Below are 113,076 nucleotides of genomic sequence, written 5' to 3'. Positions count from 1 at the left end.
ATGCCCTGCCGGTATTGCCGATCCCATGTCGCGCTACCGTTACCGCCGGTGAACCGAGCGCGGAGAATGCCGCTGCCGTGACCGAAGCGATCGATACAGCCGTTCGACTCGTCATCGCCGGTGAGGCGTCGGCCGTGACGACAAATCCCATCGCCAAAGCCGTGCTCTACGAGGCGGGCTTCCGCTTCCCCGGCCATACGGAATACCTCGCCGATCTGGCGGAGAAGGCGACCGGAACCGCCGTCCTGCCGGTGATGATGCTGGCGGGGCCGAAACTGCGCGCCGTTCCCGTGACGATCCATATCCCGCTCAAGGATGTTCCCGCCGCACTGACGCCGGATCTGATCTACCGGACCTCTACGATTACCGCCGCCGATCTCAAGAGCCGCTTCGGGCTGGAGACGCCGCGCCTGGCGATCGCCGGACTGAACCCGCATGCCGGAGAAGGCGGCGCGCTCGGTCTCGAGGACGATGCTGTCATCCGCCCGGTCGTCGACCGGCTTCGCGGCGAAGGTCTGAACGTCGTCGGCCCGCTTCCGGCGGACACCATGTTCCACGACCGGGCAAGAGAGACCTACGACGTCGCGATCTGCATGTATCACGATCAAGCGCTGATCCCAGCCAAGGCGCTCGGCTTCGACGAGAGCGTCAATGTGACGCTTGGCTTACCTTTCATCAGAACATCGCCGGACCACGGCACCGCCTTTGCGATTGCCGGAAAGGGAATGGCTCGCGAAGACAGCTTGCAGGCGGCCTTGCGGCTTGCCGCGGAACTTTCGGCAAATGCTGGGAAGGCTCAGCGCTGATGGCAGCTCTCGATGGTCTGCCGCCGCTTCGCGACGTCATCCAGCGCCACGGGCTGGATGCAAAGAAGGCGCTTGGGCAGAACTTCCTGCTCGATCTCAACCTCACCCAGAAGATCGCCCGCACGGCCGGCCCCCTTGACGACGTCACCGTCATCGAAGTGGGGCCGGGCCCCGGCGGGCTGACGCGCGCCATCCTGGCGCTCGGCGCAAAGAGGGTCGTGGCAATCGAACGAGACTCGCGTTGCCTGCCGGCACTTGCCGAAGTCGGCGCCCACTATCCCGGTCGGCTCGACATCATCGAAGGCGACGCCCTGAAGGTCGATTTCGAGAGCCTTGCCGAGGGTCCGGTGCGTATCATCGCCAACCTGCCCTACAATGTCGGCACGCAGCTTCTCGTCAACTGGCTGCTGCCGGAGCGCTGGCCGCCCTTCTGGGAGTCGATGACGCTGATGTTCCAGCGGGAAGTCGGATTGCGCATCGTCGCAGGCGCCGACGACGATCACTATGGCCGCCTTGGCGTCCTCTGCGGCTGGAGAACCAAGGCGCGCCTCGCCTTCGACGTGCCGCCGCAGGCCTTCACCCCTCCTCCGAAGGTCACGTCCACGGTCGTGCATCTCGAGCCGATCGAAACGCCCATTCCCTGTGTGGTATCCTCTCTCGAGAAAGTCACGCAGGCAGCCTTCGGCCAGCGCCGCAAGATGCTGCGCCAGAGCCTCAAGCCGCTCGGTGGCGAAGCACTGCTCGGCAAGGCCGGCATCGACCCGCAACGCCGAGCCGAGACGCTGACGGTCGAAGAATTCTGCCGCCTTGCGAATTGCCTGTGAGCCGACACGAAGGACTTAGAACGGGTTTTCCGTCAGAAGCCCGTTGACGAATTCGAACAGACCGGGGCGACGGTCGCGGCGCAGGCGCTCCGCTTCGATGATAGAACGGACCGAGGAGAAGGCGCGGTCCAGATCGTCGTTGACGACGATATAGTCGTATTCCCGCCAATGCTCGATCTCCGCGCGCGAGTTGGCGAGTCGAGTGGCGATCACCTCCTCGGTGTCTTCGGCGCGACGGTGCAGTCGCGACTGCAGCTCGGCCATGGACGGCGGCAGGATGAAGATCGAGACCACGTCGCCCGCCATCTTTTCCTGCAATTGCTGCGCACCTTGCCAGTCGATGTCGAAGAGCATGTCACGCCCTTCGGCCATCGCCGCCTCCACCGCGTCGCGCGGCGTGCCGTAAAAATTGCCGTGTACCTCGGCCCATTCGAGCAGCGAATCCGTCGCCCTCAGGGCTTCGAATTCGCGGATCGTCTTGAAGTGGTAGTGCCGGCCCTCGATCTCGCTCAGTCTCTTCGCGCGCGTCGTCACACTCACGGAAATGCTCAGTTCCGGATCGGCTTCAAGCAGGTTGCGCGCGATGGTCGACTTGCCCGCACCCGAGGGCGACGAGATCACGAGCATCAATCCGCGACGGGGTATCCTGATGGGCGATGCGGTCGCCGATTTCATGTGTTACTCCAGATTCTGAACCTGTTCGCGGAACTGGTCGATCACAACCTTCAGTTCGATGCCCGCGGCCGAGACGACAGCGGCATTCGACTTCGAACAGATCGTATTCGATTCCCGGTTAAATTCCTGTGCAAGGAAATCCAGCTTGCGTCCGACCGGACCGCCTTTCGTCAGAAGCTCGCGGGCGGCAGCGATATGCGAGCGGAGCCGGTCGATCTCTTCCCGGAGGTCGGCCTTGGTGGCAAGAAGTGCGACCTCGGCATGCAATCTCTCGCGGTCGATCGACGAGGCATTGTCCATGATCAGCGCGACCTGCTGCACCAGTCGCGCGGCAATGGCCGAAGGGCTGCGTGAGGGATCGTTCTCCACCGTCGTCGTCAGCGCTTCGATGCGGTCCACCTGCGCCAGCAGAACTTTTTCAAGCGCCGCTCCCTCGTCTTCGCGCATCGCCATGAGGTCGCCAAGCGCCAGCTCCAGCCCCTTGACAATGTCGGCGTCGCGGGCGGCGCGCTCGCTCTCGCTTTCCTCCGGCTCGCGAAGATCGATGATGCCGCGGAGCGACAGAAGCGTATCGAACCTCAGCGGCGCCGGATCGACGAGATCCCCGAGCTGCTCGCGGAGCCTCAGGACAGCGTCCAGGGCACCCCGATTGATCACGGCGTCGACGGCCGTCTCGCCGCCGCTGACCGACAGGGCGATCTGCAGGTTGCCGCGAGAGAAATACTGCGGAGCAAGACGCCGACAGTCGGGCTCGAAACGCTCCAGCCCCTGCGGCAGGCGGAGCCGCACATCGAGCCCCTTGCCGTTGACCGAGCGCAACTCCCAGGCCCAGCGATAGCGGCCGCTGCTCCCCTCTCTCCTGGCGAAGCCGGTCATCGATTGGAGCGGCATGGTTTCCTCCATTTCGCTGCTGAGTGCTTCCTCTAGCCGATTGCAGACGAGGGCCAAACACGCAGCGTTGCTAAGCTACAGCGGCTTTGTGCGTCCGCAAGAACGCAAGGCGCTGTCGTGCAGACAGCAATAGGGCGACGGCGCGGCATACCGCAAGGGATATCCGCGCCGTCCGCCAATCGTCCACAATGAGCCTGTCTATTGCGCCTCGGGCACCGTGGCGGCATCCGCAGCCGCCTTCGCCGCCTCGGCCGCCTTTTCGGCCTCGAGCTTTCGCCACCGCCGCACATTCGCATTGTGCTCTTCGAGGGTTGCGGCGAAGACGTGACCGCCGGTCCCGTCGGCGACAAAATAAAGCTCGGGCGTACGCGACGGATTGGCCACCGCTTCCAGCGCCGCCCGGCCCGGATTGGCGATCGGCGTCGGCGGCAGGCCCTTGATGATATAGGTGTTGTAGGGCGTTTGCTTTTCCAGGTCCGACTTCAGGATCGCCCGGTCGGCTGGTTTGCCCTCGCCGCCGAAGATGCCGTAGATGATCGTCGGATCCGACTGCAGGCGCATGCCTTTTTCCAACCGGTTGATGAACACGGAGGCTACACGCGGCCGTTCGTCTGCGCGGCCCGTTTCCTTCTCGACGATGGAGGCGAGCGTGACGAACTCGTCGACCGACGAAACCGGCAGCTTCGGGTCACGCTTTTCCCAGATCTGCTCGACCAGCGACTTTTGTGCCGCAACCATCTGCTGGACGATCTCGGCCCGCTTGGTGCCGCGGGTGAATTTGTAGGTGTCCGGCTTCAGCGAGCCTTCGGCCGGCAGTTCCGTTGGCAGGTCGCCCACGAGCACCGGGTCGTCCGCAAGCTTGCGGAACATCTGCTTCACCGTCAGCCCTTCCGGCAGAGACACGGCATAAAGGATCGACTTGCCGGATTTCAGCAGTTCCATGATCTCCTGCATCGACGCATGCGCCTTGATCTCGTATTCGCCGGCCTTCAGCGTTTCGTTGTCGAGATAGGCTTCGGAGACGAAGCGGAACACACGGGCGTCGGTGATGATGCTGTTGCGTTCCAGGTCCTCGGCAATCTGAATAATGCCGGCCCCGCTGCGCACGATGAAGTTCCTGTTCGCTTCCAGGGGCCCAGCTTTCTCGTATTCATGCATGGCGTAGTAGACGGCGCCCGCCGCCGCCAACACGACGAAAACCACCACGGTCATCAGGAAATTGAGGAAGATGACGACCTGGCTGCGTGCTTTCCTGGAACGCTTCGGCGGCTCCGGCACGCGTTCGGGTCGTAGCGCCTCGTTCGCCGACTTCGGAATGATCGGCCCGTTGCTCCCGGTCTCATTGCGGCCGAACTGCGCCGCGCTGTTATCGTTTGAGTCGCTCACGATTTTCCCGAATCCGAAACCCGCAAATTCAATTGAGCTGTCGCCGGCGCGAATTTCGGCTTAGACCGGCGGCAAGCGTAACGTGCACGAATGTGTCAGAGCAATGGATAGTCTACAATGCCGGTTGTGCCTTGCGCGAACATAGCCAAGCGGGGCGACGCCGACACGGCATTTCCCGCCGACAGCTTGTAGCGAGCATTGCGGCAAAAAGCGGGATAAGGCAACGCACGGGCCAGGAAAGCGCGAGCGGTTTCTCGCTCGCGCTGCCGCAGCCGGTCCGACGGGATCAGTGACCCCGGTAGCGGCGCAGCACCAGCGAAGCATTGGTGCCGCCGAATCCGAAGGAATTCGACAGGGCGACGTTGATTTCCCGCTTGCGGGCAACGTGCGGCACCAGGTCGATCTTCGTCTCGACCGACGGATTGTCGAGATTGAGGGTCGGCGGTGCGATATTGTCGCGAATCGCGAGCGCCGAGAAAATCGCCTCGACCGCGCCCGCAGCCCCGAGCAGATGACCGATCGCCGATTTCGTCGAAGACATCGAGATCTTCGAAGCGCTGTCGCCGACCAGCCGCTCGACCGCGCCGAGTTCGATCGTGTCGGCCATGGTGGATGTGCCGTGCGCGTTGATGTAGTCGACGTCGGCGGCTGTCAGGCCGGCGCGCTTCAGCGCCATCTGCATGCAACGGTAGGCGCCGTCGCCGTCTTCCGACGGAGCGGTGATGTGGAATGCGTCACCGGAAAGGCCGTAGCCGACCACCTCCGCGTAGATCTTGGCGCCGCGCGCCTTGGCGTGCTCAAGCTCCTCGAGAATGACGATGCCGGCGCCCTCGCCCATGACGAAGCCGTCGCGATCGGCATCATAGGGACGGGATGCCTTTTCCGGATTGTCGTTGTGCTGTGTCGAGAGCGCCTTGCAGGCGGCAAAGCCGGCGAGCGAAATGCGGCAGATCGGCGATTCTGTGCCGCCCGCCACCATCACGTCGGCGTCGCCGAGCGCGATCAGGCGGCTCGCATCGCCGATCGCGTGCGCGCCGGTCGAACACGCCGTGACAACCGAATGGTTCGGGCCGCGCAGCTTGTGGCGGATGGAGACCTGGCCGGAGGCGAGATTGATCAGGCGGCCGGGGATGAAGAAGGGCGAAAGCCGGCGCGGCCCCTTGTCGCGCAGCGTGTAGCCGCCTTCGACGATGCCTTCGAGGCCGCCGATGCCGGAGCCGATCAGCACGCCGGTGGCAATCTGATCCTCGTCGCTTTCCGGCTTCCAGCCGGCGTCCGCCAGCGCCATGTCGGCGGCGGCCATCGCGTAGACGATGAAGGGGTCGACCTTGCGCTGCTCCTTGGGCTCCATCCAGTCGTCGGCATTGAAGGTGCCGTCGGATCCGTCGCCGAACGGAATGCGGCAGGCGATCTTGGCGGGGAGGTCCTCGACCTCGAATTCGGTCACCTTGCGCGCCGCGTTGCCGCCGGCAAGAAGACGCGACCAGCTAACCTCGGTTCCGCAACCTAAAGGAGATACCATGCCGGTACCGGTGATAACGACACGTCTCATGCCCATGATCCACCCTGAACGTTCCATTCCGGAGCCCGACCGGTACGCGTGCGACGAGCCCGATCCCTGCATCCCTTGCAGCTTCGACGATCAGAGGGAAAGGCGGGAGCGCTTTGCTGATCGCGACCCGCAATCGCGGCGGGCCAGCCCACATCCCCAGGGCTGTACGGGCCGCGGTCCAGCGGCCCGCCGGGCGGCCTTGCGGCCGCAGCGACGATTAGGCCTGGGCCTTTTCGATGAACTTGACGGCGTCGCCGACGGTCAGGATCGAATCCGCCGCGTCGTCCGGAATCTCGACGCCGAATTCTTCTTCGAAGGCCATGACCAGTTCGACGGTGTCGAGCGAGTCCGCGCCGAGGTCGTCGATGAAGCTTGCGCCTTCGCTTACTTTTTCGGCATCGACGCCAAGATGATCAATAACAATTTTCTTCACGCGTTCTGCGATATCGCTCATGTCGGAGTTCCTCGACCTTCGTTTTCTCTGCGGCGCCATTGTTGGCGCCGGTACTCGTTCACGCCTGATAGACCAAGATGGCCCACCGGGCAATCCATTCAACCGAAAACCGCGGAAAACCCGTGGCAGCAGGGGCTGCCGGACAACCTGGCCGGACCGGTCGACTGCGCACAGTCATGGCCCGATTAACACGGTTTAAGTCTGCCGCAAAGTCCGAAAATGCCCGACATTCGCTTGCTCAACATTGAATTTCAGGCATTTGACATCGATGGGCGATCGCACTGACCGGGCGCCCGGCGGCAGGCAGCAGGCTGCATCACCCGGCCGCCGAAAAAGCAGGTCAGATCATCGCCATGCCGCCGTTGACGTGGATGGTCTGACCGGTGACGTAGCCCGCTTCGTTGGAGGCGAGATAGGCGACGGCGGAAGCGACTTCGACACCGCTTCCCATCCGGCGCATCGGGATCGCCGCCATGATGCCTTCCTTCTGCTTGTCGTTCAGCTTGCCGGTCATCGCGCTCTCGATGAAGCCCGGCGCCACGCAATTGACCGTGACGTTGCGGGTGGCGATCTCCTGGGCGAGCGACTTGGAGAAGCCGATCATGCCGGCCTTCGACGCGCAGTAGTTGGCCTGACCCGGATTGCCGGTCACGCCGACGACGGAAGTGATGTTGACGATGCGGCCAAACCGCCGGCGCATCATCGGATGCGTCAGCTCGCGGGTCAGCCGGAAGACGGCCGTCAGGTTGACCTCCAGGACATTATCCCAGTCCTCGTCGCTCATGCGGACGAAAAGACCGTCCTTGGTGATGCCGGCATTGTTGACGAGAATGTCCACGCCGCCGAGCTCGGTGTCCGCCTTCTCGCCGAGCGCCTTGACTTCCACGCGATCAGAGAGATTTGCCGGAAAGATCCGGACCCGCTCGCCAAGAGTGTTGGCGAGCGCCTCGAGCTTTTCGACGCGCGTGCCGTGAAGGCCGACAATTGCGCCTTGGGCGTGCAGCACGCGGGCGATTTCCTCGCCGATGCCGCCGGATGCACCGGTGACGAGAGCCTTGCGGCCGGAAAGATCGAACATGGATTTCTCCCTTTTACAATGGGCGCTTGATTGGGGCGCTCAGGCCAGAAGAGCGGCAAGCGCCGCGTCGATATCGGCGGGCGTATTGACGGCAAGGCCGTTGACGGTCTTGTCGATCCGCCGGGCAAGGCCGGTCAGCACCTTGCCCGAGCCGATCTCGTAGAGTGTCGTCACATCATTGGCGGCGAACCATTGCACCGTCTCGCGCCAGCGCACCTGACCGGTCACCTGCTCGACCAGCAGCCGGGCAATCTCGCCCGCATCGCTGACTGGAGCGGCCAGCACATTGGTGACGACCGGCACGAGCGGATCGCGCTTCTCGACAGTGGAAAGGGCATCGCGCATCGCGTCGGCGGCCGGCGCCATCAGGGCGGAATGGAAGGGTGCGGAGACCGGCAGCATCAGGGCGCGCTTTGCGCCTTTTTCAGAGGCGAGCGCGGCCGCCTTTTCCACCGCCTGCTTCTCGCCCGAGATCACCAGCTGCCCGCCGCCATTGTCATTGGCGATCTGGCAAGCACCGAGTGACAACGCCTCGCGACAGACCGCTTCGACATCCTCGTTTTCCAGGCCGATGATCGCAGCCATCGCGCCCCTGCCGACCGGGACGGCCGCCTGCATCGCATTGCCGCGGATGCGCAGGAGGCGCGCCGTATCGGCAAGCGAAAAGGTTCCGACGGCACAGAGCGCCGAATATTCGCCGAGCGAATGACCTGCAACGAAGGAAACCTTGTTTCTGAGATCGAGGCCTTTCGACTCGAGCACCCGGATGACTGCCATGGAGACGGCCATCAGCGCCGGCTGCGCATTCGCCGTCAGCGTCAGGGTTTCCTCGGGACCGTTCCACATGGTGTCGGAAAGCTTTTCACCGAGCGCGTCGTCGACCTCGGCGAAGACGGCTGCGACCTCCGGAAAGGCTTCGGCCAATTCCTTGCCCATGCCTACGGCCTGGCTGCCCTGACCGGGGAACGTGAATGCAATGCTCATCAGGAGTGCCCTTCCCTGGATTTCGACGGGCGATCGTGTCGGGCCCGTCGCAATCTGCTTTCTCGGTGTGAGTGGAACGCGGGCGCCGGCGCCACAGTAGCCTCACCCCACCGTTTTCCTCTCCATTCACATTCCTGAACGGCGAGTCAAGCGCGCCGCCCTCTCGTTGCCGGCTTTTGCCCTTGATCTTCGTCAAGCAAGGCTTAAGTTTGCCCGCATCGCCGCACCGGCTCGATATCCTCCAGGTTGCGGCATCACCCTATTCGAGGGCAGCGCGCCTTTCTCCTCCCGCCGGCGCGCATCCGCCAGCACAAGGAACGTGATTACATGCGCTACAATACGCTTGGCCGCACCGGCATCAAGGTTTCCGAAATCTGCCTCGGCACCATGACCTGGGGCTCGCAGAACAAGCCGATCGAAGCCCACGGGCAGCTCGACTATGCCGTCGAACGGGGCGTCAACTTCATTGACACCGCCGAACTTTATCCGACAACGCCGCTTTCGGCGGAAACCTACGGCAATACCGAGCGCATCATCGGCGACTGGCTGGCAGCCCGGCGCCGGCGCGACGACGTGGTGCTTGCCACGAAGGTCGCCGGCTCCGGCCGTCCTTATATCCGCAACGGCGGCCCGATGACGCCGGAGGGCATCGACGAAGCACTCGACGCCAGCCTCAAGCGGCTGAAGACCGACTATGTCGATCTCTACCAGCTGCACTGGCCCAATCGCGGCCACTACCACTTCCGCAATGCCTGGTCGTACGACCCGTCGCGGCAGGACAAGGAGCATGTAGCCGCCGATCTGAAGGCCATTCTCGACAAGCTCGGCGATCTGGTGAAGGCCGGCAAGATCCGCGCCATCGGGCTCTCCAACGACACCGCCTGGGGCACGATGAAGATGCTCGACCTCTCCGAGAAACACGGTCTGCCGCGAGTCGCCAGCATCCAGAACGAGTACAACCTGCTTTACCGCCCCTTCGACCTCGACCTCGCCGAACTCTCGCATCATGAAGACGTCGGGCTGCTTGCCTATTCGCCGCTCGCAGCCGGTTTGCTGACGGGCAAATATCTCGACGGGGCAAGACCCGCCGGCTCGCGCCTGTCGATCAACGGCGACCTCGGGGGCCGCTTCACGCCGCACCAGGAGCCGGCGGTCGCCGCCTATGTGGCGCTGGCGCGCGAGCATGGCCTCGATCCGGCGCAGATGGCGCTTGCCTTTTGCCTGACGCGCCCCTTCATGGCATCCGTCATCATCGGCGCAACATCGATCCCGCAGCTCAAGACCGCCATCGGCGCCGCCGACGTGACGCTGTCGCAGGATGTGCTGAATGGAATTCGCCGTCTCCACCGGCTCTATCCGGCGCCGATCTGAGCGACGCCGTCTCCTCCATTCCAGGCGACCGGGACGTCAGGCGGCCATCTGACGGCAGCTTTCGGCGCAGCGCTGGCAGGCATCGACGCATTCGGCCATGTCGCCGATGCGCTCGCAGTCGGCCGCGCATTCGCTGCAGATCTCCGCACATTCGCCGCAGACATGCCGGTGATGGGGCGTTCCGATCAGCATGAAATGTGCCGAGGTCCGGCATATCTCGGCGCAGGCCATCATCAGCGGGAAATGATCGGGCTCCGTGTGCTTGCCGCCCGCCTCGAGACAATGGCTCATTGCCGTCGAAAGACAGGCACGGTAGCAGGCCAGGCAATTTTCGATGCACTCCTGCATCTTCGGATCGATATGGTGCATTGTCGTCTCCTGCAGTTTACGACTGCCGGGCCAACAGGGAAGTAGGCCGAATGTTCCGCAACTTGGCGCTGCGGGGATCCCTTACCATTTCGACGCCACGCAGGATCTTCCGATCGCGCCTTGCATTTCGGCTGAAAATCCGTATAAGCGCGCTGTTCGAAACGCCCGGTCTTCTGGCTGGTGGCTGAACGGAGGGCCGGCTTCCATCCCGGAGGCCGCCAGGAACGACAAGCTGTTCCGGCCTCCCGTGTCTCCGCTCTCGACCGTCTCGATACAACACTTTCTTGCCGGCTCGTTTGAGCCCATAAGAACAGTCGTTGAGGCTTAGCCGCCGAGGTCCGGGCTGATTAACGCAAGAAAGGCAAGCCACAATGGCTCTTTATGAACACGTATTCCTCGCTCGGCAGGACATCACGCCGCAGCAGGTCGACGCCCTCGTTGAGCAGTACAAGGGCGTCATCGAATCGAACGGCGGCAAGGTCGGCCGAGTCGAGAACTGGGGCCTGAAGTCCCTCACCTACCGCATCAAGAAGAACCGCAAGGCTCACTACGTCCTCATGGACATCGATGCTCCGGCACCGGCAGTCCACGAAGTCGAGCGCCAGATGCGCATCAATGAAGACGTCCTGCGCTACATGACGATCGCCGTCGAGAAGCACGAGGAAGGCCCGTCCGCGATGATGCAGAAGCGCGACCGCGACGATCGTCCGCGCCGCGACGGCGACCGTCCGGACCGTGGTGGATTCGGTGACCGTGGTCCGCGTCCGGACCGTGGCGATCGCGAAGACCGTCCGCGCCGCCCGCGCGAAGACCGCGCGTAACCCGAAGCCTAGGAGATAAAGACAATGGCTGAAGTTTCTTCCGCTCCGGTACGCCGCCCGTTCCACCGTCGCCGCAAGACCTGCCCCTTCTCGGGCGCAAACGCTCCGCGGATCGACTACAAGGACGTTCGCCTCCTGCAGCGCTACATTTCCGAGCGCGGCAAGATCGTTCCTTCCCGCATCACGGCCGTTTCCCAGAAGAAGCAGCGCGAACTCGCCCAGGCGATCAAGCGCGCACGCTTCCTCGGCCTGCTGCCCTACGTCGTGTCGTAGGGATCTCTCTCCGTTGGTCGCCTGACTCAACGGTAACCGACTCTGCGTCGAGGCACTTCCTTCGGGTGAGCGCCTCGACGCCTCCCTTCCGCGGTGGGCGCGGATCGGAACCGGCGCGGAATGCGCCAAATCCCATGTTGGGGCAGCCAAAGGCGCCCCTAACTGCGTTTGAAGCAGGACAGCGAACGTTGAAGAACTGGAACAGGACATCGCTGATCACCGGCGCGCTTGCCGGCGTTACCGCCGCCCTTCTGTCGATGGGCGCGAACACGCAGTCGTCCCTGGCGATCGTTCTCTATGCCGCTTCCGCACTGCCGATTCTAATTGCCGGCCTCGGCTGGGGCAATGCCGCAGCGCTCACCGCGATCGGCGTGGCCGGAGCAACGGCGGCAAATCTGGTCTCGCCCTATTTCGCGCTGCTCATCCTCGTCGTCACGCTCGTTCCGGCCGGCTGGCTCAGCCATCTTGCCAGTCTGGCGCGGCCTGCCTCCGAACTCGGCGGCCCCGAGGGCGCTCTTGCCTGGTATCCGCTTTCCGACATCCTCGGCCACCTCGCCGGCCTCGTCACCCTCGGCATGATCATCGTCGCCACGATCATCGGATATGATTCCAGCGTCTCGGAACTGATGGTCGACATGCTCGTCGAGGCGGTCAAGGCCCAGGAACCGCTCTACAATCCCGACGCGGCCACGATTGCCCAGCTCAAGTCGATGTTCACGCTGGCGCTGCCGTTGGTGCAGGGGGCGCTCTGGGTGGTCATGCTGTTTGCCGCCTATTACGTCGCCACTCGGATCGTCCAGATGTCGGGAAAGTCCCTGCGGCCGCGCGAAGACATTCCCTCTTCGCTCAGGATGCACCGCAACGCCATCTTCGTCTTCCTCGGCGGCCTGATCCTTACGTTTCTCGGCGGCGCGCCGGCGGCGATCGGCGCCCTCGTCTGCGGCACGTTCGGGGCGGGCTTTCTGCTCTCGGGCTTCGCCTCCTTCCATTTCCGCACGCGCGGCAGGTCCTGGCGGCTTCCCGTGCTGTGGATCGCCTATCTGTCGGTGCTCGTCTTCACGATCCCGGCGGTCTTCTTCCTCCTGTCCGGATTGACCGACACGCGACGCACCATCGCGGTCACGCCGACGGGGAAAAGCTAACCAACGAACAATGCCAAACTGAAAAGGAACTCAACATGGAAGTCATTCTCCTCGAACGCATCGCCAAGCTCGGCCAGATGGGCGAAACCGTGAAGGTTCGCGACGGCTTTGCACGCAACTACCTGCTGCCGCTTGGCAAGGCCCTGCGCGCCAACGCCGCCAACAAGGCCCGCTTCGAATCCGAGCGCGCAACGCTCGAAGCCCGCAACCTCGAGCGCAAGTCGGAAGCCCAGAAGGTCGCCGACAAGCTTGACGGCAAGTCTTTCGTGATCGTGCGCTCCGCCGGCGAAACCGGCCAGCTCTACGGCTCAGTCGCCGCTCGCGACATCGTCGATGTGCTGGCCGCCGAAGGCTTCAACATCAACCGCAACCAGGTTAACCTCAACCAGCCGATCAAGGCGATCGGCGTTCACAAGGTAACGCTGCACCTGCACGCGGAAGTCGACGTCGACGTCGAAGTCAACGTTGCCCGTTCGGCCGAAGAAGCCGAGCGTCAGGCCAAGGGCGAGAGCCTGACCTCCGTCGACGCCATCTACGGCGTCGACGAAGACGCCCTGAAGCCGGAAGACTTCTTCAACCCGGAAGCCGAATTCGCGGGCGAAGAAGAATAAGCATCAGCTTCAGAGCTCAACGACAGGCCCGGATCTCCCGATCCGGGCCTTTCTTTTGCCGTCACGAACAGCGCGCGAAGGCGATTGCGAACGACGGGGGAAGGCGAATCAGATAGATTTGCGGCCGACCTCCGCCATTGTGCAAATGCCCGGCGTGGCATGTTTCGGGTCCACCGCGCCCCCTGTGAATCAGTGTGAACAACCGCCAAAAACCAAAGGCGGACACTCAAGCTCCAGCACTGTTGCACAGCTACACTAGACGTGGCGGAAGGGAGGAAGCAAATCGATTGGCACACGGGATAATAGAGGCGGATACGGATCTCCCATGAACGACGCAGCGCGAAAGCTCGCTCCCTTGCCCAAGGATCAGGCGGACCAGCATTACCGCGAAGCGCCGAACAATCTGGAAGCCGAGCAGGCGCTGCTTGGCGCGATCCTGGTCAACAACGACGCCTTCTATCGCGTGTCGGACTTTCTCAAGCCCGTGCATCTCTACGAGCCCCTGCATCGCAAGATCTTCGAGGTCGCCGGCGAGATCATCCGCATGGGCAAGACCGCCAACCCGGTGACGGTCAAGACCTTCCTCAAGGCCGACGAGAAGGTCGGCGACCTGACTGTCGCGCAATATCTTGCTCGCCTCGCGGCCGAAGCCGTGTCGATCATCAACGCCGAGGATTACGGCCGGGCAATCTACGACCTAGCGCTCCGCCGCTCGCTGATCACCATCGGCGAGGACATGGTCAACATCGCCTATGATGCGCCGCTCGACATGCCGCCGCAGAGCCAGATCGAGGACGCCGAACGGCGCCTCTTCGAACTCGCGGAGACCGGCCGCTACGACGGCGGCTTCCAATCCTTCAACGACGCCGTGGCGCTCGCCATCGACATGGCCGGCCAGGCCTTCGAACGCGACGGGCACCTCTCCGGCATCTCCACTGGCATCCATTCGCTCGACGGCAAGATGGGCGGTCTGCAGCGCTCGGACCTGATCATCCTCGCCGGTCGCCCTGGCATGGGCAAGACGTCGCTTGCCACCAACATCGCCTATAACATTGCCGCGTCTTATGAACCGGAAGTGCAGCCGGACGGCTCCTTCAAGGCGAAAAACGGCGGCGTCGTCGGCTTCTACTCGCTTGAAATGTCGTCCGAACAGCTTGCGACCCGCATCATCTCGGAACAGACCGAAGTGTCGTCCTCGAAGATCCGCCGCGGCGATATCTCCGAAGCCGATTTCGAAAAACTCGTCGCCTGCTCGCAGATGATGCAGAAGGTGCCGCTCTATATCGACCAGACCGGCGGCATCTCGATCGCCCAGCTGGCGGCCCGCGCACGCCGCCTGAAGCGCCAGCGCGGCCTCGACGTGCTCGTGGTCGACTACGTCCAGCTGATGACCGGCTCGAAGAAGTCTGGCGAAAATCGGGTGCAGGAGATCACCGAAATCACCACCGGCCTCAAGGCGCTCGGCAAGGAACTCAACGTACCGATCATCGCTCTGTCACAGCTGTCGCGTGCGGTGGAAAGCCGCGAGGACAAGCGCCCGCAACTCTCCGACCTGCGTGAATCCGGCTCGATCGAGCAGGACGCCGACGTCGTGCTCTTCGTGTTTCGCGAGGAATACTATGTGAAGAACATGGAGCCGCGCGACGAACTCGACCCGAAATACGAAGAGTGGAAAATGCAGATGGAGCGGGTGAAGGGCACGGCCGACGTGATCATCGCCAAGCAGCGCCACGGGCCGACCGGCACCGTCAAGCTCGCCTTCCAGTCGGAATTCACCCGCTTCTCGGACCTCGCCGACTCATCGTTCACGCAATACGAGCATTGAACGTATTGGCCCCTCATCCCGCTGCCGCGACCTTCTCCCCGCACGCGGGGAGAAGGGGCAAGAGGCACCGCTTAGCCTCCCCCTCCTGCAAGGCGGAGCAAAGTCTGAGAGGGCGCCGCGAGTCTCCTTCGCCCCGCCTGCGGGGAGAAGGTGGCCGGCAGGCCGGATGAGGGGAAAATCCCGAAAACGTTCGCTCTCACGCCCCGATCAGCGCTCTTGCGACCGCTACGACGAAGACGCCAATCGCGACGGCCGCAAGCAGCGGCCGTCGCGTGGCGGCGAGTGCCGTCGCAAGCGTTGCCAGCGTCTCGGCCGGCCCGGTCACGAGCGCCGTCGGGGCGATGACCGCCATGAGCACGGCGGGAGGAATCGCCTCCAGGGCGCGCTTCTGCTGCGGGCCGATCGCGACGAAGCGAATGACGAGAAGACCGGCAATGCGTGTCAGCACCGTAGCTGCAGCCATCGCCACGATGGCGAGGAGCGTATTGGGATCGAGCGTCATGCGCAGGCCTCCCGGTGTCTGGCGGTGAGGAGCGTTGCGGCAACGCCTGCGGCGGCACCGGTCGCGATGTACCAGACGCCGGGCAGGAATTGGTGGGCAAGGACCGCCGCCGCCGCACTGGCGAAGAGCACCGCGCCGGTGTCCCGCCCCTTCCAGAAGCCAATCACCAGAACCGTAAATACGGCCGGGAACGCGAAATCCAGGCCGATCGCCTTCGGGTCGCCGAGGAAGGCGCCAGCGGCGGCGCCAGCGAGGCTCGTTAGAACCCAGACGCAATAGAACGGCACGGCAAGGCCCGCATACCAGGCGGGCGTCAGCCGCGTCTGGCCGGCGCGGACCTCGGCCATGGCCCAGATTTCATCGGCGAGCAGCAACATCGCGGCATATCTTGCCGGGCCGGAAAACGCCGGCATCTTCGTGCCGATCGAAGCGCTCATCAGCACGTGACGGATATTGACGAGCAGCGCCGAAAAGGCGAGCGCGCCCCAGGAGGCCGGATGCGTCCAGATGTCCATGGCGACGAATTGCGACCCGCCGGCAAAGACGAAGGCGCTCATCAGCGTCGCTTCAAGGCTGCTCAGGCCCTTGCTTGCGGCAACGGCGCCAAACACCAGGCCGATCGGCATCACCGCTACCGTCAGCGGCGCCATCGCCCTCATGCCGCCTAGAAACTGAGACATCCCTGCCCTTCTCACGTCCGTTATCTCCACCTTGTTTTGCGGAGAGTTCATAGAACGGACAGCGACGGCCGGTCTTGAACGAAAGTGATCAGCCGGCGCGGAAGGCCCCCGGCGTCACGCCGGTGCGCGCCTTGAAGTGGCGGGTAAAATGCGCCTGGTCCGCAAAGCCGCAATGATAGGCCGTATCGGCCGGCGACCAACCCCGACGCAGAAGCGTCCTTGCCTCGCGCACCCGCTTGTCGGTCAGGAAGGCATGCGGTGTGATGTGGAACTCCTTGCGAAAGGCCCGGATCAGATGGGCGCGGCTGAGGCCGGCGACGTTCGCAAGCTCGTCGAGGCCGATGTCGCTCGCATAATTCTCGAGAAGATAGTCGCGGGCGCGGTGTACCGCGGAACTCTCGCGCGTGCGGACCGGAACGATGATGGCGCTGCCGTGCCGCTCGAACAGCGTCGCCAGAAATCCAAACATGCCCTCGTCCGCCTCGAGCGCCCCCGTCTTTCCCTCCAGCACCTGATGCGCACGGCGGAAGGCGGCTGCAAGCTCGAGGTCCGTCAGCCACTGCCGCGAAAAGCACGGCGTGCCACGGAACGGACGGCCGGTGATATCTTCGAGAATTTCGACGAACAGCTCCACGGACGGGTATATCATCCTGTAGCGATAGCCGTCATTGCCCGGATGCCCGTCATGGGTTTCGTCGGGATTGATCAGGTAGAGGTCTCCCGGCCCTGTCTGCGAACGCTCGCCTTTGATGGTGCTGATCTGCGAACCCGCTTCGATGGCACCAATGCTGAACGTGTCATGCGCATGCGGCGCGAACTCGTGGGTGATGAATGTCGCGCTCAGGCATTCCATGCCCTTGAACCGCGCATCCCGCCAGAAACGGGTGTGCTCGGCTCCCTTGAGCGGCATGGCCTCGATGGCCTCTTCCTGGGAAATCGTATGCATCGGCCGATCCTAACGGTGCCGAGATTTTTCGTCTTGCACAAAAGTGCTCAGCTTTCGCGAGGTCGGCAGTCAGGCCGAAGAGGTTTGCGGCACCGGGCGCTTGGATGTATTGCTCACATATCGCCCATGCAAGAGTTCTCCCATGCACAGCCCCGAATTCCTCGCTGCCTCGAACCGGCTCACCATCGATCTGACGGCGCTCGCCGACAATTGGCGGGCGATGAACGAGCGGTCGGGCAAGGCCCGTGCCGCCGCCGTGCTCAAGGCCAATGCCTATGGTATCGGCGTCGCGCATGCGGCCCCGACGCTCTACGCTGCCGGCGCCCGCGATTTCTTCGTCGCGGATGCCGAGGAAGGTGCCGAACTCCGCCCGCTCCTGCCGGACGCCCGCATCTATATTCTCGCCGGCATGTGGCCCGGCAACGAGGAGCTGTTCTTCGCCAATGACCTCGTGCCGATCATCAACTCGGAGGAGCAGCTTGCCGTGTTCATGGCGGCGCTTTCCGATCGGGGCGACCATCCTTGCGTCCTCCATGTCGATACCGGCATGAACCGGCTCGGCCTATCGGTCGAGGAGGCCCTAGCGCTCGCCCACGATCCAGCGCGCCCGGCGAGTTTCTCGCCCGTGCTGGTGATGAGCCATCTTGCCTGCGGCGATGATCCGAGGCATCCGATGAACCTCTATCAGCTGCAGCGTTTTCGAGAGGTGACGGCGGCCTTTGAAGGCGTGCCCGCCAGCCTTGCAAATTCCGGCGGCGTTTTCCTCGGTGAAGACTACCATTTCGACCTCACGCGTCCGGGCATTGCGGTCTATGGCGGCGAAGCGGTCAACGATGCCGTCAACCCAATGAAGCCAGTCGTCACCGCGGAAGCGCGCATCCTGCAACTGCGCACCGTCCCCTCGGGCGGAACGGCAAGCTACGGCGCCTCGGCGCGCTTTATGCGTGACAGCCGGATCGCGACCGTCGCGATCGGCTATGCGGATGGCTACCACCGCTCCGTTTCCGGAGGCGGGGTCACGATGAGGCAGGCGATGCAGTCGGGTGCCTGCGGGTTCCTGCATGGCAGGAAGGTTCCGCATGTCGGACGTGTCACGATGGATCTCAGCCTGTTCGATGTCACCGACCTGCCGGAACGGGCGGTGCGTGCCGGCGACTATATCGAGCTTTTCGGCCGGAACGTCGCCATCGACGACGTTGCGCGGGCCGGCGGTACGATCGGCTACGAGTTGCTGACGAGCCTCGGACACCGCTATTGCCGAACCTATGTCGGCGGTGCCTGATCGTCGTTTCAGGCGGCGTCGAAAATCACCCTTTCAATCGGCATTTCGCGTCATTATGTGACCGCTCGAAGTGATTCTCCCGAGGCGGAGACGGACCGCCCCTTCCTCTTGCAACTTTCCGAAAGCTGATCCCGATGGCGAAAACCCGCACCCAGTTCGTCTGCCAGAATTGCGGCACCGTGCACTCCCGATGGGTCGGCAAGTGCGACGGATGCGGCGAGTGGAATACCATCGTCGAGGAAGACCCGATGGGAGGCATCGCCGGCGGTCCGATGCGCGCCCCCAAGAAGGGACGGCCGGTGGCGTTGACGACGCTTTCCGGCGACATCGAGGACGCGCCGCGCATCGAGACCGGCATATCCGAGCTCGACCGCGTTACCGGCGGCGGCTTCGTGCGCGGATCGGCGCTGCTCGTCGGGGGCGACCCGGGCATCGGCAAATCGACCGTGCTGATGCAGGCGGCGGCAGCGCTTTCGCGCCGCAAGCATCGGGTGATCTATGTCTCGGGCGAGGAGGCGGTCGCCCAGGTACGTCTGCGGGCCCAGCGGCTCGGTGCCGCAGACAGCGACGTGCTGGTCGCCGCCGAGACCAATGTCGAAGACATCCTAGCGACGCTTGCCGAGGGCAAGCGCCCGGATCTCGTCATCATCGATTCGATCCAGACGCTTTGGAGCGATACCGTCGATTCCGCCCCCGGAACGGTGACGCAGGTGCGCACCGGCGTTCAGGCGATGATCCGCTTCGCCAAGCAGACGGGGACGGCGGTCGTGCTCGTCGGCCATGTCACCAAGGAAGGGCAGATCGCCGGACCGCGGGTCGTGGAGCACATGGTCGATGCCGTGCTCTATTTCGAGGGCGACCGCGGCCACCACTATCGTATCCTCCGGACGGTGAAGAACCGTTTCGGTCCGACCGACGAGATCGGCGTCTTCGAAATGTCCGACCAAGGCCTGCGGGAAGTCGCCAACCCGTCCGAGCTCTTCCTCGGCGAACGCAACGAGAAATCGCCCGGTGCCGCGGTTTTTGCCGGTATGGAAGGAACCCGGCCGCTCCTCGTCGAGGTGCAGGCGCTGGTAGCACCGACCTCGCTCGGCACGCCGCGACGGGCGGTCGTCGGCTGGGACTCGGCGCGGCTCTCCATGATCCTCGCGGTCCTGGAGGCCCATTGCGGCGTCCGCCTCGGGCAGCACGACGTCTACTTGAACGTCGCCGGAGGATACCGGATTTCCGAGCCGGCAGCCGATCTTGCCGTCGCTTCCGCACTGGTTTCGTCACTCGCCGGGCTTGCTCTTCCAGCCGATTGCGTCTATTTCGGCGAAGTCAGCTTGTCGGGCGCAGTCCGGCCGGTTTCGCATACCGCTCAACGTCTCAAGGAAGCCGAGAAGCTCGGTTTCTCCCAGGCCGTATTGCCGTCTGCAACAGCCGACCTGCCGAGGAGCGGCAATGGCCGCTGGAGCGAGATGGAAAGCCTGCCGGACCTGGTTGCGCGCATCGCCGGATCGCGGCGCGCCCTGCAACAGGCGGACGAGGCGGAGTGAAGGATCGGCGCCGACGAAACGCGCTTCTGGCGCGGCGCCGTCGACAAGCGGTGGAAAGATGATCCGGGCGCGGGCGGACGGGGCCTGCGGCGGATAAGCTTGGTAGGACCCGAGTGATGACGGGGTCGGAGTAAGGACAACATGCCCATTACAATTCTCGACGGTATCGTTCTCGGCGTCGCACTGTTTTCGGCGATCCTCGCCATGGTGCGCGGCTTCTCGCGCGAGGTCCTTTCGGTCGCGAGCTGGGTCGGTGCGGCGGCGGCGGCCTATTTCCTCTATCCGTACCTCCTGCCCTATGCCAAGCAATACACCACCAATGACACGGTCGCGATGATCGGCTCGGCCGCGGTGATCTTCCTGGTGGCGCTGATCATCATTTCCTTCATCACCATGCGGATCGCCGACTTCATCATCGACAGCCGCATCGGCGCGCTCGACCGGACCCTCGGCTTCCTCTTCGGTGCGGCGCGCGGCATCCTGCTCGTCGTCGTCGCCATGCTGTTCTTCAATTGGCTGGTTGCGCCGCCGCAGCAGCCGATCTGGGTCACCCAGGCGAAGTCGAAGCCGCTGCTCGACAATCTCGGCAATAAGCTGGTCGCGCTGCTGCCGGAAGAGGCGGATGCCACGATTCTCGACCGCCTGCGTGGCAAGGACACGACGGGCGAAGGCGAAAGCGATGCGCCGCCGGCCGCCACCGAACAGTCGCCCGCCGAGGAAGCGCCGGCGACGAACGGCTAAGGGGAAACGAGAAAATTTGCAACAAAGCCCGCTGTGCGGGCTTTGTCCATTTGGAATAACGCTTGCCAGGCATTTCGGCTAAGATCGCTTGACGTCTGGCAGCCTGATCACGATATGCGCACCGGCACGGAGCAAAGGCGACTGCGATGACCGATCTCAGATCCAGTGAAATCCACAACGAACTCGATGGCGATACGCTGCATGAGGAATGCGGCGTGTTCGGCATTCTCGGACATCCGGATGCAGCCACCCTGACGGCACTTGGTCTGCATGCGCTCCAGCATCGCGGCCAGGAAGCCGCCGGTATCGTCACCTTCGACGGCAAGCAGTTCTATACCGAAAAGCGCATGGGCCTCGTCGGAGACCACTATACCGACCCGGCCACGCTGGCGAAGCTGCCGGGCTATATCTCCATCGGCCATACGCGCTACTCGACAACCGGCGAAGTGGCGCTGCGCAACGTCCAGCCGCTCTTTGCCGAACTCGAAGTCGGCGGCATCGCCATCGCCCATAACGGCAACTTCACCAATGGCCTGACGCTGCGGCGCCAGCTGATTGCCGACGGCGCCATCTGTCAGTCGACCTCGGACACCGAAGTCGTCCTTCACTTGATCGCCCGCTCGAAGCAGACCTCTTCCTCCGATCGTTTCATCGACGCCATTCGCCAGATGGAGGGCGGCTACTCGATGCTGGCGATGACGCGCACCAAGCTGATCGCGGCGCGCGACCCGATCGGCATCCGGCCGCTCGTCATGGGCGAACTCGACGGCAAGCCGATCTTCTGTTCGGAAACCTGTGCGCTCGACATCATCGGCGCCAAATACATCCGCGACATCGAAAACGGCGAAGTCGTCATCTGCGAGATCCAGCCGGACGGTTCGATCTCGATCGACGCGCGCAAGCCCGAGGCCCCACGGCCCGAACGTCTCTGCCTCTTCGAATATGTCTATTTCGCTCGTCCGGACTCCGTTGTCGGCGGTCGCAGCGTCTATGTGGCGCGCAAGAACATGGGCGTCAATCTCGCCAAGGAATCGCCCGTCGACGCGGATGTCGTCGTCCCTGTGCCGGATGGCGGCACTCCGGCCGCGCTCGGCTATGCGCAGCAGAGCGGCATTCCCTTCGAATATGGCATCATCCGCAACCACTATGTCGGACGGACCTTCATCGAACCGACGCAGCAGATCCGGGCCTTCGGCGTCAAGCTGAAGCATTCGGCCAATCGCGCCATGATCAAGGGCAAGCGTGTCGTGCTTGTCGACGATTCCATCGTGCGTGGGACGACGTCGGTCAAGATCGTCCAGATGATCCGCGAGGCCGGCGCACGCGAAGTGCATATCCGCGTCGCCAGCCCGATGATCTTCCATCCGGATTTCTACGGCATCGACACGCCCGACCGCGACAAGCTGCTGGCCAACCAGCATGCCGACCTCGCTTCCATGTGTCGCTTCATCGGCGCGGATTCGCTCGAGTTCCTGTCCATCGACGGTCTCTATCAGGCCGTCGGCGGCGCCCCGCGCGATCCGCAGGCGCCGCAGTTCACCGACCATTACTTTACCGGCGACTATCCGACCCGCCTGCTCGATCAGGAAGGCGCGAGTAACGTCCGCAAACTTTCGGTTCTTGCCAGCAACGGATAACCAGACAACAACATGACGCTCAATCTGAAAGACCGGATCGCCGTCGTCACCGGCGCATCGCGCGGCATCGGCTATTTCACCGCCCTCGAACTCGCCAAGGCCGGCGCCCATGTCATCGCCTGCGCCCGCACGGTCGGCGGTCTGGAGGAGCTGGACGACGCCATCAAGGCGGTGGGCGGATCGGCGACGCTGGTCCCCTTCGACCTTGCCGACATGGCCGCGATCGACAAGCTCGGCGGCGCCATCAACGAACGCTGGGGCAAGCTCGACATCCTGGTTGCCAATGCCGGCGTGCTCGGCACGATCTCGCCGATCGGCCATGTCGAGGCCAAGGTCTTCGAAAAGGTGATGACGATCAACGTCACCGCCACCTGGCGGCTGATCCGCTCACTCGAGCCCCTGCTCGTCAAATCGGATGCCGGTCGCGCGCTCATCCTGTCCTCGAGTGCTGCGCACAAGTGCAAGCCCTTTTGGGGCCCCTACTCCGCCTCCAAGGCAGCAGTCGAGGCGCTGGCGCGCACCTGGGCCTATGAGACGCAGCGCCTGCCGCTCCGCATCCTCAGCGTCGATCCGGGTGCGACACGCACCGCGATGCGGGCCCAGGCCGTGCCCGGCGAGGATCCCGCGACAGTGCCGCACCCCTCCGAGGTCGCCGCCGCGCTGATGCCCCTCTTCGGACGGGATCAGACCGAAACCGGCAAGCTCTTCATCGTCCGAGAAAAGAAGATCGTCGACTACCGCCTGCCGGAGTAATCGGTTTCTGCGCATGTCCCACAAAAAAGCCACCGCGATGTCTCGCGGTGGCTTTTTCTTAGCAACGCGTTTGTGGTCAGTCGGTGTCCCCTGGCAGGCCATCATTTCCCTGGCCGGCAGGCCAGTCGCCATATTTCCTCTGCCAGGAGCGGGCGCCGAACGGCAGGGTCAGCAAATAGCCGACTGCCGTCACGACCATGGTCTCCCAGGTGTAGGTCATCAGCGTCGCGACGTAGAGGACGACGACCAGAATGGCCGGGAGCACCAGATCACGGCGAACGCGGTTTTCGGACTTGCCGGACCAGACCGGCAGGCGGCTGACCAGCAGGAAGGCGATCAGGACGGTATAGAACGCCGCGATCAAGGCGAAGATCCTGCCGGGCGCCAGCCCCAGGAGACCGATATAGACCGGCAGCAGCACCAGCATGGCGCCGGCCGGAGCCGGCACGCCGACGAAATATTCCGACTGCCAGGCCGCCTTGACGGGGCGCTCGGCCATGACGTTGAAGCGGGCAAGTCTCAAGCCGACCGCAATCGCATAGATCAGCGCCGCGATCCAGCCGACCGAGCGCGCCTGGTCCAGCAGGAAGACGTAAAGCACAAGAGCCGGGGCGACGCCGAAATTGATGATATCGGCGAGCGAATCCATCTGCACTCCGAAGCTCGACGTCGCCTTCAGCAGCCGCGCCACGCGCCCGTCGATGCCATCCAGGAATGCTGCAAGCAGGACCATCGCGACGGCGAGCTCGAAGCGATTTTCGAAGGCCAGGCGGATGCCGGAGAGGCCCGCACAAATCGCCAGGACGGTGATCGTATTCGGCACCATCAGGCGCAGCGGGATTTCCCGCAGCCGCGGGCCACGGGCCTTGTCATGCCCGTCGTTCGTGTCGACCGCCACTTCGGGGATCTCGGCCGTTTCTTCCTGCCGGGGATTTTCCATGTCGGTTCCTCACGCGCGTCGGCTGATGACCGGCCCCTTCGACGAGCCGAATTCGGCGATCACGGTCTCTCCGCCGATGGTTTTTTGACCGAGACTGACGCGCGGCTGCGCGCCTTCCGGCAGGAAGACGTCGAGGCGCGAGCCAAACCGGATGAGGCCAAAGCGTTCGCCGCTTTCCAGCGAGGCATTCTCCGTGGTCCAGCACAGGATGCGCCGCGCCACCAGGCCGGCGATCTGGACGATGCCGATGGCGCCGTGGCTCGTTTCGACGACAAGGCCGTTGCGTTCGTTGTCCAGGCTCGCCTTGTCGAGCTCGGCATTCAGGAAACTTCCGGCCCGATAGGCAATTCGCCTCACCCTACCGCTCATCGGCGCGCGGTTCACGTGGCAGTCGAAGACGTTCATGAACACGGTAATGCGCAGCATCGGCTCGGCGCCGAGACCGAGTTCTTCCGGCGGGACGACGGTGGCGATCGACGATACGCGCCCGTCGGCCGGGCTGATGACGAGATCCTCGTCGATCGGCGTCATGCGCTCCGGATCGCGGAAGAAATAGGCGCACCAGGCGGTCAACAGAAAGCCGATCCACATCAGCGGCTCCCACAGGAAACCAAGAATCAGCGAAACGACGAAGAAGATCGCGATGAAGCGATAACCTTCCTTGTGCACCGGGACCAGCGTGTTGCGGACCGTTTCAACCAAGCTCATCAACTTACTCCAGCTATGACGCGGAACGTGAACTAGCGCGATTTCGCACACCCGGCAACGGCGAACGGCAAACCGCGGTTGCTTCACCGCCACCGAAGCGACCCTGCTCAAGCCGCCGGCGCGCCGCGGTCGACGATGCCGAGATCGTCTCGCTCGCGCACTCGCTTCAACTGCTCCTCCGCCTGCGTAGCCTCGCGCTGACGGCTCCACATCGAGGCATAGAGGCCGTCACGGTCGATCAATTCGCCGTGCGTGCCCCGTTCGGCGATGACGCCGTCCTTGAGCACGATGATCTCGTCGGCGTTGATGACTGTCGACAGGCGATGGGCGATCACCAGCGTGGTGCGATTGCGCGACACGATATCGAGGGCCGCCTGGATTTCCTGCTCCGTCTTGGTGTCGAGGGCGGAGGTCGCCTCGTCGAGGATCAGGATCGGCGGCGCCTTGAGGATCGTCCGCGCGATCGCGACGCGCTGCTTCTCGCCGCCCGAAAGCTTCAGCCCGCGCTCGCCGACCATCGCCCGGTAGCCTTCCGGCAAGCCGCGGATGAAACCGGCGATCTGCGCCGCTTCGGCCGCCGCCTCGACTTCGGCATCCGAGGCCGCCACTCGGCCGTAGCGAATGTTGTAGGCGATCGTGTCGTTGAAGAGCACCGTATCCTGCGGAACCATGCCGATCGCCGTGCGCAGGCTTTTCTGGGTGACCTCTCGCACATCCTGGCCGTCGACGGTGATCGACCCCCGCTGAACGTCGTAGAAGCGATAGAGCAGCCGCGACAAAGTGGACTTGCCGGCCCCGGACGGACCGACGACCGCCACCGTCTTGCCGGCGGGCACCTCGAAGGAAATTCCCTTGAGAATGGGACGGGCCGGATCATAGGCGAAATGCACGTCCTTGAAGGCGATTGCGCCGCGACCGATCGCGAGCTCCTTCGCATCCGGCCGATCGACCACTTCCGCTTCAACGTCGAGGAGATCGAACATGTGTTCGATGTCCGTCAGTCCCTGGCGGATTTCGCGATAGACGAAGCCGATGAAGTTCAGCGGAATGGCAAGCTGGATCAGCATCGCATTGATGAAGACGAAGTCGCCGATGGTCTGCTCGGCGTTTCTCACGGCAAGCGCCGAGATCGTCATCATCACGGCCGTGCCGGCCCCGAAAATAACGGCCTGGCCGAAGTTCAGCCAGCCGAGGGAGGTCCAGACCTGGGTGGCGGCGCGTTCGTAGCGCTCCATCGACTTGTCGAAACGCTTCGCCTCCATGTCTTCATTGCCGAAATATTTGACCGTTTCGAAATTGAGCAGCGAATCGATCGCCTTGGTGTTGGCCTCGGTGTCGCTGTCGTTCATCGACCGGCGAATGGCGATACGCCAGTCGCTGGCGCGCACGGTGAACCAGATATACAACCAGACGGTGACGGCGGTGACGACGAGATAGCTGAAGCCGTAGCCCCACCAGAAGATCACTGCGGTCAGCAGAAATTCGATCAATGTGGGAACGCTGTTCAGGATCGTGAAGCGAACGATCGTCTCGATGCCCTTGGTGCCGCGCTCGATGATGCGCGACAGCCCGCCGGTGCGCCGCTCCAGATGGAAGCGCAGCGACAGCTGATGCATATGAACGAAGGTTCTGTAAGCCAGCTGCCGAACGGCGTGCTGGCCGACACTTGCAAAAAGGGCATCACGCAATTGGTTGAGGCCGGATTGCAGCAGGCGCGCCAGATTGTAGGCGAGCACCAGCATGACGGCGCCGGTCAGGAATTGCGGCAGGAAGCCGAGCGCATCAGGCTTGTTGTTCAGCGCATCGGTCGCCCACTTGAAGAAATAGGGAACGAGTACGAGGACAATCTTGGCGGCGACGAGAATGATCGTCGCCCAGACAACGCGCAACTTGAGATCGGGACGGTCGGCCGGCCACATATAAGGCCAGAGATTGGCGATCGTAGCCAATGGATTGGCGGCATCGGCGGAAACCGTCTTCTTCTGGCGCGTAGGTGTCAAATGTATCTGCTTCCGATGCTTCCGGATCGCGGCGATGCCGAATGCGCGCGACCCCCGACGTGAACCGAAGGGCCAGGATACCGCGCGAGCTCGTCCGCGACCCTGACCGATCAATGAAAAGCGGCGTCCTTGAAGACGCCGCCTTCCTTACAGATAGGTCCACCCCCGCACGATCGCAATGGAACTGCGGTTGGAAGACGGATTATTATTCGCGCCTCACGCGCTTGCGATGGATCTCGCGCGACTCGTCGTCGGAGAGCGCCTCATTGGGCACCCCGAACACCTGTCCGGGGCGGATCAGATCGGGATTGTCGATCTGTTCGCGGTTGGCGAGATAGATCGTCGTGTAGCGAACCCCCGCGCCATAGACGCGGCGCGAAATCTGCCAGAGCGTGTCGCCGCGGCGGATGATCACCGATTCCTTGCTTTCCTTGAGCGGCGGCTGCTCGATCGTCGCGGGCTGCGCCTCAGCCGGTGAGGACGCGGCGACCTGCTCGCCGGCCGGCGGAGTTGCGGCCTTCGCCGCGCTCTCGGGCTTCGCCGGCTCCACCGCGTCACTCGCCGCCGCCTGGGGCTTGGCGGCAGCCACGAGTCCGGTCCCAGCCGCCCGTTGCGGCAGGGCAGGTCCGATGACGCCCTCGACCTTGCCAAGCGTCGCGACGATGCCTGCCGGGTCCTGCGGCGAGTTGCGCAGAAGCTTCAGGGCCTCGGCGGCTGCCTTCGAAGCCTCGGCCGCCGCCGCTGTCTGGGCCGCGTCCGCACTGTCGGCCGGCTTGAATTCGGAGAGCGACTTCAGCGCAAATTCGGTGGCCGAACGAGCAGCGGCGAGTTGCTCGGCGGAGGGCTGCTTGCCATCGGCGAAGAGCCCCTTCAGCAGGGTGAGCGCCTTGCCTGCCTCCGTCCTCAGGCCATCGAGACCTGGGGCGGCGTGTTCCGAGGAGGAACCGGCGATCGCGGCAACCTGCGTGCCGGACGGCCTGTCGAAGGGGACCGAGGCGCGCATCGCCACCTTGGTGGCGTCCTCGCTCATCATATCCGCACGGATGATGTGACTGCCGACGGCGAGATCGACCAAACCGTCGACGACGAAATGCCCCTTGTCATCTGCCTTCATCTCGCCGACGAGCGTGTCGTCGGCGTAGATGCGTACCAGCGCTCCGGGCTTCGCGTTGCCGGCAACGAACATCTTCCTGCCCTCGATCTCCACGGCCGTCACCTGCAGCCCCGGCACGGTATTGGAAGGGGCCGGCGTCGCCGGCACCGCCTCCGTCGCGCCGTTCTGCGTGGCGGGCGCGGCGGCAGTCTCGGTCGGCTTGGCTTCGGCCGTCGGCGTGGTGATCAGCCGGCTCGCCTCACCCGGTTTCGATACCATCGCCAGCAACTGTCCGCCCGGCTCCTTCGGCACGGAAACGGTTGCAACCTCTTCCGAGATCTTGCTGGCGCCGCCTGTGCCGACGCTTCGAAGCGTCAACTGGTGGTCACCTGCAGCGAGCGGATTATCGAAGACTGCGGCGAAATCCCCGGCGGCGTTGACATCGGCCGTACCGACAACGGTGTTGCCGCTCAGAATTTCGAGCTTCGTGCCCGGCTGGGCGCGGCCCGCGACGACGGTCGACCCGTCGGGCTCAACACGGAGAAGATCGAAGCCCGGAACGGTCAAATCGGCAGCACCGGGAGCAGTGCCGCCGGCGGTGGCGGCCACCTGTTCCTTGGCCGCGTCTCGTGCCGCGCCCGGGGCGCCGTCAATCTTGGCGGCGGGCGCAACCCCTGCGATCTCCGTCCCGGTAGCCCCCGGTAGCGCGGCCTGATCCTTGTCATCGTCGTTCAAATCGAGGTTCGGTTGGACCACGAAAACCATCAAGGCGGTCGCAATCGCCAGCACACCGAGGGCCACCCAGCTGGCCTTGTTCTTGATCATGCCACTCTCCACGGAGCGGAGCGCTGCTCCGCACATGCCCCTTCGTCGACTTACGAAGCGCAAGCCATTGACATATTATAGCGCAACGGCGGGCGCACGTCCGAATTCTTCAATGTAATGCTGAAATTGCTAACGTTTCCTGTAGTTAAGCACAAGCTTCGACTGCGCCCGCGAGAAACTGCGCGAAAAGTTTTCGCGCATTTTTCTTGACCGGTGCTGCGCTGCAATGTCTTTTTGCCCCCATGAGCAACCAGCCTACCCCGATTCGATCCGTCTGCGTCTATTGCGGTTCGCAGCCTGGACGCGATCCCGCACATATCGAGGCGGGGCGCCTTCTTGGCAAATCGATTGCCGATCACGGCCTGCAGCTCGTCTATGGCGGCGGCACGCGCGGCATCATGGGTGCCGTGGCGAGCGGCGTGCTTTCGGCCGGCGGTCACGTCACCGGCATCATTCCCGAGTTCCTGATGGACAAGGAGGCGACTCGCCACTCGCTCGGCCAGCTCAACGAGCTGATCGTCACCGGGGACATGCACGAGCGCAAGCACACGATGTTCGAGCGCGCCGACGCCTTCATAGCGCTGCCCGGCGGCATCGGCACGCTCGAGGAGATCGTCGAGATCATGACCTGGGCACAGCTCGGCCGCCACCGCAAGCCGATGGTGTTCGGCAATATCAACGGCTTCTGGGCGCCGATGCTCGAACTGCTGACGCACATGCGCGAGCAGGGCTTCGTCCACACGGCCCACCTGGTCCAGCCGCTGGTGATCGATCGGGTCGCAGACATCGTGCCCGGCATCCTGGCCACCGCCGCCGCGAACGGTCGCGAGGGCGAAAGCGAGATCATCTCCAGACTCTGAGCTATTCTGCCGGGGTCGGCTGTGCGGCGCGACGCGCCCTGCTTTCGGCCAGCATCGCTCCCGAATAGATGAAGAGGGCCGCCCAGATCAGCGCAAAGGCGATGATCTTCGCAACGCCGAAGGGTTCGTGGAACACGAAGACGGCGATCACGAAGATCATCGTCGGGGCGATATATTGCATGATGCCGATGGTCGAGAGCCTGAGAAGCTTGGCACCATTGGCATAGATCATCAGGGGCACGGCGGTGACCAGACCGCAGGACAGCAAGAGGACGACGTCGGCCATGGTCGTATCGCCGAAATGCCCCTGCCCTGTCGCCTCGAGCCAGATGATGTAGCCGACCGCCGGGATGCTGAGCAGCAGCACTTCGAGGAAGAAGCCCTGGTTCGGTCCGATTGGCAGCGTCTTGCGGAAGAAGGCGTAGAAGCCCCAGGAGATGCAGAGTCCGATCGACACCCAGGGCAGGCCGCCGGCGTCGAAGGCGAGCACGGCGACCGCAAGCGCGGCGAGCCCGATCGCCACCATCTGCGCCGGATTCGGACGTTCCTTGAGCAGCAGCGCACCAAGGAAAATCGAAAACAGCGGGTTGATGTAATAGCCGAGTGCCGTCTCGATCGCCCGGCCGGCACCGATCGCCCAGACATAGATGCCCCAGTTGACGGTGATGAGGGCGGCCGTCAGCGTCGCCATTTTGAGCATGCGCGGCGAGCGTAGCGCAGTTTTGATCTCCTGCGTGCGGCCAAGCCACAGAAGCACGAGGCCGGCGAGCGGCACCGACCAGACGATGCGGTGGGCGACGACTTCGGGCGCAGGGATGTGCGCTACCGCCTTCATGAAGAAGGGAAGAAAACCCCAGAGCAGATAGGCCGTCAGCGCGAAGGCGAAGCCTCTCGCGGAATCGGTATTCTCGGCGGGCTGCTTCGCATTCGGCTCTGCCATGATCCTGATCCTGAAAACTCGACCGGAGCAATGCGACTCCGGTGCCAATCGACGACCAAGCAACAGCGGAGATCGGCCGTCTCTCCTTCCTGCGTCCTACTCCAACGAACGGTGATGCACCAATTCATTTCCGTGAACCGATGCGTGAACGCGATTGAAGGTGGGGCGACGCTATTCCGCCGCGATCAGCCCGACCCGGTCGCGGTTCTTCAGCAGCTTGTAGACGATACTGTCCATCAGCGCCTGGAAGGAGGCGTCGATGATGTTGTCGGAAACGCCGACGGTCCACCAGCGCGCACCGGTGCGGTCCGTCGATTCGATCAGCACTCGGGTGACCGCCCCGGTGCCGCCGTTCAGGATTCGCACCTTGTAGTCGGCGAGTTCGAGATCGGCGATCTCGGACTGGAATTTGCCGAGGTCCTTGCGAAGAGCAAGGTCGAGTGCATTGACGGGGCCGTGTCCCTCGGCGACCGACATCATCACTTCCCCGTCGACGATGACCTTGACCACGGCCTCCGACACGGTCTTCAGATTGCCGTTCGCATCGAAGCGGCGCTCGACCATCACCCGGAAGCTCTCGACGTGGAAGAAATCCGGCACGGTGCCGAGAATGCGGCTGGCGAGCAGCGTAAAGCTCGCATCGGCGCCCTCATAGGCATAGCCCGTCGCCTCGCGCTCTTTGACGATTTCTATCAGCTTGTCGAGCCGCGGATCGTCCTTGGCGACAGTGATGCCGCGCCGCTTCAGCGCATTGATGAAGTTCGCCTTGCCGCCCTGGTCGGAGACCATGACCTTGCGCAGGTTGCCGACCGACTCGGGCGCGACATGCTCGTAGGTGCGTGGGTCCTTCAGGAGCGCCGAAGCGTGTATCCCCGCCTTGGTGGCGAAGGCCGAAGCGCCGACATAGGGCGCCTGCGGGTCGGGCGAACGGTTGAGGAGCTCGTCGAAGGCATGCGCAAGCGTCGTCAGTTCCTGCAGCTTGTCGGCATCGATGCCGGTCTCGAAGCGATCCGAGTAGGTTTCCTTCAGCGCAAGCGTCGCAATCAGCGTCACCAGATTGGCGTTGCCGCAGCGCTCGCCGATGCCGTTCAGCGTGCCCTGTATCTGCCGCACGCCGGTTTCGACCGCGGCGAGCGAGTTGGCCACCGCCTGGCCGGTATCGTTGTGGGCGTGGATGCCGAGATTGGCGCCCGGCACCCCCGCGGCGATCACGGCCGAAACGATCTCACGGATTTCCGGCGGCTGCGTCCCGCCATTGGTGTCGCAGAGCACCACCCAGCGCGCCCCGGCCTCCAGCGCCGTTCTCGCACAGGCGATCGCATAGGCCGGATTCGCTTTGTAGCCGTCGAAGAAATGCTCGCAGTCGACCATCGCCTCGCGGCCGGAGGCGACCACAGCATCGACGGAGGCGCGGATATTCTCGATGTTCTCCTCGTTGGAACAGCCGAGCGCCACCTCGACATGGTAGTCCCAGCTCTTGGCGACGAGACAGATGGCATCGCTTTTCGCCGCCAGCAGCGCATTGAGGCCCGGGTCGTTGGAGGCGGAGACGCCCGCACGCTTGGTCATGCCGAAGGCGACGAAGGCGGCCTGCTGCGTGCGCTTTCTCGTGAAGAACTCCGTGTCGGTCGGATTTGCCCCTGGATATCCGCCCTCGACATAGTCCATGCCGAATCCGTCGAGCATGGCGGCAATGGCGATCTTGTCCTCGACGGAAAAGTCGATGCCGGGCGTCTGCTGCCCGTCGCGAAGCGTCGTGTCGAAGAGATAGATGCGTTCCTTGGTCATGGCTCGGTCCAAAATGCGAGTCTGGAAATCATTGCGGGTCGTGGTCATCCCGCTATTCGGTCTTCCCGGCGAATTTGTCGGTCGCGCGGATCAGGCGATCGAGAATGCCCGGCTCGGAATAGGCATGGCCCGCGCCCTCGATCAGATGGAATTCTGCCTCCGGCCAGGCCTTGTGAAGCAGCCAGGCGTATCTGGCCGGACACGGCATGTCGTAACGGCCGTGGACGATCACCCCGGGAATGCCGTGGAGCCTATAGGCGTGGCGCAGCAATTGGCCTTCCTCGAGCCAGCCGGCATTGACGAAGAAATGGTTCTCAATCCGCGCAAAGGCATCGGCAAACTCCTCTTCCTCGAAGCGGTTGCTGGTCGCCGGCTCCGGCAGAAGCGTGATCGTCTCGCCTTCCCAGATGCTCCAGGCCTTGGCCGCGGCGAGCCGCGTCGCGCGATCGTCGCTCGTCAGGCGGCGATGATAGGCGCGCATCATCTCGTGCCGCTCTTCCGGCGGGATCGGGGCGATGAAGCGTTCCCACTTGTCCGGAAACATCTCCGAAACGCCGAATTGATAGTACCAGTCGAGTTCGGCCCGAGTGAGCATATAGACGCCCCGGACGACCAGCTCGGAGACGCGCTCGGGAAACTTTTCGGCATAGGCGAGGGCCAGCGTCGAACCCCAGGAGCCGCCGAAGACCAGCCATTTTTCGGCACCGGCCATTTCCCGCAGCCGCTCGATATCGGCGACGAGATGCCAGGTGGTATTGGCCTCGATCTCGGCATGCGGGGTCGACTTGCCGCAGCCGCGCTGGTCGAACAGCGTGACATCGTAGAGCGCCGGATCGAAGAGGCGGCGATGGTTCGGCGAAATCGTACCGCCGGGACCGCCATGCAGGAAGACGGCCGGCTTCGCGCCGGGCGTGCCCACCCTTTCCCAGTAGATCACATGGCCGTCGCCGACCTCGATATGACCCGAGGCATAGGGCTCGATTTCCGGATAGAGAGTTCTGAGCGCAGCACTCACAGCAGGTCTTCCTCGGGTGGCCAGTGGACGGTGTCGAAGTCGGGGTGCTGGCGGTTCGATCCGAGCACGCGCAGATGGCGCGCGACGGCCTCTGCGCTGCCGTCGTCCGTGTCCCTTTCGGGAAGTTTTGGCAGGTGCGCAAACCACATCATGCGCGACTCGACGCCGGACTGATAAATGGGCTGGACGTCGTCGGGATCGTCGAGCGAGCCCAGCGCGATGTTCAGGAAGCCCGCGTCCGGCATGTCGTAGAACAGCGGCGTCCCGCAATTGCGGCAGAAACCGCGCCGCACCAGGTCGGAGGAGCGGAACCAGGAAGGCTGGCCGCGCGTGACGCTGAAATCCTGGCGCGCGATATTGGCAAGCGGCAGGAAATAGTTGCCAGCCGCCTTCTGGCACATGCGGCAGTGACAGATATGCGGGTCGTCGAGCGTGCCCTCGGCACGGTAACGAACCTGGCCGCATTGGCAGCCACCGGTGAAGATGCGCCGGATCATCATGCCCAGTGCCCTGCCCGCGGCCACTGGTCCGTCTCATGATCGGGATGCTGGAAGGAAATGATCTGTTCCTGCCGCGAATAATAGTCCTGATCATCATGGACCGGCTGGTCGAAGATGGTTTCGACCCAAGGCAGGCGGGCCTGGTAGTTGACCTGGATCCTCGGCGCGAGATCGGAGCGGTCGTCAAAGGCGCCGATCGCGATTTCCAGGCCGCCGGGATGGCGATAGGTGAGAGGCGTCCCGCATTTCGGGCAGAAGCCGCGGTCGATGTTGACGGAGGATTGAAAATAGCTCGGCTCGTCGCGCGTCCATTCGACGCCGTCCTTGGGCGCCGTCACCAAGGCTGAAAAGAACGAACCGAACTGCTTCTGGCACATCCGGCAATGACAAATCGACGGGCGTCCGAGTTCGCCGCGGATGCGGAAACGGACCGAACCGCACTGGCAGCCTCCACTTCGCGTGGCGTCACTCATCGTCTCTCCTCCGGGGCCCAGATTTCGGTGTCGTGATCGGGATGCTGATAGGAAACAAGATCGGCCAGATAAGAAGCCTGGTCGAGGTCGGCCATCGTCTCCTCGCCGGGAAGGGTCGGCACGTGATCGACATAGGGCAATTTCGCCTCTGTACCCCACTGAATGGTCGGCGTGATGCCTTCGGGCCTGTCAAATGCGGCAATCGCCAGCGCCATGCCGTCCGGCGCCTCGAAGGTGAGCGGCGTGCCGCAATCGCCGCAGAAGCCGCGCCATACCGCGTTGGACGATTGGAAGCGCCTGCGCTGCCCGCGTGTCCAGGCGACTTTCGCCCCGCGCACCGAAACGAGCGGCAGATAGAAGTTGCCGCTCGCCTTCTGGCACATGCGGCAGTGGCAAACCGAGGCATCGCCGAGCTTGCCCTCGACGCGGAAGCGGACCGCACCACATTGGCATCCGCCGGTATGGATATCGTCAGCCATGTCTTCCTCCTCGTCCGCAGGTGCCGGGCAACGGTCAGACCTGCGATCGTTTCACTTCCCAGGTGGTCACCCGTTCCCCGGTTTCCGGATCCTTCCCGTCCTTGAGCTGGACGCCGCGGGCCAGGAGATCGGCGCGGATCGCATCCGCTTCGGCATAGTTCTTCGCCTTCAGGAGTTCGAGCCGAGCTCGCACACGGCCGTCGATCTCCTGCACGACCGCCTCATCGAGCTCGATCTCCTTCGGTAGGACGCCGATCAGCGCCGCGCTTGCGGCGAAGACGCCGAGATATTGCGCATCCGCTGACGCCTTCTGCGCCAGGGCATGCAGAGCCTGGATCGCCGCGACGGTGTTGAGGTCGTCCGCCAAGGCAGCCACGACCGAGGGATCCGCCTCGCCCGTCGCCTCACCAGGCGCGGGCCATCTGGAGAGCAGGTGCTCGGCTTCCTCCAGCCGCTTGATGGAGAAGTCGATCGGCTCGCGGTAGTGCGTCATCAGCATTGCGAGCCTCAGCACTTCGCCCGGCCATTTGCGGCCGCCGAACGTCTCCGTGTGGAGGAGCTCGTAGATGGTGACGAAATTGCCCTCGGACTTCGACATCTTGCGGCCTTCGACCTGCAGGAAGCCGTTGTGCATCCACACATTGGCCATGACGTCCGTGCCGTGGGCGCAGCGCGACTGGGCGATCTCGTTCTCATGATGCGGAAAGATCAGGTCGAGCCCGCCTCCGTGAATGTCGAACACGTCGCCAAGATAGCGGCCGCTCATCGCCGAGCATTCGATGTGCCAGCCGGGCCGGCCCCGCCCCCAGGGACTGTCCCAGCCAGGCTCATGCTCTTGCGAAAGCTTCCAGAGCACGAAGTCGCCAGGATTTTTCTTATGGGCCTCGACTGCGACGCGCGCGCCGGCCTGCTGCTCGTCGAGATTGCGCCTGGAAAGCTGGCCATAATCCGGCATCGATTTCGTGTCGAAGAGCACCTCGCCCTCGGCCAGATAGGCATGACCCTTGGCGAGGAGCTTCTCGATGATCTCAACCATCTGCGGAATGCTCTCGGTGGCGCGCGGCTGAACCGTCGGATCGAGGCAGCCGAGCACAGCGGCATCATCGAGGAACTGCGTCTCGGTCTTCTCGGTGACGCGGCGGATCGCTTCGTTCAGCGGCAGGCCGGGATAGTCGCGCAGGGCGCGAGCATTGATCTTATCGTCGACGTCCGTGATATTGCGCGCATAGGTGACATGGCTTTCGCCGTAGACATGGCGAAGCAATCGGAACAGCACGTCGAAGACGATGATCGGCCGCGCATTGCCGATATGGGCATAGTCATAGACGGTCGGGCCGCAGACATACATGCGGACGTTCTGAGGATCGATCGGCCGGAAATCGGCCTTTTCCCGCGTCAGCGTGTTGTACAGCTTCAAAGTCGGCACTCCGCCCATCCCAATTCTCCAAGACTGCATGCAACCGTAACACTATACGCCCGGGCCGGCCCGCACGTTTGTCATCTTGGATTTCGGGAGACGAAAACGGCCAGGCCAGCGGATCGCTAGCGAATAATCTTCCGGCAAATAATGCAGATAACCGTTTTCATGGCGATCCTTATCGCGCGTCGCATCGCGCCGGTCAAGGGGCAGCCCACATGCAAGCAAAGGTGGGCATCAACGCAACACCGCGGCCATGGATTTGTCACGATTTGGCTCGACCGGATCATCGGGCGGGAACCGTGATTCGCGCTGCACCTGCGTGCGGCATCGGATGCGTGTTTCCCGCGGAACAAGGAGAAACGCCGTTTTCGGGCACAAAAGCGAAGACGAAGCGTTTCCAATCTAGGGAAGCATCAAGGAGAACATGAAATGAAACCCGCCAAGACACCCGGCTCCAAACCAGCGGCAGCCGATCTCGTGGCGAAATACCGGCCGGTCGGCCTCAAGGCCGTACTCGCCGCCGCGCTACAGGCCAAAGCCAAACCTGCCGGCAAGAAACCCGCCAAGCGTACCCTTTCCGGGCGGAGCGCTCTTTAAAAGAGCGTCAGCTGTCCATTGTCTCCATCGCGCTCGTCAGCAGGATTTCTTACCGCCGGAAGCGATGCGACGGGCGTGACTCCTTCCTGGAGATCGGGTCCGGCATTCGCGACTTTGTTTACCCGGTCGGAAACCGCTATCGCCTCGAAGAAATCCTCGGGCGCCGGACTCATGAGGTCGGTAATATCGCGCGGTTCCTGCGTCCTGCAGTCCAGCCAGCGGGCAAATTCCTCCGGCGGGACCACCACGGGCATGCGATCGTGGATCGTCCGGATCGACTTGTTCGCGCCAGTCGTGAGAATGGCGGCCGTGTCGACCTGCGATCCATCGGCCGACGACCAGGTCTCCAGGAGACCGGCGAATGCGACGATGCCGCCTTTCTTCGGCCGGACCCAATAGGCCTGCGCGGCTTCGCGGCCTTTCTGCGGACGACGCCATTCATAGAAACCGGAGGCTGGCACCAGAATGCGGCGGTGGCGCATCGCGGCGCGGAAGGCGGCCTTTTCCGTCGCGGTTTCGGCACGGGCATTGATGAGCAGAGGAAAGCTGCGCGGGTCCTTCACCCAGCCTGGCGTGAAGCCCCAGCGGACGAGCACAGCCTTTCGGTCGGGCAGGTTGCTGCCCGGCTCCGGTCGATCGGAGGCAACGACGATGAGGATCGGCTGGGTCGGCGCGATGTTGAACCTCGCCGGAAAGTCTTCCACCTTCAGCAGGCCAAACAGTTCCAGCAATTCTTCCGGGCTCGCCGTCAGCGCAAAACGTCCGCACATGACAGGGGTGTGGCATTTCACGTAGGATGGGTCAACGACATATGAACACAGCTCTGACGATGACACGCCAGCCCCAGCTCGCCTCCTCCGCCATCATCGAACGGAATGGACGCTATCTGCTCGTCCGCCGAGCCAATCCGCCATCGGCGGACATGTATGCCTTCCCGGGCGGCCGGGCGGAGCCCGGAGAGACACCTGCTGAAACCGCCCTGCGCGAACTCGCCGAGGAAACCGGCATCTGCGGCCGTAACCCGGTGCTTTTCGAGACCTATGACCTCGTTCCGAACCACGCGGAGAGCCGGCACTTCCTGCTCTCCGTCTTCACTGTTGAGGCCGATCCGGATGGCAACGCCGTTGCCGCCGACGACGCGGCAGACGTCGGCTGGTTCACGCCGGAGGAGATCTTCGCCCTGCCCATTCCGGAGAGCGTCCGACATTGTGTGGAAAAGCTGGGTGTGGAAAAACTGGCCTGCATTCGGCCGACGATCCGCCCGGGCCGCGACGCCCTTGCAAGCGGCGCCGATTCGGATTTGATGGACCCATGATCATTGCGTCCTTCATCTTCCGACTTGTCCTGGCCGGCACCGCGCTCGCGATCGCGGCAGGGGCGGCCGCACAGGAGGCAGCCCCTGCTCCTCAGGACGCGCAAACCGCTGCTCCGCCCCCGGTCGAAGACAAGCCGCCGCCCTATGAGCAGCGCCTCGTCCGTCTGGCGGAGATCCTCGGGTCGGTCCATTATCTGCGCAATCTCTGCCTCAACCAGCCGGAAGACAGCTGGCGACGCTCTATGCAGGAATTGATCGACAAGGAGACTGCCGACGAGCCGAAGCGGCGCGAGCGCATGACCGCCGCTTTCAACCGCGGGTACAGAACCTTCGCCTCGGTCTATACGGCATGCACGGAGCCCGCGACGCTCGCCGAAGAGCGATACCGTGCCGAAGGTGCAACACTCGCTTCCGAAATCGTCGCGCGCTTTGGAAATTAGGGAGATATTAACCTCTTTTTCCGCCGGCCCGTGTCGTTTCGGGAAAAGGCTGCTAAAGTCCGTTAAGAGAGTGGTAAGAAGTAGCCGGCCTGTCTGCCCGTTCAGTTGCGGTTCAGCGGAGAGGCGCTAGGTTGCCCAACTGCACGTGATGGAAGCCGCATGGAACGAATGATGGAACCAAGCCTGACCGACATCGACGACATGATCGTTCACGAGAAAATGCAGGCGGCTCTGGAACACCAGAACGAAGCCTGGGCGGACGGCATGGCGGATGGGATCGAGCCGGAAATCATTGCCGACGCGGCGATAGCACTGGCCATGCGGGAAACCATTCGGCTGCATGGCGAAGACGGCGCCGAGGCCATGCTGAATTCGCTTCGCGAGCGCATGCTCGCCGGAGAGTTCTCGCCACAGCGGTCAATCCAATAGCATCAGGACTGCCCATGACCCGGATCCTTGCAGGCCGTGCCAGAGCGGTGCGCCTCGTCATGCTGTTGCTGGCGGGGGCCGTTCCTTACGTCCCGATGGCGGCTCCGGCTGCATTCGCCTTAAGCGAGCTCAATGGCGCTCCCCCTACCGCTCCGAGCGACAGCGCGGAGAACGCGGCACCGGCCGAGACGCCCGAAGCCGAACCGGAAGAGCCGCTTGAAATTCCGATGCCGGATCCGCTGGTCGACAAGGCCGCGACCGAGACCAAGGATGCCGCGCCGGAAGTGGTCCAGCCGGTCGAGGTTTTGTCCGATGTTTCGAAAATTCCTGAACCGGTCGCCCGCATGCGCGAACTGATCGTCGAGGCAGCCGCCTCCGGCGACATCGAGCGGCTGCGCCCGCTGCTCGGCAAAGGGCCGACCCAAACCCAGGTCAGCGGCAGCGGCGGCGATGAAGATCCGATCGCAATTTTGAAGGGTTTGTCCGGCGACCAGGACGGTGTCGAAATTCTTGCGATCCTGCTCGATGTTCTGTCGACCGGCTTCGTCCTTGCCGACAAGGGCACGCCGGAGGAAGCTTATGTCTGGCCCTATTTCGCCGAAAAACCCTTGTCTTCCTTGACCCCTCCGGAGAAGGTCGACCTCTTCCGGCTGGTGACCGCCGGCGATTTCGCCGGCATGGAAGAATTGGGCAACTACAACTTTTACCGCGTCGGGATTGCTCCCGACGGCCAGTGGAAGTTCTTCGTCGCCGGCGATTGACCGTTTCTCAATGGCTTCAGGCGGGATGCGGGCGGAAAACCGCTTCGCACTTTTCCTCATCCCGCTTTTAAATTCGGACGCGGTATGCGGGCGGAAAACCGCTTCGCACTTTTCCTCATCCCGCTTTGCGCGCTTGCCCTTCAGCAGCGGAAATCCTACCTCTTCGTCAAAGAGAACGGGATTCGAGACCATGCCCAAACTTCGCCTCGAGGATCGCGCGCTGATCAGCGTTTCCGGCAAGGACGCTGAAGCGTTGCTGCAGGGGCTGGTGACGACCGACATCGGCGCACTGGCCGCAGACGAAGTGAGACCGGGGGCGCTGCTGACGCCGCAGGGCAAGATCTTTTTCGACTTCCTGATCTCGCGCGATGAAGGGACGTTACGGTTGGAAACGTCCCGCGACCAAGCTGACGCGCTGTTGAAGCGGCTGACCCTGTACAAGCTGAGGTCGGCAGTGGAACTCTCTCTCCTCTCACCCTCCCCGGTGACTGTCGTCTTCGGGGAGGCACGGCCCGAGGGCAGCTATCGGGACCACCGGTTCGAGAAGGCAGGCATGTCCGTGTTCCGCCTCTATCGCGAACTCGCCGGAGCAGAGGCGAGCGTCGCCGAATACGACCGTCTGCGGATCGAAGCTGGTATCGCCGTTTCGGAGCGGGACTACGCGCTGCAGGATGCCTTTCCGCATGACGTGCTGATGGATCTGAACGGCGGTCTCTCCTTCCGCAAGGGCTGCTATGTCGGCCAGGAGGTCGTCTCGAGGATGCAGCATCGCGGCACGGCGCGGCGTCGTGTGGTCATCGTTTCCGGCCAAGCCGACCTCCCGCCGACGGGCACCAGCCTTTCGATCGGCGGCCGCCCGATCGGCTTGCTTGGGACCGTCCAGGACAAGGCGGGACTGGCGATCGTCCGCATCGACAAGGCCGGCGAAGCCATCGCCAAGGGCGATACCATTCTCGCCGGTGACGTGCCGGTTAGCTTGACATTGCCCGGCTGGACCGGCCTTGCCTTTCCCGCCGAGGCGGACGAGGCGAGCGCATGATGAATGCACGCGCGTGGCAGCGGATGCTTTCCGGCCGGAGGCTCGATCTGCTCGATCCCTCGCCACTCGACGTCGAGCTTTCCGACATTGCCCACGGCCTTGCGCGGGTGGCTCGCTGGAACGGGCAAACGACTGGCGACCACGCCTTTTCCGTCGCCCAGCACAGCCTGATGGTCGAAGACATTTTTCGCCGCACCAACCGTTGCAACGCGGCCGACTGCCTAATGGCGCTTCTTCATGATGCGCCCGAATATGTGATCGGCGACATGATCTCGCCCTTCAAGGCGGTGGTCGGCGGCGGATACAAGGCGGTGGAGAAACGGCTCGAAAGCGCCGTCCATCTGCGCTTCGGCCTGCCTCCGCATACGCCCAAGGAGCTCAAGGAGCGGATCAAGAAGGCCGATCGCGTCGCCGCCTATTTTGAGGCGACCGAACTTGCCGGCTTCTCGCCCGAGGAGGCGCGCAAGTTCTTCGGCCAGCCGCGCGGGGTCACGCGTGAGACGCTGCTGATCACCCCCCTGCCAGCGGTCGATGCGCAACGGCTTTTCGCCGAGCGCTTCACGTTTCTCGAGGCGGAGCGCGCCAAGTTGAGCCAGGAGGCCTGAGATGGCAGGCATCATCGTCTCTCCGCTCGGCCGTATCGCCGAAATGGCTGTCCGCCACGGATGCCGCGAAATGCTGAGCCTGGTGGCCAAGGGACAGGATTTTCACCGCCCCGGCATTATCGATCGAGACAAGCATCTGACGATCGGCGTCAACGACATCAGCTTTGCGGGAACGGGCGAACTGATCGCGCCCCAGGAAATGCATGTCGCACAGATTATCGATTTCGCCCGCAAGTGGGACCGCTCGCGGCCGCTGCTCGTCCATTGCTGGATGGGCGTCTCGCGCTCGCCCGCCGCGGCGCTGATCGCGGCGCTCGCCGTCGAGCCGGACCAGGACGACGACGCGCTGGCCCGACGCCTGCGGCTCGCCTCGCCCTTCGCCACGCCGAATGCACGCATCATCGAGATCGGAGACGATGCGCTGTCGCGAAAAGGAAGGCTCATCGCCGCGGTGAGGGCGATCGGCCGCGGCGCGGATGCCGACGGCAATGCTCCCTTCCTGCTATCTCTCCTCCCGGAAAATCGCCGTCATGCGGGCTGAGGGCGTGCCGGACACCGTCGAGATCGGCCTCAACGCGGTGATCGTCGCCGTCGTCCATCGCAGTCCGCGCATTCTCGCGGTGAGCGAAACGGACGGCGACGCACGCGACAGCCTGCCCTTCGGTCCCTTCGATCCAGCCCGCCACCGCACCTTCGAGGCGAGCCTGCGCGACCGCGTCGAAAAGCGAACGGCGCTCAAGCTCGGCTATATCGAGCAGCTCTACACCTTCGGCGACCGCGGTCGCCAGCGCCTGCCGGGCGAAGAAGGCAAGCACATGGTCTCCGTCGGCTATCTGGCGCTGACACGCACCGATGCTGAAAACAACGAGAGACTGGCGGAGGCCGGCGCCCATTGGCGGGACTGGTACGGATACCTGCCCTGGGAAGACTGGCGACAGGGACGACCTCAGCTACTCGACCAGACGATCCTGCCTGCACTCGCCCGCTGGGAGGCCGGACCTGACGGCGACGAGAGATCGGCCGCGGCTGCGCAGCGCCGGTCGCGGGTGCGGCTGGCCTTCGGCCTCGACGATTTCCCATGGGACGAGGAGCGCGTGCTGGAGCGCTACGAACTGCTCTACGAAGCCGGCCTGGTGCGTGAGGCGGAGATCGACGGCCATTGCCGTGGGTCGGAGAAGCCAGCCGCCGGGCTGGCGATGCAGCACGACCATCGCCGCATCGTCGCGACCGCTGTCGCCCGGCTGCGGGGCAAGATCAAATACCGTCCGGTGGTCTTCGAGTTGATGCCGCCGGAATTCACCCTTACCGACCTTCAGGCGACGGTCGAGGCGATCTCCGGCCGGCACCTGCACAAGCAGAATTTCCGCCGGCTGGTCGAGGGGGCGGAACTCGTCGAGCCGACGGGAGGCACCCTTGCCTCCACCGGCGGCCGGCCGGCCGCGCTCTTTCGCTTCCGCCGGCAGATTCTCGACGAGCGCCCAGCGCCCGGTCTCAAGGTCGGCGGAAGGTAATTCCTATTTAATGACGGCGCAGGCGAGCCGGTCGCCGGCATCTCCGGCGGGCTGGCTGCGATTGTCGTCCGAGCGCGCATGGACAACCAGAGCGCGGCCGCGAATCGCCGTCCCCTTGTCGTCGAGGGAGACGAAGCTGTTGAAAATCTGCGCACGCAGCACACCGTCCGCACTCACATATTGGTTGGGCATGTCACCGGCATGCGGCCCGTGTGCGGCAAGAAAGCCGTGCTCGGCGCCCTCGTTTCCGTCGACGAAATGCTTGCCGGCGGATTCGAAACCGTCCGCCACGTCACATCGTCCCATTTCGTGAACGTGGAACGCCACCCATGTATCCTTGGGAAGGCCGCTGACTTCCATCTCGATCAGCACACCCTTGCCGCCGGACGTCAACGTGGCCCGTCCGGTATCCGTGCCATCCTTGCCGACGAATTCCGCCGTCGCTGTCTGCGCCGATTGTTGCGCCGAGGCAGCGGCCGCCAGCCCCACCGTAGCGGCGAGCGCGAATATCACCCTGGTCATCATCGATCCTTCCTCGCTGTCGGTTTGAGGGGCAACGCGCGGTTGCCCATCTCGTTCCGCGGCAATTCCGGGAAGCCCGTTGGCCGTCAACGTCAGATCGAAATGTCCAGCCCGATGTCGAGCGTCGGCGCCGCCATGGTGACCTTCGACGTCGAGATGTAATCGACGCCGGTCTCGGCGATTGCCCGGATCGTCTCGATCCTGACATTGCCAGATGCCTCCAGCCGCGTCCGGCTCGGATCGCCGGGATAGGCGGCGGCATCCAGCCGCCAATGTCCGGCATTGAGAGCCACCGCCTCGCGCAGGAGGTCCGGACCCATGTTGTCGAGCAGGATGACGTCGGGCGCGGCCGTCAGTGCCTCGCGCATCTGTGCCAGCCCGTCCACCTCGACCTCGACCTTGACCAGGTGGCCGCAATAGGCGCGGGCCGCGCGGATGGCGCCCGCGACGCCGCCGGAGACGGCGATATGGTTGTCCTTGATCAGCACCGCGTCATCGAGGCCGTAGCGATGATTGGAGCCGCCGCCCAGGCGAACGGCGTATTTCTCCAACGCGCGAAGGCCGGGAATGGTCTTGCGGGTGCAGCAGACCTTGGCCGCCGTGTAAGCGATCTCGTCGGCGAACTTCGCCGTGTAGCTGGCAATCCCCGAGAGGTGCATGAGGAAATTGAGCGCGACCCGCTCCGCCGAAAGCACGCCTCGGGCGCGGCCCGAGATCCGGGCGACCGTGGTGCCCGGCGCGACGCGATCGCCGTCCTCAACCAACGCTTCGAAGCGGATCGAAGAATCGACGAGGCGGAAGGCCGTGCGCGCCAGTTCCAGCCCGGCGACGACGCCCGCCTCGCGCACGCTCATATTCGCCGTCGCCGTCAGATCGAGGCCGATTGTCGCCAAAGTGGTAATGTCGCCGGCTCGGCCGAGGTCTTCGAGAAGCGCCGATTTCACCTGCTCCTCGACCAGAAGGGCGGGCAGTTCCGGACGTAGGGCGACGGTCATGATCTTCTTTCCGATTTCGTCGTTGTCTCTGCGGCAATGACAGCCGGCCTCAAGCCGGCTCCGTCTCGGCTGCCTCGGCGGCGAGGCGCTCCGCCTGTGCGAGCGTCAGATAGGTGCGCCGCTGCCATTCCGGGCGTTCGGCCGGGCAATCGGCGCGGAAATGGCCGCCGCGGCTTTCGGCCCGCTGCAGGGCGGCGACCGTGATGAGCTTGGCCGTGGTGATGATATTGGCGAAGCGCAGCCGCGTATTGACCCGCTCCAGTTCGGCGATCTCGCGGATCGCGTGCAGCAGGCTTTCGCGCGTGCGCACCACGCCGACGCACTCGCTCATCAGACCGCGCAGCCGCCTGAAGGGTGGGCTGTCCTCAACGGTCACCGGATCGTCATTCTCGCCGGCATTGTCGCCCCATTCCGTGAGCTTCGGTGCGGGGAGCGTGCCCTTGATGTTTTCGGCAATCCGGGCCGCGAAGACGACCGCCTCGAGCAGGGAGTTGGAGGCAAGCCGATTGGCGCCATGGACGCCGGTCGAGGTCACCTCGCCGGCCGCCCAGAGGCCATCGATCGAGGTGCGGCCCTCCCCATCCGTCAGCACGCCGCCCATGTGGTAATGGACCGCCGGCGCGACTGGGATCGGTTGCGTCACCGGATCGATGCCGGCCGCCATGCAGGAAGCGTAGACGGTCGGGAACAGGTCCGGGAAGTCCCTGCCGACCGCCTTGGTGCAGTCGAGAAAGGCGCCGCGCCCGGCCTTCACTTCGTCAAAGACGCCGCGGGATACGACGTCACGCGGCGCGAGCTCGCCATCCGGATGGATATCGAGCATGAAGCGGCGGCCCTTCGAATTGACGAGGATCGCACCGTCGCCGCGCAGAGCCTCGGTCGCGAGCGGCGCCGGATCCTTGCCGATATTGATAGCGGTGGGGTGGAACTGCACGAATTCCGGATCGGCGATGATGGCGCCTGCCCGTGCCGCCATGCCGACGCCCTGGCCGCAGGCTTCCCAGGGATTGGTGGTGACGGCGTAAAGGTGACCGACGCCGCCGGAGCAAAGCACCACGGCGCGCGCCGGAAAGGATACGCGTGTCTTCGACTGGCCGGCATCCGGCCGCGCCACGACGCCGGAGATGAAGCGGCCCTCGCGCACCAGCTCCTCGACCACATAGCCTTCGATCACGCGGATCGACGGGGTGTTGCGCACCGCGGCGATCAACGCCTCCATGATCGCCTTGCCGGCCATGTCGCCCTTGACGCGCACGATGCGCCGCTCGGAATGCGCAGCCTCGCGCGACAGGATCAGCTTGCCCTCGAGATCCCGGTCGAAGGGCACGCCGTATTCAAGCAGGTCGTGGATGCGCGCCGGGCCTTCGGCGACCATCATCCGTGTCATCTTCTCGTCGACGATGCCGGCGCCGGCGGCGACCGTGTCGGCGACGTGTTTCTCGACGGTGTCGCCCGTGCTCATTGCCGCGGCAATGCCGCCTTGTGCCCAGGCGGAGGAGGCGCCGTGGCCGATCGGCGCGGCGGCAAGAATGGTAACGGGCCGCGGCGCCAGCTTCAGCGCGCAGAAAAGCCCGGCAAGGCCGCCGCCGACGATGACGATGTCATCGATCCCGTTAAAGGACTGCGGGCGGAAATGATCGGTCAGCATGGCTCGGTAACTCCTCCAACGGCCTGCACGGGTGCCCGGGCGCGATTACTGCTTGAGGTTCACCATGCGCTCGACTGCAAGGCGCGCGCGACCGGCGATCGCCGGATCGACCAGAACCTCTTCCGTCATGTTGAGCAGGCTGTCGAGGATCTTCGGCAGCGTGATACGCTTCATGTGCGGACAGAGGTTGCACGGCTTGACGAAATCGACGCCTTCGACTTCCGCCTGGATGTTGGACGCCATCGAGCATTCGGTGACGAGCAGCACGCGCTGCGGCCGCTTGTCCTTGACATAGTTGATCATGCCGGAGGTGGAGCCGGAGAAGTCGCAGACTTCGATCACGTCCGGATGGCACTCCGGATGGCCGATGATCTCGATGCCCGGATTGGCCTCCTTGTAGGCGAGTAGCTCGGCCGCCGTGAAGCGCTCGTGGACCTCGCAATGGCCCTTCCAGGTCAGGATCTTCTTGTTGGTCTGGCGGGCGACGTTCATCGCCAGATATTCGTCCGGAATGCAGAGCACCGTGTCGGACTCGAGGCTTTCGACAACGGCGAGCACGTTGGACGAGGTGCAGCAGATATCGGTCTCCGCCTTCACATCGGCGGACGTGTTGACATAGGTGACGACCGGTACGCCGGGATAGCGCTGCTTAAGCAGGCGCACATCGGCGCCGGTGATCGATTCGGACAAGGAGCAGCCGGCTTTGGCGTCGGGAATCAGCACGGTCTTTTCCGGATTGAGCAGCTTCGACGTCTCGGCCATGAAGTGGACGCCGCACTGGACGATGATTTCTGCATCGACCTTGGTGGCGTCGCGGGCGAGCTGCAGCGAATCGCCGACAATGTCGGCAACGCAGTGGAAGATGTCCGGCGTCTGGTAGTTGTGCGCCAGGATGACGGCGTTGCGCTCCTTCTTTAGCCGGTTGATCGCATGCACGTAGGGCGCATAGGCGGCCCACTCGAATGCAGGGATGAAATCCTTGACCTTCGCGTAGAGAGGCTCGGTCTCGCGGGCGATCGCCGGCGTGAAGGCGAGGTCCGGCTTGTCGATGACGCCGTAGCGTGCCGCAGCGCTCACGAACGCCGGCGCAGCAGACGCATTCGTGCGAAGGTCAAGACTGGTCATCGGGCTCTCCTCTCTCGCCGTTTTCCGGCCTGCCAATTATGCTCAATCTGAGCATAATTGGGTCAAAACAAAAGCGGCTGAGCCGCGGCGACTGATTTAGAAAGTTTTGTGACAGATTTCAAGGCATGAATGTCGCGCCCGAGACATCTCGGGCGCGACATTCATATTCAAGCCATGGCTGGACGGGCGACGCCCCTCTCCTCGATCGGCCAATGAACGATGGCCGCGAAGACGCCGAGTGCGACACCAAGCCACCAGACCGGATCATAGGACCCGAAGCGGTCGTAGAGATAGCCGCCCATCCAGACGCCGAGGAATGAGCCGATCTGGTGCGAGAGGAAGACCACGCCGCCTAAAAGGCCAAGGTGGCGCGTGCCGAACATGATCGCCACGAGCGCGTTGGTCGGCGGGACCGTCGACAGCCACAGCAGGCCCATGACTACCGAGAAGATGACGACCGATGTCGGTGACTGAGGCAAAAGCAGGAAGGCCGCAACGGCGACGGAGCGCCCAAGGTAGATCCACACCAGGAAGTAGGGCTTCGAATAGCGCTGGCTGATGAAACCGGCCGACAGCGAACCGATGATATTGAAGAAACCGATCAAAGCGAGGGCGATCACCGCATAGCGCGCATCGATGCCGATGTCGCCGAGATAGGCCGGGAAATGCGCGGTGATGAAGGCGACCTGATAGCCGCAGACGAAGAAGCCGGAGACGAGCAGCAGGTAGCTCCTGTGCCCGAAGGCTTCCTTCAAGGCCTCGCCGACGGTCTGTTTGGAAAGCGCTTCGGCGTGTCGCCCGGACGAGGCATTGCCGCGCAACGGAATGGCGAAGAGCGGTACCAGCAGCATCAGGAAGCCGAGATAGACGAGACTGTCGGACCAGCCATAGGCGGAGATCAGCCCCTGGCTCAGCGGCGCGAAGAGAAACATGCCGGCCGAACCCGCCGCCGTGCCGATGCCGAAGACGAAGGAACGATGATGGGGCGCGACGTTGCGCGCAAAGGCCGACAGCACGATACCGAAGGAACCGGAAGCGACGCCGAGACCGACCAGCACGCCGCCGCCGACATGCAGCCAGATCGGCGCGCTGGCGAAGGCCATGATGAAAAGGCCGCTGGAATAGAGCAGTCCCGAGAGCGCCAGCATGCGCCAGGTGCCGAACTTGTCGGCCAGCGCCCCGAAAAACGGCTGGCCGAGACCCCAGCAGAGGTTCTGGATCGCCATGGCGAGACCGAAGGTCGTCCGGTCCCAGCCGGTGTCGGCGAGCATCGGCAGTTGGAAGAAGCCCATGGCCGAGCGCGGACCGAAGGTCAGCATCGCGATGATGGAGCCGGCGGCAATGATCAGCCAAGGCAGGTGGTCGGTTGAACGCGTAGCGGCTGGGGTGGCAGCAGACATGGAAAGCTCCGATTTTTTGAGGGGCCATCCTATGTCGCTCCCCAATCCGCGCAAAGCCAAATTAATTGACGGGACAATCACAGGAATTGATAGCGGACCGCCTGGCTTCAGCTCAACCGGTGCCGCGAAGTTTCATCGGCCAGCGCTCCGTACGCCGTCGCACGATGCTCGCCTCGTCGCCGATCCTGATAGTTCCCTCGCCCCTTGGCACGGCATTCCAGCCGAAGAGCACCCCCGGCACCCGGCGGTCAGCGGACATGCGCTTTTCCGCCAGCCCTTGAATCGGGTTGCCGCCGATGCGTTCGCCGGTCGTCTGGTCCTGGGTGGTCACGATGCATCGAGCGCAAGGCTTGACGAGATCGAAAGCAATGCCGGCTATCTCCAGGGTCTCCCACAGGTCCTCGGCCCAGGGATCGTCGCAATCGATGAGGATGTTCGTGCGAAAGCGCTCCATGCCGACCGGCTCCTGCCCCTTCTCGACGAGCGTGCGATTGAGGTCTGCGAGCGACCCGGTCGTGGTGATCAGCACCGGAAAGCCGTCGGCAAAGCCGACCGGCCCGGCAGTGCCGGCCCATTCGGCGCCGACGAAGCGTTCGGCCTCTTCGTCCATATGCACGAGCTTCACCGGTCGGCCGAACCAGGCCGACAGCGTTTCGTTCACGTCATCACCGGCAACGGCTGCATTCACGTCGCTCGACCAGACGCGGACATCGAGCCGGCTATCCGGATCGAAGCGCACGGACAGTTGGTTGCCGTTCATCTTCAGGTGCAAGCCGCCTTCGATATGCGTCGCGTCGACCTGGGCAAGCACCTGCAATTCGCGTTGGGTGATGAAATGGCCATCGGGCTCGACCAGCATGAACCGTCGGTCGCCCGCCAGCCCGTCGAGATTGACCGTCACCGCCGTCTGCGGCACGGCGCGACCGCTTTTCAGGGGATGGATATTGAGACCGGTGACTTTCATCGCGTCTTTCCAAGTTCAGAGATCGATTCAGGCGGTTCGCGAGCTGATTCATCGCGCGGCCGCAACTTACTGAAAATCGGTCTAAATTTCATCGAGCAGCATGGCAAGCACGCTGCGAAGCCGGCTTTGCCGCTCCAGGGCAAAGCGACGCCCCGCCGAAGTCTGGAAACCGTCTGCGAGGCGGAAGAGTTTCGTCTCGAAATGGTCGATTGCAAAGGCCTTATCGTCGAGCGGTCTGTCCTCTGCGAGGGGATCGAGTGGATCGTAGAGGCCGCTTCCCATGCGGCCGGCGATGTAGAAGCAGCGGGCGGCGCCGACCATGCCGATCGCGTCAAGCCGATCGGCATCCTGCAGGATTTTCGCCTCGAGCGTCTCGGGCGCGATATCGGCCGAGAAGCTGTGGGTCAGAATGGCATGGGCAACGGCCGAGATTTCCAGCGTGCGCCAGCCGAGGCCGTCGAGAATTTGCCATGCCTTTTCGGCGGCGAGCCGCGATGCGCCAGCCCGCAAAGGTGAGTTCTTCTCGACGGCGACGCAATCGTGCAGCAGGACGGCGGCCGCGAGTTGCCGGCTGTCGCCGCCCTCCTCCGCCTGTATGCGGGCCGCATTCTTCCAGACGCGGATGAGGTGCGCGGCGTCGTGGGACCCATCGTCGCTGGAGAAGGCATGCGGCAGGAGCTCGCCGGCAAGCTCCTCGTGCGGCGCGAAGGCGGCAGCCAAGGCGGCGAGGCGCGTCATGCCCTGCTTGCCCCCTCGCCCATATTGTCGGTCGCAGTCGAAACTGCGGCCGGGGGATCAGCCGCACCGTTGCCGCTGCTGGAAAGTATCCTTTGGTAGAAGAGCCCGATGCCGATCAGCACGCCGCCGAGGCCGATGAAGGAGAGTGCCCGCAGGAAGCCCTCGAGATTCGACATGTCGACGAGAAAGACCTTGAGCACGGCAATGAAGACCAGCACGGCCGAGGCGATGCGGATGCTCTTCGTGTTGAAGCGTGAGCCGACAACGAGCAGCAGAACGCCAAGCACCAGCCAGACCACCGAATAGGTGTAGGTCTCTCCCTGCAGGAAGCCTTTCCAGTCGGCCACGCTTTCGCCCTGCCAGAAGCGGCGCACGCTCAAGGTGGCCCAGGCGAAGGCAAGCACGGCGCCGCTGACGGCAAGCGCCACCACATAGGGCTGCGGACGCCGGTCGCGGGCATACCAGGCAAGGCCGGCATAGCCGATAGCGGGCAGCAGATAGCCGATGAAGAGGAGGTCGAAGAACGGGATTCTGCCGAGCAGCTCGCCACTGAAATAGGGGTTAAGCCCGACGAGATGCGCCGAGAGCACCGACAGCATCGAGAGCACGCCGAGTACCATCCCGCCGTAGCGGAACACCGGGCTTGGCGATCTGCCGTCGAGCGTCATGAAGATGCCGGAAGCGCCGATCGCAAGCAGCGTGTAGATCGCCTGCTCGCCAAGGCTCGGAACGGAGCTGTCGAGAACGCCGCCATTCATCGCATGGCGCACCAGGATCGCGAGCGTCAGCAGCACGAAGAGACTCGCGAGCGCCTGCAAAAGGTTGCGCAGGCGCAAATCCGCGGAAGCGCGCAGGAAATAGGCGCAGCCGACGAGCAGCAGTGCCGGAATGCCGTAGCCCGGCAGGAGTGCATTGAAGACCGGCGTCGTTCCAAGGCTGCCGGGGCCGACGATGGTCGGCTCCCAGGCGATCCGCGCCAGTACGACGATGGCGGCGGCAACGGTCACCCAGGGCAGGACCGGCCAGGTGCGGAGACGCGTCGCAAAGGTGTAGCCGGCGCCGAGGAACGCGATTGCAAGCGTCGTCACCAGCCCGTCCGTCCACGCATGCAGGCCGATGACGAAGAGTCCGAGGGAACCCAAGGCGAGCAGCCCGATTGCGAGATCGAGTTCGCGTCCCTCGGCGTTGCGGCGGGAGAGCCATTCGACGAGGCCGAGGAGGAACAGGCCGCCCGCAAAGGCGGAAAGCCCATGCGGCAGGTCGAATGCGAAATTGCCGGTCATAAGGAACGACATTCCGATGAGAGTGCCGGGCACGACGGCAGCGATGCCGGCCCAAAGAATGGCAAATTGCCGATGCTCCGCGAGGCGCGAAAGCACCGCCGAGGCGAGCAGCAGGAAGAGCGCCGCGAGCACCATCGCCGTCAGCATGGCAGCCCGCCCCGGAACGACGATCTCCGGCGACGCCAATGTCGGGTCGAGATAGGCAAGGACGCCGCTGAGTGCGGTCAGCGTCCACGTCCCGACGACGGCAGCAAGAGACGCGAGCAACGCCGGATAGGCCGCAGTGGCCCGCAGGGCGCCGATGCCGGCGAGACCCGCGGTGACGACGACGAATTCGGCGATCGGGAATCGCGCCGCCTCGACCGCCGGGCTGATAAAGAGAAGCGCAAGGAGCGCCGCCACGATTGCCGCCGACAGCGAGATCGCCGCATGGGGCGGCGTGAAGAGCGTCTCCCAAGGGCCCCGAGCCGCGGCTGGCGATGCGATTGTTTCCGCCGTTGCACCGCTCGCGCGCTCGACGCCGCCGGGCCAGATCAAACCGACGCCGACGACCATCACCAAGAGCGCGGCGGCGACCGGCGGGGCCTCGAAAGGCGCGGCCAACGCGATATAGGCCAGTCCCCAAAGGCCGAGGCCGGCATTTGCGAGCGTCGGCACGATCGTCCAGCGGCGCAGGCGCGAGGCGGCAAGCGTCGCGAGCCAGGCGACCGAGAGAAACGCGAACAGCACCCACGGCCGCGGCTCGCCGCTGGAGACGAAGAGAGGGGTCAGCAACGACGCAAGCAGACCAAGACCGGCAAGCGCCTGGCCATGCAGCAGCGACATGCCGACGGTCGCCAGCGAAATCAGCGCCAGCAGCGCGAACGCCGGCGCCGTCCCGATGTAGCCGTAGATGCCATGCGCCGCATAGACGACGCCGAACAGCGTAACGGCGCCGGCTGCGGTCAGCACGCCGGGAATCATCGCATTGCGGAACCGGTCGGAAATCGTCGGCACCGCCCGGCGCCGGATCACTTCACCGGCGGCCCCGAGCACAAGGCCGAAGACCGCAGCGAGCGTGAGCCGGACCGCCGGGCTCAAAAGCCCGGCCTCGATCGAGTACTGCACCAGGAAAAAGCCGCCGAGCGCCAGCGCAAGTCCGCCGACCCAGACAGGCCAGCGTCCGCCGATACGGCTCTCGAGGCTCTCCGCAGACCGCGCGGCTGCGGGTTCGGCAGTCGCTACAACGGGAGACTCGCTGCCCGTCTCGGCGCCCGCCGGGGCACTGCCGAAAATCTGCGCCCCCTCGCGCGCCTGCGACCACGGCCCCTGCACCGCCTCTTCGCCGACCTCTGGCACAGTCGCTGCCTCGGCCTCTGTTGGCGCAGATGCCGCAGGATCGGGCACGACCTCTTCAGGGGCCTGCGTCGCGAGCCGGGCGATCTCAGCCTTCAGACTTTCGATTTCGGCGTCCAGCCGGTCCGCAGTCCTGCGGCCGCCGAGGAAAGCGGCAAGCGCCAAGACAAAGGCAACAAGGGCGATAAACTCAAGCATGGGCCCCCCCGGCACCACGACGACTCGTGAACGATTCGCACAAGTTAGCCCGGAATGCCAGCGCAGACATGCCGCTTGAACTTTCTCCTTCTTGCAACCGCAGGATTGTGCCGCAGGTCCAACTGTCTCCAGCGGCAGAAGAGCCGCAAACTCTTCATGGTTCTTCACGGTATTGTCGCAGAACTGTCACGAGCTAGCTGGTAGAGCGAGGATGGACGCCGACCACAGGCGGCGCTTCAATCGTTCAAATGGGGAGAATGACCATGGACAAGCATCTCGGCTCGACGGAAGAAACCGAATTCAAGACGCTGACGGAACAGAGGGAGGAGCTGGAAGATATCGGCCAGAACTGTTCCACTAACCCGACCATGGGCGACATCATCAACCGTCGCTTCTCGCGTCGGTCGTTCCTTGGCGGATCCCTTGCGGTTGCCGCCATTTCGACGACGGTCAGCCCGCTTGCGCTGCTTTCGGCCGATGAAGCTCACGCCGAGAGCGCGTCCCGCTTCGACTTCAAGGAGATCGAGGCCGGCGTCGACGAGAAGCATCACGTCGCTGAAGGCTACGACGCCGACATCCTGTTGCGTTGGGGCGACAAGATCTTCGCTGACGGCCCCGAATTCGATCCGCTCAAGCAGACCGCCGAAGCGCAGGGCCGCCAGTTCGGCTACAACAACGACTATGTTGGCTTCATCCCGCTGGACGGGAGCCCAGACCATGGCCTGCTGGTCGTCAACCATGAATACACCAACGCCGAGATCATGTTCCCGAACTTCGCCCGCGTCGAAAAGGTGACGGAGGACGGCAAGGAGGAGGACAAGGTCGTTCTCGGCGAATACACCAAGGAACTGGTCGACATCGAAATGGCCGCCCATGGCGGCACGGTCGTCGAGATCCGCAAGGTTGACGGCAAGTGGCAGCCGGTTCTCGACGGCAAGTACAACCGCCGCATCACGGCAAATACCGAAATGCAGCTCTCCGGTCCGGTGGCCGGCCATGACCGCGTCAAGACCGTAGCCGACCCGACCGGCAGGAAAGTCTTCGGGACCATCAACAATTGCGCCGGCGGCGTCACCGCCTGGGGCACCTACATGATGGCCGAGGAAAACTTCAACGGCTATTTCGGCGGCGAGCTCGCCGAGGATCATCCGGAATTCAAGCAGCTGAAGCGTCTCGGCGCGCCCGGCAGCCAATATGAGTGGTCGAAGTTCTACGAGCGCTTCGACGTATCGAAGGATCCGAACGAGGCCAACCGCTTCGGCTGGGTCGTCGAGGTCGATCCGCTCGACCCGACCTCGGTGCCGAAGAAGCGCACCGCCGTCGGCCGTTTCAAGCATGAGGGCTGCGAATCGATCGTCAACAAGGATGGCCGCGTCGTTCTCTATAGCGGCGACGACGAGCGTTACGACTATGTCTACAAGTTCGTGACGAAGGGCACCTACAATCCGAACGACCGCGCCGCCAACATGGACCTCTTCGACGAAGGCACGCTCTACGTGGCGAAATTCGACGAGGACGGCACGGTCACCTGGATGCCGATCATCCATGGCGAGGGCCCGCTGACGACCGAGAACGGCTTTGCCTCGCAGGCCGACGTCCTGATCAACACCCGGCTTGCCGCCGATGCGCTCGGCGCCACCAAGATGGACCGGCCGGAAGACATCCAGCCCAACGCGAAGACCGGCAAGGTCTATGTCATGCTGACTAACAACACCAAGCGCAAGGAGGAAGAGGCGGACGCTGCCAATCCGCGCGCCAAGAACGCCTTCGGCCACATTGTCGAGATCTCCGAAACGGATGGCGATTTCGCTTCGACGAAATCCAAATGGGACATCCTGCTGAAATGCGGCGACCCGAGCGTTGCGGAAGTCGGTGCTTCCTTCACGACGGCGACGACGAAGAACGGCTGGTTCGGCATGCCGGACAATTGCGCGATCGACTCGGACGGCCGCCTGTGGGTATCGACCGACGGCAATAACGAGAAAGAGACGGGCCGCACCGATGGCGTCTGGGCGATCGAAACCGAAGGCGAAGGACGCGGCACATCGAAGCTGTTCTTCCGGGTTCCGGTCGGCGCGGAAATGTGCGGCCCAAGCTTCAACCCGACGAGCGACACCTTCTTCCTCGCCGTTCAGCACCCCGGCGATGCCGGCCTTGCCACTTACGAGAAGCCGGCAACGCGCTGGCCCGACTTCCGCGACGACATGCCGGTGCGCCCGGCAGTGGTCGCCGTGACCAAGCAGGGCGGCGGCAAGATCGCCTGATGCATGCCGCCCGAAAGTGCTCAGCGGTTTCGGGACAACGACATGCATAGAGAAAGACCTGAAGCGCGTTGCACGGCTCCGTCCAAAGCGACGCGCTCTATGGCCGAATTGCCGGTTCGGGTGCCGCATTGAACGTGCGGCACCTGTTTCGCATCTCATGCTGCCGGGGGCGGGACCGGCTTCAGCGCCTTCAGTGTCGCATGGACGAAACCGTCTCGCGCCGAGGAAACGTCGACGCCGCGCGGTTCATAGACGTGGCGATTGAGGAAATAGGCCGTCAGGCGAAAGGCCGCGGCGAGGCTGTCGTAATCGGCCGCGCTGTCCCCTCCCGAGAGGAAATCCGGAAGCGCAAGCATGCGCTCCGCATAGGGTGCGCCGGCCGCACGGCTAACGGCGCGACCCGTTTTCGGCGACACGTAGACAAGTTCGGCCCGGCCGCCGGTCGCAGCACATTCGGAAAGATCGAGGCCGAAGCCGAGATCGTTCAGGACCGCCAGTTCAAAGCGCACGAACAATTCGCCGGCGTCGGCCGGGTCCTCGAGGTGGTCGACGATCACGGCGAGCGCCTCGTAAAGATGGGGATGCGGATCGCGCTCCGGCAGCAGCCGCAGCAGGGCGCCAAGCGCCTGGATGCCGTAGACCGAGGTCGCCGCCTCCATCAGTCTGGCGGCGCGCAGTTCGAGCGGCTCGATGCGGAACTCGCCGAGATGTTCGTCGAGCCTGGCTCGCCAGGTGACTTCCACCGAATTGCCCGGCTGCAGCACCGGCTGCATCGTTCGCGAGCGGCCGGAGCGCACGAGCCCAAGATGCCGCCCATGCGCGGACGTCATGGCCTCGGCGATGACCGAGCTTTCGCCGTGCCGCCGGATGCCGAGAATGATGGCCTGATCGCTCCATTGCATGGAAAAGGCATACACCCGCTGCGGAAAGCGGATCAAGCGAAGATGGCGCGTAAATCGGGCCGCGCCCCTGGGCCACCCAGACCAGCGACCGTCGCCCTTTCCGGGACCTGTTCGCCGCACTACAATTCTATCATTGTCCAGCCGAATCGCGGCCAGCCTTCCTGTACGAAGCGGCTGCCGTCCCCACGGACAACCACCAGGAGTGTTTGGAGTATGTGTGTTTCCCGCCTCGTCCAGCCTCTCACGCTCCTCCTTGTTCTGGCCGCGCTGGCGGGCTGTGCGACGAGTACCGCGCAGCCGCCCCGGCCGCGGGGACCGGATCCCTATTTCACGGCGATGTACGGACCGCAGCCGGACGAGGCGTTCCCCTTGCCTGCCACCGACATAAGCAAGGTCGATCCGCGCTTCCTGCGGCAGCAGGTGCCCTACGTCACCCACGAGCCGCCGGGCACGATCGTCATCGACACGCCGGACCGATACCTCTATCTCGTGCAGGGCGGCGGCATGGCGCTGCGCTACGGGATCGGCGTCGGCAAGGCGGGGCTGGAATTTGCCGGCGAGGCGCGCATCGGCCGCAAGGCCCAATGGCCCCGCTGGATACCGACCTCGGACATGGTCGCCCGCGAGCCGGAACGCTATGGCCCGCTTGCCGACGGCATGGATCCGGGCCCGACCAATCCGCTTGGGCCACGGGCGCTCTATCTCTATCAGGATGGCAAGGACACGCTGTTCCGGATTCACGGCACGACCGAGGCCTGGTCGATCGGCAACGCCGTTTCGAGCGGCTGTATCCGGATGTTCAACCCGGACATCATCGATCTCTATAACCGCGTGCAGGAAGGCACCCGAGTGGTGGTGATCCAGGCGCAGTCGCCGATGGAACCGGCCATGCCGCCGGTCGATGCTCCTCCCATGCAGACGCCCGCCGAAGAGGCACCGCTGGCATTCTGAGACGCTACCAGGCGTCCGGCTCGCGCACGAGATGGACAATATTGGCCGGGTTCATCACCCAGCCGCCGCGAAAGGCCTCGCCCAGATCCTCGACCGCATCGCAGCGCACCGCGCCGTTCGCGACGAGATGGCTCAAGGCCGCTACGTGATCGTCGGTGAACAGTTCCAGCCAGACTTCAGCCTGGCTCAAATGCGGCATCTCGTCGATCCAAAGCCGATTCGGCCCGAGTATGAAGCCCTTGGCCGGCAGTTTCTCGTCGAATGGCGGCAGACCGACGACGTCCCGGTAGAAGGCCAGCACGGCCTCGTATTCATGACTCGGCACCTTCATAGCGATGTTGATGCCGCCCTTCATCTCCACTGACATCACGCGATCCCCTACACCTGCGGCTCGAGCGCCGGCTTGCCGGAGAGCTCGCTGACATAATAGCCCTCTCGGAGGTTGATGCCGTACTCGACCCAGGCCTTCATGCAGGCGAGCATCTGCGACCATCCCTCGCAGTTAAGATACGAGCTCTTCTGCCCCTGCTGGTTTTCGCGCCAGCCGCTTTCGGCAATGGTCACCATGGTGGCTCCGTCCTCGAGCGGCTGGAATCGCATTTCGACTCGCGTCTGGTATGGGGACTCTTCCTTCGCAACCATTGCGCCCCAGCGGAAGACGATCCGTTCATGGGGCGCGACCACCTCCACCTCGACCGGGACTTCACCCCACCAGGTCACCGTGACGCCGGCGACCAGCGGACCGCTGACGCCGCCGAGCGTCACGAAATAGCGGCTGAGCTTGTCGGGATTGACGACCGCGTCGAAGACCTCCTCGACGGGACGGGCAATGCGCCCGTTCACACGAAATTCGAAAGCCATGACGACCTCCTCTCGATTGTCTTCGGGCATAATATGTTATAAAAATATAACATGTCAATTGATTCGAAGGACGACGCGGTTTTCAAGGCCCTGGCCAATGGCCGGCGCCGTCAGATTCTCGATGCGCTGAAGGAGGCGCCCCGCACGACAGGCATGCTGTGCGAGCGATTTTCCGATCTCGACCGCTGCACCGTGATGCAGCACCTGAAAGTGCTGGAGGAGGCAAATCTCGTTCTGACCAGGCGCGAAGGGCGGGAACGATGGAACCATTTGAATGCCCTGCCAATCCGAGCCATTCACGACCGCTGGATCAGCCAGTATTCCGGCCATGCGATGTCCGTGCTCACGGCCCTGCAGCAGCAACTCGACGGTGAGCCGGAGTGACGGTTTCGTCTTTCCATTGCCCGGCTTTCTTCGTATGAACGATCGAGTTCAAGAAGACCGGGGGCATTTCCGTGCGTTACCTCATTACCGGCACCGCGGGCTTCATCGGCTTTCATGTCGCCAAGCGGCTGATCGACGATGGGCATTTCGTTGTCGGCTTCGACGGCATGACGCCCTATTACGACGTGACGCTCAAGGAGCGCCGTCACGCCATCCTGGAGCGCTCCAACGGCTTCAAGGCCGTAACCGCGATGCTCGAGGACCGCTCCGCGCTCGACCGCGCCGCAGAGCTTGCGGAACCGGAGGTCATCATCCATTTGGCCGCGCAGGCGGGCGTCCGCTACAGCCTTGAAAATCCGAAGGCCTATGTGGACGCCAACCTTCTCGGGTCCTGGAACGTGCTCGAGCTTGCCAGGGCGATCGGCCCGAAGCATTTGATGCTGGCATCGACCTCGTCGATCTATGGCGCCAATGAGAAGATACCCTTTGCCGAGGCCGATCGGACCGACGAGCCGATGACGCTCTATGCGGCGACGAAGAAATCGATGGAGGTGATGGCTCACAGCTACGCCCATCTCTATAAGGTGCCGACCACCGCCTTCCGGTTCTTCACCGTCTATGGTCCCTGGGGCAGGCCCGATATGGCGCTCTTCAAATTCGTCGATGCCATCCTTAACGGCCGGCCGATCGATATCTATGGAGAGGGCCGGATGAGCCGTGACTTCACCTATATCGACGACCTGGTCGAAGGCATCCTGCGGCTTTCCCACGTGGCGCCCTGCGAAGCCAATCGGGTCGGCCCGGAACTGGCGCAGGACACGCTTTCCCGACAGGCGCCGTTTCGCGTCGTCAATGTCGGCGGCGGCCAGCCGGTGGAGCTGATGACCTTCGTCGAGACTGTCGAGAAGGCCGTCGGCAGGCCGGCTATGCGCAACATGCTGCCGATGCAGATGGGCGACGTGCCGCGGACCTACGCCTCACCGGATCTGCTCGAGGCGCTGACCGGCTTCAAGCCGACCATCGACGTCGAGGAAGGCGTCGCTCGTTTCGTCGAGTGGTATGAGCAATATTATCGCCCTGCAGCGGCCCACGCCTGAGGACAACCGAGCGATTCGTCGCCTTGGAAAACGCCCCTGTCATTTGCAGGTCGAAAAACGGTCCTATTTGCCTATCAATGGATGCGTAGCTCCCAAGGCTCGATAAGGACTCAACAACAAAGGAAGAGCGGATGAAGATTACGATGATTGGCGCCGGCTATGTCGGCCTCGTTTCCGGCGTTTGTTTCGCGGATTTCGGCCACGACGTCGTCTGCCTCGACAAGGACGAGAGCAAGATCGCGGCGCTTAAGAAGGGCGAGATCCCGATCTTCGAGCCGGGGCTCGACCATCTGGTCGCCAGCAACGTCGCTGCAGGGCGCCTGCACTTCACCACCGACCTCGCGCCCGCCGTTTCCGGCAGCGACGTCATCTTCATCGCCGTCGGCACGCCGTCGCGCCGCGGCGACGGCCACGCGGACCTCTCCTATGTCCATGCCGCCGCACGCGAGATCGCTGCCAATCTCAATGGCTTTACCGTCGTCGTCACCAAGTCGACCGTCCCCGTCGGCACCGGCGACGAAGTCGAACGCATTATCCGCGAAACCAATCCGGAGGCGGACTTTGCCGTCGTGTCCAATCCGGAGTTCCTGCGTGAGGGCGCGGCGATCGATGATTTCAAGCGGCCCGACCGAATCGTCATCGGCCTTGCGGATGACGACCAGCGCGCCCGCGACGTGATGACCGAAGTCTATCGCCCGCTGTATCTGAACCAGGCACCGCTGGTCTTCACCTCGCGCCGCACCTCGGAACTGATCAAATATGCCGGCAACGCCTTCCTGGCGATGAAGATCACCTTCATCAACGAGATGGCCGACCTTTGCGAAAAGGTGGGCGCCAATGTCCAGGACGTCGCCCGCGGCATCGGGCTCGACGGACGGATCGGCGCCAAGTTCCTGCACGCCGGCCCCGGCTACGGCGGCTCGTGCTTCCCCAAGGACACCCTGGCGCTCGTCAAGACCGCACAGGACCACGACAGTCCGGTACGGCTGGTCGAAACCACCGTCGCGATCAACGACAACCGCAAGCGGGCCATGGGACGCAAGGTGATCACTGCGGTCGGCGGCGACGTGCGCGGCCGCAAGATCGCCGTGCTCGGCCTCACCTTCAAGCCGAACACCGACGACATGCGCGACAGCCCGGCGATCGCCATCGTCCAGACGCTGCAGGATGCGGGCGCCCAGGTCACGGGTTACGATCCGGAGGGTATGGACAACGCGCGCAAGGTCATCGAGGGTCTGGACTATGCGAGCGACCCCTATGATGCGGCGGCGGAAGCGGATGCCCTAGTGATCGTCACCGAGTGGAACGAGTTCCGGGCGCTTGACTTCAAGCGGCTGAAACGGACGATGAGCACGCCGCTGCTCGTCGATCTGCGCAACATCTACCGCAAGGACGAGATCGCCCGGCACGGCTTCACCTATGCCAGCGTCGGCCGGCCGGACTGATCGGCGAAGAGACTGAAACGGGGGCGGGAGAAAGATATGCATCTGCTGCTCCCGCTCTTGCGGTCCGGTTCTGAAAAGGTGGTTCGGGATTGGGATTTCGCGCGTTGGCGCGCGCGCCATCACGGATGGCGGAAACAAGGTCGGCCGCTGAAAGTTATCTGGCTCCTAGGCCTTCGGGCCAACGGGAATAATCGTCTCCCAGCTCTTGCCGGCCAAGATCACGCAGCTTCGGCCTGACACGTCGGTTATGACCAGGGTCCACGTGCCGTTGTCGGCGGCGTAGAGTTCCATTACTGCCTGCTGATTGACCATTCCGAATGCGGCCTGCTTCTCGGAATATTGCTTGGCGAGGAACTCAATCACCTGCGCGCGTTCGGCGCAATTCACGACGCCCTGCGCGCCTGCTGTCTGGGGATATACGGTTAACGCCGCCGCCAAGAGGACGGCTTGCGGAAAGACGCGGGTTGCATTGCATGCCACGATGCACCTCCTTCGCCGGAATTCCCGGCGGAAGAGGGTTTTTCCGCTGACCTGTTCCGCCGAAGTCCGGCATTCCTATGGTCGGCATCAGCCACGAAGAACATCGCGTCACCGCCGATGAGCACGTAACGATCCTTGATGCCGCGCCGTTCCACGCAGGGCTATTTTTTCTTCATCGCCTCCATCAGCGCCGCGCCGAAGGCGCCCTGAGCAGGTACCTGCGATTTCTGCGGCCGCGCAGCCGAATTGCGGTTGATGGCGCTCGATGACGGCCCCTTCGCCTCCCGTCCGGTTTCGGCGCCGCCGTCCTTGCGCATGCTGAGCCCGATGCGTTTGCGCGCCACATCGATTTCAGTGACGCGAACCCGCACCACGTCGCCGGCCTTCACCACCTCATGCGGGTCCTTGACGAAGCGATCGGCAAGCTGCGAGACGTGGACGAGCCCGTCCTGGTGCACGCCGATGTCGACGAAGGCGCCGAAGGCCGCGACATTGGTCACCGTCCCTTCGAGCTGCATGCCGACCTTCAAATCCGTGATGTCGTCGACCCCCTCGGCGAAGGTCGCCGTCTTGAAGCTCGGGCGCGGATCGCGGCCCGGCTTCTCCAGTTCGGACAGAATGTCCTTCACCGTCGGCAGACCGAATCGTTCGTCGACGAAGCTGCGCGGATCGAGTTTCTTCAGCGCCGCACTGTCACCCATCAGCGAGCGCACGTCCCGGCCGCAGGCAGCGACGATCTTCTTGGCCACGCCATAGGCCTCCGGGTGCACGGCCGAGGCGTCGAGCGGCTCGGAACCGTTGGTAATCCGCAGGAAGCCGGCGCATTGCTCGAAGGTGCGGGCACCGAGACGCGGCACCTTGAGGAGTTGCTGCCGATTTGCGAAGGCGCCCAACGCATCGCGATGCGCCACGATCGCTTCGGCCGACGACTTGCCCAGGCCGGAAACGCGCGCCAGCAAGGGTGCCGATGCGGTGTTGAGATCGACACCGACGGCGTTCACCGCATCCTCGACGACGGCGTCCAAAGAACGGCTGAGGTGCGACTGGTCGACGTCGTGCTGATACTGGCCAACGCCGATCGATTTCGGTTCGATCTTGACCAGTTCGGCGAGCGGGTCCTGCAGCCGGCGGGCGATCGACACGGCCCCGCGCAGCGAAACGTCAAGGTTGGGAAATTCCGCCGCCGCCGTCTCCGAAGCGGAATAGACGGAGGCGCCCGCCTCGGAAACGATCACCTTGGTGGGCTTCGGCGCCGGCATCTGGGCGAGCATATCGGCGACGAGCTTCTCCGTTTCGCGGCTGCCGGTGCCGTTGCCGATGGCAATCAGTTCGACCTTGTGCTTGCGGACGAGCGCCGCGAGTTCGTCCTGCGTGCCGCGAATGTCGTTCTTCGGAGGGAACGGGTAGACTGTCGTCGTATCGAGCAGCTTGCCGGTGCCATCGACGACCGCGACCTTGACGCCGGTCCGGATGCCGGGATCGAGACCCATGGTCGGCCGCGAGCCGGCCGGTGCCGCAAGCAACAGGTCCTTGAGGTTGCGCGCGAAGACGCGGATCGCTTCCTCCTCGGCGCGTTCGCGCAGTTCGCGCATGAGGTCCAGCGACAGAGAAAGAGACAGCTTGACGCGCCAGGTCCAGCCGATCACCTCCAGCAGCCATTTGTCCCCGGGCAGGTGCCCGCCGACCTCATAGGCGGCAGCGATCATGCGCTCGACCGGCTTTTGCGGAGATGCGGCCTCCTGGTCGACGACGATGTCGACCGAAAGGACTTCTTCGTTCCAGCCGCGCAGCATCGCCAGCGCGCGGTGGCCGGGTGCCGTTGCCCAGCGTTCCGAGTGATCGAAATAATCGGAGAACTTCGCCCCCGCCTCCTGCTTGCCCTGGACGACCTTCGCCCGCAGGAACGCCGCCTCGCGCATGTGATTGCGCAAGCGGCCCAGCAGGTCGGCGTTCTCGGTCATGCCTTCGACGATAATGTCGCGGGCCCCGTCGAGCGCCGCCTTCACGTCCGGCACTTCGGCGGAAAGGAAGACCCCCGCCCGGTCGGCCGGCGCGATCGAGCGATCGGCAAGGATCGCCTCGGCGAGCGGCCCGAGGCCGCGCTCCCGGGCAATCTCCGCCTTGGTCCGCCGTTTCGGCTTGTAGGGCAGGTAGATGTCTTCGAGTTCCGCTTTGGTTACGGCGGCGGCGATCTTGCCTTCCAGCTCGTCGGTGAGCTTGCCCTGGCCACGGATCGACTCGAGAATGGACGACCGGCGCGCTTCGAGCTCCCGCAGATAGGTGAGCCGTTCCGCGAGCGTGCGCAATTGGGTGTCGTCGAGACCGCCGGTGACCTCCTTGCGGTAGCGGGCGATGAAGGGCACCGTCGCCCCGGCATCGAGGAGTTCGACGGCGGCGCCAACCTGGGCGGCAGTCGCCTTGATCTCGCTTGCGATGATGGCGGCGATGGGTTTTGCGGTCATGTCTGCGTTCCGTCTGCTGTTTCCAAGCCGGACCATACTGACGCAGACCATGAAGGCCAAGTGAGGGCGGTTGAGCGCTCGTTCGCACTCCACAGAAGATGGCAGCGCCGAACATCCAGCAGGCGAAGCGGAATGCCCCCTCCTCGTGTTTAACCCGAGGACTACCCCTCTCCCCGCCCGCGGGGACAGGGAAGTCTACGACGGCGCCGCGCGTCCCTTCTCCCCGCCTGCGGGGAGAAGGTGGCCGGCAGGCCGGATGAGGGGCAGAAAAACACCGCGCGCCCCGCTACACCGCGACGAGCTCCAGCCGCGAGCGGGTTTTCTCGAACTCCAGCAATTCGCGCTCCGTCGCTTCGATGTAATCGCGCGAGACCGGCACGGCCCCCAGCGACGGCGAGAGCTGAAGCTGGAAGATGAAGTGCTTGTCGTAGAGGAAGGCGGTTTCGGAGGCGGCGAGATAGAACTCCCACATCCGGAAGAAGTGCTCGTCATAGAGCTTCACCGCTTCCTCGCGCCGCGCAACGAAGCGCTCGCGCCAGGCGCGGAGCGTCCAGGCATAGTGCAGCGGCAGGATCTCGATGTCCTTGACAAGCAGGCGCGTGCTCTCGACCGGCGGCAGGACCTCGGAAAGCGCCGGGATGTAGCCGCCGGGGAAGATATACTTTTCGATCCAGGGATTGGTCGCCCAGGGCTTGTAGACCTGGCCGATCGAATGAAGCAGCATGACGCCGTCGGATTTCAGCAATTCCTTCATCTTGCGGAAGAAATTGCCGTAGTTGCCGATGCCCACATGTTCGAACATGCCGACGGAGACGATCCGGTCGAATTGCCGCCCCTGCAGGGTACGGTAGTCCTGCAATTCGAACCGCACGCGATCGGACAGCCCGCGTCTGGCGGCGCGTTCGCGCGAGACCTTCAGTTGCTCCTCGCTGAGCGTGATGCCGGTGACTTCGACGCCCGTCGCTTCGGCGAGGTACATAGCCAAGCCGCCCCAGCCGGAACCGACCTCCAGCACCCGCTGGCCCGGTTCGAGCAGCAGCTTCGCGGCTATATGGCGCTTCTTCGCGCGCTGCGCCTCGTCGAGCGAAATGCCCGGCGGATGGAAATAGGCGCAGGAATATTGCCAGTCCTCGTCGAGGAAGAGGTTGAATAGCTTGCCGTCGAGATCGTAGTGATGGGCGACATTGTAGCGGTTGCGGTTGACCGGCAGCCGGCTTTTTAGCTGCTGACGAAATACGTGCCCGAGGGCGACGATGGAATTGAGGAAGGTCGCCGCTTTTTCCACACCGTTGCTCTTGATGATCGACAGGACGTCGAAGATATCGCCCTCTTCGATGACAACACGGCCGTCCATGTACATTTCGCCGAATTTTAGGCCGGGGTCGTACAATATGGCCTTTTCCGCCTCAGCGTCCGTTATATGCATGGCCGCGGGCTTCCCCGTGCCATCCCCAAGAACAACTTTCTTTCCCGATGAAAAAATGACCGTCAGAGTTCCCTTCTGGACAAGACGGCGAAGCAACTTCAACAATGCTGCATTCATTTCCAACCTCAGCGCCAGACCTATACGGGCATATCCGTTCTTCCGCATGGAGCGGGCGGTTCGGTTGGCCTCCGGAAGGTGTGCGCGCCGGGACGGCGCCGATTGAGTCCGGAAGCAGCGAGAACCGGCTCGGGCAAGCCTCACGGCCTCCGGCGGGCTGGCGCCGTGCAAAAGCACGGGGCTGCAACCGGGATGTCGTCAGGCCAGCCTCTTGAGGCTCCTATCCATCAGAACTTACATTAACTTAGCGGCGTTCGGCGGTTAATCAATGGGGTTGTGCTGTGGCCCCTCAAGGCTTTGCTTCCTTAGTACATCGGGAGAAAATATAACGCCTGCCGGAGCGCATCGCCGGCGAGCAACCCGCTACGTGCCGAAAACCCCGAGGCCGGCAAGACGGGATCGATCATGCGGGCGATCGAAGTCGATCGCCGGGCCCGCCGGCACGATCCCGGCGGGATTGATGTGCTGGATACCGTAATATCCGCGCTTTATATCGTCGATCCGGACCGTTTCACGGATTCCCGGCCACTGATAGAGCTCGCGCAGGTAGTTGGAGAGGCAGGGATAATCCTCGATCCGGCGGATATCGCATTTGAAGGCGCCGTGATAGGCGACGTCGAAACGGACGAGGGTTACGAAGAGGCGAATGTCCGCCTCTGTCAGATATTCACCGGCGAGATATCGGTTCACGTCGAGATGTCGCTCGAGTTCATCGAGCATGCCGAATAGGCTTACGACGGCCTCGTCATAGGCGGCCTGAGTCTTGGCAAATCCGGCCCGGTAGACGCCGTTGTTGACACACGCGTAGATCGGCTCGTTCCAGCGATCGATGGCGGTGCGGAGCGCCGCGGGGTAGAGATCGAGGCGGTTGCCGGTCAAGCGGTCGAAGGCCGAGTTCAGAATGCGAAGGATATCGGCCGACTCGTTGTTGACGATCCGGCCTTCCTGCATGTCCCAGAGCACGGGGACGGAGACCTTCCCGGAATAGCCCGGGTCGCTCGCCGTATAAAGCTGGTGATGATAGCGGACGCGCCCCACGCGGGTGCCCGCATCCACAGGTTCGTCATAGATCCACCCGTCCTCGCCGAGCACGGGATTTGCGGCCGTAAGCCCGACGATCTCCTGAAGTCCCTTGAGGTTGCGCATCGCGATCGTCCGGGATGCCCATGGGCAGAGATAGGAGACAAACAGCCGGTAGCGCCCCGCTTCCGCGGCGAATGACGGCTGGCCGTCCGGCCCGGATCGTCCGTCAGTGGTGATCCAATAGCGGAAGCGGGTCGGCTCGCGATGGAACGCGCCGTCCTTCATCTCGCTTGCGGCGACATCATTCTTGACCCATTTTCCCTGGACGAGCTGCGGCACCTAAGTTCTCCTGCGGCATTGCATTGGGCGGTTCGGGAGCCTACCTCCCATAGGGCCTGCTGCCGGTCAATCACGCGCGGAGGTGACGGTTTGTTCGCAATCCGCATAACGGGGAGCGTGGCAGCGCAAGTGCAGGAGCGCCGCTGTGCCGAGCAGAGCGCGGTACGAGAGGAGGATTCACGATGAGGAAACTCGCCGTCATCGCCGTCGTCGCGGTCATCATCGTCGCCATCATCTGGCTCCTCAACACATCCTATCTGGTGGCACCGCCGGCCGGAGCCGCGAAGGTTCTCGCCCACCGCGGCATTCATCAGGTCTTCAGTCTGGAGGAGGTGGGCAACGACACCTGCACGGCTGAGCGTATCGAACCGCCGCGCCATGCCTATCTCGAGAACACGATCGCCTCCATGCGCGCAGCACTCGACAGCGGCGCCGAGGTGATCGAACTGGATGTCCACCTGACTCCCGACCGCCAGTTCGCCGTCTTCCACGATTGGACGCTCGACTGCCGCACAAATGGAGCGGGCGTTACGGAAGAGACGCCGATGTCCAAGCTGAAGACGCTCGATATCGGTTACGGCTACACGGCGGACGGCGGGAAGACCTTTCCCTTCCGCGGCCAGGGAGAAGGCCAGATGCCGACGCTGGGGGAAGTTTTCACCGCCCTGCCCCACGGCCGGTTCCTGATCAACTTCAAGAGCGAGCGGCGCGAGGAAGGTGCGACCCTTGCCGTCATGCTGCGGTTTCACCCGGAGTGGCGCAAATTGATCTTCGGGGTTTACGGCGGCAGAACGCCGACGCAGGAGACCCTGCGGCTGGTCGGCGGGCTGAGGGGCTACGACCGGCAATCCACCATGGCCTGCCTTGGCCGCTATGCCGCCTATGGCTGGACCGGGATCGTGCCGGAGGCCTGCCGCGATACGCTGATCGTCGTACCCGCCAACTACGCGCCTTTTCTGTGGGGCTGGCCTTACCGGTTTGCTGCCCGAATGCAGGCCGCCGGAAGCGAGATCATCCTGCTCGGGCCCCATCACGGCGGCGACTTCACATCCGGAATCGACAGCGCCGAACAGCTCGCCCTCGTTCCGGAGAATTTTTCCGGCTACGTCTGGACCAATCGGGCCGAGACGATCGGACCGCTTCTGAACAAGAGGCTCGCCGCCTCGAATGACCAAAAATAGCCGCTACGTTGAGCGCTTATCGCGGAAAATCGAGTCCCATCTCGCGGAAACGCTCCGGATCGTCGCCCCAGTTCTCGCGCACCTTGACGAACAGAAAGAGGTGCACGGGCTGTTCCAGGATCTCGGAAATTTCCTTGCGGGCCGCGGTCGAGATCGCCTTGATCGCCTCCCCGCCCTTGCCGAGCGCGATCTTCTTCTGACTGTCGCGCTCGACATAGATCACCTGTTCGATGCGCACCGAGCCGTCCTTGCGCTCTTCCCATTTCTCCGTCTCGACGTGGGACGCGTAAGGGAGTTCCTGATGGAGGCGGAGGAACAGCTTCTCGCGGGTGATCTCGGCCGCGAGCTGGCGCATCGGCAGATCGGAGATCTGGTCCTCCGGATAGTACCATGGCCCCTCCGGCAATGCGACCGCAAGGTAGTCCATAAGGTCGCGGCAGCCGGAGCCGGTCAGCGCGGAAATCATGAAGGTACGCTCGAAGGGAACGACTTCGTTAGCGGCGGCCGCAAGCTTCAAGAGGTCCTCCGGGCGAACCCGGTCGATCTTGTTAAGGACCAGGATCTTCGCTTGGGGAACATCCTTCAGGCCCTCGAGGATCGTTTCGGCGTCGCCCTTCAGCCCGCGCTCGCTGTCGATCAGCAGCATGATCAGGTCGGCATCCTTGGCGCCGCCCCAGGCCGTCGTCACCATGGCCCGATCCAGCCGGCGGCGCGGCTTGAAGATGCCGGGTGTGTCCATGAAGACGATCTGGGTCCTGTCATGGATGGCAATGCCGCGGATGATCGCTCGCGTCGTCTGCACCTTGTGGCTGACGATCGATACCTTCGCGCCGACCAGATGGTTCACCAAGGTCGACTTTCCTGCATTCGTCGCGCCGATCAGCGCCACGAAGCCCGAGCGGGTCGCCGTGCTGCCGGCGCCCGTGTCCTGTTGCTTGTCCGTCATAGCTTCCGTCAATTTCCGGCAGACCGTTTCTGCCAAACACCTTCGCGTTCCAACAATCGCATGGCAGCGATCTGCTCGGCCCCGCGCTTCGAGCGATCGGTCCCCGTTTCCGGCCCGATCCCGTCGACCTCTACGGTCACGGTGAAGCGCGGATCGTGGTCGGGACCGGAGCGATCATCCGTCCTGTATCTCGGCGCCACCCCGAACTTGGCGTGCGCCCATTCCTGCAATTCCGTCTTGGCGTCCCGGCGGGCACCGTCAGCGCTTGCTGCGCGATCGGTCCAGTGCCGCAGCACGAAGCGACGCGCCGCCTCCAACCCGCCATCGAGATAGATCGCGGCGATCAGCGACTCTACCACATCGGCCCGCACATTCATCATGTGCTTGCCGGTGATCTTCTTCACGTCGGAGCCGGTGCGAATGAATTCGTGCAGCGACAGCTCGTCGGCAACCCGGGCGCAGCTCTCGGCGCTGACGAGTTGGTTCAAGCGAACCGACAGCTCGCCCTCATTGGCGTCGAGGAACGTCTGGAACAGGAGTTCGGCGACGCAAAGTCCGAGGACGCGGTCGCCGAGGAATTCAAGCCGCTGATAGTTGCTCGCGCGCGCACTGCGGGCGCTGGAATGCGTCAGCGCGCGGTCGAGGCGTTCCTTCTCGGCGAACTGATAACCGATCGCGGTCTCGAGCCTTGCCCGATCCTCCGCGCTCAGCGACCGTCCCTTCATCATTCGACGACCTTGAACAGCCGGTCGTAACGCAGATTCGCCGGCCAATTCCAGATTTTCAGGAAGGACGTGTCGTTGCCGAGAGAGAAGAAGATCATGCTGGCACGACCGACCAGGTTTTCCGCCGGCACGAAACCGACGTCGAAGCGGCTGTCGGAGGAATTGTCCCTGTTGTCGCCCATCATGAAGTAATGGCCTTCCGGCACCAGGAATTCGCGGGTGTTGTCTCCGCTGGAATCCGGGAACTGGTCGAGCGTGTCATAGGTCACACCCGTGTCCATCGTCTCGCGGTAGACGGGCACGTCGCCGCCGGTGTCATAGTTGTCGTCTGCCCGGAAGGTTCCGTCCGGGACCCGATCGACCGGCTTGCCGTTGACATGGAGGACACCGTTCCTGACCTGAATGCGGTCCCCCGGCAGGCCCACGACACGCTTGATATAGTCGATGTCCGGATTGGGCGGAAAGCGGAACACGACGATATCGCCGCGCTTCGGCTCGCTTGCAAAGATCCGGCCGCTGAAAAGATCCGGCGAAAAGGGCAGCGAGTATTTCGAATAGCCGTAGGCGAACTTGTTGACGAAGATATAGTCGCCGACGAGCAAAGTCGGCATCATCGAGCCGGACGGAATCGTGAAGGGCTGGAAGAAAACGGTGCGAATGACCAAAGCCAAGAGCAGCGCCTGAACAATGACCTTCACATTCTCCCAGAGGGCGCTCTGGTGCGTTTCTGTCTTTTCTTCCACGCTCAGTTCTTCCTTGTCGTCCTGCCGCGCAACCGCACATTCATGTGTTCACCGGGCCAGGTCGCTTCAAGCGACTGCCGGAGCGGCGCTATCCCGGCAGTGCTCTAAACCGTTCCCTCGGCGGGGGCAACCGGCAGCGCCTCGATAATCACGAAAGCTTGTGCAAGCGGGAAGTCGTCGGTGATCGTCAGATGAATGGCGGCGCGGTGCCCAATGGGCAGCATCTCCTGAAGGCGGGCCGCCGCACCGCCGGTCAGTTGCATCGTCGGCTTGCCGCCCGGCATATTGACCACACCCATGTCCTTCCAGAAAACCCCTTGCGCGAGGCCGGTGCCCAACGCCTTCGAACAGGCCTCCTTGGCGGCGAAGCGCTTGGCATAGGAGGCCGCGCGGTTCTTGCGCGCATCCGATTTGGCGATCTCGATGTCGGTGAAGCAACGGTTGACGAAGCGCTCGCCAAATCGTTCGAGCGAGCTTTCGATGCGGCGAATATCGATGAGATCGCTGCCGATGCCGATGATCATGACGGGTATCCCGCTTTCTGCAGCCGCTCCCGCCGCCGGACCTGGAATATCCGGGCGGTCTGGAAGGCAAGCGGGTAAAAGATCAAGGCCCCGGCGAGCGCGAGGGCCAGCGAGCCGACGAGCACGGGCTTGAGCACGGGCCCCCAGAGTTCGGCAAGCTGCATTTGCTCGATCAATCGGGCGATCTCCGCCGAGCCGACGCCCGGACCGGCCTGCGGTCCCGTGAGCGCAACGCCGATCTCGTAGGAAACGGTCAGGATCACCGGAATGGTGATCGGATTGGCGAGTGCAGTGGTGATGACCGCTGCGACGAGATTGCCGGAGAAGATCCAGGCGAGAATGACTGCCAGAACTATATGCAGGCCGAACAAAGGCGTGCATGCGGCGGCTGCGCCAGCGGCTACGCCGACGGCAATCGAATGGGGAGAAGAATTCAGGCGGAGTATGCGCAGGGCGATATAACGCGGACCGCGCGAGAGCCCCTTGCGCGGCCAGAAAAAAGCGCTAAGGCGTTCCGAAATCGTGACCGGTTCTCTGCGCCTAAATAGCATTCTGTCGTCGCATCTTGTAACCGCCGATCGGCGCCCCTGTGATGGGCGCAAGATAGGCGTCAGACCCGCAAGGCGCAAGGTTGACGGGCGATGGGTGGAGTTGCCCCTTAGAGCCATTCAGCATATGCATAGCTCGAAAACAGGCTTCCCGCATCGACAGACGGTGGTCCAAGCCGCTCCGCCACCCGGATCGATGGGATCCGGAAAACGCGTCAGCATGGGGTCAACTGCGGATCAGAAATCCTTGCGGAACAGACCGCGGTCGATCTGACGCTGACGGTATTCGAGGTCGATGCGGTCGATCGAGCCGTTCAGATAGGCGATTTCGCGCTCTTCGATGGTGGGGATGTGCAGGGCACGGGTGATTTTCTTCAACTGCTTGAACATGGCAAACCTCTTCGTTTACCTCCCGATCGAATAAGTAGTTTAGCGATCGGTGTTCTACCAGCGCCATGATCAACCGGCAGCCATGCACCCAGCGCATGACCTGCCGTTTTATGCCTCGCATTGCTCGCCAAGGAGGCAAGAAGCGGAGGCCTAATCGAAAAGCCGCTTGACCAGAGAAATGCTCGGCAACTCCTTGAGCTGCGTCATCAGGTGATTGAGTTGACGCAGGTCCCAGACCTCCAGATCGAACTGCAACTCGCTGAAATCGGCGGCAACCCGCCCCATGGAAAGCGAGCGGATATTGACGTCGCTGGTGGCGATCGCCTGGGCGATCTCTGCCAGCGTGCCAGGTTCGTTGAGGGCGCTTACGGCGATCCGCGCCATGAAACGGTTATTGTTGGCCTCGTCGAGGTCCCAGCGAACGTCGATCCAGCGCTCCGGCTCCTCGTCGAATTTCTGCAGAATCGGTGACTGGATGGGGTAGATGGTGATGCCCCTGTCCCGGTCCATGATGCCAACGATGCGATCGCCGGGGACGGCCCCGGCGGGACTGAAATGCACCTCGGCATTGCCGGAAAGGCCGCGGATCGGCAGCGCTTCCGGGCCCTCCACCTGCCCCGCCGCGGCTGCCTCCTTCGACCGCTCCGGCAGCTTGAAAACCATGCCGGCGGCGCTGCGCATGTTGAACCAGCCGTCATCGGCACTCGGCTTGACGGTCACCCGTTCGTCCTGGTGATCGGGGAAGACGGCGCGCAGCACGTCGAGCGAGGAGAGCTCGCCTCGGCCGACGGCGGCGATCGCATCCTCGACTTCCTTCTGGCCGAGCCGGTGCAGCACCGGCTTCAGCCCTTCGCGCGAGAAGGTCTTGCCGGCCCGTTCGAATGTGCGCTCCAGGATGCGGTAGCCGAGACCCGCATATTGCTTGCGGATGGCGGCACGAGTGGCGCGCCGGATCGCCGCGCGTGCCTTGCCGGTGACGACGATCTCCTCCCAGGCGGGTGGCGGCACCTGGATGCCGGAACGGATGATCTCCACCTCGTCGCCATTGTTGAGGCGGGTGACGAGCGGCATGATGCGGCCGTTGATCTTGGCACCCACGCAGGTGTCGCCGATATTGGTGTGCACGGCATAGGCGAAATCGATCGGAGTCGCGCCGCGCGGCAGCGCGATCAACTGCCCCTTGGGCGTGAAGCAGAAGACCTGGTCCTGGAAGAGCTCGAGCTTTGTGTGCTCGAGAAATTCCTCGGGATTGTCACCCTCGGCAAGCGATTCGATCGTGCGCCGCAGCCAGGCATAGGCGTTCGACGTCGGAGACCGTGTCGGATCGCCCGTGAGGGCGTCGCGATCCTTGTAGAGCGCATGGGCGGCAATGCCGTACTCGGCGATCTCATGCATGCGCCTAGTGCGGATCTGCAGCTCGATGCGCTGGCGCGAAGGCCCGATGATCGTCGTGTGGATCGACTGGTAATCGTTCTGCTTCGGCGTCGAAACATAGTCTTTGAAGCGGCCGGGAACGACGCGCCAGCGGGTATGCACAATGCCGAGCGCCCGATAGCAGGAGGGGATATCGTCGACCATGATGCGGAAGCCCCAGACATCCGACAGCTGCTCGAAGGAAAGCGATTTCGACTGCATCTTGCGGAAGACGGAATAGGGCTTCTTCTGACGCCCCTTCACCTGAGCATTCCGCAAGCCCTCGGCCTGGAGGAGTTCGCTCAGTTCCTCCTCGATCTTCTTGATCAAGCCTTCGTTGCGCTGGGAGAGCTCCTCCAGCCTCCTCGTGACGGTTTCATAGGCCTCCGGATTGATATGGCGGAAGGCGAGGTTCTCGAGCTCCTCACGCATGTCCTGCATGCCCATGCGCCCGGCCAGCGGCGCATAGATGTCCATCGTCTCCTCGGAGATCCGGGCGCGTTTTTCCGCCGACATGTGGTCGAGCGTGCGCATATTGTGCAGCCGGTCGGCGAGCTTCACCAAAAGCACACGGACATCGTCCGATATCGCCAACAGCAGCTTGCGCAGGTTCTCCGCCTGCTTGGCCTTCTTGGTAACGAGGTCGAGCTTCTTGATCTTCGTCAGGCCTTCGACAAGCGCGCCGATATCCTCGCCGAAGAGTTCGTCGATCTCCTGCCGCGTCGCCGTCGTGTCCTCGATCGTGTCATGCAGCAGCGCAACGGCGATCGTCGATTCGTCGAGATGCATCTCGGTGAGGATCGCCGCCACTTCCAAGGGGTGCGAAATGTAAGGATCGCCGCTTGCCCGCTTCTGCTGCCCGTGTTTTTGCATGGCATAGACATAGGCCTTGTTCAGCAAGGCCTCGTTCACGTCGGGCTTGTATTTCTGCACGCGCTCAACGAGCTCGTATTGGCGCATCATTCGCAGGCGGCTCCATGGCAGTCAGACAAACAAAAAGTGCGCCAATCATATGAGTGGCGCACTGCTTCGAAAACACGTTTGGAACGGCTGTTCGCGAACGGATCTCAGTAGTCGTCGCTCTTTTCCGGCGGTACCAGGCCTTCGATGCCGGCCAGTAGCTCCTCTTCCGACATGCGGTCGAAGGTCAAAGCCTCCGGCTGGTCCTCGTCTTCCGCAGCCTCCGCAAAAGCGGCGGGTTCCGACTGGGCGATCGCGGCCGCGTCGGGCTCGGGCTCGTCCACTTCCACATGCTTTTGCAGGGAATGGATCAGATCTTCCTTGAGATCGCCCGGTGAAAGGGTCTCGTCGGCGATCTCGCGCAGGGCGACGACCGGATTCTTGTCGTTGTCGCGGTCGACCGTGATCGGGGCGCCCTGAGAGATCAGGCGTGCGCGGTGGCTGGCGAGCAGGACGAGTTCGAAACGGTTTTCGACCTTGTCGATGCAGTCTTCGACGGTGACGCGGGCCATGGCCTTGTCCTTTGCGAGAGCGCGGCGGCTGCCGCGGCGGGATTAACGACACGAAACCGGAACGCCGCAACAGGACGGCACTTGCAGCTCCGATTTCTGGAATTAGTCGCCCGGATACAATCAAAACAGCACAAGTTCAAGTTTTTCCTGCACCCGCCGCTCACATCATTCCCGGCCGCATGATAGAATACGACATATCCGCGATGCGGCCGAGGTCCACATATATGGATTGTATTTTGGGGGGCGCCAGCCGAAATCTCCACCAGCAATCGTAAATTGAAGTGTGGATGAACTGGAGCAACTGCTAAAACTTGCTATATGCACCGTACGCCGCTTGGATTAATGCGTGGCATAACTTACATTATTTGCAATATCAGCAATTATTAATGTAATGCGCCTATTTTCTGCGCGCCTTCTGCGGGGGCAGACGGCTATAATGCGCAGGGCATGGAAAAGGAAATTACGATGTTCGATCCTCGCGAAAAAATCGCTCTTTTCATCGACGGCGCCAATCTCTACGCCGCCTCGAAGAGCCTGGGCTTCGACATCGATTACAGAAAGCTGCTGAAGGCATTCCAGAAACGCGGTTACCTGCTGCGCGCTTACTATTACACCGCACTTATCGAAGACCAGGAATATTCCTCTATTCGCCCATTGATCGACTGGCTTGATTACAACGGCTACAAGGTCGTCACCAAACCGGCGAAGGAATTCACCGACTCGCTCGGTCGGCGTAAGATCAAGGGCAACATGGATATCGAGCTGGCGATCGACGCGATGGAGCAGTCCGAAACGGTCGATCATCTGGTGATCTTCTCGGGTGACGGCGATTTCACCACGCTTGTCGAGGCGCTGCAGCGCAAGGGACGCAAGGTCTCGGTCGTCTCGACGATGTCGACGCAGCCGCCGATGATCGCCGACGACCTGCGCCGCCAGGCCGACCACTTCATCGATTTGGCGACGCTGAGGGGCGAGATCGGCCGCGAGCCGTCCGAACGCATGGCACGCCCGCCCGAGCCCGTTTCCAACGACGCCGAGGCTTGATAGAAACAGCGTTCAAGCCCGTTCGTTCCGCCCGGCCTTCCGGCGCGGGCGGAACGATGCATTGCGCCTACTGCTTGATCGCATCTCGCGCGGCCGCGGAAAGTTGCGCGGCCAGTTCAGCCGCGCTCCTTCAGCAGACGGTTCTTCTGCCGGTTCCAGTCGCGCTCCTTGGACGTCTCGCGCTTGTCGTGCAGCTTCTTGCCCTTGCCGAGCGCCAGTTCCAGTTTCGCCCGGCCCCGATCGTTGAAGTAGATCTTGAGCGGGATGAGCGACATGCCCTCGCGATTGACCGCGCCCTGCAGCCGGTTCACCTCGCGCTTCGACAACAGCAATTTGCGGCGGCGCCGGGTCTCGTGATTGAACCGATTGGCCTGGAGATATTCCGGTAGGTAGGAATTGATCAGCCAGATCTCGCCGCCCTCGTCGGTGGCGTAGGATTCCGAGATATTGGCCTTTCCCTCGCGCAACGACTTGACCTCCGTGCCGGTCAGCACAAGGCCGGCCTCGTAGGTATCGACGATCTCGTAGTTGAAGCGGGCCTTGCGGTTTTCCGCCACCACTTTCCTGACCGTACGCTCGCTGCCCTTGGGTGCCATCAGTTCATCAATCCCGCATGCCTGAGCGCCGCGTCGATCGCCGCTTCGGTCGCCGGCTCGAGCGTCGGCAGCAGCGGCGAGCGCACGGCGCGGCTCATCCGCCCGAGGCGATGAAGCGCATATTTTGCGCCGCAGAGGCCGGGCTCCAGGAAGATGGCCTTGTGAAGCGGCATCAACTGGTCCTGATATTCCAGCGCCTTGGCGTAATCGCCGGTAAGCGTCGCCTGCTGGAACTCGGCGCAGAGGCGCGGCGCGACATTCGCCGTTACCGAGATGCAGCCCACACCGCCATGCGCGTTGAAGCCGAGCGCCGTCGCATCCTCGCCGGAAAGCTGGACGAAATTCTTCCCGCAGGCCATGCGCTGCTCGGAGACGCGCTCGATCTTGCCGGTCGCATCCTTGACGCCGACGATCGTCGGATAGGCCTTCGCCAGCGCGGCCATGGTCTCGACGCTCATGTCGACGACCGAGCGGCCCGGAATGTTGTAGATCACGATCGGCAGCTTCACGCTTTCGGCAATCGCCGCATAGTGAGCGAAGAGGCCCTTCTGCGTCGGCTTGTTGTAATACGGCGTCACGACCAGGATGGCATCCGCGCCCGCCTTTTCGGCGTGCTGCGCCAGCTCGACCGCCTCGGTCGTGTTGTTGGAGCCGGCGCCGGCGATAACCGGCACGCGCCGCGCGGCCGCCTCGACGCAGAGCTCCACCACCTGCTTGTGTTCGTCATGCGAAAGGGTCGGCGATTCACCCGTGGTGCCGACCGGCACAAGGCCGTGGCTCCCCTCTTTTATCTGCCATTCCACATGCGCGACGAAACTTGCCGCGTCCACCGCGCCGGTGGACGTGAACGGGGTTACGAGTGCGGGAATGGAACCCTTGAACATGCACAACTCCTGACGGCTGAGGGGGCAAGCGTGCGCCCACGCTTTGGCCGCATTCGACGGTTAGAAACTGCCGCACCATAATCATGTGACATGGCTGCGGCAAGCGTCGGACGGGCGCATTTCCTAGCAGTTTCCTGCAATTTCGACCGCGCGTCGCTCGGCAGGGGCAGCCAGGAATGCGGGAGGATCCGGCCTTTGCCGGCAATTGCAGCGATGACGGATGTCCGCTAACTTTTCGTTAGTGAATCCAGCAGCTAATAAATTGAGAGAAACGGGGAAGCACGGGGCTTGATGCGCAGACCACTCTTTCTGCCTGTCGCCGCCATTTCCGGCGCTGCGATGCTGGCGTCCTCCGCCCTTGCGACCGAGACCCGGCTCCCCGTGCCGACAAAAAGGCCCGGTTCGCCCGCACCCGCATCGGTCGTCGCCAATGAGGTCACCGGCGCCATACGGGCCGCAATCACACCCGTCGCTTCCGATCTGAAGACGGGCCTCGATGCGCTCTCCGATCGCCAGCCGTCCGAGGCGATGGTTGTCCGCAATCGCATGCGTGCGGGAACGCTCGACCGCCATGTCCTCACCTGGGCAATCGCCGTTTCCGGGCAGAAGGACATCCCGTCCTACGAGATCGCCGAAGCGCAGCGCGAGCTTCACGGCTGGCCCGGCCTAAGGGCCTTGCGCTTCCATTCCGAGCGGGCGCTCTACCGCGAAAATCCGAGTCCGGCAGACGTGGTCGCCGCCTTCGGTTCGAGCCGGCCTGAAACGGCAGAGGGCGCGATCATTCTCGCGCGGGCACTCGTGGCCGAAGGAAAGGCTGACGCGGCGGCACACCACCTTCGTGCTTTCTGGCTGAAGGAGGCGCTGGACAAGGAGACCGAAAGCAAGATCCTTTCGGAATTCTCATCCCTGCTGACGCCTGCCGACCATCGGCGCCGCATGGAGATGCTTCTCTATCGCAGCCGTGTCGAACAGGCGCAGAGGTTCAGCGACCTGGGCAAGGCACAATCGCTCTATAGAGCCTGGGCTGCGGTGGTCCGCGGCAACGGCAAGGCGGCGGCGCTGATCGAAGCGGTCGATGCATCCTGGCGCGACAACCCGGCCTATCTCTTCCTGCGCGTCGAATATCTGCGCAAGCAGGAGAAATTCGAGGAAGCGGCGGAGCTCCTTGCCTTGGCGCCGAAGGACAGCAACGCCCTCGTCGATGCGGGCGAATGGTGGACCGAACAAAGGATCGTCAGCCGCGGCCTGCTCGACAAGGGCGATTTTCGCGGAGCCTACCGGGTTGCCGCCCATCATGCTGCGATCGACGCGACCGACATCGTGGACGCTGAGTTCCATGCTGGATGGTACGCGCTGCGCGGGCTTGAAGATCCAACGACGGCGGCGCGACACTTTCGTAAGATCCTGGCGACGTCGAACCGGCCGATTTCGGCGTCGCGGGCCTGGTATTGGCTGGGACGCGCCGCCGAGGCCGGCGGCCCTGGGAAATCGGACGAGTATTTCGCCAACGCCGCCCGCTATCCCGGCACCTTCTACGGCCAGCTCGCCGCGGCTCGGCTCGGCCGCTCAGCCCTCAACGTCGCCTATCCCTCGCCAACCCCTGAGGATCGCGCCCGGCTCGAAGATCGCGAAGCCGTTCGAGCAATCGAACGCCTGGCAGCCGCCGGCCACGGCTGGCGCGCGGAAAGCCTCTACCGCGCGCTTGCCGAGGACCTGACCGATCCGGGCGAACTCGCCATTCTCTCGGCAAGGGCGGAAAAGGCGGGTAATCATCAACTGTCCCTGCAGATCGGCAAGATCGCCTTCGGCCGCGGCATCGATGTGGCCGCCCTCGCCTTTCCCCTCGGCGTCATCCCGACGGACGCCAATATCAGCGGCGCCGGCAAGGCACTTGCCTACGCTATCGCCCGCCAGGAAAGCGCCTTCAACCCGGCCGCGGTGTCGGCCGCCAATGCCCGCGGCCTGCTGCAGCTCCTGCCGGCGACGGCGAAAGGTGTCGCCAGCCGCTACGGCCTTGCCTATTCCAAGGACCGGCTGACGAGCGACGCCGGCTACAACGCGACGCTCGGCTCGCACTATCTCGGCGAGCAGATCGATCGTTTCGGCGGCTCCTACATCCTGACGTTCATCGCCTACAATGCCGGACCCGGCCGGGTGCCGGAATGGCTGGCGCGCTACGGCGACCCGCGCGGCAAGCCGATCGACGAGGTGGTCGACTGGATCGAACGGATTCCCTTCGAGGAAACCCGCAACTATGTTCAGCGGGTGATGGAGAACTACCAGGTCTACAAATCCCGTCTCGGGCAGAAGGCGGACATCGTCGCCGACCTGAGGATGGGCCGCAATCCTTCCTGAGCCGCAGCGCCGCAGGCAGGGACAATCTCCGAAAAACCGAAGGATGGAGCCATGCGAGAGCATCCGGTGCGTGAGAAACAACTGTTTCGGGAGCACTATTTTCGCGCGAGGGACGGCCTCAGGCTCTATGGCAGACGCTACGGCAGCGAAGTCATAGGCCGTAACGCGAAGACGCCCATCGTCTGCTTGCCCGGGCTGACGCGCAACAGCCGCGATTTTCATCCCCTGGCAGCTTTCCTTGCCTCGCCCGACGGCGGTGCTTTTCCCGTTGTCACGCTGGACTATCGCGGACGGGGACAGTCGGAGCGTGACAGCGACAAGTCCCGTTATACAATCGCTGTCGAAGCCGGGGATGTCGTCGCCGCCTGCGCCCATTTCGGCATAAGCAAGGCAACCTTCATCGGCACGTCGCGAGGCGGGCTCATCCTACATCACCTCATCATGTCGGCCCCTGCCCTCATCGGCCGGGTCGTGCTCAACGACATCGGTCCGGTGATCGAGATCGAAGGACTGCTGAGGATCAGGGATTACCTCAATGCTCCAGCGAGCCCGCGTAGCTGGGCGGAGGCCCCAGACTTCCTCCAGCGCATCCACGGAGCAGACTTCCCCCGTCTCGGCTCACAGGACTGGCGAGAGATGGCGGATGCGATCTATCGCGACGTCGGCGGGGTTCCAATCGCGGACTTCGACCCGGCGATCGCTGCGCAACTGAAGGGCCTGACCGGCGAAGCCGTGCTGCCGTCGCTGTGGCCGCAATTCGAAGCCTTTGCAGGCATCCCGGCAATGGTCGTTCGCGGCGAGCATTCACGATTGCTGAGTGCGGCGACGGTGCAGGAAATGGCCCGGCGGCATCCCGGCCTCGTTGCGGTCACCGCGCCCGGCCAGGGCCACGCTCCGCTTTTGCACGTCGATGGCCTCAAAGACGAAATCGCCGCTTTTATTCGAAGCTGACGAATATTCCTGTGCCCCCCGGATCCCCAGGCTGGTGAGGCATGACAGGGGTCCTATTCAGTGTCGCGGCATCCCCAACCCCGCAAAGAAAAGCCCGGCTCAAGAGCCGGGCTTCTCTCTACTGACCGAGGTCAAGTCAGATTAGAAGTCACGCTGCAGGCGGAGGAAGCCGCTGACCTGCTCTTCAGCGTCATCCGGATCCGTGTAGTTGATCGTGAAGCGCGAAGCGAGGCCTTCGGTGATCTGGTAATCAGCCGTGATACCAACGCGCCACTGATCGTCACCGGAGTCGAAGCCGCCAGCGCCATCGTTCAGGTCACCCCAGTACTGAGCGCCGGGGGTGATTGCGAACTTCTCGGTTGCGTTGAAGCGGTACGAAGCAGCAACGCTCCACTCGGAGTCAGCCCAATAAGCGTTCGGATCGGATGCCCAGATCGCAGCAGCCTGCAAGGTGCCCGGACCAATGTCTGCGGAGATCAAAGCGCGGATTGCGCCTTCTTCAACTTCGGTGTCGAAGCTGCCGAGCAGGTCGAAAGCTACGCCGCCGAGCGTAGCGGAGACGATACCTTCAACGCCAACGCCGTTAGCCTTCGTGGTAGCAGCTTCGAGTTCGTCTACAGCGATACCGGCCTGGAATGTGCCGCCATCATAGAGGTAAGCGATCGAGTTGAACTCGGTGTTTTCGCCGATCGAGTCGGTTTCACCGTTCAGGCCCTTATCCCACCAGCTGTAGAAGAAGCCGGCCTTGAGGCCGCCGAGCTGGATGTAAGCTTCATCGACGTCGATCAGGCTGTCGCCTTCGTCGCTGTCGTTGTCGGCGTTGAACTCAGCAGCGAAGAAGCCGGTGAGTGTGCCGTATTCGGTGTCGCTCTTGGCGTCGAACGAAATGTAAGCGCGCGAGAAGACATCCCAGTCCGACGTGGACTGCAGCGGGTTTTCCCAACGGTTGTCAGCAGCGTCACGGCCGAAGTCGCCCTGTACGCGGATGAAGCCGCCGATCTTGAGGCAGGTTTCCGTGCCCGGGATGTAGAAGTAGCCCGTGCCGAAAGCGTCGCAGACGCGGACATATTCCATGGGCTCCGGCTCGGCAGCGACGATAGCGTCGGCAGCCTGAGCGCCGGATACTGCTGCGAGAGCAGCAGCGGAGCCGAGAAGAAGGCTCTTGATGTTCATTTCTGACCTCCAGTCAAAAGTTTCAAACGGGTCTGGGTTTCTTTGCTGAAGGACAGCGTTCCCTGCCCCATCCCCAACGTTCAAGAAGTCGGACGATCAACCGCCCTTGCTTCCGGAGTTGAAAATACAAAACGGAGAGGGGCGCGCAATGTCCAACTTGTCAGATCAACTCCTTTGCGCCGCCCTTCCCTGATCCCTGTTGCTGAAACGACACAAAATCGCCCAAGACGGCCCGGGGTTCTTAACAAAGCCTTAAGAAAATCCTTTAGCCATGGGGAGTTAGCGGAGACCCGCGAGATCGTTTTTGTTTCAGAAAGAGGCAGAATGAGGCCGAAAACAGGGGCAAAACCGGGCAGCGAAGCTACGGCGCGCCGCCTTCGCACAAGTCTCGACTCGCCAGGACGGGCATCCGGGGAGCTGGAGCCGAGGCCTTTTTCGAGCGATTCCCGGAGAATCAGCGGCTGGAGATTCGCGCATGTCCGACGACTCGCGCAGAGACCCGAGGGGAAGTTAGGCTGGCCCACCCTTACGCGAGAAGTCGTCCGGCAATGGCACCATGAAGTGGCGCTTCGACGGGCGCCGACCGAAGTGTTGATGTGAGCTCTGCCGGGACACGGTCAGCAGCTAAGTGAAGGGCTTTGTTGGAATATGGCGGAGAAGAAGGGATTCGAACCCTCGATACCGTTTCCGGTATACTCCCTTAGCAGGGGAGCGCCTTCGACCACTCGGCCACCTCTCCGTTAGCGCCTGACTAGTGGCAGCGCGGCTTCAATGCAAGATTTTTTTGTCGAATTTCAGGAATTCCCGCCATTTTCGTCGTGGTCGAGCGGGCGCTGTTGATCGCGTGGCGGCAAGGCTGAAGCAAGTCGGATCAGGGAGTGTGACGTCGCCGCGACAGAATGGTCCGTGCAATCGGGTTCTGCACCGGACAAGACAGCTATTCCCCGGATCACGCCATGTCGATGATCATCCATCTCGCTCACGGGAAGCCCGGCCAATCGGCCGTTGCCTATCCGCATTATCATATCGAGCGCCCCTGCCGCATTCTTGTCATCGGCAGTCAGTTGAAGGCGAAGACCAAATATCAGGCGCTGCTGCGGCACATTTCGATCGGCGGCGCCATGCTCGACTTCAACGCCGCTATTCCACTACCAAAACACTTCTTTCTGGAGATCGACGGTTTCAAGGAGGAGATCGGCTGTGCCGAGGTGCATCGCAGCGGGACGGAACTCGGCGTACGCTTCAACATGCTGCTCGCACAGGAGTTCCTGAGCACGCTGATTCGTCTCCAGTTCTCAAGCGGATTGTGAGTGCGGGCGGCACTCCCCCCCGCTTGTCCCCGTGCTATCATTAGATTTCTATTGAATATCTTCAATCGATTGCAAGATTGCTGGCGGAAAATGACCGTCGACCCTGCAGGCGTCCGCCGCCTCAAGGGCGCCGGCAAATGACTTGCCGGGATCTGGCAAAGCTCCGTTGACCGATCGGCGAACACCCGCACGACGGCATCGCGAGCGGCGCGATCATCGGAGCACGACGCATGCTGCAGTCGACCATGTATTCGCTTGTTCCATCGCTGCTTTACGAGCGGCGTTACGAACGCTTCGCGATCGGACATGCCGCAACGCTGATGTCGGTGCGGCCGGCGCTTGGCGGCGTGTCGATCCGCGCCTGCAAGATGACCGACATCTCGCGCGGTGGAGCGAGTTTCTCCGTCAGCACGACCATCGGCCTGCCTGCGCACTACTATCTCCACATCGTGGGAACGAATGTCCGGATCGGCTGCGCCGAGGTTCACCGGCGGGACAACCGCATCGGGGTGCAGTTCATCAAGCCCATCGACGAAGCATTCCTCCACCAAATCGTGCGCCACGAATTTTTCACCGGCCAGACCGGCAAGGTTAAATCCGCACCTCCCGCGCCCGCAGTCGGATATTTCGCGGTTGGGGGACGATAGATGGCGGTGCCGGGGAAATAACGAAACCTGACGCCTTCTCTTTTGCGCATTCCGCTTGCCGTTCCAATGCGATAAGTTCCGCGGCGCTTTTCGAACGGAGCTCAGTTGTCAAGATGTCTGCATTCTCGCGTTTCACGCCGCTCATCCAATCCCTGCCGGCCACGGTTCCCTTCGTCGGTCCGGAAGCGATCGAGCGGCAGCGCGGCCGCGGGATTGCCGCCCGCATCGGCGCAAACGAGAGCGGCTTCGGGCCGGCCGATTCCGTCTTGCTCGCGATCCAGCGGGCCGCCGGCGAAACCTGGAAATACGCAGACCCCGAAAATTACGAGCTGAGGCACGCACTCGCGGCGCATCTCGGCATCTCGCCTGCCCATATCGCCGTCGGAGAGGGGATCGACGGCCTGCTCGGGCAGATCGTCCGCCTCGTCGTCGAGCAGGGCACGCCGGTGGTCACTTCGTTCGGCGGCTATCCGACCTTCAACTACCATGTGGCAGGGCATGGCGGCCGGCTCGTCACCGTGCCTTACGTCGATGATCGCGAAGACCTCGGCGGCCTGCTCTCCGCGGTCAATCGCGAGGCGGCACCGCTCGTCTATCTTGCCAATCCCGACAATCCGATGGGGAGTTGGTGGCCGGCCGAGCGCGTCGTCGAGTTTGCGACCGCCCTGCCCGAAACGACGCTGCTCATCCTAGACGAAGCCTATTGCGAAACGGCGCCGGCCGAAGCTCTGCCGTCGATCGAGAGCCTGATCGAGCGGCCGAACGTCATCCGCACCCGCACCTTCTCCAAGGCCTATGGCCTCGCCGGCGCGCGGGTCGGCTATTCGCTGACGACGCCGGGCAGCGCTCAGGCCTTCGACAAGATCCGCAACCATTTCGGGATGAATCGAATCGGCGTGGCTGCGGCGCTCGCCGCCCTCGCCGACCAGCAATATCTCAAGGAAGTGACGCAGCGGATCGCAGCATCGCGCGACCGGATCGCCGGCATTGCGTGTGACAACGGGCTGCGGCCGTTGGCGTCGGCGACGAATTTCGTCGCCATCGACTGCGGACGGGATGCAACCTATGCCCGGGCGATCGTCGACCGGCTGATGGGCGATCACGGCATTTTCATCCGCATGCCGGGCGTCGCGCCGCTCAATCGCTGCGTCCGGATCAGCACCGGCCCCGATGCCGAGATGGACTTTCTCGAGGCCGCCCTGCCGCTCGTGCTCAAGAGCCTGCCCGAGGGCTAGACTGGAGTTGTCGCCCCCGCCTGTGCGGTATCAATGCACGGTCATCCATTCGCGTGCGGCGCGCAGGGCCGCGGCAAGATCGGTCTTGCTCATCGTCGCGGCGAGATCGGCGCGAAGGTCGGCGGCGCGGTCCGAGCCCTTGATGGCGGCGATGTTCAGCCACTTATGGGCTGCCACGAGGTCCACCGGCCGGCCGCGGCCGGTCGCGTAGGCAAGACCCATTTCGCAAAGAATGTCGGTCCGGTTTTCGCCGCCCATTGCCGCATCCGACGTGATCTCGAAGTCAAAGCGTGCCATTTGCTTGTCCCTGTCGTTCTTGTTGGTTCAGCCGAAGCGGCACGCCCCTTCGGGCGCGCCGGGCTTCAGTTGCTGTTCTTTTTGTCCCTGTTTCAGTCTTGCCTCTTGGCGGGCTTTCCGATGTCGCGCCGTCTTGTGCGGCGTCGGCTCCGGCTGATTTGGCGGTGCGTCTTCACCGCTCGTCCTATGGGCTGGAGTATGCCCCGCAGCCTTCAATGGGCGCTTAAAATGCATGCTTAATTTGACGGAAACAAAGTTCAAATACTTGGTAAACTTGGCTTTTCGTTAAACATCGCAGCGCCTGCAGCGCCGGCAATCCGGTTCAAAACTAACTGAAAATTCAAACTCCGATTTCAACCGATCGCTAACCAACAAAGCACCTGCCGGACTATCGGGGGCCGAATTCCGCGACTCACGTGAGGGTCCTGCCGCGCCTATTTTTTCGCGTCGCGGCCCGTATTTACCTTTACGTACGCGTAAGCTATCGTGCAGCGCTCGGACGGCGAGGAGGCCGCCGATGCGAGGCATCCAGATCGCGGCGGCCGGCAACCGACCGTCTCCAAGGGAGGACATTGAATGATTCGTACTTTGCTCGTCAGCGCGGCACTCGTCTTCGGAGCGATGGGAGCGGTTCATGCCGCAGAGCCGATCGTCGGCAACTGGAAGACGGCGAGCGGAGCCACGGCGGAGATAGCCCCCTGCGGCGGCGCTTTCTGCGTCACGCTGAAGACGGGCAAGCACGCCGGCAAGCGCATCGGCAATCTCGCCGGGACGGGCGGCAGCTACAGCGGCGAGATCACCGATCCGGAAAGCGACAAGACCTATAGCGGCTCGGGCTCGGTCGACGGCAATTCGCTGAAGATGAAGGGCTGCGTGCTGAAGGTGCTGTGCAAGTCGCAGACCTGGACGCGGCTTTAGCTCTTTCCGAATTCCGCGAGGGCGACCCACTATGGCCGCCCTCGCCTCGAATCAGCGGGCGCGCTGCCCGAACAGGATCTTCTGCGCTTCCTTGTCCTCGGCAAGGCTCTTCTGACGGGCCCGCTCCTCCTTGCCGACCTCGATCGCTTTGCGAACAGCGGGCCGTGCCAGCAGCGCGTCAAACCAACGCTTCAGATGCGGAAAATCGTTGAGATCCTGGCCCTGGTTCTCGTGCGGGATCACCCAGCCGACCGCGGCCATGTCGGCGATCGAATAGTCGCCGGCGAGGAACGGCCGATCGGCCAGCCGCTTGTTCATGACGCCATAGAGGCGGTTCACCTCATTGGTGTAGCGATCGATGCCGTATTGGATTCTTTCCGGCGCATATTGCCGGAAATGATGCGCCTGGCCTGCCATGGGGCCCAGGCCGCCGACCTGCCAGAAGAGCCATTGCTCGACCTCGGCACGGGCGCGCTCGTCTGTCGGGTAGAACTTCCCGAATTTTCGGCCGAGATATTGCAGGATCGCACCCGATTCAAAGAGGGAGATGGGCTCGCCGCCCGGTCCGTCCGGGTCGATGATGGCCGGCATGCGGTTGTTTGGCGAGATCCTCAGGAAATCCGGCGCGAACTGATCACCCTGCCCGATATTGATGTACTTGACCACGTAGGGAACGCCGAGCTCCTCCAGCATGATGGTGATTTTCCAGCCGTTCGGCGTCGGCCAGTAATAGAGCTCGATGGGAGCGGTCATAGGCGGTCTCCTCAGGTTGTGGGCACACAGACGTAGGAACGCACTCCGGCGCTGGCAAGAGGCGCACCGTCCAAGATGAACGGCAGATGAACGGCTACCTCAGCAAGAATTCAGTTTGGTTGTGCGAAAAAACGCTCAATCGATTTGAACGCGCTCCAGCCCACGGACGGAACAATGGATATTCTCGCTCGCCGCCTCACCATCATCAGCCTGCTGATGGTCGTCTTCGCCATGTCGCTCGCCGCCGCTGTCGGCGCCGACACGGAGCGTCGCCGCCAAAACACCTATATCGGCTCGCTGACCGATTGCACCGCGCATACGGCGCAGTATTGCCAAGCCAAGCTGTAGAGGAATGCTCAAATGGCCGCCCTCGTCTCCTCCGCCATCCTCTCGCTCCGGCTCCTGCTGCTCACGGGCCTGCTGATGGCGCCGATCGGAGCGGTCGCCTACAGCAAGGCCACCGGCGCCGGCATCGGCAAGCACGGCGCCGGTCTCGTCCTCTTCGTTACACTGCAACGCCAGGCGATGAGCTGATCCTCCATCGCGGAGGTGGCGCAATCTACCCTGCTCCCAAGGTAGTGGCGCGGAACGAATTTCCCTCTTGCACATGCTCTGACTTTTCGCTCCTTTCGCGGCTGAAAGGCCAGATCTGATGCCCGCATTCGCCGTCTATTCGCTCGCCGCGCTCGCCGAAATCGCCGGCTGCTTTGCCTTCTGGGCATGGCTCCGGCTTGACAAGTCCTTTTGGTGGCTCGTTCCAGGGATGGGGTCTCTGGCGCTCTTTGCCTGGCTCCTGACGATGATCGACGTGCCGGCGGCCGGGCGCGCCTATGCCGCCTATGGCGGCGTCTACATTGCCGCTTCGCTCGTCTGGCTCTGGCTCGCCGAGGGCGTGCGGCCCGACCGCTGGGACTTGACCGGCATGGCCGTGGCGCTTGTCGGGGCGACGATCATTCTCGTCGGCCCGCGTTAGCGACCGCGCCGGGCCGCGTATCTTGTCGTTTGCTTGTTAGATACCGCAGCCTATAATGCGCCATGGATACACGAATCTCTTCAACCCCCATTCTCTCCGTCGCCACCCCAGAAGCCTTCGAGCCGCAGACCTTCGATGATCCGGCCGCGGCCGTCGGTTGCCTGCAGGCCCTCTACGAGCGCAATACCCGGTTCCTGTGCGAAGCCTTCGAGGGGCTGGGCAAGAACGGCCGGCCGCTCACGCGCTTCCGCGCCTGCTATCCACAGGTGAGCATCGAGACGAGCAGCTTCGGCCACGTCGATTCCCGGCTCTCCTTCGGCTATGTCAGCGCGCCCGGCGTCTACACCACGACGATTACGCGGCCGCGGCTATTCCGCCACTATCTGAAGGAGCAGTTCGGTCACCTCATGCGCAATCACGGTGTCGGCGTCACCGTGTCGGAGTCGTCGACACCGATTCCCCTCCACTTCGCCTTCGGCGAGAATGCCCATGTCGAGGCGTCGGCGGCCGACACGATCGACATTCCGCTGCGCGACCTCTTCGATGCGCCCGACCTGACGACGACGGACGACGAGATCGCCAACGGCTCTTATGAGCCCGGGCCAGGAGAACCCTCGCCGCTTGCGCCATTCACGGCGCAGCGCATCGATTATTCGCTCGCCCGCCTCAGCCACTACACGGCAACCAGCGCCACGCACTTCCAGAACTTCGTGCTCTTCACCAACTACCAGTTCTATGTCGACGAGTTCTGTGCCTGGGCACGCCAGCAGATGGCCGAAGGCGGCAACGGCTACACGGCCTTCGTAGAGCCAGGCAACATCATCACGCCCGCGGGCGCCGACAAACCGGAGACCGACTACACGCTCGCCCGGCTGCCGCAGATGCCGGCCTATCACCTGAAGAAAAAGGGCCATGGCGGCATCACCATGGTCAATATCGGCGTCGGCCCCTCGAATGCCAAGACGATCACCGACCACATCGCGGTCTTGCGGCCGCATGTCTGGCTGATGCTCGGCCATTGCGCCGGGCTTCGCAACAGTCAGCGGCTCGGCGACTACGTTCTGGCGCATGCCTATATGCGCGAGGATCACGTGCTCGACGACGATCTGCCGGTGTGGATCCCGCTCCCGGCACTGGCCGAGGTGCAGGTCGCCTTGCAGGACGCGGTGGCGGAAGTCACCGGTTACCAGGGCTACGATCTCAAGCGGATCATGCGTACGGGTACGGTCGCGACGATCGACAACCGCAACTGGGAACTGCGCGACCAGCGCGGCCCGGTCAAACGCCTGTCGCAGGCCCGCGCCATCGCCCTCGACATGGAATCGGCGACGATCGCCGCCAACGGCTTCCGCTTCCGCGTGCCCTATGGAACGCTGCTCTGCGTCTCCGACAAGCCGCTGCACGGCGAATTGAAGCTGCCCGGCATGGCGACGGCCTTCTACCGCACGCAGGTGAGCCAGCACCTGAAGATCGGCATCCTGGCGCTGCAGAAGCTCGCCGCCATGCCGCCGGAGAAACTCCATTCGCGCAAGCTCAGAAGCTTCTACGAGACGTCCTTCCAGTAGAAGGCATCAACTTTTCGGCCGCAGCACGAGCGACAGCAGCGTGCCGGCGACGGCCGAGACGATGATGAGCAGGTGCGCATTGATGCTGGCGCGCCCCAAAGCCTCGAGCGCGGCCTTGCCGCCGGCCGCGCCGAAGGAGACGGCGCCGGCCACGATCGCCGCCGCATAGGTGCCGACGCCGGCGGGCGCGTGCACGGGAAGAACGGAAGAGAGCTCTCCCCCAAGCGCCCCGCCGAAAGAGGCGGCAAGCGGTGCCACGCCCATGATCGCCAGCACCCAGGCGAGCACCGCGACTTTTATCCCCCAGTTCAGCATGGTCATTGCCGAGGCGCGGAGAAATGCCGGGAAATGCTCCGGCAGCCCCGCCTCGATCTCATCGACATGGTGCAAGAACCGCGCCGGCGACACGCGGCGCACCCCGCGAAGAATCCGGGCCTTGAGCAGGAAGAACGCGAGCGGCGAGAGCAAGGCCATCGTCCAAAGCAGCCAAGCGACCATCTGATTGCTGCGGCCGGTGACCAGGCCCACGGCCGCGACCGTGAGCAGCGCGTGCAGATCCAAGAGGCGCATGACGACCAGCGCCGATGTTCCGCGCAACAGCGGAACGCCGAATTCGGCGCGCATCAGCAGCGGAAAACTCGTCTCGCCGGCTCTGAAGGGCAGCATGATATTGAGCAGATTGTGGACCTGCGTGACGCGAAAGAGCAGCAGGAAACGGCCGGCGGTCTGCTCCGGAAAATAGTCGTAGATGCGGTAGCAGCGAACGAAATAGGTCGCGATGAGAAGACCGAGCGCGGCGAGCACGGACGACAAACCGATCTCGGCCCATTGCCGCAGCAGGACCAACCACCCCCAGACCCACTCGACGAAGACGGCATAAGCCGCTATGGCCGCCACGGAAATCAGTGCCACACGGTTGCGCGCGAGCCACGAGCGCCGGCTCAACTGCCCGTCTGAATTCATGAGGTACCGTTTTCCTGTAGAGAGCCACGCAATTCAGCGTTGGTTATCACCGTTAACTGTGCAAGAAAACCTGCGACGGCACACCGGAGAGACCGCCTTGACCCACATGCAAGAACCGCTGACGGCAATGACGGGCGCGATGGAGCCGATCGAGCTGTCCATAGTGGTGCCGGTGTTCAATGAGGAGGACAGCGTCGCGCCGCTCGTCAACCGTATCCACGAGGCCATGGCCGGTTTCGACCGATCCTGGGAATTGATCCTGGTCGACGACGGCAGCACGGACCGGACTTTGCCGAATGCCCGCAAGGAGCTGCTGCGTCCGAACCTAAAACTGAAGATCATCGAGCTCCAGAAGAATTTCGGCCAGACCGCCGCCATGCAGGCCGGGATCGATGCCGCGGCCGGGCGGCTGATCGCGACGCTCGACGGCGACCTTCAGAACGACCCGAAGGATATTCCTCAGATGGTCGCCGCCATCGAGGAGCGCGAACTCGATCTCCTGGTCGGATGGCGGCAAAACCGCCGGGACGGCCTCCTGCTCAGAAAGATCCCCTCCTGGTGCGCCAATATCCTGATCGGCAAGATCACCGGCGTGAAGCTTCACGATTACGGCTGCAGCCTTAAGGTCTATCGCAGCGCGATCATCAAGCAGGTGAAGCTCATGGGCGAAATGCACCGCTTCATTCCGGCCTGGGTCGCGGGCGTCGTGCCGAGCAGCCGGATCGGCGAGATGCCCGTGACGCACCACGCCCGCCACTTCGGTTCGTCGAAATACGGTATCTCGCGCACCTTCCGTGTGATCCTCGACCTGCTCGCAGTGCTGTTCTTCATGCGCTACAAGGCGCGTCCCGGCCACTTCTTCGGCTCGATCGGACTTGCGACCGGCAGCCTGAGCGCCCTCATCCTGCTCTATCTCGCGATTGACAAGTTCATCTTCGGCAACGATATCGGCACCCGCCCGATGCTGATCGTCGGCGTCATGCTGTTCCTGTCCTCGGTGCAGCTGATCACCACCGGCATTCTCGCGGAAATGATGGCGCGCGCCTATTTCCGCGACGACGATACGGCGAGCTATATCGTCCGTCAGGTCTTCGGGCAGGACCAGCCGCATGCATGACATCGTCGACCGGCGGCCGAACCTGGTCTTAATCACACTGGCCGGCTATTTTCTGCTGTGCGTCGTGCTGCGCCTTGCCGCCTCGCCCTCGCTCGAGATCGATGAGGCCGAACAGGCCTTTTTGTCGCAATTCCTGCAGCTCGGATATGGGCCGCAACCGCCCTTCTACAACTGGCTGCAATACGGGCTGGCGCAACTGATCGGCACGTCGCTCGCGACGATGACCATTCTCAAGAACGGGCTTCTGTTCCTCTGCTGCCTTTTCTACGGCCTCGCGGCGCAGCTTGTCCTCAAGGACCGGCGCCTCTCGGCGATCGCCATGCTCGGCGTCCTGAGCCTGCCGCCGGTCTTCCTGCTCGCACAGCGGGATCTCTCCCATACGGTCGCCGCGCTTTTTGCCGTATCGCTGTTCTTCTACGGCTTTCTGCGGACGCTGACGCATCCGAGCCTTTTTTCCTATCTGCTGACCGGCATTGCGGTCGGCATTGGCGTGGTTTCCAAGTACAACTTCGTCATCGTGCCGGTCGCGGCAATCCTTGCCGCGCTGCCCGAACCGGAATTGCGCAAGCGCATTTTCGATTGGCGTATCCTGGGGGCGATCGCCATTGCCGGCGTCATCGCGCTGCCCCACGGCGTGTGGGTGCTGCAAAATCTCGATGCCGCCTCGTCGGGCACGCTGAATGAAATGAAGGAGCGCGAGGCGGAGGGCCGCCTTATGCAGGCGTTTCACGGCGTCTTTGCCCTTGCCTCGGCAATAATTGGCGGCAGCCTGGTGCCCTTGCTGGTCTTTGGCCTTGCCTTCCGGCGAAAAATCCGGGCGATCTGGCAGGCGGAAAACCAATGGACCCGCCTCGTCGGGCGCATGATCGCGCTCTGTCTCCTTGCCGTTCTGCTTGTCGTTCTCGGTGTCGCTGCGACCCATGTCCGCGAAAAATGGCTCGTGCTCTTTCTGGTCCTGCTGCCGCTCTATCTCTGCCTCAAGATCGAGGCGGCAGAGATCGATCCGGCGCCGGGCTTCCGGCGCTTCGTGCCGTTGGTTGCCTGCATCGTGCTGGTGACACTCGTGATTGTGTCGGCGCGGGCCGTGGTACGCCCGTGGTTCGGCGACTACTCGAAACTGAACATCCCCTATGCCGCCTTGGTGGAGGCGGTCGTCGAGGCAGAAGGGCGGCCGCCAGCGCTGGTGCTGACCAATGACAAGCAGGTGGCCGGCAACATCCGCACGCGGCTTGCCGACGTGACGGTGGCGATCCCCCATCTTTCGGACTTCCCGCCGCCGGACGCGACGAGGCGGCCGCTGCTGGTGGTGTGGCGCGACGAGAAGAACCAGGCGCCGCTTCCCGCCACGCTGAGCGCGGCTCTCGAGACATCGGGAGTGGCCGTATCAGCTCAAACGCCGCGCAAACTCGAATTGCCTTATATCTACGCCGCCGGACCGGATCGCTATCGGTTCAGCTATATCTGGGTGGGCGAGTAGATCACCGGTACCCGTTTACGCGCCCACGAGGAGCTTCAATTCGCCGGGGTGAACGCGCAAGGCGACATCGCGCCGCCGGATCGGCAGGAGCTCGCCGTCGATGACGCAGTTGATCTTGCGATCAACCTTCGGAAAATGCAGATCGACCGCCAATGCGCTCATTTCGGTGATCAACGGACTTGCCCGGAATCGCCCGCGCAGAATGTCGAAGGCGAGCTTTGCGACGCCCGCAGGACTCAGCGGCGGAGCCGTGTAGAAGCCGAGGTGCCCTGCCGTCACATCGTCCGCATACATCAGCGTCGCGTGTCCGAAATGGTTGTTCGAGACCGAAATGGCCGACACGTGCCGAAGCTCGCGGTGGCCGTCGGCATCGAATTCGATCTCGAAATCCGGCGGATTGAAGATCACGCCTATGGCAGCGCGCACGCTGGCGCCGATCTTGCCGAGGCGCGAGGCAAACTTGTAGGACTCCCGATAGCGCACCATGCGGGCGTGCAGTCCCATCGAAAATTGATGCACGAAAGCCCGGCCGTCGGCGCTACCGATGTCGCCATCGATGATCCTTCCATTGGCGAGGACCTCGGGAACCTTCCAGATATCGAGCGGCAGCTTCAGGGAGCGGGCAAACAGGTTCATCGTTCCCGCCGGGATGACACCGAGCGGCATGCCGGAGCGCCAGGCCACCCCGGCTGCAGCCGAAATCGTGCCGTCGCCGCCGCCCGCGACGATCGCGTCCAAGTCATCGCGGCGGCAGGCCGTCTCCAGCGCCTGCAGGATACCGCTTGCGGCCACCACGGCAATTTCCATGTCATGCCCGGCGGCGCGAAAGATCTCCTCGACGCGCTTGCCATAGGTCTCCATATCCGTGGTGCGGAAAGTCCCCCCATCTCGATTGAAGATGGCTTTAACTTTCAACGACTGGCCTCTCTTTCATCCATGCGCGCCCTTCTGCTTCTGAGATAAGGGCGGCAGCGGGGGATTCCAGAGCCGGCCGACAAAGAGTTTCGCGGAAGGTCGCCGCGAGCGACAGCGTTCGGTGCGGCCGCCCTCACAAGGCCGGCAGCTTCAGGGGACCGCCGGTCTTGATCGTCCGGATGGCGAAGTTCGAACGGATGTCCGTCACCCCAGGCAGGGTCAGCAAGGTTTCGGTGAGAAGCCTCTCATAGGCCGACAGGTCCTCCACCACCACCTCGGCGAGGAAATCCGCATTGCCCGAGATCAGGAAGCAGGAAACCACCTCCGGTATGGCGAGCAGCGCCTCCTGCTGCCGCCGCGCATTTTCCTGGCTGTGCTGGCCGACCTTGATCTCGACAAAGACCGTCAGCCCCAGGCCCACCTCCTTGCGGTCGATATCGGCACGATAGCCGCGCAGCACGCCCGACTTCTCCAGATTGCGGATGCGCCGCAGGCAGGGGGACGGCGAAAGGTTGATGCGCTCGGCGATCTCGACATTGGTGGCACGAGCATCCTCCTGCAGGACCTTGAGGATGGCGATATCGAATTTATCGAGTTTTGGCATAGTAAGACTGTTTCAATCATCATATTGGCAGAATATTGCTGAACTTACCACCAAACAGGCAGAGATAGCAAGGACATGCCCCACGTGTCGGCGCTAGGGTTCACACATCCAAAACACCTCGCCCCTGGAGGAACAAGACCATGGTTGCGCTGACACTCGATCGCGGTTCCGACTCGCCCGTATCCGGCTATGCCGGTGCCTTCGTCACGGTGTTGATCTGGGCGGGCTGGATCCTCGCCACGCGGCACACCGCCGCAACCAGCCTCGGTACCATCGACCTCGGCCTCATCCGTTATGGGGTACCGGCGCTCGTCCTGGCACCGGTCTGGCTGAAGACGGGTCTCGTGCCGAAACGCCTGTCGCCGGCGCTTCTGGCGCTGATGGTCGCCGGATCGGGGGCCCTGTTCTTCCAAGTGGCGGCCTTCGCCATCCACGCGACGCCGGCGGCCTCGGTCGGCGTGCTGCTCGGCGGTTCGATGCCGCTCGCGACGGCAATCATCGGCGTGACGCTGTTTCGGGAGCGGCCGGATCGCATGCGCATCCTCGGCTTTGCGGCGATCATCCTCGGCATGGCGATCCTGCTAACCCGCAGCCTCGGCGCCTCGGACAGCTGGACCGGGTGGCTGCTGCTGCCTGCCGCCGCGGCGCTCTGGGCGACCTATACGCACGCCTTCCGGCGGTCGGGTCTGAGCCCCCTCCAAGGCGGCGCGCTGATCGCCGTCTGGTCGTTCCTCATCCATCTCGCTCTGGCGCTCGTCTTTGGCAGCACGCTCGCGACCGTGCCGGCGCACGAGATCGGCCTGCAGGTGATCAGCCAAGGGGTTCTTTCAGGGCTCATCGCCACGCTTGCCTACGGCCTCGCCGTCCGGCGCCTCGGCGGCACGCAGGCGGCGGCCTTCACGGCCCTGACGCCGGTGCTCGCAATGATCGGCGGCGGCTTGCTGCTTCAGGAGGCGATTGGTCCCTTCGAGATTGCCGCCGCGGTCGTCACCGCCACGGGCGTCGCGCTCTCGACCGGTATGCTCTCCGCCAGGCACGAATAGCCGGAACAAGCAAGCGGCCCGGGACGATGAGTCCCGGGCCGCTGTTCTTTTCCGCAATAACAGTCCAGTGTCAGCCGTGGACGATTTCACGGTGCCGCTGCAGGCGGCGGCCATAGGCCTGGCTGACGCGGTCGAAGATGATGGCGATGCCGACGATGGCAAGGCCATTGAAGATGCCGAGGGTGAAGTACTGATTCGCGATCGCCTTCAGCACCGGCTGGCCGAGGCCTTGGACGCCGATCATGGACGCGATGACGACCATGGCGAGCGCCATCATGATCGTCTGGTTGATGCCGGCCATGATGGTCGGCAGCGCCAGAGGCATCTGCACGTTCTTGAGCTTCTGCCAGCTCGACGAGCCGAAGGCGTCGGCCGCTTCCAGGACGTCCTTGTCGACCAGCCGGATGCCGAGATTGGTCAACCGGATCATCGGCGGAATGGCGTAGATGACGACGGCGATCAGGCCGGGGACCTTGCCGATCCCCAGCAGCATCACCACGGGGATCAGGTAAACGAAACTCGGCATCGTCTGCATCACGTCGAGCACCGGATTGACGACGTTCTGCACCCGATCGGAGCGCGACATGAGAATGCCGAGCGGAATGCCGATTGCGATGGACAGCACCGTACAGACGAAGATCATCGAGATCGTCTTCATTGTGTCGTCCCACATGTCGAAGTAGCCGATCAGCAGCAGGGTGCCGACGCAGCCGGCAACGACCTTCCAGTTGCGGCTGGCGAACCAGGCGATCACCGCAATCAGCAGCAGGATGATCGGCCAGGGTGTGCGCGTCATGAAGCGCTCGGACTGGATCAGGAAGAACTGCAACGGCTCGAAGAACGTCTCGATGGCCTCGCCATAGGTACGCGTAAACGTGCGGAAGCCTTCGTCGATCACCTTCTTGAGTTCTCGAAGGCTATCGTCATTCATATGCGGAAATTTGGTCAGCCATTCCATGGCGATTCCCCTTTGCAATCGTTCAGGCGGCATGTCGTTATTTTTCTTGGCAGCCGCCGACCTTCAAACCACACTGCGCTGTAACCACTGACGCTGCGCAATCTTATTCTCAAACCGACATGCCGTGAACGAATTCCTGCATGCGGGAAAGAAAAACGGCGCGCCTTTTATGCGCGCCGTTCGTTGGCCAGAGTGTCGATCAGAGGGCCGCCTTGACCTTCTCGGCGACTTCCGGCGAGACCCACTTGGTCCAGACATCCGGATTTTCTTCGAGGAAATGCTTGGCGCCCTCCTCGCCGCTCGCCTGATTGTCCGTCATCCAGGCCATCAGCTTGTTGACGGTGTCGTTCTGCCAGGCGCGGGTCTTGAGATAATCCATCACCGGACCGGCACGGTCAGCGAAGGATTTGGTGACGAGCGTCTGGACCTTGTCCTTCGGCCAGTCGTTCTTCTTCGGGTCCGGGCAGTCGGCAACCGTGTTGCAGCGCTTCCATTCGGCCGGATCAGCCGGCACGCCATGGTCGAGCTTGACCATCTCGTATTTGCCGAGCAGCGCCGTCGGAGCCCAGTAGTAGCCGACCCAGCCCTGCTTGCGCTCGTAGGCCTTGGCGATCGAGCCGTCGAGGCCGGCGGCAGAGCCGGGATCGACGAGCGTGAAGCCGGCGGCCTCCGCACCATAGGCCTTGTAGAGTTGCGTCGTCACGACAGTGCCGCCCCAGCCCTGCGGGCCGTTGAAGACGGCGCCCTTGCTCGGATCTTCCGGATCCGGGAAAAGCTCCTTGTGCTTCAGCACGTCATCGATCGTCTTGATGTCCGGATTGGCGTCGACGATGTATTTCGGAACCCACCAGCCCTGTACGCCGCCGTCAGAAAGCGCGAGCGCCGCACCGACGAGCTTGCCTTCCTGCAGACCGCGGTTGACCACGTCCGGCAGCAGGTCGACCCAGCCTTCCGGAGCGATGTCCGGCTCGCCCTTCTCGATCATCGACGTGATCGTCGGCACGGTATCGCCAACAACCAGTTCGGCGTTGCAGCCATAACCTTCCGTCAGAATGAACTTGTCCACGTTCGCCAGTACTTCGGCGCTCTGCCAGTTCATGTTGGCGATCGTCACATCGCCGCATTCCTGCGCCGATGCGGCGCTGCCAAGTCCGAGGAGGCCAACGGCCAGACACGTCGTTGCAAGTAGTTTCTTCATCTCGTTTCCCTCTGTTCTGACGGTGCACCCGTGACGAACTGCCAGCCTCACCGCGGCAGCGGACAGCATGTGGATCGGACCTTCGTCCAGTCCAGTCTCGTTGCCATCAATCCAATACTCCCGATCGACGGTACATGTCATTGCTATCGAGTCTCTAGGGGAAACGCTTGCCCATTTGCGTCAGCAATCACGCTCATGGTATTTTTTCATGAAGTTATACAATTGAAGGCCTTAGCGGCGACATTTCAACTGTGAGCCGAGGCACAAGGCGCGGCCAGGCACGCCAAGAAACGCTTCTCGGATGCGGCTTGGCCGCTATTTTTCAGGCGGAGGCCCGTGCGGCCCCGGCTCCCAACATTTACATGTTGGGGTAGACGGGGCCTTCGCCGCTCTTTACTGGGCGGGGCTCCGTGCGGCCCCGGCTCCCAACATTTACATGTTGGGGTAGACGGGGCCTTCGCCCCCTTGCGGCGGCACCCAGTTGATGTTCTGGTTCGGGTCCTTGATGTCGCAGGTCTTGCAGTGCACGCAGTTCTGGGCGTTGATGACGAAGGTCGGGTTGCCGTCCTTTTCCACCCATTCGTAGACGCCGGCCGGACAGTAGCGGCTCGACGGGCCGGCATAGACGTCGTATTCGGAACGCTTCTGCAGCTCCAGGTCCTTGACCTGCAGGTGGATCGGCTGGTCCTCCTCGTGATTGGTGTTCGACAGGAACACCGAGGAGAGCCGGTCGAAGGTCAAGACCCCATCCGGCTTCGGATAGTCGATCTTCTGATGCTTGGCGGCCGGCTCGAGGCTCTGTGCGTCCGTCTTGCCGTGCTTCAGGGTGCCGAAGAAGGAGACGCCGAACAGCGTGTTCGTCCACATATCGAGACCGCCGAGCGCGACGCCGATCGCCGTGCCGAATTTCGACCACAGCGGCTTGACGTTCCGCACCTTCTTCAGGTCCTGGCCGATGGCGCTGTCGCGCCAGCCGCGCTCGATCTCGATCGGCTCGTCATTGGCGCGGCCGGCGGCGATCGCCGCCGCCAGCTTCTCGGCCGCGAGGATACCCGACAAGACGGCATTGTGGCTGCCCTTGATGCGCGGCACGTTGACGAAGCCGGCCGAACAGCCGATCAGCGCGCCGCCGGGGAAGGAGAGCTTCGGCACCGACTGGTAGCCGCCCTCGGTGATCGCACGGGCGCCGTAGGACAGACGTTTGCCGCCCTCGAAAGTGCCGCGGATCGCCGGATGCGTCTTGAAGCGCTGGAACTCCTCGAAGGGGTAGAGATACGGGTTCTTGTAGTTGAGGTGCACGACGAAGCCGACGGCGACGAGGTTGTCCTCGAGGTGATAGAGGAAGGAGCCGCCGCCGGTCTTCATGCCGAGCGGCCAGCCGAAGGAGTGCTGCACGAGGCCCGGCTTATGGTTCTCCGGCTTCACCTCCCAGAGCTCCTTCAGGCCAATGCCGAATTTCGGCACGTCGCGGCCCTCGTCGAGCCGGTACTTGGCGATCAGCTGCTTGGCGAGCGAGCCCCGCACCCCCTCGCCGATCAGCGTGTATTTGCCGAGAAGCGCCATGCCGCGAGCAAAGTTCGGCCCCGGCTCGCCGGAGCGTCCGATGCCCATGTCGCCAGTGGCAACTCCGATCACCGCGCCCTCTTCGTTGTAGAGCACTTCGGTTGCGGCAAAGCCCGGATAGATCTCGACGCCGAGCGCCTCGGCATGCGCCGCCAGCCAGCGACAGACATTGCCCAGCGAGACGACATAGTTGCCGTGATTGTTCATCAGCGGCGGCATCAGGAAATTGGGCAGGCGGATCGACCCGGCCGGGCCCAGGAAGAGGAACTGGTCGTCCGTGACCTCCGTCTTGAACGGATGGTCCGGCTCGTCGCGCCAGCCGGGCAACAGCCGGTCGATGCCGATCGGGTCGACGACGGCGCCGGAAAGGATATGGGCGCCGACTTCCGCGCCCTTTTCGAGCACCACGACCGACAGCTCCGGATCGACCTGCTTCAGCCGGATCGCCGCGGCAAGCCCGGCCGGACCGGCGCCGACGACCACCACGTCGAATTCCATGCTCTCGCGCTCGGGGAGGTCTTGTGGCTCGTTCATTGTCGCGTTCTCCAGTCTTGCCGTTCTCCGCCGGCTCCGTCCCAGTCAAATCATCCCGTCATGACAAATGCCGCAAACCTTGTCGAGCCGGGATGCGACAGACTGTCTCTGCATTTGCGCATGAGTTCATGAGTTTAGCACAGTCCCTTATATTACTTTGACGTAAACGTAAATCAACCACCGATGAATAACCGCCGTCAGCTTGATTTTGTAGCTCCCGCGTGCAACGAGGCGCGCCCCTTTACGTCGCAAGGAGACAGCCAATGGCCACGGCCCTCGGCCTCGATTTCGGAACGACCAACTCCGTTCTGGCCCTGGCGCAGGGTGCCTCGACGCGCTCTCTTTTCGTCGACAGCCCCGCCGGACGGTTCGACACCACGCGAACGGCTCTCTCCTTTCTGAAGCAGGGTCATGCATCCTTGAAGGTCGAAGCGGGCCAGGCGGCGATCCGCGAATTCATCGACAATCCCGGCGAATGCCGTTTTCTGCAGTCGATCAAGACCTTTGCCGCCAGCGCACTCTTTCAAGGCACACTCGTCTTCGCCAAGCGCCAGGAGTTCGAGGACCTGATGTACAGCTTCCTGGCCCGGCTCAGGGACTATGCCGGCGACGACTGGAACGGGGCGTTGCAGCGCCTCGTCGTCGGGCGTCCGGTGCAGTTTGCCGGCGCAAGTCCGGACGAAAAGCTGGCGATCGAACGGTATGGCCGCGCCCTCGCGCGCTTCGATTTTCCGGAAATCCACTACGTCTATGAACCGGTGGCGGCCGCCTTCTACTTCGCCCGCAAGCTGGAGCGCGATGCGACGGTGCTCGTCGCCGACTTCGGCGGCGGCACGACGGACTATTCGATCATCCGTTTCGCAAGCCGCGGCGGACGGCTGAGCGCCACGCCGGTCGGACATTCCGGCGTCGGCGTTGCCGGCGATCACTTCGATTTCCGCATCATTGACAACATCGTCGCGCCGCTGATCGGAAAGGGGAGTCTGTTCAAGAGCTTCGACAAGCTGCTTGAAGTCCCGTCGAGCTATTACGCCAATTTCGGCCGCTGGAACCAGTTGTCGATCTTCAAGACGCTCAGGGACTTTGCGGAGCTGAAGAAGCTCGTCCGCACGAGCCTCGAGCCGGAGAAACTGGCGGCATTCGTCGATCTGATCGAGCATGACGAAGGCTACCCGCTCTATCAGGCGGTCTCGGCAACCAAAATGCGACTGTCGCAAGAAGAGGAAACCGAGTTCTTCTTCGCGCCGCTGGGCGAGCGCTCGCGAAGAATCGTTCGGCGCAAGGATTTCGAGGCCTGGATTGCCCCCGACCTCGCCCGCATCGATGCGGCCCTCGACGAGGTACTGGCAACGACGGCGACTGCGCCGGCCGACATCGACAGGATTTTTCTGACCGGTGGCACCTCCTTCGTGCCGGCCGTCCGGCGGCTTTTCGACGATCGCTTCGGCCCCGAGCGAATCGAAAGCGGCGGCGAGCTCCTGTCGATCGCCCACGGGCTTGCGCTGATCGGCGAGCGGGAGGACATCACAGCTTGGACGATCGCCGCGTAAATATCCTCCGGATGCTGGACCACAGTCGCCGATCTGATAAGTTCCGCCGATGATTTCGGCCAACGACCTTTCCCCTTCGGAACTCGCCGCGCTTCTTGCTTTCCATGCGGAGGCGGGTGTCGAGTGGCTGCTTGAAGACGCGCCCGTCGACCGGCTGGCGGAGTTCGAGGCGCTGAAAGCCAAGCGCGCCGGCGCGCGAGCTGCGCCGCAAAGCCGGCAGCCGGAAGCGTCAGAAGCGCAGAGGGGCCGGGGACAGCCGGCGACGCCCGGCAGCGCCCTGGGTACTCTTCCGAGCAGCCCGGCAAGCGTTCCGCCGACGGTCGCGATCCCTGACGAGCAGGCGATCAGCGAGGCGCGATTCGCCGCCGAGAGCGCGCGATCGCTTGCCGAACTTCGCACGGCGATGGAGTCCTTCACCGGCTGCAACCTCAAGAACAGCGCCCGAAACCTCGTTTTCGCGGACGGTGACCCCGCCTCGGGCATCATGGTGATCGGGCCGATGCCCTATGCGGAAGACGACCGGGACGCCCAGCCGTTTTCCGGCAAGCACGGTGATATGCTCGAGCGGATGCTTTCCGGCATCGGTCTTTCACGGACCGGCGTTCTGCTCAGCAACGTGGTTCCCTGGCGGCCGCCCGGAAACCGCGTGCCAAGCGGTCGGGAGGCCGACATCTGCCGCCCCTTCATCGAACGGCAGATTGCGCTCGCCGAGCCGAGGCACTTGCTTCTCCTCGGCAATTTCACGGCCCGCTTCTTCTTCGGCACCAACGAGACGATCCATCAGACGAGGGGGCAATGGCGCGAGCTTTCCGCTGGCGGCCACCTCGTTCCGGCGCTGGCTACACTGCATCCGCAGGATCTTATCACCGCGCCCGTCAACAAGCGTTTCGCTTGGCTTGACCTGCTCTCCTTCAAGGCGCGGATCATGGGCTGACCGGCCGCGCCCGACAGGTGAAGGAAATATGAACAAAGCCATGCAATTTGCGCATGTCAGCGCCGCGTTTTAATGCGTTGCAAAATCGATGTTGCATCGCAATATGAAAGCACGGGAGGTATGGATTAAGGAACTGAACCATGAGTGCCCGTTTTCGCCCGATCCACAGCAGCTTTGAGACGCTCCGTCAGGCCCGCGTCGCTGTGCGGTCGCCGTATAACAGCTTCGGCAAGGTTGCCAACGAACAGATGACGGCAATCGGCCTCGCGCGCACGACGCGCCACCCGGCCCAGATCTACGCCGATTTCATTCAGCGCTGACCAATCGCTGCAGCGCCGACCATCGCGTCCGGCGCTCGCCCGAACGAAGATCACTACCATGTCTATCAGCAGCCTGCTCGATACGATTTCCGACATCGGCACCGCCGTGCGCACCTCGCGCGAGTTCAGCAGGATGAGCACGATCAGGGACAGCCGCCGCGCGCACCGTGTGGCGGTGAGCCCGTTGCTGCCCAACTGAGACCGCGCCGTCTCGGTAACAATCGACAGAGCGGTGACCTCCAAACCTTTCCAAGATCGCCTTCCAGCGACGACCGTCGGCGCCTCCTATCGTAGCGGCAGGAGCAATGGCCCCGTTCAGCCCTGCGGCGTAACGTGTTTGCGCGCCCCCTTTCGCTCGAGCCCCAGCCGGTGCTCGCGGAAGATGATGAAGATGCCGGCGCCGACGACGATCGCGGTGCCGAGCAGCATGGTTGCCGTCGGTACGTCGCCGAAGAGGAAATAGCCGATGACGATGCCGAGCACGATCGAGGTATATTCGAAGGGGGCGATCGTCGACATGTCGGCGTGGCGATAGCTCTCCGTCAACAGAATCTGGGCGACGCCGCCGCAGAAACCGGCGAGCATCAGGAGCAGGAAGGATGTCCAGGATATCGCCGACCAGCCGAAGGGAAGCGTTGCCAGGGAAAACACCGCGGCGGAAAGCGAGAAGTAGAGCACGATCGTATGGGTGCGCTCCGTCTGCACGAGCCGGCGCACAAGCACCATCGCGACCGCGCCGAGTGTCGCCGAAAGCAGCACGGCGACGGCGCCCAGCGCCTTGGACGAGCCGAATCCTCCTTCGTCGAACAAAGTCACGCTCGGCCAAGTGATGATCAGCACGCCGACGAGGCCGATAACCACCGCGGACCAGCGATAGAGCCGGACGATTTCGCCGAGAAAGAGAGCGGCGAAGGCAACCGCCAAGAGCGGCATCGCGTAGCCGATCGCGATCGCCTCGGGGAGCGGCAGGTGCACGAGGCCGTAGAAACCGCAACTCATCGACAGAATGCCGACGAAGCCGCGCACCACATGCCCCGCGACATTGTTGGTCCGGAAGGCGTCGCGCAACTGGCCGCGGCAGGCCAGAAAGCCGAGAATTGGCACCATGGCGAAGGCGGATCTATAGAAGGTGATCTGGCCGGTGGCGATCCCGCTGCCGGCCGCCTTGATGCAGGTCGCCATGCAAACGAAGACGATGACGGACAGGACCTTGAGCAGAATCCCCTTCATGGGGTTGTGAATATCGGCATCCATGAGGGCGTTCGAGATGTCATCCGGCGGACCGGGCGGGAAGGACGGACACGGCGCAGACCGCGGGGGGATGGCACCACTCTAGCTGCACGGCGCGGCATGTTGGATCAATTTTCTTGATGGGCGCGGCATTTTCGTGATGGCTTTCGCGCTCCCGCACTGCTTCGTCCTATGCTTTAGCGAACGCGAAAAAATCCTGTGGGATTTAGTTCTTGTTAGTGCCGTTTCGTTAAACCTGCGATCGGGGCGGGGAAATCAAACGTGTTTGCTTCCGAAGTGCGGTCGACGGCATTGCAAGCACAAAATCTCGCCTCTTGGCCTTTTCACCATCACAGGCGCCCTCTAACTTAGGAACGGAAGGCGCAAGCGGGACTGACCATGCGGACAAATACTGGCCAGATCATTCATCTGGAAGACTACCGGCCGACCGATTTCGTTCTCGAAAGAGTGGATCTGACCTTCGAACTCGACCCCAAGGAGACGAAGGTAGAGGCGCGGCTCATCTTCCACCGACGCGAAGGCGTGGACGCTTCCGCCCCGCTGGTCCTCGACGGCGACGAGCTGGCCATGACCGCCCTGTTGCTCGACCAGGAAGAAGTCCCGGCGACGCTCTACGATGTGGCCGGCGACACGCTGACGATCCGCGGCCTGCCCGAGACCGCCCCCTTCGAAATCACCGTGACGACGCTCCTGTCGCCGGAGACGAACACGAAGCTGATGGGCCTCTACCGCACCAACAACGTCTACTGCACGCAGTGCGAGGCGGAAGGCTTCCGCCGCATCACCTATTTCCCCGACCGGCCCGACGTGCTCGCCGTCTATACGGTCAACATCATTGGCGACAAGGCGACCGCCCCCCTTCTCCTTTCGAACGGCAACTATCTCGGCGGCGCCGACCTGGGCGACGGACGTCACTTCGCCGCCTGGTTCGACCCGCATCCGAAGCCGAGCTATCTCTTCGCGCTGGTTGCCGGCGATCTCGGCGTGGTCGAGGACACGTTCACGACCGCATCCGGCCGCGAAGTGGCCTTGAGGATCTATGTCGAGCACGGCAAGGAGCCGCGCGCGGCTTACGCGATGGACGCTCTCAAGCGCTCGATGAAATGGGACGAGGAGGTCTTCGGCCGCGAATACGACCTCGACATCTTCATGATCGTCGCCGTCTCCGACTTCAACATGGGCGCCATGGAGAACAAGGGGCTCAACGTCTTCAACGACAAATACGTCCTCGCCGATCCGGAAACGGCGACAGACACGGACTACGCCAATATCGAGGCGATCATCGCCCACGAATATTTCCACAACTGGACCGGCAACCGCATTACCTGCCGCGACTGGTTCCAGCTCTGCCTGAAGGAAGGGTTGACGGTCTATCGCGATCACGAGTTTTCGGCCGACATGCGCTCGCGCGCCGTCAAGCGCATCGCCGAGGTGCGGCACCTGAAGTCCGAACAGTTTCCCGAGGATGCCGGCCCGCTCGCCCATCCGGTGCGCCCGACGCAATATCGCGAGATCAACAATTTCTACACGACGACCGTCTATGAGAAGGGCTCCGAGGTCACGCGCATGATTGCGACCCTTCTCGGACGCGACCTCTTCAAGAAGGGCATGGACCTCTATTTCGACCGCCATGACGGCCAGGCAGTGACGATCGAGGACTTCATCGCCTGCTTCGAGGCCGCGGGCGGGCGCGATCTCACCCAGTTTTCGCTCTGGTATCATCAGGCGGGAACGCCGCTGATCACCGCCTCCGGTTCCTATGACGCGGCGAAGCAGATCTACACCCTGTCGCTCGAACAGGCGGTGCCTGCGACACCGGGTCAAAGCGCCAAGAAGCCGATGCATATCCCACTTCGCGTTGGGCTCCTGCTTGAAGACGGCAGCGAGGCTAAGCCTGCAGCCGTCTCCGGCGCCGATGTCACTGGCGACGTCTTGCATCTGACGGAGCGCAAGCAGACCGTCGTCTTCGCCGGCATTCCGACCCGGCCCGTGCCGTCCTTCAATCGCGGCTTCTCTGCGCCGGTAAACCTGCACATCGAGCAGAGCGCGAAGGACCGGGCCCTCATCGCACGCCACGAGGTCGACCTCTTCGCCCGCTGGCAGGCGCTGAATGCCATGGCGCTCGACAATCTGGCCAAAGCAGCGGCGCAGGCGCGAAACGGCCAGCCGATCGCCTCCGATACCGCCCTCATCGGCGGGCTGCTGGCCGCGGCGGGTGACGAAGGGCTGGAGCCGGCATTCCGCGCACAGGTCCTGTCGCTGCCGAGCGAAGCCGACATCGCCCGGGAGATCGGCCGCGACAACGATCCGGACGCTATCCAGGAGGGTCGCCAGGCGATCCTTTCCGCCGTCGCCGCATCCGGCAAGGAGATTTTCACGCGATTGCTCGGCGAGATGGCACTTTCCGGCCCGTTCCGGCCCGACGCAGCGAGCGCCGGCCGGCGGGCGCTGCGCAACGCCGCCCTCTCCTATCTCGTCTATGGGGACGATCAGCCGGAGAAGGCCGTGAGCGCGTTCCGTTCCGCCAACAACATGACCGATCTCAGCCAGGCGCTGACGCTGCTCGCCCACCGTTTTCCGGATGCGCAAGAAACGCTCGATGCGCTCACCACGTTCAAGAACCGCTTCGCGGACAATGCGCTGGTGATCGACAAATGGTTCGCCATCCAGGCGACGATCCCCGGCGCCTCGACGCTCGAGCGGGTCAAGGCGCTGATGTCCGATCCGCACTTCACCCCGAGCAACCCGAACCGCGTACGCTCGCTCATAGGCACCTTCGCCTTCTCCAACCCGACGGGCTTCAACCGTGCGGATGGCGAAGGCTACCGCTTCCTCGCACGCCAGATCCTCGACATCGATCCCCGCAATCCGCAACTTGCGGCACGGATCCTGACATCGATGCGCTCCTGGCGGTCGCTGGAGCAGGTGCGCGCCAAGCATGCCGAGGAGGCGCTCAAGGAAATCGCCGGCGCCTCCAATCTTTCCGTCGATGTCAGCGACATCGTCGACCGGATGCTGAGCGACGGCAGCGCGGCGTGATATCGCCGCGGCCTCGGCCGGGCCTACTGCACCTCTCCTAAGCGGGGCCGATTCGAGGAAGGAGCCTCAATTCAAAGGGCTACGGCGACTTCTGAGCGTCGGATAAGACATTCGGCGTCGCAGGCGCTATGACTTTCCAACGATGAAAATTGGTTAACAAATCTTTACCTGCGCCTCTAGACAAGGCGAATCGCCCTGTGATTCATTGAGTCAGATTCGGGCGGGCGGCGTACCGAATCACCAAAGCGTCGCGATTTCCGATGACGCTTCGGTTTAAGAGGATCACAGCGTCCCTTCGCATCCACATGCGGGACGCTCTCGAGGACGGCAGAAATTGGGAAAGATTGCGGACGCGCGACGGGGAGGCGCAGCCGACGGGCGGTTGCGACTCAAGTTTCCGGGCTTTTTCGGCCTGGAACGGGAGCTCATCGACAAGGCGAGGCTCTTTGTCGAACCGGCGTCACGTCGGCTCGCCCGGGCCGAGCCCATTCTGAAGCGGTCAATTCCCGTCCTCATTATCGCTTTCCTGCTGATCGTGGCCATTTCGCGCATGTCGGGCATCATGGATGAGCATGCCCGGATGGAGGCCAGTTCGCGCCGGAGCGTCAGCCTGGCGGCGACCGCGGCGACGGCGGCGTTCCAGGCGGATGGATCGGAGCTCTTCGGCGAGGGGCAGCGATGGGAGGCCGAACGGCGGCTCGCCGAATATCTGCCCGCCGAACTCCTCGACAGCGGCATGTTCCTACTGACGGTTCGCCGGGACGGCCGCATCTTCGCGAGCACGCAGGCGGGGGCACATTTCATCGGCCGCACGCTTACCTCGATCGCCCCGGACGTGGCGTCGCTGCAATATTTCGGCGAAGGCGAAGGCGCTGTGAAGGCGACCATCGACGGCGTCGAACATCTGGTCGCCCTGATGCAGGTGCCGGCTTCCGCGGGTGTCGTGCTGGCGGCAACGCCGGTCGCCCAGTTCGAAGCGGCCTGGCGCGACGATGTCTCGCTGAACGTCACGCTGTTTGCCGGCATTTCGGCAATCCTGCTCGTCGTGCTTTACGCCTACTATATTCAGGCCAAGCGCGCCCGCGACGCCGATTCCGTATTCGCCGAATCGAACCTGCGCGTCGAAACCGCACTGTCGCGCGGCCGCTGCGGACTTTGGGATTTCGACCTCGCCAACCGTCGCCTGTTCTGGTCTCGCTCCATGTACGAGATGCTCGGCATGCCCGGCGACAGCAGCGTCTTGTCGTTCGGCGACGCGGCCCGGCTGATGCACCCGGAGGATCGCGGCGTCTACCGGGTGGCGCGGGCGATCGCCAAGGGCAGCGAGCGCCAGATCGACCAGGTGTTCCGCATGCGCCACGCGGATGGCCATTACGTTTGGCTTCGGGCGCGCGCCCAAATCATCCGCACGGTTTCCGGGCGGACCCACCTCATCGGCATCGCCATGGACGTGACCGAGCAGCACCGGCTCGCCCAGCGCTATGCGGAAGCCGACCAGCGCCTGACGGATGCCATCGAGTGCACGTCGGAAGCCTTCGTGCTGTGGGACAAGCACGACCGGCTGGTCATGTGCAACACCCACTATCAGCAGGCCTATCAGCTGCCGGATCATGTCCTCGTGCCCGGCACCGAACGGGCAGTGGTGCACGCGGCCGCGGCGAGACCGGTGATCGAGCGGCGCGTCGCCGATCCGGACCGCAGCAATCATTCGCAGACGAGCGAAGTGCAGCTCGCCGACGAGCGCTGGCTGCAGATCAACGATCGACGCACGCGCGACGGCGGCCTCGTCTCGGTCGGCACCGATATCACGCTGCTCAAGCGGCATCAGGTGCGGCTGCGCGAATCCGAGCGGCGGCTGATGGCGACGATCGGCGATCTTTCGGCCTCGCGCATCACGCTCGAACGGCAGAAGGAGGAGCTTTCCGTCGCCAACGCCAATTACCAGGCGGAAAAGGAACGGGCCGAGGCGGCAAACCGGGCAAAATCCGAGTTCCTCGCCAACATGTCGCATGAGCTGCGCACGCCGCTCAACGCCATTCTCGGCTTTTCCGAGATCCTGCAGAACCAGATGTTCGGGCCGCTCGGCTCGGAGAAGTACCACGAATATTCCCGCGATATCTATGAAAGCGGCAGACATCTGCTCAACGTCATCAACGACATACTCGACATGTCGAAGATCGAGGCCGGTCACATGCGTATCACGCGCGAAAGGATCGATCTTGCGCCGCTGATCGAGGAAACGCTTCGCTTCACCACCATACCGGCGCAGCAGAAGAACATCCGCGTCGTCCAGGAGGTGTCCTCGGGCCTGACGATGTTCGCCGATCGTCGCGCGATGAAACAGGTGCTCCTCAACCTTTTATCAAATGCGGTCAAGTTCACCAATGAGGGTGGCCGCATTTCACTCAGGGCCCGCAAGGTTCGCGGCGCGGTGACGCTGACGATCGCCGATTCCGGCATCGGCATTCCGAGGCACGCGCTGGAAAAGATCGGCCATCCCTTCGAACAGGTGCAGAGCCAGTATGCCAAGAGCAAGGGCGGCTCCGGCTTGGGGCTGGCCATCTCCCGGTCGCTCACGCGCCTGCACGGGGGACGGATGAAGATCCATTCCGCCGAAAACGTCGGCACGATCATATCCGTGCGGATCCCGGACCTCGCCTGAACCCAGCCGGGGCCGCCGGCTCAGCCCGCAAGGACCGACTGGAAGATGCCGCGCACCGCCTTGGAAAAGCGGCGTATGTCAGCCTCGAGATGCTTGAGGTCCGGGTAATCGCCTGCCCGGCAAACGAGATCGACAAGGCCGGCGGGGGCGTCCTTGGGGTCGAAATCGCCGTCGATACAGAGCCGCACGATCTGCGAGACCTCGGTAAAGAGCGCCAGCGCCTCGACGGCCATGTCGAGATCGTTTGCATCCATCAGGGCGGCGCCGAGCCCCTTCAGCGCCTCCATCGTCTGCGTTCCGGCAGGCGGCGGTAGCTCGCCCTTTGCCGGCGCCACAAGCGCCAAATATTGCGCAATGAATTCGATATCGACGAGGCCGCCGGGGATGAGCTTGAAGTCCCAGATGTCGTTCGGCGGCTTTTCCTTGTCGATGAGATCGCGCATCTCCTCGACGTCCTTGCGGATCTTAGCGATATCTCGCTTCTGCGACAGGACCTCGGCGAAGATCGCCTCCGCTTCGCCGATCAGGCTTTTGTCGCCGCAGATGCATCGGGCGCGGGTCAGCGCCAGATGTTCCCAGGTCCAGGCCTCCTCACGCTGATATTTGGCAAAGGCGGTAATGCGGGTCGCAACCGGGCCCTTGTTGCCCGAGGGCCTCAGCCGCATGTCGACATTGTAGAGGACGCCCTCGGCGGTCGGGGCTGAAAGAGCCGCGATCAGCCGCTGCGTCAGGCGCGTGAAATAGCGTGCCGGGTCGAGCGGCTTGGCGCCCTCGGATTGGTGGGCGTTGGCGTCATAGTCATAGAGCAGGATGAGGTCGACGTCGGAACCGGCAGTCAACTCGTGGCTGCCGAGCTTTCCCATGCCGACGACGGCGACCCGGCCACCCGGGAAATCGCCGTGGGCGGAGCGAACCTCTGCCAGAACCGCCTCCAGCGCAGCGGCGATGATCAGGTCGGCAAGATCGGTGAAGGCCCTGCCCGCCTGCAGGCCGGAGATCGTGCCGGTCAGCAACCGGATGCCGATCAGAAAGCGCTGCTCGGCGGCGATGATGCGCAGGCGGTCCAGCACCTCTTCGTAGTGGTGGGCGCCGGCGACGAAGCTGGCGATCCGCGGTGCCAGATAATCTCGCGTCGGCAGTTCGGCGAGCAGGCCCGGGTCCAGCATGCCGTCGAAGACATGGGGCCTGGCGGCGATGATATCCGCCAGGCGCGGCGCCGAGGACATGATATTGACGATCAGCGACAACAGGCCCGGATTACTGCCGAGCAGCGAGAAAAGCTGGATGCCGGCAGGGAGGCCGGAGAGGAACTGGTCGAAGCGCAGCAATGCCTCATCGGCGCGCCGGCTCTCGCCGAAGACGCGCAGAAGCTCCGGCGTCAATTCCGTCAGGCGTTCGCGTGCCTCGACCGATTGGGTCGCCCGATAGCGCCCGTAGTGCCAGGTGCGAATAATACGGGCGATGTCGGAAGGACGCTGGAAACCCAGCCGTTTCAGCGTTTTGAGCGTGTCCGGGTCATCCTGCTGACCGGTGAAGACCAGATTGCCGGTCTCTGCGGAGAGTCTCGCTTCCTGTTCGAAAAGCTGGGCGTAGCGTCGCTCGACCGTCCGCAGCACCCGGGAAAACTCCCTGGAGAAGGACGCCGTATCTTCGAAGCCGAGCATCGACGCGATGCGCCTCAGTTCCGCCTCGCTCTCGGGCACCAGATGGGTCTGCTCGTCATGCACCATCTGGATCCGGTGCTCGACGTCACGAAGGAACCAATAGGCATCGATCAGTTCATGCGCCGTGGCGCGATCGATCCAGCCGGCCTCGGCCAGCACATGCAGCATCGCCTCGGTTTCGCGCAGCCGCAGCGCAGGCGTCCGGCCGCCGGCAATCAGTTGCTGGGTCTGCACGAAAAACTCGATCTCGCGGATGCCGCCGCGGCCAAGCTTGACGTTGTGGCCCTTCACGGCGATCTCGCCGTGGCCCTTGTGCGCGTGGATCTGACGCTTGATCGAGTGAATGTCGGCGATCGCCGCATAATCCAGGTACTTCCGGAAGACGAAGGGCGTCAGTTCCTTGAGGAAACGCTCGCCGGCCGGAAGGTCGCCGGCGATCGGGCGCGCCTTGATAAAAGCAGCCCGCTCCCAGTTCTGCCCCCTGCTCTCATAATAAAGCATCGCCGCCTCGACGGGGATTGCGAGCGGCGTCGAGCCGGGATCGGGCCGAAGCCGGAGGTCCGTGCGGAACACGTAGCCGTCGCCGGTCCGCTCCTGCAGGATGCGGATCAGCCTTCGCAAGAGCCGCGCGAAGACCTCCGTCGCCTCATCGCGGCTGACGAGGATGCCGGACTGCGGATCATAGAAGACCACGAGGTCGATGTCGGAGGAATAGTTGAGCTCGCACGCCCCGAGCTTGCCCATGCCGAGCACGACGACGCCCGAGCCGACGCTCGGCGCCGAGGCATCCGGGAGGACGAACTTGCCGCTCTCATGCGCGCCGAGCAGCAGGTGATCGATCGTCGCCGATACCGCGGCGCCGGCGAACTCGCTCAGCCAGCGCGTCGTTTCGCGGCCATCAAACAGCCGCGAGAGATCGGCAAGTGCGACGGCGAAGGCAACCTCCCGCCTTGCCCGCCGCAGCCGCGCCATGATTTCCGCGTCCGGCAGGGCCTTGCCTGCCGCCCCGCTTTGCCATGCCAGCCGCGCCGCATCGATGCGGCTTCGCAGAAATCCAGGCAAGCTCTCGCTCAGCAGCGCCTCGACAATGGCAGGGCTGCTTGCGCCGGTATCGCGAAGGAAAGGCGAGAGTGCGAAAGCGGCGAGGATCAAGTGCTTGAGCGGCGTATCGGACGCCACCAGCTTGGCGATGGCCTCGCTTCCCTTCGCTATGTCCTTCAGCACCGAAAGAGCGACCTTCGCGTCGGCCTGGCTCGCCGGGCGGATCGGCACCACCTCGATATCGGACAACCGCTTTTCGGTCGCGTCCACCATCGGTCTTCTCCTCCCCTTCGGATCGTCGGAAGTCGATCGCTCCAACCGGCAATTGCCGTGACCGGTGTATCAGGTCGTGCCGGCGGGGAAAACCATGCGAACCGTCAGGCCCCTTCCATCTGGCTCCGTCGCCGAGAGATCCAATGCGCCATGGTGCATCTCCATCACCGCCTCGACAAGCGAAAGGCCGAGACCGGTGCCGGGTTTGGTGCGGCTCTCGTCCAGCCGCACGAAGCGCTTGACCACTTCGCCGCGCATATTTTCCGGAACGCCGGGACCCTGATCGGCGACCGTCAGGGCGACATTGGCGCCGCTCTTCTTCATCTCGACCCGGATGAGCGGATTTTCCGCCCCTTCCGCATATTTGATCGCGTTGTCGATCAGGTTCCCGAGCGCCTGGCCGATCAGTTCGCGGTTGCCTGTAACAACGACGCCCGGCTCGATGTCCGCTTCCAGGCGCAGGGCAGCTTCCTCGGCGACCGGCTCGTA

At 63.4% G+C, this 113,076-nt stretch carries 109 protein-coding genes and 1 tRNA gene (2 of these 110 running past the window's edge); 49 read left to right on the top strand and 61 right to left on the bottom strand.

The genetic code is table 11. From position 1 onward, the window contains the following. Together pdxA and rsmA are read left to right on the top strand one after the other, a co-directional pair. Positions 1–806 carry the 3' portion of a 4-hydroxythreonine-4-phosphate dehydrogenase PdxA gene (pdxA, locus tag SS05631_RS04085; RefSeq protein ID WP_037413857.1) on the top strand. 223 nt of this gene lie to the left of the window's left edge, so 806 of the gene's 1,029 nt are visible here — the last part of the coding sequence; its start codon lies beyond the left edge, outside the window; it ends in the stop codon at positions 804–806. Then, positions 806–1,630, top strand: a complete 825-nt coding sequence (gene rsmA, locus SS05631_RS04080) for a 16S rRNA (adenine(1518)-N(6)/adenine(1519)-N(6))-dimethyltransferase RsmA (RefSeq protein WP_037413856.1) — start codon at positions 806–808, stop codon at positions 1,628–1,630. Before pdxA ends, rsmA begins: the two co-directional genes overlap by 1 nt. A 15-nt stretch (positions 1,631–1,645) precedes the next feature. On the opposite strand, the gene gmk is transcribed toward rsmA, so the two are convergent. The 7 genes from gmk to fabD all read right to left on the bottom strand — a co-directional run bounded on the left by gmk (position 1,646) and on the right by fabD (position 8,650). After that, entirely contained in the window at positions 1,646–2,305 is a 660-nt protein-coding gene (gene gmk / locus SS05631_RS04075) for a guanylate kinase (protein ID WP_037379753.1), read from the bottom strand. 3 nt (positions 2,306–2,308) lie between these two features. Continuing rightward, the gene (locus SS05631_RS04070; protein WP_037413969.1) at positions 2,309–3,196 is read right to left on the bottom strand and encodes a YicC/YloC family endoribonuclease; all 888 of its coding nucleotides are present in this window, start codon (positions 3,194–3,196) and stop codon (positions 2,309–2,311) included. Positions 3,197–3,394: 198 nt separating this feature from the next. Then, positions 3,395–4,582, bottom strand: a complete 1,188-nt coding sequence (gene mltG, locus SS05631_RS04065) for an endolytic transglycosylase MltG (RefSeq protein WP_037413855.1) — start codon at positions 4,580–4,582, stop codon at positions 3,395–3,397. Positions 4,583–4,868: 286 nt separating this feature from the next. Further along, a complete protein-coding gene (gene fabF, locus SS05631_RS04060; protein WP_037413968.1) occupies positions 4,869–6,134 on the bottom strand; it encodes a beta-ketoacyl-ACP synthase II in 1,266 nt (421 codons plus the stop codon). 217 nt (positions 6,135–6,351) lie between these two features. Continuing rightward, positions 6,352–6,588, bottom strand: a complete 237-nt coding sequence (locus SS05631_RS04055; protein WP_003531676.1) for an acyl carrier protein — start codon at positions 6,586–6,588, stop codon at positions 6,352–6,354. A gap of 340 nt (positions 6,589–6,928) precedes the next feature. Beyond that, positions 6,929–7,666 carry a 3-oxoacyl-[acyl-carrier-protein] reductase gene (gene fabG / locus SS05631_RS04050; protein WP_037413853.1) on the bottom strand — a complete coding sequence of 246 codons (738 nt, stop codon included), beginning with the start codon at positions 7,664–7,666 and terminating at the stop codon, positions 6,929–6,931. A 39-nt stretch (positions 7,667–7,705) separates the two neighbouring features. Then, entirely contained in the window at positions 7,706–8,650 is a 945-nt protein-coding gene (gene fabD / locus SS05631_RS04045; RefSeq protein ID WP_037413850.1) for an ACP S-malonyltransferase, read from the bottom strand. A gap of 327 nt (positions 8,651–8,977) precedes the next feature. On the opposite strand from fabD, the gene SS05631_RS04040 reads away from it, so the two are divergent. Then, the gene (locus SS05631_RS04040; RefSeq protein ID WP_037413849.1) at positions 8,978–10,021 is read left to right on the top strand and encodes an aldo/keto reductase; all 1,044 of its coding nucleotides are present in this window, start codon (positions 8,978–8,980) and stop codon (positions 10,019–10,021) included. Positions 10,022–10,057: 36 nt separating this feature from the next. On the opposite strand, the gene SS05631_RS04035 is transcribed toward SS05631_RS04040, so the two are convergent. Then, the gene (locus SS05631_RS04035; protein WP_037413848.1) at positions 10,058–10,390 is read right to left on the bottom strand and encodes a four-helix bundle copper-binding protein; all 333 of its coding nucleotides are present in this window, start codon (positions 10,388–10,390) and stop codon (positions 10,058–10,060) included. A gap of 371 nt (positions 10,391–10,761) precedes the next feature. Here SS05631_RS04035 and rpsF point away from each other — a divergent pair, with 371 nt between their 5' ends. From rpsF to SS05631_RS04010, 5 genes are all read left to right on the top strand, one after another. Further along, positions 10,762–11,211 carry a 30S ribosomal protein S6 gene (gene rpsF, locus SS05631_RS04030; protein ID WP_037379737.1) on the top strand — a complete coding sequence of 150 codons (450 nt, stop codon included), beginning with the start codon at positions 10,762–10,764 and terminating at the stop codon, positions 11,209–11,211. A gap of 24 nt (positions 11,212–11,235) precedes the next feature. Beyond that, positions 11,236–11,484: a 30S ribosomal protein S18 gene (rpsR, locus tag SS05631_RS04025; protein WP_012707461.1), complete on the top strand. Its 249-nt coding sequence runs from the start codon at positions 11,236–11,238 to the stop codon at positions 11,482–11,484. Between the two features lie 188 nt (positions 11,485–11,672). Continuing rightward, a complete protein-coding gene (locus tag SS05631_RS04020; protein WP_037413845.1) occupies positions 11,673–12,626 on the top strand; it encodes a membrane protein in 954 nt (317 codons plus the stop codon). 35 nt (positions 12,627–12,661) lie between these two features. Beyond that, positions 12,662–13,237: a 50S ribosomal protein L9 gene (gene rplI / locus SS05631_RS04015; protein WP_037413843.1), complete on the top strand. Its 576-nt coding sequence runs from the start codon at positions 12,662–12,664 to the stop codon at positions 13,235–13,237. A 325-nt stretch (positions 13,238–13,562) separates the two neighbouring features. After that, positions 13,563–15,062, top strand: coding sequence for a replicative DNA helicase (locus tag SS05631_RS04010; protein WP_037413841.1), 1,500 nt, complete (start codon positions 13,563–13,565; stop codon positions 15,060–15,062). Between the two features lie 196 nt (positions 15,063–15,258). On the opposite strand, the gene SS05631_RS04005 is transcribed toward SS05631_RS04010, so the two are convergent. From SS05631_RS04005 to SS05631_RS03995, 3 genes are all read right to left on the bottom strand, one after another. Beyond that, complete coding sequence (locus SS05631_RS04005) at positions 15,259–15,564, bottom strand: AzlD domain-containing protein (RefSeq protein WP_037413839.1); 306 nt, start codon at positions 15,562–15,564, stop codon at positions 15,259–15,261. Then, positions 15,561–16,214 carry an AzlC family ABC transporter permease gene (locus SS05631_RS04000; RefSeq protein ID WP_050988162.1) on the bottom strand — a complete coding sequence of 218 codons (654 nt, stop codon included), beginning with the start codon at positions 16,212–16,214 and terminating at the stop codon, positions 15,561–15,563. Before SS05631_RS04000 ends, SS05631_RS04005 begins: the two co-directional genes overlap by 4 nt. A 118-nt stretch (positions 16,215–16,332) precedes the next feature. Next, a complete protein-coding gene (locus SS05631_RS03995) occupies positions 16,333–17,190 on the bottom strand; it encodes an AraC family transcriptional regulator (protein ID WP_037413835.1) in 858 nt (285 codons plus the stop codon). Between the two features lie 142 nt (positions 17,191–17,332). Between SS05631_RS03995 and alr the strand changes: the two genes are divergently transcribed. The 5 genes from alr to SS05631_RS03970 all read left to right on the top strand — a co-directional run bounded on the left by alr (position 17,333) and on the right by SS05631_RS03970 (position 23,141). Further along, a complete protein-coding gene (alr, locus tag SS05631_RS03990; RefSeq protein ID WP_037413833.1) occupies positions 17,333–18,472 on the top strand; it encodes an alanine racemase in 1,140 nt (379 codons plus the stop codon). A gap of 134 nt (positions 18,473–18,606) precedes the next feature. Further along, complete coding sequence (radA, locus tag SS05631_RS03985) at positions 18,607–20,010, top strand: DNA repair protein RadA (protein ID WP_037413832.1); 1,404 nt, start codon at positions 18,607–18,609, stop codon at positions 20,008–20,010. A gap of 141 nt (positions 20,011–20,151) precedes the next feature. Then, positions 20,152–20,751: a CvpA family protein gene (locus tag SS05631_RS03980; protein WP_037413830.1), complete on the top strand. Its 600-nt coding sequence runs from the start codon at positions 20,152–20,154 to the stop codon at positions 20,749–20,751. Positions 20,752–20,897: 146 nt separating this feature from the next. After that, positions 20,898–22,388: an amidophosphoribosyltransferase gene (purF, locus tag SS05631_RS03975; RefSeq protein ID WP_037413829.1), complete on the top strand. Its 1,491-nt coding sequence runs from the start codon at positions 20,898–20,900 to the stop codon at positions 22,386–22,388. A 12-nt stretch (positions 22,389–22,400) separates the two neighbouring features. Then, complete coding sequence (locus tag SS05631_RS03970; RefSeq protein ID WP_037413827.1) at positions 22,401–23,141, top strand: SDR family NAD(P)-dependent oxidoreductase; 741 nt, start codon at positions 22,401–22,403, stop codon at positions 23,139–23,141. A 76-nt stretch (positions 23,142–23,217) separates the two neighbouring features. Here SS05631_RS03970 and SS05631_RS03965 read toward each other — a convergent pair whose 3' ends face one another. From SS05631_RS03965 to SS05631_RS03950, 4 genes are all read right to left on the bottom strand, one after another. After that, positions 23,218–24,081 (bottom strand): phosphatidylcholine/phosphatidylserine synthase, encoded by an 864-nt coding sequence (locus tag SS05631_RS03965; RefSeq protein ID WP_037413825.1) that lies wholly within the window; start codon positions 24,079–24,081, stop codon positions 23,218–23,220. A gap of 9 nt (positions 24,082–24,090) precedes the next feature. Continuing rightward, the gene (locus SS05631_RS03960) at positions 24,091–24,789 is read right to left on the bottom strand and encodes a phosphatidylserine decarboxylase (protein WP_037413824.1); all 699 of its coding nucleotides are present in this window, start codon (positions 24,787–24,789) and stop codon (positions 24,091–24,093) included. A 107-nt stretch (positions 24,790–24,896) separates the two neighbouring features. Continuing rightward, the gene (locus SS05631_RS03955; protein ID WP_037413823.1) at positions 24,897–26,789 is read right to left on the bottom strand and encodes an ABC transporter ATP-binding protein/permease; all 1,893 of its coding nucleotides are present in this window, start codon (positions 26,787–26,789) and stop codon (positions 24,897–24,899) included. Positions 26,790–26,994: 205 nt separating this feature from the next. Beyond that, positions 26,995–28,707, bottom strand: coding sequence for a LysM peptidoglycan-binding domain-containing protein (locus SS05631_RS03950; protein WP_095677925.1), 1,713 nt, complete (start codon positions 28,705–28,707; stop codon positions 26,995–26,997). Positions 28,708–28,949: 242 nt separating this feature from the next. Between SS05631_RS03950 and SS05631_RS03945 the strand changes: the two genes are divergently transcribed. Next, positions 28,950–29,567, top strand: coding sequence for a TIGR00730 family Rossman fold protein (locus SS05631_RS03945; protein WP_037413812.1), 618 nt, complete (start codon positions 28,950–28,952; stop codon positions 29,565–29,567). 1 nt (position 29,568) lies between these two features. Here SS05631_RS03945 and rarD read toward each other — a convergent pair whose 3' ends face one another. From rarD to cysS, 7 genes are all read right to left on the bottom strand, one after another. Next, positions 29,569–30,507: an EamA family transporter RarD gene (gene rarD / locus SS05631_RS03940; protein ID WP_037413811.1), complete on the bottom strand. Its 939-nt coding sequence runs from the start codon at positions 30,505–30,507 to the stop codon at positions 29,569–29,571. Between the two features lie 171 nt (positions 30,508–30,678). Then, positions 30,679–32,295, bottom strand: coding sequence for a citramalate synthase (gene cimA / locus SS05631_RS03935; RefSeq protein WP_037413819.1), 1,617 nt, complete (start codon positions 32,293–32,295; stop codon positions 30,679–30,681). Between the two features lie 52 nt (positions 32,296–32,347). Next, positions 32,348–33,310 (bottom strand): prolyl aminopeptidase, encoded by a 963-nt coding sequence (pip, locus tag SS05631_RS03930; protein ID WP_037413810.1) that lies wholly within the window; start codon positions 33,308–33,310, stop codon positions 32,348–32,350. Beyond that, positions 33,307–33,807, bottom strand: coding sequence for a GFA family protein (locus SS05631_RS03925; RefSeq protein ID WP_037413816.1), 501 nt, complete (start codon positions 33,805–33,807; stop codon positions 33,307–33,309). Before SS05631_RS03925 ends, pip begins: the two co-directional genes overlap by 4 nt. Beyond that, positions 33,807–34,283, bottom strand: a complete 477-nt coding sequence (locus tag SS05631_RS03920) for a GFA family protein (protein WP_037413809.1) — start codon at positions 34,281–34,283, stop codon at positions 33,807–33,809. Before SS05631_RS03920 ends, SS05631_RS03925 begins: the two co-directional genes overlap by 1 nt. Beyond that, the gene (locus SS05631_RS03915; RefSeq protein WP_037413806.1) at positions 34,280–34,762 is read right to left on the bottom strand and encodes a GFA family protein; all 483 of its coding nucleotides are present in this window, start codon (positions 34,760–34,762) and stop codon (positions 34,280–34,282) included. Before SS05631_RS03915 ends, SS05631_RS03920 begins: the two co-directional genes overlap by 4 nt. 34 nt (positions 34,763–34,796) lie before the next feature. After that, complete coding sequence (cysS, locus tag SS05631_RS03910; protein WP_037413803.1) at positions 34,797–36,197, bottom strand: cysteine--tRNA ligase; 1,401 nt, start codon at positions 36,195–36,197, stop codon at positions 34,797–34,799. Between the two features lie 414 nt (positions 36,198–36,611). Here cysS and SS05631_RS31295 point away from each other — a divergent pair, with 414 nt between their 5' ends. Further along, the gene (locus SS05631_RS31295) at positions 36,612–36,779 is read left to right on the top strand and encodes a hypothetical protein (RefSeq protein WP_172900166.1); all 168 of its coding nucleotides are present in this window, start codon (positions 36,612–36,614) and stop codon (positions 36,777–36,779) included. Here SS05631_RS31295 and SS05631_RS03905 read toward each other — a convergent pair. Further along, positions 36,776–37,549, bottom strand: a complete 774-nt coding sequence (locus SS05631_RS03905; RefSeq protein ID WP_037413801.1) for an SOS response-associated peptidase — start codon at positions 37,547–37,549, stop codon at positions 36,776–36,778. The genes SS05631_RS31295 and SS05631_RS03905 overlap by 4 nt on opposite strands. A gap of 59 nt (positions 37,550–37,608) precedes the next feature. On the opposite strand from SS05631_RS03905, the gene SS05631_RS03900 reads away from it, so the two are divergent. The 8 genes from SS05631_RS03900 to SS05631_RS03865 all read left to right on the top strand — a co-directional run bounded on the left by SS05631_RS03900 (position 37,609) and on the right by SS05631_RS03865 (position 42,879). Beyond that, complete coding sequence (locus SS05631_RS03900) at positions 37,609–38,094, top strand: NUDIX hydrolase (RefSeq protein ID WP_037413799.1); 486 nt, start codon at positions 37,609–37,611, stop codon at positions 38,092–38,094. Beyond that, positions 38,091–38,534 carry a TIGR02301 family protein gene (locus SS05631_RS03895; protein WP_037413797.1) on the top strand — a complete coding sequence of 148 codons (444 nt, stop codon included), beginning with the start codon at positions 38,091–38,093 and terminating at the stop codon, positions 38,532–38,534. The genes SS05631_RS03900 and SS05631_RS03895 overlap by 4 nt, the downstream gene beginning before the upstream one ends. Before the next feature lie 159 nt (positions 38,535–38,693). Continuing rightward, positions 38,694–38,963 carry a hypothetical protein gene (locus SS05631_RS03890; protein WP_018239227.1) on the top strand — a complete coding sequence of 90 codons (270 nt, stop codon included), beginning with the start codon at positions 38,694–38,696 and terminating at the stop codon, positions 38,961–38,963. Between the two features lie 14 nt (positions 38,964–38,977). Next, a complete protein-coding gene (locus SS05631_RS03885) occupies positions 38,978–39,724 on the top strand; it encodes a hypothetical protein (RefSeq protein WP_037413795.1) in 747 nt (248 codons plus the stop codon). Positions 39,725–39,914: 190 nt separating this feature from the next. Beyond that, complete coding sequence (locus tag SS05631_RS03880; RefSeq protein ID WP_095677924.1) at positions 39,915–40,763, top strand: folate-binding protein YgfZ; 849 nt, start codon at positions 39,915–39,917, stop codon at positions 40,761–40,763. Then, positions 40,760–41,368 carry an HD family hydrolase gene (locus tag SS05631_RS03875; protein ID WP_037413790.1) on the top strand — a complete coding sequence of 203 codons (609 nt, stop codon included), beginning with the start codon at positions 40,760–40,762 and terminating at the stop codon, positions 41,366–41,368. Before SS05631_RS03880 ends, SS05631_RS03875 begins: the two co-directional genes overlap by 4 nt. Position 41,369: 1 nt before the next feature. Beyond that, the gene (locus SS05631_RS03870) at positions 41,370–41,909 is read left to right on the top strand and encodes a tyrosine phosphatase family protein (RefSeq protein WP_037413788.1); all 540 of its coding nucleotides are present in this window, start codon (positions 41,370–41,372) and stop codon (positions 41,907–41,909) included. Further along, entirely contained in the window at positions 41,899–42,879 is a 981-nt protein-coding gene (locus tag SS05631_RS03865) for an NAD regulator (RefSeq protein ID WP_095677923.1), read from the top strand. The genes SS05631_RS03870 and SS05631_RS03865 overlap by 11 nt, the downstream gene beginning before the upstream one ends. 3 nt (positions 42,880–42,882) lie before the next feature. Here the strand turns inward: SS05631_RS03865 and SS05631_RS03860 are convergent, their stop codons facing one another. The 8 genes from SS05631_RS03860 to SS05631_RS03825 form a co-directional block, all read right to left on the bottom strand. Then, on the bottom strand, positions 42,883–43,401 hold the full coding sequence (locus SS05631_RS03860; RefSeq protein WP_162109063.1) for a superoxide dismutase family protein: 519 nt from the start codon (positions 43,399–43,401) through the stop codon (positions 42,883–42,885). Between the two features lie 92 nt (positions 43,402–43,493). Continuing rightward, the gene (gene nadC / locus SS05631_RS03855; RefSeq protein WP_037413740.1) at positions 43,494–44,396 is read right to left on the bottom strand and encodes a carboxylating nicotinate-nucleotide diphosphorylase; all 903 of its coding nucleotides are present in this window, start codon (positions 44,394–44,396) and stop codon (positions 43,494–43,496) included. 49 nt (positions 44,397–44,445) lie between these two features. Then, the gene (locus tag SS05631_RS03850) at positions 44,446–46,044 is read right to left on the bottom strand and encodes an L-aspartate oxidase (protein WP_037413737.1); all 1,599 of its coding nucleotides are present in this window, start codon (positions 46,042–46,044) and stop codon (positions 44,446–44,448) included. 45 nt (positions 46,045–46,089) lie between these two features. Continuing rightward, entirely contained in the window at positions 46,090–47,169 is a 1,080-nt protein-coding gene (gene nadA, locus SS05631_RS03845) for a quinolinate synthase NadA (protein WP_037413735.1), read from the bottom strand. A 167-nt stretch (positions 47,170–47,336) separates the two neighbouring features. Further along, a complete protein-coding gene (locus SS05631_RS03840) occupies positions 47,337–48,569 on the bottom strand; it encodes an MFS transporter (protein WP_037413732.1) in 1,233 nt (410 codons plus the stop codon). Positions 48,570–48,681: 112 nt separating this feature from the next. Next, a complete protein-coding gene (locus SS05631_RS03835) occupies positions 48,682–49,533 on the bottom strand; it encodes an MOSC domain-containing protein (protein WP_037413730.1) in 852 nt (283 codons plus the stop codon). A gap of 81 nt (positions 49,534–49,614) precedes the next feature. Next, positions 49,615–50,271 (bottom strand): HD domain-containing protein, encoded by a 657-nt coding sequence (locus SS05631_RS03830; protein WP_037413728.1) that lies wholly within the window; start codon positions 50,269–50,271, stop codon positions 49,615–49,617. Further along, on the bottom strand, positions 50,268–53,087 hold the full coding sequence (locus tag SS05631_RS03825) for a DUF2339 domain-containing protein (protein WP_037413726.1): 2,820 nt from the start codon (positions 53,085–53,087) through the stop codon (positions 50,268–50,270). The genes SS05631_RS03830 and SS05631_RS03825 overlap by 4 nt, the downstream gene beginning before the upstream one ends. A gap of 263 nt (positions 53,088–53,350) precedes the next feature. On the opposite strand from SS05631_RS03825, the gene SS05631_RS03820 reads away from it, so the two are divergent. Further along, on the top strand, positions 53,351–55,351 hold the full coding sequence (locus SS05631_RS03820; RefSeq protein ID WP_037413724.1) for a PhoX family phosphatase: 2,001 nt from the start codon (positions 53,351–53,353) through the stop codon (positions 55,349–55,351). Positions 55,352–55,506: 155 nt separating this feature from the next. Here SS05631_RS03820 and recO read toward each other — a convergent pair whose 3' ends face one another. Next, a complete protein-coding gene (gene recO, locus SS05631_RS03815; RefSeq protein WP_172900165.1) occupies positions 55,507–56,253 on the bottom strand; it encodes a DNA repair protein RecO in 747 nt (248 codons plus the stop codon). 213 nt (positions 56,254–56,466) lie between these two features. On the opposite strand from recO, the gene SS05631_RS03810 reads away from it, so the two are divergent. Further along, positions 56,467–57,204 (top strand): L,D-transpeptidase, encoded by a 738-nt coding sequence (locus SS05631_RS03810; RefSeq protein WP_037413720.1) that lies wholly within the window; start codon positions 56,467–56,469, stop codon positions 57,202–57,204. Positions 57,205–57,208: 4 nt separating this feature from the next. Here SS05631_RS03810 and SS05631_RS03805 read toward each other — a convergent pair whose 3' ends face one another. After that, positions 57,209–57,571 (bottom strand): glyoxalase/bleomycin resistance/dioxygenase family protein, encoded by a 363-nt coding sequence (locus SS05631_RS03805; RefSeq protein ID WP_037413715.1) that lies wholly within the window; start codon positions 57,569–57,571, stop codon positions 57,209–57,211. Positions 57,572–57,582: 11 nt separating this feature from the next. Beyond that, on the bottom strand, positions 57,583–58,065 hold the full coding sequence (locus SS05631_RS03800; RefSeq protein ID WP_037413711.1) for an SRPBCC domain-containing protein: 483 nt from the start codon (positions 58,063–58,065) through the stop codon (positions 57,583–57,585). Between the two features lie 51 nt (positions 58,066–58,116). On the opposite strand from SS05631_RS03800, the gene SS05631_RS03795 reads away from it, so the two are divergent. The 3 genes from SS05631_RS03795 to rkpK all read left to right on the top strand — a co-directional run bounded on the left by SS05631_RS03795 (position 58,117) and on the right by rkpK (position 60,991). Further along, positions 58,117–58,449, top strand: coding sequence for a metalloregulator ArsR/SmtB family transcription factor (locus SS05631_RS03795; protein WP_037413707.1), 333 nt, complete (start codon positions 58,117–58,119; stop codon positions 58,447–58,449). Positions 58,450–58,520: 71 nt separating this feature from the next. Further along, on the top strand, positions 58,521–59,546 hold the full coding sequence (locus SS05631_RS03790; protein WP_037413706.1) for an NAD-dependent epimerase: 1,026 nt from the start codon (positions 58,521–58,523) through the stop codon (positions 59,544–59,546). A gap of 131 nt (positions 59,547–59,677) precedes the next feature. Beyond that, positions 59,678–60,991, top strand: a complete 1,314-nt coding sequence (gene rkpK, locus SS05631_RS03785) for a UDP-glucose 6-dehydrogenase (protein ID WP_037413704.1) — start codon at positions 59,678–59,680, stop codon at positions 60,989–60,991. Between the two features lie 165 nt (positions 60,992–61,156). Here rkpK and SS05631_RS03780 read toward each other — a convergent pair whose 3' ends face one another. The 4 genes from SS05631_RS03780 to SS05631_RS03765 all read right to left on the bottom strand — a co-directional run bounded on the left by SS05631_RS03780 (position 61,157) and on the right by SS05631_RS03765 (position 66,838). Next, positions 61,157–61,471 carry a hypothetical protein gene (locus SS05631_RS03780; RefSeq protein ID WP_037413703.1) on the bottom strand — a complete coding sequence of 105 codons (315 nt, stop codon included), beginning with the start codon at positions 61,469–61,471 and terminating at the stop codon, positions 61,157–61,159. Positions 61,472–61,632: 161 nt separating this feature from the next. Continuing rightward, a complete protein-coding gene (locus SS05631_RS03775) occupies positions 61,633–63,933 on the bottom strand; it encodes a Tex family protein (RefSeq protein WP_037413701.1) in 2,301 nt (766 codons plus the stop codon). A 286-nt stretch (positions 63,934–64,219) separates the two neighbouring features. Next, positions 64,220–65,476, bottom strand: coding sequence for a cyclopropane-fatty-acyl-phospholipid synthase family protein (locus SS05631_RS03770; protein ID WP_037413699.1), 1,257 nt, complete (start codon positions 65,474–65,476; stop codon positions 64,220–64,222). Between the two features lie 363 nt (positions 65,477–65,839). After that, positions 65,840–66,838 (bottom strand): glutathione S-transferase family protein, encoded by a 999-nt coding sequence (locus SS05631_RS03765; RefSeq protein ID WP_037413697.1) that lies wholly within the window; start codon positions 66,836–66,838, stop codon positions 65,840–65,842. A 182-nt stretch (positions 66,839–67,020) separates the two neighbouring features. Between SS05631_RS03765 and SS05631_RS03760 the strand changes: the two genes are divergently transcribed. After that, positions 67,021–68,019, top strand: a complete 999-nt coding sequence (locus SS05631_RS03760) for a glycerophosphodiester phosphodiesterase family protein (protein ID WP_037413696.1) — start codon at positions 67,021–67,023, stop codon at positions 68,017–68,019. Between the two features lie 16 nt (positions 68,020–68,035). Here the strand turns inward: SS05631_RS03760 and era are convergent, their stop codons facing one another. The 8 genes from era to rpoZ form a co-directional block, all read right to left on the bottom strand. Beyond that, positions 68,036–68,965 (bottom strand): GTPase Era, encoded by a 930-nt coding sequence (gene era / locus SS05631_RS03755; RefSeq protein WP_037413688.1) that lies wholly within the window; start codon positions 68,963–68,965, stop codon positions 68,036–68,038. 8 nt (positions 68,966–68,973) lie between these two features. Next, a complete protein-coding gene (gene rnc / locus SS05631_RS03750; protein WP_086022721.1) occupies positions 68,974–69,690 on the bottom strand; it encodes a ribonuclease III in 717 nt (238 codons plus the stop codon). Then, complete coding sequence (gene lepB / locus SS05631_RS03745; RefSeq protein WP_037413684.1) at positions 69,690–70,433, bottom strand: signal peptidase I; 744 nt, start codon at positions 70,431–70,433, stop codon at positions 69,690–69,692. Before lepB ends, rnc begins: the two co-directional genes overlap by 1 nt. 104 nt (positions 70,434–70,537) lie before the next feature. Then, positions 70,538–70,957, bottom strand: a complete 420-nt coding sequence (gene acpS / locus SS05631_RS03740) for a holo-ACP synthase (RefSeq protein WP_037413683.1) — start codon at positions 70,955–70,957, stop codon at positions 70,538–70,540. Beyond that, positions 70,954–71,508 carry a DUF2062 domain-containing protein gene (locus tag SS05631_RS03735; protein WP_037413680.1) on the bottom strand — a complete coding sequence of 185 codons (555 nt, stop codon included), beginning with the start codon at positions 71,506–71,508 and terminating at the stop codon, positions 70,954–70,956. The genes acpS and SS05631_RS03735 overlap by 4 nt, the downstream gene beginning before the upstream one ends. 234 nt (positions 71,509–71,742) lie before the next feature. After that, the gene (locus tag SS05631_RS03730; protein WP_064506643.1) at positions 71,743–71,895 is read right to left on the bottom strand and encodes a DUF3563 family protein; all 153 of its coding nucleotides are present in this window, start codon (positions 71,893–71,895) and stop codon (positions 71,743–71,745) included. 150 nt (positions 71,896–72,045) lie between these two features. Then, the gene (locus tag SS05631_RS03725; protein ID WP_037413676.1) at positions 72,046–74,271 is read right to left on the bottom strand and encodes a bifunctional (p)ppGpp synthetase/guanosine-3',5'-bis(diphosphate) 3'-pyrophosphohydrolase; all 2,226 of its coding nucleotides are present in this window, start codon (positions 74,269–74,271) and stop codon (positions 72,046–72,048) included. 104 nt (positions 74,272–74,375) lie between these two features. After that, entirely contained in the window at positions 74,376–74,780 is a 405-nt protein-coding gene (gene rpoZ / locus SS05631_RS03720; RefSeq protein WP_037413674.1) for a DNA-directed RNA polymerase subunit omega, read from the bottom strand. A gap of 465 nt (positions 74,781–75,245) precedes the next feature. Here rpoZ and SS05631_RS03715 point away from each other — a divergent pair, with 465 nt between their 5' ends. Next, positions 75,246–75,824, top strand: a complete 579-nt coding sequence (locus tag SS05631_RS03715) for an NYN domain-containing protein (protein ID WP_037413672.1) — start codon at positions 75,246–75,248, stop codon at positions 75,822–75,824. Between the two features lie 116 nt (positions 75,825–75,940). On the opposite strand, the gene smpB is transcribed toward SS05631_RS03715, so the two are convergent. Next, positions 75,941–76,420, bottom strand: coding sequence for an SsrA-binding protein SmpB (gene smpB, locus SS05631_RS03710; protein ID WP_037413670.1), 480 nt, complete (start codon positions 76,418–76,420; stop codon positions 75,941–75,943). Next, on the bottom strand, positions 76,420–77,304 hold the full coding sequence (gene dapA, locus SS05631_RS03705) for a 4-hydroxy-tetrahydrodipicolinate synthase (protein WP_037413668.1): 885 nt from the start codon (positions 77,302–77,304) through the stop codon (positions 76,420–76,422). The genes smpB and dapA overlap by 1 nt, the downstream gene beginning before the upstream one ends. A gap of 291 nt (positions 77,305–77,595) precedes the next feature. Between dapA and SS05631_RS03700 the strand changes: the two genes are divergently transcribed. Together SS05631_RS03700 and SS05631_RS03695 are read left to right on the top strand one after the other, a co-directional pair. Next, positions 77,596–79,659 carry a lytic transglycosylase domain-containing protein gene (locus SS05631_RS03700; RefSeq protein WP_037413665.1) on the top strand — a complete coding sequence of 688 codons (2,064 nt, stop codon included), beginning with the start codon at positions 77,596–77,598 and terminating at the stop codon, positions 79,657–79,659. Between the two features lie 51 nt (positions 79,660–79,710). Further along, positions 79,711–80,610: an alpha/beta hydrolase gene (locus tag SS05631_RS03695; RefSeq protein ID WP_037413664.1), complete on the top strand. Its 900-nt coding sequence runs from the start codon at positions 79,711–79,713 to the stop codon at positions 80,608–80,610. Between the two features lie 141 nt (positions 80,611–80,751). Here SS05631_RS03695 and SS05631_RS03690 read toward each other — a convergent pair whose 3' ends face one another. Both SS05631_RS03690 and SS05631_RS03685 read right to left on the bottom strand, forming a co-directional pair. Beyond that, entirely contained in the window at positions 80,752–81,783 is a 1,032-nt protein-coding gene (locus SS05631_RS03690) for a porin (protein ID WP_037413662.1), read from the bottom strand. 649 nt (positions 81,784–82,432) lie between these two features. Next, positions 82,433–82,522, bottom strand: a tRNA-Ser gene (locus SS05631_RS03685). 217 nt (positions 82,523–82,739) lie between these two features. Here SS05631_RS03685 and SS05631_RS03680 point away from each other — a divergent pair. The 3 genes from SS05631_RS03680 to SS05631_RS03670 all read left to right on the top strand — a co-directional run bounded on the left by SS05631_RS03680 (position 82,740) and on the right by SS05631_RS03670 (position 84,975). Then, on the top strand, positions 82,740–83,093 hold the full coding sequence (locus tag SS05631_RS03680) for a hypothetical protein (protein ID WP_037413780.1): 354 nt from the start codon (positions 82,740–82,742) through the stop codon (positions 83,091–83,093). A 230-nt stretch (positions 83,094–83,323) separates the two neighbouring features. Next, complete coding sequence (locus SS05631_RS03675; protein WP_037413660.1) at positions 83,324–83,740, top strand: PilZ domain-containing protein; 417 nt, start codon at positions 83,324–83,326, stop codon at positions 83,738–83,740. 113 nt (positions 83,741–83,853) lie between these two features. Beyond that, on the top strand, positions 83,854–84,975 hold the full coding sequence (locus tag SS05631_RS03670; protein WP_037413658.1) for a pyridoxal phosphate-dependent aminotransferase: 1,122 nt from the start codon (positions 83,854–83,856) through the stop codon (positions 84,973–84,975). A gap of 30 nt (positions 84,976–85,005) precedes the next feature. Here the strand turns inward: SS05631_RS03670 and SS05631_RS03665 are convergent, their stop codons facing one another. After that, on the bottom strand, positions 85,006–85,272 hold the full coding sequence (locus SS05631_RS03665) for a sel1 repeat family protein (RefSeq protein ID WP_037413657.1): 267 nt from the start codon (positions 85,270–85,272) through the stop codon (positions 85,006–85,008). A gap of 576 nt (positions 85,273–85,848) precedes the next feature. On the opposite strand from SS05631_RS03665, the gene SS05631_RS03660 reads away from it, so the two are divergent. Beyond that, positions 85,849–86,190 carry a DUF2147 domain-containing protein gene (locus SS05631_RS03660; RefSeq protein WP_037413656.1) on the top strand — a complete coding sequence of 114 codons (342 nt, stop codon included), beginning with the start codon at positions 85,849–85,851 and terminating at the stop codon, positions 86,188–86,190. 51 nt (positions 86,191–86,241) lie between these two features. Here the strand turns inward: SS05631_RS03660 and SS05631_RS03655 are convergent, their stop codons facing one another. After that, positions 86,242–86,943 (bottom strand): glutathione S-transferase N-terminal domain-containing protein, encoded by a 702-nt coding sequence (locus tag SS05631_RS03655; RefSeq protein WP_037413655.1) that lies wholly within the window; start codon positions 86,941–86,943, stop codon positions 86,242–86,244. A 174-nt stretch (positions 86,944–87,117) separates the two neighbouring features. On the opposite strand from SS05631_RS03655, the gene SS05631_RS03650 reads away from it, so the two are divergent. The 4 genes from SS05631_RS03650 (at position 87,118) to SS05631_RS03635 (ending at position 89,481) form a co-directional block, all read left to right on the top strand. Further along, positions 87,118–87,291, top strand: a complete 174-nt coding sequence (locus tag SS05631_RS03650) for a hypothetical protein (protein WP_012707384.1) — start codon at positions 87,118–87,120, stop codon at positions 87,289–87,291. Positions 87,292–87,303: 12 nt separating this feature from the next. Beyond that, complete coding sequence (locus tag SS05631_RS03645) at positions 87,304–87,477, top strand: hypothetical protein (RefSeq protein ID WP_037413653.1); 174 nt, start codon at positions 87,304–87,306, stop codon at positions 87,475–87,477. Positions 87,478–87,595: 118 nt separating this feature from the next. After that, positions 87,596–87,916, top strand: coding sequence for a YnfA family protein (locus tag SS05631_RS03640; RefSeq protein ID WP_037413648.1), 321 nt, complete (start codon positions 87,596–87,598; stop codon positions 87,914–87,916). A gap of 62 nt (positions 87,917–87,978) precedes the next feature. Then, entirely contained in the window at positions 87,979–89,481 is a 1,503-nt protein-coding gene (locus SS05631_RS03635) for an AMP nucleosidase (RefSeq protein ID WP_037413645.1), read from the top strand. Between the two features lie 6 nt (positions 89,482–89,487). Here SS05631_RS03635 and SS05631_RS03630 read toward each other — a convergent pair whose 3' ends face one another. After that, positions 89,488–90,444, bottom strand: coding sequence for a lysylphosphatidylglycerol synthase domain-containing protein (locus SS05631_RS03630; protein ID WP_037413640.1), 957 nt, complete (start codon positions 90,442–90,444; stop codon positions 89,488–89,490). 97 nt (positions 90,445–90,541) lie between these two features. Here SS05631_RS03630 and SS05631_RS03625 point away from each other — a divergent pair, with 97 nt between their 5' ends. Together SS05631_RS03625 and SS05631_RS03620 are read left to right on the top strand one after the other, a co-directional pair. Next, complete coding sequence (locus tag SS05631_RS03625) at positions 90,542–91,561, top strand: glycosyltransferase family 2 protein (RefSeq protein WP_083853840.1); 1,020 nt, start codon at positions 90,542–90,544, stop codon at positions 91,559–91,561. Further along, positions 91,554–93,038, top strand: a complete 1,485-nt coding sequence (locus tag SS05631_RS03620; protein WP_037413636.1) for a glycosyltransferase family 39 protein — start codon at positions 91,554–91,556, stop codon at positions 93,036–93,038. The genes SS05631_RS03625 and SS05631_RS03620 overlap by 8 nt, the downstream gene beginning before the upstream one ends. Before the next feature lie 15 nt (positions 93,039–93,053). Here the strand turns inward: SS05631_RS03620 and SS05631_RS03615 are convergent, their stop codons facing one another. After that, positions 93,054–93,953 (bottom strand): diacylglycerol kinase family protein, encoded by a 900-nt coding sequence (locus SS05631_RS03615; RefSeq protein ID WP_037413631.1) that lies wholly within the window; start codon positions 93,951–93,953, stop codon positions 93,054–93,056. A 133-nt stretch (positions 93,954–94,086) separates the two neighbouring features. Then, positions 94,087–94,557 (bottom strand): Lrp/AsnC family transcriptional regulator, encoded by a 471-nt coding sequence (locus SS05631_RS03610; protein WP_037413629.1) that lies wholly within the window; start codon positions 94,555–94,557, stop codon positions 94,087–94,089. Positions 94,558–94,697: 140 nt separating this feature from the next. Between SS05631_RS03610 and SS05631_RS03605 the strand changes: the two genes are divergently transcribed. Beyond that, positions 94,698–95,600, top strand: a complete 903-nt coding sequence (locus tag SS05631_RS03605) for a DMT family transporter (RefSeq protein WP_037413627.1) — start codon at positions 94,698–94,700, stop codon at positions 95,598–95,600. 70 nt (positions 95,601–95,670) lie between these two features. Here the strand turns inward: SS05631_RS03605 and SS05631_RS03600 are convergent, their stop codons facing one another. The 3 genes from SS05631_RS03600 to SS05631_RS03590 form a co-directional block, all read right to left on the bottom strand. Next, a complete protein-coding gene (locus SS05631_RS03600; RefSeq protein WP_037413626.1) occupies positions 95,671–96,558 on the bottom strand; it encodes a proline/glycine betaine ABC transporter permease in 888 nt (295 codons plus the stop codon). Between the two features lie 199 nt (positions 96,559–96,757). Then, the gene (locus SS05631_RS03595; protein ID WP_037413624.1) at positions 96,758–97,756 is read right to left on the bottom strand and encodes an ABC transporter substrate-binding protein; all 999 of its coding nucleotides are present in this window, start codon (positions 97,754–97,756) and stop codon (positions 96,758–96,760) included. A gap of 432 nt (positions 97,757–98,188) precedes the next feature. Beyond that, a complete protein-coding gene (locus tag SS05631_RS03590; RefSeq protein ID WP_037413621.1) occupies positions 98,189–99,853 on the bottom strand; it encodes an electron transfer flavoprotein-ubiquinone oxidoreductase in 1,665 nt (554 codons plus the stop codon). A 263-nt stretch (positions 99,854–100,116) separates the two neighbouring features. On the opposite strand from SS05631_RS03590, the gene SS05631_RS03585 reads away from it, so the two are divergent. From SS05631_RS03585 to SS05631_RS03570, 4 genes are all read left to right on the top strand, one after another. Continuing rightward, complete coding sequence (locus SS05631_RS03585; RefSeq protein ID WP_037413618.1) at positions 100,117–101,403, top strand: Hsp70 family protein; 1,287 nt, start codon at positions 100,117–100,119, stop codon at positions 101,401–101,403. 49 nt (positions 101,404–101,452) lie between these two features. Continuing rightward, positions 101,453–102,337 (top strand): uracil-DNA glycosylase, encoded by an 885-nt coding sequence (locus SS05631_RS03580; protein WP_037413616.1) that lies wholly within the window; start codon positions 101,453–101,455, stop codon positions 102,335–102,337. Positions 102,338–102,477: 140 nt separating this feature from the next. Beyond that, positions 102,478–102,657 (top strand): hypothetical protein, encoded by a 180-nt coding sequence (locus tag SS05631_RS03575; RefSeq protein ID WP_037413613.1) that lies wholly within the window; start codon positions 102,478–102,480, stop codon positions 102,655–102,657. A 58-nt stretch (positions 102,658–102,715) separates the two neighbouring features. Next, complete coding sequence (locus SS05631_RS03570) at positions 102,716–102,856, top strand: hypothetical protein (protein WP_083853839.1); 141 nt, start codon at positions 102,716–102,718, stop codon at positions 102,854–102,856. A gap of 116 nt (positions 102,857–102,972) precedes the next feature. On the opposite strand, the gene SS05631_RS03565 is transcribed toward SS05631_RS03570, so the two are convergent. Continuing rightward, positions 102,973–103,911, bottom strand: a complete 939-nt coding sequence (locus tag SS05631_RS03565) for a DMT family transporter (RefSeq protein ID WP_037413612.1) — start codon at positions 103,909–103,911, stop codon at positions 102,973–102,975. 375 nt (positions 103,912–104,286) lie between these two features. Between SS05631_RS03565 and pepN the strand changes: the two genes are divergently transcribed. Beyond that, a complete protein-coding gene (gene pepN, locus SS05631_RS03560) occupies positions 104,287–106,947 on the top strand; it encodes an aminopeptidase N (RefSeq protein WP_095677922.1) in 2,661 nt (886 codons plus the stop codon). Positions 106,948–107,281: 334 nt separating this feature from the next. Continuing rightward, positions 107,282–109,609, top strand: coding sequence for an ATP-binding protein (locus SS05631_RS03555; RefSeq protein ID WP_037413609.1), 2,328 nt, complete (start codon positions 107,282–107,284; stop codon positions 109,607–109,609). 20 nt (positions 109,610–109,629) lie between these two features. Here the strand turns inward: SS05631_RS03555 and SS05631_RS03550 are convergent, their stop codons facing one another. Together SS05631_RS03550 and SS05631_RS03545 are read right to left on the bottom strand one after the other, a co-directional pair. After that, on the bottom strand, positions 109,630–112,587 hold the full coding sequence (locus SS05631_RS03550) for a bifunctional [glutamine synthetase] adenylyltransferase/[glutamine synthetase]-adenylyl-L-tyrosine phosphorylase (protein ID WP_037413607.1): 2,958 nt from the start codon (positions 112,585–112,587) through the stop codon (positions 109,630–109,632). A 69-nt stretch (positions 112,588–112,656) separates the two neighbouring features. After that, positions 112,657–113,076, bottom strand: the end of a protein-coding gene (locus SS05631_RS03545; protein WP_037413605.1) for a HAMP domain-containing sensor histidine kinase. The gene runs 978 nt beyond the window's last position; 420 of the gene's 1,398 nt are visible here — the last part of the coding sequence; its start codon lies off the right edge, out of view; its stop codon occupies positions 112,657–112,659.

Origin of the sequence: Sinorhizobium sp. CCBAU 05631 (genome assembly GCF_002288505.1) — a bacterium.
In the GTDB taxonomy this organism is placed as follows: Bacteria; Pseudomonadota; Alphaproteobacteria; order Rhizobiales; family Rhizobiaceae; genus Sinorhizobium; species Sinorhizobium fredii_C.
Note: the sequence above shows the minus strand (reverse complement) of the source record. Positions and strands in the feature narration are given on the sequence as shown.

Bases quoted from the DNA above. Each gene is read 5' to 3' on its own strand.
- rsmA (WP_037413856.1), top strand. From the start codon at position 806: ATGGCAGCTCTCGATGGTCTGCCGCCGCTTCGCGACGTCATCCAGCGC.
- gmk (WP_037379753.1), bottom strand. From the start codon at position 2,305: ATGAAATCGGCGACCGCATCGCCCATCAGGATACCCCGTCGCGGATTG.
- SS05631_RS04070 (WP_037413969.1), bottom strand. From the start codon at position 3,196: ATGCCGCTCCAATCGATGACCGGCTTCGCCAGGAGAGAGGGGAGCAGC.
- fabF (WP_037413968.1), bottom strand. From the start codon at position 6,134: ATGAGACGTGTCGTTATCACCGGTACCGGCATGGTATCTCCTTTAGGT.
- SS05631_RS04055 (WP_003531676.1), bottom strand. From the start codon at position 6,588: ATGAGCGATATCGCAGAACGCGTGAAGAAAATTGTTATTGATCATCTT.
- fabG (WP_037413853.1), bottom strand. From the start codon at position 7,666: ATGTTCGATCTTTCCGGCCGCAAGGCTCTCGTCACCGGTGCATCCGGC.
- fabD (WP_037413850.1), bottom strand. From the start codon at position 8,650: ATGAGCATTGCATTCACGTTCCCCGGTCAGGGCAGCCAGGCCGTAGGC.
- SS05631_RS04040 (WP_037413849.1), top strand. From the start codon at position 8,978: ATGCGCTACAATACGCTTGGCCGCACCGGCATCAAGGTTTCCGAAATC.
- SS05631_RS04035 (WP_037413848.1), bottom strand. From the start codon at position 10,390: ATGCACCATATCGATCCGAAGATGCAGGAGTGCATCGAAAATTGCCTG.
- rpsF (WP_037379737.1), top strand. From the start codon at position 10,762: ATGGCTCTTTATGAACACGTATTCCTCGCTCGGCAGGACATCACGCCG.
- rpsR (WP_012707461.1), top strand. From the start codon at position 11,236: ATGGCTGAAGTTTCTTCCGCTCCGGTACGCCGCCCGTTCCACCGTCGC.
- rplI (WP_037413843.1), top strand. From the start codon at position 12,662: ATGGAAGTCATTCTCCTCGAACGCATCGCCAAGCTCGGCCAGATGGGC.
- SS05631_RS04010 (WP_037413841.1), top strand. From the start codon at position 13,563: ATGAACGACGCAGCGCGAAAGCTCGCTCCCTTGCCCAAGGATCAGGCG.
- SS05631_RS04005 (WP_037413839.1), bottom strand. From the start codon at position 15,564: ATGACGCTCGATCCCAATACGCTCCTCGCCATCGTGGCGATGGCTGCA.
- SS05631_RS04000 (WP_050988162.1), bottom strand. From the start codon at position 16,214: ATGGCGCCGCTGACGGTAGCGGTGATGCCGATCGGCCTGGTGTTTGGC.
- SS05631_RS03995 (WP_037413835.1), bottom strand. From the start codon at position 17,190: ATGCATACGATTTCCCAGGAAGAGGCCATCGAGGCCATGCCGCTCAAG.
- alr (WP_037413833.1), top strand. From the start codon at position 17,333: ATGCACAGCCCCGAATTCCTCGCTGCCTCGAACCGGCTCACCATCGAT.
- radA (WP_037413832.1), top strand. From the start codon at position 18,607: ATGGCGAAAACCCGCACCCAGTTCGTCTGCCAGAATTGCGGCACCGTG.
- SS05631_RS03980 (WP_037413830.1), top strand. From the start codon at position 20,152: ATGCCCATTACAATTCTCGACGGTATCGTTCTCGGCGTCGCACTGTTT.
- purF (WP_037413829.1), top strand. From the start codon at position 20,898: ATGACCGATCTCAGATCCAGTGAAATCCACAACGAACTCGATGGCGAT.
- SS05631_RS03970 (WP_037413827.1), top strand. From the start codon at position 22,401: ATGACGCTCAATCTGAAAGACCGGATCGCCGTCGTCACCGGCGCATCG.
- SS05631_RS03965 (WP_037413825.1), bottom strand. From the start codon at position 24,081: ATGGAAAATCCCCGGCAGGAAGAAACGGCCGAGATCCCCGAAGTGGCG.
- SS05631_RS03960 (WP_037413824.1), bottom strand. From the start codon at position 24,789: ATGAGCTTGGTTGAAACGGTCCGCAACACGCTGGTCCCGGTGCACAAG.
- SS05631_RS03950 (WP_095677925.1), bottom strand. From the start codon at position 28,707: ATGATCAAGAACAAGGCCAGCTGGGTGGCCCTCGGTGTGCTGGCGATT.
- SS05631_RS03945 (WP_037413812.1), top strand. From the start codon at position 28,950: ATGAGCAACCAGCCTACCCCGATTCGATCCGTCTGCGTCTATTGCGGT.
- rarD (WP_037413811.1), bottom strand. From the start codon at position 30,507: ATGGCAGAGCCGAATGCGAAGCAGCCCGCCGAGAATACCGATTCCGCG.
- cimA (WP_037413819.1), bottom strand. From the start codon at position 32,295: ATGACCAAGGAACGCATCTATCTCTTCGACACGACGCTTCGCGACGGG.
- SS05631_RS03925 (WP_037413816.1), bottom strand. From the start codon at position 33,807: ATGATCCGGCGCATCTTCACCGGTGGCTGCCAATGCGGCCAGGTTCGT.
- SS05631_RS03920 (WP_037413809.1), bottom strand. From the start codon at position 34,283: ATGAGTGACGCCACGCGAAGTGGAGGCTGCCAGTGCGGTTCGGTCCGT.
- SS05631_RS03915 (WP_037413806.1), bottom strand. From the start codon at position 34,762: ATGGCTGACGATATCCATACCGGCGGATGCCAATGTGGTGCGGTCCGC.
- cysS (WP_037413803.1), bottom strand. From the start codon at position 36,197: ATGGGCGGAGTGCCGACTTTGAAGCTGTACAACACGCTGACGCGGGAA.
- SS05631_RS31295 (WP_172900166.1), top strand. From the start codon at position 36,612: ATGAAACCCGCCAAGACACCCGGCTCCAAACCAGCGGCAGCCGATCTC.
- SS05631_RS03905 (WP_037413801.1), bottom strand. From the start codon at position 37,549: ATGTGCGGACGTTTTGCGCTGACGGCGAGCCCGGAAGAATTGCTGGAA.
- SS05631_RS03900 (WP_037413799.1), top strand. From the start codon at position 37,609: ATGACACGCCAGCCCCAGCTCGCCTCCTCCGCCATCATCGAACGGAAT.
- SS05631_RS03895 (WP_037413797.1), top strand. From the start codon at position 38,091: ATGATCATTGCGTCCTTCATCTTCCGACTTGTCCTGGCCGGCACCGCG.
- SS05631_RS03890 (WP_018239227.1), top strand. From the start codon at position 38,694: ATGGAACGAATGATGGAACCAAGCCTGACCGACATCGACGACATGATC.
- SS05631_RS03885 (WP_037413795.1), top strand. From the start codon at position 38,978: ATGACCCGGATCCTTGCAGGCCGTGCCAGAGCGGTGCGCCTCGTCATG.
- SS05631_RS03880 (WP_095677924.1), top strand. From the start codon at position 39,915: ATGCCCAAACTTCGCCTCGAGGATCGCGCGCTGATCAGCGTTTCCGGC.
- SS05631_RS03875 (WP_037413790.1), top strand. From the start codon at position 40,760: ATGATGAATGCACGCGCGTGGCAGCGGATGCTTTCCGGCCGGAGGCTC.
- SS05631_RS03870 (WP_037413788.1), top strand. From the start codon at position 41,370: ATGGCAGGCATCATCGTCTCTCCGCTCGGCCGTATCGCCGAAATGGCT.
- SS05631_RS03865 (WP_095677923.1), top strand. From the start codon at position 41,899: ATGCGGGCTGAGGGCGTGCCGGACACCGTCGAGATCGGCCTCAACGCG.
- SS05631_RS03860 (WP_162109063.1), bottom strand. From the start codon at position 43,401: ATGACCAGGGTGATATTCGCGCTCGCCGCTACGGTGGGGCTGGCGGCC.
- nadC (WP_037413740.1), bottom strand. From the start codon at position 44,396: ATGACCGTCGCCCTACGTCCGGAACTGCCCGCCCTTCTGGTCGAGGAG.
- SS05631_RS03850 (WP_037413737.1), bottom strand. From the start codon at position 46,044: ATGCTGACCGATCATTTCCGCCCGCAGTCCTTTAACGGGATCGATGAC.
- nadA (WP_037413735.1), bottom strand. From the start codon at position 47,169: ATGACCAGTCTTGACCTTCGCACGAATGCGTCTGCTGCGCCGGCGTTC.
- SS05631_RS03840 (WP_037413732.1), bottom strand. From the start codon at position 48,569: ATGTCTGCTGCCACCCCAGCCGCTACGCGTTCAACCGACCACCTGCCT.
- SS05631_RS03835 (WP_037413730.1), bottom strand. From the start codon at position 49,533: ATGAAAGTCACCGGTCTCAATATCCATCCCCTGAAAAGCGGTCGCGCC.
- SS05631_RS03830 (WP_037413728.1), bottom strand. From the start codon at position 50,271: ATGACGCGCCTCGCCGCCTTGGCTGCCGCCTTCGCGCCGCACGAGGAG.
- SS05631_RS03825 (WP_037413726.1), bottom strand. From the start codon at position 53,087: ATGCTTGAGTTTATCGCCCTTGTTGCCTTTGTCTTGGCGCTTGCCGCT.
- SS05631_RS03820 (WP_037413724.1), top strand. From the start codon at position 53,351: ATGGACAAGCATCTCGGCTCGACGGAAGAAACCGAATTCAAGACGCTG.
- recO (WP_172900165.1), bottom strand. From the start codon at position 56,253: ATGCAATGGAGCGATCAGGCCATCATTCTCGGCATCCGGCGGCACGGC.
- SS05631_RS03810 (WP_037413720.1), top strand. From the start codon at position 56,467: ATGTGTGTTTCCCGCCTCGTCCAGCCTCTCACGCTCCTCCTTGTTCTG.
- SS05631_RS03805 (WP_037413715.1), bottom strand. From the start codon at position 57,571: ATGTCAGTGGAGATGAAGGGCGGCATCAACATCGCTATGAAGGTGCCG.
- SS05631_RS03800 (WP_037413711.1), bottom strand. From the start codon at position 58,065: ATGGCTTTCGAATTTCGTGTGAACGGGCGCATTGCCCGTCCCGTCGAG.
- SS05631_RS03795 (WP_037413707.1), top strand. From the start codon at position 58,117: ATGTCAATTGATTCGAAGGACGACGCGGTTTTCAAGGCCCTGGCCAAT.
- rkpK (WP_037413704.1), top strand. From the start codon at position 59,678: ATGAAGATTACGATGATTGGCGCCGGCTATGTCGGCCTCGTTTCCGGC.
- SS05631_RS03775 (WP_037413701.1), bottom strand. From the start codon at position 63,933: ATGACCGCAAAACCCATCGCCGCCATCATCGCAAGCGAGATCAAGGCG.
- SS05631_RS03770 (WP_037413699.1), bottom strand. From the start codon at position 65,476: ATGAATGCAGCATTGTTGAAGTTGCTTCGCCGTCTTGTCCAGAAGGGA.
- SS05631_RS03760 (WP_037413696.1), top strand. From the start codon at position 67,021: ATGAGGAAACTCGCCGTCATCGCCGTCGTCGCGGTCATCATCGTCGCC.
- era (WP_037413688.1), bottom strand. From the start codon at position 68,965: ATGACGGACAAGCAACAGGACACGGGCGCCGGCAGCACGGCGACCCGC.
- rnc (WP_086022721.1), bottom strand. From the start codon at position 69,690: ATGAAGGGACGGTCGCTGAGCGCGGAGGATCGGGCAAGGCTCGAGACC.
- acpS (WP_037413683.1), bottom strand. From the start codon at position 70,957: ATGATCATCGGCATCGGCAGCGATCTCATCGATATTCGCCGCATCGAA.
- SS05631_RS03735 (WP_037413680.1), bottom strand. From the start codon at position 71,508: ATGCTATTTAGGCGCAGAGAACCGGTCACGATTTCGGAACGCCTTAGC.
- SS05631_RS03730 (WP_064506643.1), bottom strand. From the start codon at position 71,895: ATGTTCAAGCAGTTGAAGAAAATCACCCGTGCCCTGCACATCCCCACC.
- SS05631_RS03725 (WP_037413676.1), bottom strand. From the start codon at position 74,271: ATGATGCGCCAATACGAGCTCGTTGAGCGCGTGCAGAAATACAAGCCC.
- rpoZ (WP_037413674.1), bottom strand. From the start codon at position 74,780: ATGGCCCGCGTCACCGTCGAAGACTGCATCGACAAGGTCGAAAACCGT.
- SS05631_RS03715 (WP_037413672.1), top strand. From the start codon at position 75,246: ATGTTCGATCCTCGCGAAAAAATCGCTCTTTTCATCGACGGCGCCAAT.
- smpB (WP_037413670.1), bottom strand. From the start codon at position 76,420: ATGGCACCCAAGGGCAGCGAGCGTACGGTCAGGAAAGTGGTGGCGGAA.
- dapA (WP_037413668.1), bottom strand. From the start codon at position 77,304: ATGTTCAAGGGTTCCATTCCCGCACTCGTAACCCCGTTCACGTCCACC.
- SS05631_RS03700 (WP_037413665.1), top strand. From the start codon at position 77,596: ATGCGCAGACCACTCTTTCTGCCTGTCGCCGCCATTTCCGGCGCTGCG.
- SS05631_RS03695 (WP_037413664.1), top strand. From the start codon at position 79,711: ATGCGAGAGCATCCGGTGCGTGAGAAACAACTGTTTCGGGAGCACTAT.
- SS05631_RS03690 (WP_037413662.1), bottom strand. From the start codon at position 81,783: ATGAACATCAAGAGCCTTCTTCTCGGCTCCGCTGCTGCTCTCGCAGCA.
- SS05631_RS03680 (WP_037413780.1), top strand. From the start codon at position 82,740: ATGTCGATGATCATCCATCTCGCTCACGGGAAGCCCGGCCAATCGGCC.
- SS05631_RS03675 (WP_037413660.1), top strand. From the start codon at position 83,324: ATGCTGCAGTCGACCATGTATTCGCTTGTTCCATCGCTGCTTTACGAG.
- SS05631_RS03670 (WP_037413658.1), top strand. From the start codon at position 83,854: ATGTCTGCATTCTCGCGTTTCACGCCGCTCATCCAATCCCTGCCGGCC.
- SS05631_RS03665 (WP_037413657.1), bottom strand. From the start codon at position 85,272: ATGGCACGCTTTGACTTCGAGATCACGTCGGATGCGGCAATGGGCGGC.
- SS05631_RS03660 (WP_037413656.1), top strand. From the start codon at position 85,849: ATGATTCGTACTTTGCTCGTCAGCGCGGCACTCGTCTTCGGAGCGATG.
- SS05631_RS03655 (WP_037413655.1), bottom strand. From the start codon at position 86,943: ATGACCGCTCCCATCGAGCTCTATTACTGGCCGACGCCGAACGGCTGG.
- SS05631_RS03650 (WP_012707384.1), top strand. From the start codon at position 87,118: ATGGATATTCTCGCTCGCCGCCTCACCATCATCAGCCTGCTGATGGTC.
- SS05631_RS03645 (WP_037413653.1), top strand. From the start codon at position 87,304: ATGGCCGCCCTCGTCTCCTCCGCCATCCTCTCGCTCCGGCTCCTGCTG.
- SS05631_RS03640 (WP_037413648.1), top strand. From the start codon at position 87,596: ATGCCCGCATTCGCCGTCTATTCGCTCGCCGCGCTCGCCGAAATCGCC.
- SS05631_RS03635 (WP_037413645.1), top strand. From the start codon at position 87,979: ATGGATACACGAATCTCTTCAACCCCCATTCTCTCCGTCGCCACCCCA.
- SS05631_RS03630 (WP_037413640.1), bottom strand. From the start codon at position 90,444: ATGAATTCAGACGGGCAGTTGAGCCGGCGCTCGTGGCTCGCGCGCAAC.
- SS05631_RS03620 (WP_037413636.1), top strand. From the start codon at position 91,554: ATGCATGACATCGTCGACCGGCGGCCGAACCTGGTCTTAATCACACTG.
- SS05631_RS03610 (WP_037413629.1), bottom strand. From the start codon at position 94,557: ATGCCAAAACTCGATAAATTCGATATCGCCATCCTCAAGGTCCTGCAG.
- SS05631_RS03605 (WP_037413627.1), top strand. From the start codon at position 94,698: ATGGTTGCGCTGACACTCGATCGCGGTTCCGACTCGCCCGTATCCGGC.
- SS05631_RS03600 (WP_037413626.1), bottom strand. From the start codon at position 96,558: ATGGAATGGCTGACCAAATTTCCGCATATGAATGACGATAGCCTTCGA.
- SS05631_RS03595 (WP_037413624.1), bottom strand. From the start codon at position 97,756: ATGAAGAAACTACTTGCAACGACGTGTCTGGCCGTTGGCCTCCTCGGA.
- SS05631_RS03590 (WP_037413621.1), bottom strand. From the start codon at position 99,853: ATGAACGAGCCACAAGACCTCCCCGAGCGCGAGAGCATGGAATTCGAC.
- SS05631_RS03585 (WP_037413618.1), top strand. From the start codon at position 100,117: ATGGCCACGGCCCTCGGCCTCGATTTCGGAACGACCAACTCCGTTCTG.
- SS05631_RS03580 (WP_037413616.1), top strand. From the start codon at position 101,453: ATGATTTCGGCCAACGACCTTTCCCCTTCGGAACTCGCCGCGCTTCTT.
- SS05631_RS03575 (WP_037413613.1), top strand. From the start codon at position 102,478: ATGAGTGCCCGTTTTCGCCCGATCCACAGCAGCTTTGAGACGCTCCGT.
- SS05631_RS03570 (WP_083853839.1), top strand. From the start codon at position 102,716: ATGTCTATCAGCAGCCTGCTCGATACGATTTCCGACATCGGCACCGCC.
- SS05631_RS03565 (WP_037413612.1), bottom strand. From the start codon at position 103,911: ATGGATGCCGATATTCACAACCCCATGAAGGGGATTCTGCTCAAGGTC.
- pepN (WP_095677922.1), top strand. From the start codon at position 104,287: ATGCGGACAAATACTGGCCAGATCATTCATCTGGAAGACTACCGGCCG.
- SS05631_RS03550 (WP_037413607.1), bottom strand. From the start codon at position 112,587: ATGGTGGACGCGACCGAAAAGCGGTTGTCCGATATCGAGGTGGTGCCG.